This is a genomic window from Cupriavidus necator (assembly GCF_040578825.1).
Taxonomy (GTDB): Bacteria; Pseudomonadota; Gammaproteobacteria; order Burkholderiales; family Burkholderiaceae; genus Cupriavidus; species Cupriavidus necator_E.
The window spans coordinates 1-113979 of record NZ_JBEFLI010000009.1; the positions used below are offsets into that span (position 1 = coordinate 1).

The following is a 113979-nucleotide window of genomic DNA, read 5'->3' on the forward strand; positions in this document are numbered from 1 at the left end:
ATTCGTAGATGCCCTCCATGCTCATATGGCGGTCGGGGTAGGCCGCGGCGCCAACGATTTCGGAGAGGAACTGCTCGGAAGCGGCGTCGCCGTGCAGCACGCAGTTTTCGCCGCCTTCCTCGTAGTTCAGGACAAACTGCACGGCGATGCGCGCGCCGCCCGGCCATTGGGCGTGCGGCGGCGTGGCGCCGTAACCGATCAGGTCGCGTGGATAGCGGGACTGGAGCATGTTGGCTGGATCGAATGGGGATCGGGATTGCATAGGGTTCAGTTCAGCGCATACGGCGCCAGCATGCCGGCATAGGCCTTGGGCAGCGGCCGCGCCCAGTCGCCGCGCTTGCTGGTGGCGAGCCGCACGGAGACCAGGGACTCCGCCATCTTGACCGCGCACACCACGCCGTCGATCACCGGCGCGCCGATGGCATCGGCGATCTCGTCGCACAGGTCGGTCATGCCGGCGCAGCCCAGCACGATGCATTCGCTGCGGTCTTCCACCAGCGCGCGGCGGCAGGCCTCGGTGATGATGCGGCGCGCGTCGGAGCCGGGGCGCTCCAGTTCCAGCACCGGCAGGTCGCAGGCGCGCACGTTCTTGCAGAAGCGCTCCATGCCGTAGCGCTCGGCCAGGTGCCAGGCGATATTGCAGGTGCGCGCCAGCGTGGTCACCACGCTGAAGCTGCTGCCCACCATGCTGGCCATATGCATGGCCGCCTCGGCGATGCCGATCACCGGGCCGCGCGCCACCTCGCGCGCCGCGTACAGCCCCGGATCGCCGAAGCAGGCGATCACGTAGCCGTCCACGCCTTGCTGTTCGCCGGCGCGGATCTCGTCGAGGATGCCGGGCACCGACAGCGCTTCGTCATAGTGGCTCTCGATCGAGGCCGGGCCCATGCGCGGGCTGACCGCGCTGATGCGCGTGCCGGGCGCCGCCACGGCGACGGCGCACTGGCCGATCTTGTCGGTCATGCTCTGGGTGGTATTGGGATTGATGATCTTCAGCTTCATGGATGCGGCTCGGCTATAGACGGGCAAAAAAGGGGGCGGTCGGGATCAGGCCTGGCTGGCGGCGCGGCCGCCGAAGTGGGCCTTCATCATGCGCGGCGCAAGCTGCCGGTACAGGACCAGCGCAATGCCCATGCCGATAAACCAGCTGTAGTTGGCGGCCTGTTGCCACGCGGGCACCACCACGCACAGGATCGGGATGATCGCCGCCGGGATCATGGTGGCCACCGCCGCGGGGTTGAAGCCCTTGCTGTACCAGTAGCGGCCGCGCGGGCTCAGCGTGTACAGGTCATCGACGTCGACATGCTGGCGGCGCACCAGGTAGTAGTCGGCGATCAGGATGCCGAACAGCGGGCCGATAAAGGCGCCCAGCACATCCAGCGTGTAGTGGATCACGGCGGGGTTGTTGTACAGGTTCCACGGCGTGATGAAGATCGATGCCACCGCGGCGATCATGCCGCCGGTACGCCAGCTGATGTGCTTGGGTGCCACGTTGGAGAAGTCGAACGCCGGCGAGACGAAGTTGGCAACGATATTGATGCCGATGGTCGCGGTCATGAAGGTGAATGCGCCCAGCAGCATGGCGAAGGTGCTGTCGATATGGCTGACGGTTTCGACGGGATCGGTGATCAGCTTGCCGAACACCGGCAGCGTGGCCGAGGTGGTGATCACGGTCAGCAGCGAGAAGCCCAGGAAGTTGACCGGCAGGCCCCAGAAATTGCCGCGCTTGACCGAGTTGAAGTCCTTGGCATAGCGCGAGAAGTCGCCGAAGTTCAGCATCGGGCCGGAGAAGTACGACACCACCAGCGCGATTGCGCTCAGCATCACCGGTACCGCTTCCCAGCCGGTGTACTTGACGAAGCTCAGCGTGAAGCTGACGTTCTCCCAGCCCGCCTTGGCAACCAGCCAGATCGCCAGCGCGATCATCACCACGTACACCGCGGGACCGGCCCAGTCGATGAACTTGCGGATGGTCTCCATGCCGGTCCAGAACACCAGCGCCTGCAGCACCCACAGCACCATGAATGCGGCCCAGCCCAACGTGGACAGGCCGGCGAAGCCATGCAGCTTGACGTCCGCATACGGCGCCAGCGCGGGGAAGAAGTGCAGCGCCAGCACCAGGAAGGCGCTGGAAGCCAGGTAGGTCTGGATGCCGTACCAGGCCACCGCGATCAAGCCGCGGATCACCGCCGGGATATTGGCGCCGAGCACGCCGAACGACGCGCGGCAGATCACCGGATAAGGCGTGCCGGTCACCTGGCTCGGCTTGGCCACCAGGTTGCAGAAGTACTGGACGATCAGGATGCCGACCAGCAGCGCGATCAGCACCTGCCAGCTCGTCAGCCCCAGCGCGAACAGGCTGCCGGCGGTGATATAGCCGCCCACGCTGTGCACATCGGACATCCAGAAGGCAAAGATGTTGTATGTGCCCCAGGTCTGCTTGCGCAGCGGAGCCAGGTCTTCGTTGGTGAGGCGGTCGTCATAGCCCGGTTTGATCAGGGCATTGCCGTGGCTGGCATGCCCGGCCTGCACGTCTGGCGCGTCGGTGGGTGTGGCGGTCGATTGCAGCATCTGAGTCTCCTGGCAGATGGTTGTCTTGACGGATAGGCGACTTGCGGCCTGCTGGCTCTTTTCGTGCGCCGGGGTGGGTTTGTTGTGCTGTCTACCAAATTGTCTACAAAATCGTATTGATGTGTAGACAGTGTTGTAGATCACTGAATTGTGATTGTCAACATTCGTTTTCCCGAATGAGGGGTGATGGGAGAAGCGCTTGCCGGCAACGCGGCAGGGGAGGGATGGGCGTGGGGAAATACAAAAAACCCCGCTATGGAGAGCGGGGTTCAGGTGGCTGACAAAGTTTGCGTCTGTCGGAGCTGTAGCGCAGCGTTAGTGCACCAGGGCGTTGAACGCAAGCCACCGCCCGTGGTGATCGCTCCCCTCTCCCGCGTGCGGGAGAGGGGTGGGGGTGAGGGCCGGAGCATCAACGAAGTCCAGCCCGTCGGTATGCCAGCGCCTGCCTCACCCTGGAAAACAAACCGGCAGCACGCCAGCTTTGATCAGTACGCGATCTTCGCCGTCAGGCTGATGCTGCGCGGATCGGCAGGCTGGATGTAGTTCTCGTACTGGAAGCCCCAGTAGCGCTTGTTGGTCACGTTGTTCAGCGCGGCGCGCAGCGTCAGGTCCTTGCCGGCGACGCGGGTGTTGTAGGTCGCGCCAAGATTGAACACCGTATAGCCGCCCGCCTCTAGCGTATTGCTCGCGTTCAGCTTGGTGTTGCCGGTGTACTTGCCGTCAATGCCGAGACGCAGCCCGGCTACGAACGGCACGCGGTAGCTGATGCGGCCCGCCAGCACCAGATCGGGCGCACCCGCGACACGGTTGTCCTGGTTGGGATTGCCCTTGTCGTAGTAAGAGTCCAGGTACATTGCGCTGCCGCCGAACTCCCATTGCGATCCCAGCCGGTACACGCCGGCCAGCTCCACGCCCTGGTAGATCGAGGTGCCATTCTGTTGCCGGGTCGGCACGCCGCCGCTGATGCTGTCGTACTCGGCCCCGCGCTCGATGCGGAAGGCGGCCGCGGTGGCGCTCCAGCTCGCCCGATCGGCCTTGACGCCGATCTCATACTGCTTGCTGCGGATCGGACTGAGCAGTTGGCGCGCGTTGGTATAGCCGTCCGGCACGATCGAGCCGGGTTCAAGCGCTTCCACGTAGCTCGCGTACACCGTGGCGGCCGGCACCGGCCTGAACATCAGCGCCAGCGTCGGCGTGACCACGCCGCTCTTCTTGTAGCTCGACGTCACCGGCACGTAGCCGTTCTGTTCGAAGTTGGTCACGCGCAGGCCGGCCAGTACCGACCAGCGCTCGGTGAGCTGCACGGTGTCGCTGGCAAACACCGACTTCTGCGTGATGTCGCTGTTGCGCACCTTGTTGAACGCGGTCGAGCTGAAGTACGTGTTGGTATTGGGCACGAAGATATTGCCCGTGCCGATCACCCCGCCAAAGCCGTTGTCGTCATAGCGGTCGATCTGCTTCTGCCACGACAGGCCGGCCACGAGCTGGTGCCCGAACGGGCCGGTGCGGAACTTGCCTTCCAGCATGGCCTGCCATTGGCCGACCTGCTGGTTCTGCGCGGTGTCGAAGCGCATGTCGCTGTAGTCGCCGGCGGCGTTCAGCAGGTTGTAGGTACTCTCGTTGCGGCTGCGGTTGACCTTGGTGAAGCTGTAGTTGGTGCTGACCGCCCAGTCCGGATTCACCTGGTAGCGCAGACCCGTGGTGTAGAGCTGCAGGTTGGTGTTCAGGTGCTGGTCGGCGCCGGCGAAATTGCGGATACGCCCGGACACCGCGCCCGGCAGCGTCGTATCGGTGTAGCTCCACAGGCTGAACGACGGCATCTGGCCGGTCGAGCGGCGGTCCTGGTAGATCGAATCGAAGGTCCAGGTGAGGTCCTTGGTCAGCCGTGCGTCGAGGCCCAGCGATACCGTATCGCGCTTGATGTTGCGCGCGTTGTACGGCGTGCCTTCCTCGTGCGTGACGTTCAGGCGGTAGCCGAACATGTTGTTCGGGCCGGCGCGGCCGCCCAGGTCGACGTGCTCGCTCCAGACGCTGGCGGCGCGATAGCCCAGTTCGAACGACGCGGTGAAGGTGTCGGTCGGCTTCTTGGTGACGTAGTTGACGATGCCGCCGGGCGTGGCAAAGCCGTACATAAAGCCTGGCAGGCCCTTGAGCAGCTCCACCTGCTCCATATGCTCGTACGGCAGCGTCATGCCGTAGGCAACGAACGGCAGGCCGTTGATCTTGAAGCCGTTCTGCCAGTCGATCTGCAGGCCGCGCACGCTCAGGTAGCTCGACCAGCTGTTGTAGCCGTTGCTGTTATCGCTGACCGAGGCGTCCATCGCGAACACGTCGCCCAGTTTGCTGACCTGGCGGTCGGCCAGGTCTTCGCCGGTGACGATGGAGGTGGAGTAGGGCGTATCGAGCTGCGAGCGCGATCCCAGCGCGCCGGTGCTGGCCTTTTTCTCAAGCTGCAAGCCGGAATCGTCGACCGCCGAGGCGCTGACGGTCACCGCCGGCAGCGACTGCGCGTCGGCCGCAGGAGCTTGCTGTGCCAGCGCGGCGGTTGCCGGGAAGCCAGTCAGCACGGCCAGTTGCGCCAGTACGGCGAAAAGGCGGGGTTTGGGTGCGCGAAGGTGCGCGGCGCGGATGACTGGGCAGCTCATGAGGCAGGCGGTGAAACAGGTGGACCCGAAGGCGAATGTAGATACAAATGCGAATAATTCGCATTTAAGAAAAGTCGGAATGATGCCGATGGGGATATGTGTCGTCAAGGTTCGTCAACACGTTGTGGATAGTCGACCACAACCCGCCTCGCGCGATGAGGGATTTGAAATGTTGCTCAATTGAGCTACAGTGTGGCACCATCTGGTCGCGACACGTCTCAGAATGCCGGGGCCGCAAAGTCTTCCGTTCACCACTTCGTTATTGTTTGTAGGAGCCTGCCATGTCTGCCTCGACCTTCGTCCGTGCCCGAGTCGACTCGGCAATTAAAGAAGAGGCCTCTGTCGTTCTGGAGGCGATGGGCCTGACAGTGTCCGACGCCGTTCGCATGCTGTTGACGCGCATTGCGCGGGAGCAGGCTTTTCCTTTGGAGTTGATGACTCCAAATCCTGCAACCATTGCCGCGCTGAAAGAGGCGCGGGCCGGCGGAGCTATAGAGCCTTAGGTTCGGGGTGACTCGTGTCGCCTTACAACGGCTTCTGAATCCCCGCATACACCCTGTCCAACTCCCCGATCCGCTCGTCATACCGCTGCTTTAAACATTCGACATTGCGCCCGCACTGCCGCCTCAGCTTCAGCCACGCCCGCTGCCGGTCCTGCATGTCCCCCCGCACCCCCATCGCCAACAGCCCGCTGAGCAGCTTGTACTTGGTGCTGAGTTCCACGTCCTTGTCATTAAGCGCGCGGTCGGCGCAGATCGCGATTTCATCGGGCAGCCGGGCCTTGCCGCAATCGAAGCTGGCGGCATTGGCAAGCGGCGCGGCGCCAGCGCACAGCAAGGCAAGGGAAAGGAACCGGCGGTGAAAGCGCATCGTGCTGTCCTCATGCGGAATCGTGCATCAAAAAAAGCGCGCAGCGCTTACGCGCCGCGCGCCCTTCACAAGGATAGCGCCGCCCGGCAACGGCGCCCATTCACCCGCCGCCGGTACGCCGCCGCGCAAGGTACCGGCTCACCGCAATGCCGAGCCACGCGATCAACCCGGTCATGCCCGACAGGTTCAGCAGCCACAGGTACACCGACTTGCTCTCAAACAGCGAGCTCCGCCGACAGCACCGCCGTCAGCATCACCGCATTCATCACGCCGCGGCAAAGGAGGCCGCCAGTCGCGTCCGACGCAAGCGCGGCTGCCGCTGCCCGTTCCTGTTCCCGATCTTACCGGCCGGTAAATTGGGCGGGCATCATAGGAGAAAACGCGGGACGGGGAAACGCGCGGTGCGACAGCCACGCAGTGCCCCATGTGAATCTGCCGCCGCTCACACCGCCATGGCGGCTTGCAATGTAGGACAAACACCCGGCGCGGAAAGGAATGCCACCGCTGCCGCGCGTGCGGGCCGCGGTGTATGTTGTGTGGTAGCGGGCGCTCACGCCGGCCGTTGTGCGGAGCCGCCCCAGCCGGCGCAGGGAAACTCCACCGATGATCCAGATGCTTAGCCAGTTCGCGTTCATTGCCAGGCGGCCAGGCACCGCGGGCTGGACCACGCGCCTGCGCCGCTTCACCACCGTGGCGCTGGTCTTTACGCTGGCCGCCTCGGTGCTGGCAGGTTGCGCCAGCCTGCCGGCCTCGGCGCAACGCACGCCCTCGACCGCGCCGGCCAATACCGCCGATACCGCGCTGGGCAAGGTGCTGACCCGGCGTCTCGCTCAACATCCGGGCGAGTCGCTGTTCTACCCGCTCCAGTCCGGGCCCGACGCGCTCGCCGCGCGCCTGGCGATGGCGCGCGCCGCCGAGCGCAGCCTCGACCTGCAGACCTATATCTTCGAGCCCACCGGCACCGGCGCCGCGGTGCTGGGCGACATCATCAACGCCGCCGACCGTGGCGTGCGCGTGCGCATGCTGCTCGACGACCTGCATACCGGCGGCCTCGACAAGGTGCTGTCCGCGATCGACTCGCATCCCAATATCGAAGTACGCCTGTTCAACCCGTTCGCCAACCGCAAGGTGCGCTGGCTGGAGATGCTGGTGGCCTTCCAGCGGCTGGACCGGCGCATGCACAACAAGTCGATGACGGTGGACAACCAGATGTCGCTGGTGGGCGGTCGCAATGTCGGCGATGCGTATTTCTCCGCGCGTCCCGACATGGACTTCAGCGACCTCGACGTGCTGATTGCCGGGCCGGCGGTGCCGCACGTGTCGGCGGTGTTCGACGAGTACTGGAACGACAAGTCCTCGTACCCGGTGGTGGCGCTGATCCCCGAAGGCAAGGAAGCGCCGATCGAGATGCGCAGCCTGCGCAAGCGGCTGGAGGCGCGCGGCGACCTCGCCAAAGCCAACCCCTATGTGCAGGAGCTGCTTGACTCGGGCCTCGCCAAGGGCATCGAAAGCGGCCATATGCCGGGCTACACCGGCAAGGCCACCGTGGTGTCGGACAAGGCCGCCAAGATCACGCACCAGACCCACGACGATCCCGGCCACGCCACGGCAAGGCTCGAGAAAATGATCAGCAGCGCGCAGAAGGAGGTGCTGCTGGTCTCGCCGTACTTCGTGCCCGACGACGATGGCGAAGCCTGGCTGATCGCGCTGGCCAAGCGCGGCATCCGCGTGCGCATCCTGACCAACTCGTTTGCCGCCACCGACGTCAGCGCCGTGCATGCCGGTTATGCACCGCACCGGCAAGCGCTGGTGGCCGCCGGCGTGGAACTGTACGAGCTCAAGCCCAGCGCCTATGCCGAGATGGCCCATCGCGGCAAGGGCAGCGGCAGCGGCAGTTTGCGCTCGCGTTCGTGGCTGTCTGCCAGCCGCGCCAGCCTGCACGCGAAGAACTACATCGTCGACCGGCGCCAGGTCTATATCGGCTCGCTCAACATGGACCCGCGCTCGGCCAAGCTCAATACCGAGATGGGCATCGTGCTGGACAGTCCGGTGCTGGCCGAGCGCATGATCCGGTCTACCGAGGATGGCCTGCTCGACATGGCCTACCGCGTCGGGCTGCAGACCGATGGCGACGGCGGCAACCCGCGCCTGACCTGGACCACGCGCGAGAAAGGCCAGCTCACCGTCTATGACAGCGAACCCGGCATGGGCCCGCTGCAGCATCTGGGCATCGGCGTGCTGCGTGTGCTGCCGATCAAGGAAAAGTTGTAAACCGGCCTGCAGGTTCCGGCAGTGCGGGCCGGATTCGGCCGGTTCATCGGCCAGCGCGGCCGTCGCGCGGCTGGAAAGCCAGCCCGGCCTCCGCCTGTTCGAACGCACCACGCGCCGCGCGTGCCCGGGCGTGGCCAGCGCCTGTACGTGCGCGTTGCGCTGCTGTCCGTCTCCCAAATCCCCCCAGCTATCGTTGCTCGAGCCCTCCGTGCTTGCCCTGCCACCGACGACTGAAAGCGCGTTTCACATTGCGGAATCCCTTCCATGTTTCCACCAGAAGCATTTTTCGTTTTTTGAAAAGTCGTTCCGTATTGTGAAAATTACGAACTATCTCATTGAAAAATAAGGAAAAATTAACTCTTATGTCTTATATAAGACCTTGCCGCGACGCATCAAGAGGGCCCTACAATAAGACCACGCTGCTCGCTTCGACATCCGTCAGCACACGCCACTATTTTTCAAACGCGCTCTTATTTTTAGGAAATTCACATGGCTCAGTATCAAGACGACATTAAGGCAGTTGCTGGTTTGAAAGAGAACCATGGCAGCGCGTGGAATGCCATCAATCCCGAGTATGCCGCCCGCATGCGTGCCCAGAACAAGTTCAAAACTGGCCTGGACATCGCCAAGTACACTGCGAAAATCATGCGCGCCGACATGGCCGCCTACGATGCCGACTCGTCGAAGTACACCCAGTCGCTGGGCTGCTGGCACGGCTTTATCGGCCAGCAGAAGATGATCTCCATCAAGAAGCACTTCAACAGCACCGAGCGTCGCTACCTTTACCTGTCCGGCTGGATGGTGGCCGCGCTGCGCTCTGAGTTCGGCCCGCTGCCGGACCAGTCGATGCACGAAAAAACCTCCGTCAGCGCGCTGATCCGCGAGCTGTACACCTTCCTGCGCCAGGCCGACGCCCGTGAACTGGGCGGCCTGTTCCGCGAGCTGGACGCGGCCGAAGGCCCTGCCAAGGCCGCCATCCAGGAAAAAATCGACAACCACGTCACCCACGTCGTGCCCATCATCGCGGACATCGACGCGGGTTTCGGCAACGCCGAAGCAACGTACCTGCTGGCCAAGCAGTTCATCGAAGCGGGCGCATGCTGCATTCAGATCGAAAACCAGGTGTCCGACGAGAAGCAGTGCGGCCACCAGGATGGCAAGGTCACCGTGCCGCACGAGGACTTCCTGGCCAAGATCCGCGCCATCCGCTACGCCTTCCTGGAACTGGGCGTGGACGACGGCATCATCGTGGCCCGTACCGACTCGCTTGGCGCCGGCCTGACCAAGCAGATCGCCGTGACCAACACGCCGGGCGACCTGGGCGACCAGTACAACTCCTTCCTCGATTGCGAGGAATTGTCGGCCGACGAACTGGGCAACGGTGACGTCATCATCAAGCGCGACGGCAAGCTGCTGCGTCCCAAGCGCCTGCCCAGCAACCTGTTCCAGTTCCGCGCCGGCACGGGCGAAGCGCGCTGCGTGCTGGATTGCGTGACCGCGCTGCAAAACGGCGCTGACCTGCTGTGGATCGAAACCGAAAAGCCGCATATCGCCCAGATCGGCGGCATGGTCAGCGAGATTCGCAAGGTCATCCCGAACGCCAAGCTGGTGTACAACAACAGCCCGTCGTTCAACTGGACCCTGAACTTCCGCCAGCAGGCGTATGACGCGATGAAGGCTGAGGGCAAGGACGTGTCCGCCTACGACCGCGCCCAGCTGATGAGCGTGGAATACGACGACAGCGAACTGGCCAAGCTGGCCGACGAGAAGATCCGCACCTTCCAGGCCGACGCCTCGCGCGAAGCAGGTATCTTCCACCACCTGATTACGCTGCCGACCTACCACACTGCTGCGCTGTCGACCGACAACCTGGCCAAGGAATACTTCGGCGACCAGGGCATGCTGGGTTATGTGGCTGGCGTGCAGCGTAAGGAAATCCGTCAGGGCATCGCCTGCGTCAAGCACCAGAACATGTCCGGCTCGGACATCGGCGACGACCACAAGGAGTATTTCAGCGGCGAAGCCGCCCTGAAGGCGGCGGGTAAAGACAACACCATGAACCAGTTCTGATACCGGTAATACCCCAGGCAAAACGCCAACCCATACGGGTTGGCGTTTTTTTTATCCGGGCGAGATCGCTCGCGGGGTTTCCCTTACGCTGCCTCGGCTCCCGCAAGCAGCACCAGATCCGCAATGGCCTTGCCACCGGCCGAGATATGCGTGCGCATGGCCTCCGCCGCGGCATCGGGGTTGCCCGCGATCACGGCCTCGACCACGTTGCCATGCTCGCGGTATGAACTCGGCACGCGCGCATCGTTGATGAGCCCCTTCTGCTGCCAGTAGATCGCCAGCCGCCGGCGCAGCAGCACGATCTGCTCCGCCAGGAACGGGTTCGCCGCGGCCTGGTACAGCACGTCGTGGAACTTGCGGTTGGCCTCGATGTAGCCGGCCGTATCGCCCTGCTGCACATGCACGCCGGCGGCCTCGTGTGCCTGTACCAGGACCTTCTTGCCCGCCGGCGAAATCCTTTGCGTCGCCAGCCGGGCCACTACCCCTTCCATTTCCGCAAGGGTTTCGAACATGGCCACCAGCTCGGCCGCCGTGGGCTTGTGCACGAACATGCCGGCGCGCGGGACGATGGTGATGAGGCCCTGGGCGGCCAGCATCAGCAGCGCTTCGCGGACCGGCGTACGCGAGCTGTCGAATTGGTCGGCCAAAGCCTTCTCGTCAATCTGTACGCCAGGGCGCAAGGCGCCGGTGTGGATGGCGGAAACGACGCTTTCTCGAATCTGGTCTTGTAGCGATTGCACGGGTATACACCTGTTTGTCTCAAGGCAAATATATCTGTAGGCTCCACGAATATATCAGATGGCCTATGGAGATATTACGGGATGGATGATAACGCACCACTGCTCACGCTGGACGGTCCGGTCGCAACGATCTGCCTGCGCCGCCCGGAAGTCGCCAACCGCCTCAGCCCCCACGACCTGCAGGTGCTGCGCGACCACATCGACGCGGTCAATGCGATGGAACGGGTGCTGGTGCTGCGCTTTGTCAGCTCGGGCAAATATTTCTGCAGCGGCTATGACATCGGCGCCCTCGCCGGCAAGTCGGACCAGGGCGCGCTGAACTTCGGCGAGGTCATGGACGCCATCGAGGCGGCCCGCCCTGTCACCATCGCGGCCATCAACGGCGGGGTGTATGGGGGCGCTACGGATCTCTGCCTGGCGTGCGACTTCCGTATCGGCGTACCCGGCTGCGACATGTTCATGCCCGCGGCACGGCTGGCCCTGCACTTCTATCGCGGCGGCATGGAACGCTACGTATCCCGGTTGGGATTGAACGCGGCCAAGCGCCTGTTCCTCACGGCAGACAAGATCGATGCGCAGGAGATGCTGCGCATCGGTTTCCTTACCGAAATCGTCGACCCGCCGATGCTGCAGGCTCGCGTGGACGAACTCTCGACCCTGCTTGCCGGCATGGCGCCGATCGCCCTGCTGGGGATGAAGACACACCTGAATGCCATTGCCCGGGGCGCGCTCGATGCCGACGCGCTGCAACGGGACCTGCATCGCTCAGAGACCTCCGCGGACCTGCGCGAAGGTGCGGCTGCGTGGAAGGAAAAGCGCAAGCCGGTATTCCACGGAAAGTAGCACCACAGCTACGGAGGAGACGACCCCATGAAAACGACCGCAATCCACCTGGCAGCGTTGGGCGCATTGGCCCTGGCCGTGTCGGCCCACGCCGCGCCGGCTGACTATCCGACCAAGCCCATCCGCCTGGTCATTGGCTTTCCTGCAGGCGGCGGAGCCGACAACACGGCCCGCCTGTACGGCGACGCGCTGAGCCGCGAACTCGGGCAACCGGTGATCGTGGACAACAAGCCCGGCGCCGGCACCACGATCGCGGCGGAGTTCGTGGCCAAGGCGCCGCCGGACGGCTATACGCTCTACATCGCGACCGCAAGCCTGATGGGCGGCGACAAGGTGCTCTACAAGAACATCAGGTACCAGCCCGCCGATTTCGTGCCGGTTACCCGGCTGGTGGCGGCGCCGATGATCCTCGCGGTCAACAAGGACACCGGCATCAGGAACGTGGCCGACCTGGTGGCGCGGGCCAAGGCACAGCCGGGGGCGCTCAACTACTCCTCGTCCGGCAACGGCGTGATTACCCACTTGGCCGGCGTCCAGTTCACCAGGCTGGCCGGCGTGCAGATGACGCACGTGCCCTTCAAGGGCGGGGCGCCGTCGGCGCAGGCGGTCGCTGCCGGCGACGTGCAACTGACCTTTGGCACCGCGCCGTCGGTCAAGCCGATGATCGACACAGGCAAGGTCGTCGCCATCGCCGTGACCTCCGGCCAGCGCTCGCCGGCCAACCCGCAGTTGCCGACCATCGCCGAAGGCGGGGTCAAGGGCTACGACCTGTCCGCCTGGTATGGACTGTTTGCCCCGGCCAGGACGCCCCCGGAGATCATCGACAAGCTGTTTGCCGCCACGACCAGGGTCATGGCCGATCCGGATCTGAAGCGGAAATTCCTCGCGCAGGGCGATGAAGTCTCGGTATCGGGCTCCGTGGCGGAGTTCCGCGAGTACGCGGCGCGCGAAGGCAAGCTCGGTGTCGACCTGGCGGTCTCGAGCGGCGCAAAGATCGACTGAACCATGCGGAGAGCGTAATGACAACAGCAAGTGGCCACCTCCCCCTGGCGGGAATCACCGTCGTGGACCTGACGCGGGTGCTCGCCGGCCCGTACTGCACGATGATGCTCGCCGATCTGGGCGCCAGGGTCATCAAGATCGAGAACCCCGCTGGCGGCGACGATTCGCGGCAGGTCGGCCCGTTTGTCGACGGTGAGTCGGCCTACTTCGCGTCGATCAACCGCAACAAGGAATCGATCGCGCTCGACCTCAAGAACCCCGAGGACCGCAAGGTGCTCGACCGCATGCTCGCGCAAGCGGACGTGCTGGTGGAGAACTTCCGCGCCGGGGTCATGGAAAAACTGGGCTACACGTGGGAAGACCTGCACGCGCGCTTCCCGCGGCTGGTCTACGCTTCGATCTCCGGTTTCGGCCAGACCGGCCCATATCGCACCCGCCCGGCCTATGACATGGTGGTGCAGGCCATGGGCGGGCTGATGAGCGTGACCGGCGAGGCGGGCGGCAATCCCGCGCGCGTCGGCGTTTCCATTGGCGACATCGGCGCCGGCCTGTACGCGACCATCGGCATCCAGTCCGCGCTGCTCAAGCGCGTGCACACGGACCTGGGCGAGCGCGTCGACATCTCCATGCTGGATTGCCAGGTCGCGCTACTGGAGAACCCGATCGCCCGTTATTCCGCGACCGGGGGCGTGCCCAAGCCGCTCGGCACCCGCCACCCGTCGATTACCCCGTTCGACATGTTCGCCACCCGCGATGGCTTTATCGTCATCGCGGTCGGCAACGACGCCTTGTTCGCGAAGCTCTGCGAGGCGCTCGGGCGCAGCGAATGGGCACAGGAGGCACGGTTCGCTACCGTGCCGGCGCGCAACGAACACCATGTCGCGCTCAAGGCTTGCCTGGAGGCCAGGCTCGCAGACGCGACGACTGCCGAGTGGGAGGCGGTCCTCGAGGCCGCCGGGGTGCCGCATGGCCCGATGAACAGCGTGCCGCAACTGCTCAGCAATCCGCATGTGCAGGCGCGCGGCATGATCCTCGATATCGGCATTGGCGACGGCAAGGCGCTGCAGGTGGCCGGCAACCCGGTCAAGATCGGGACGGCCGACGCGCTTGCCGGGGTAAGGAACCCGCCGGCGCTGGATCAGGACAGGGAGCGGCTGCTGGCGGAGTTCCGTGGCTGACGGGCGCGTTCGCGCGCCTCAGTACGGCTGATCCGCCGGCCGGATATCGATGCGCAGCGTCTCCGCGATATCCAGCATCTCTTCATCGTCCTCGCTGCGCGTGATCCAGCCGGCGTAGGCGTCGCCGTCGGTGTCCCATTGCCACAGCGTGTAGCCGGCGACGCGCAATTGCTGGTGCGCCAGCTCCATCAGTTCCGGCACGCTGGTGGACTCCAGGAAGGCTTTGTCCTCGGGATCTTCGGTGCCCCAGTCGATTTCCACGTCCATCCGTTCGCAGAGCTGGTTCAGGCAGCCGATAAAGGACTGGCTGTCCTTCCAGTCGACAAAGAAGCCGGACTGCCAGTCGATGACCTCGCGGATCACCCACAGCAGTTCCTGCCCGTCGGTGTCATCGTCCTCGGCCTCGAGCAAGGCATCTTCGAACATCGCGAGCTGCGCCGAGGTCTGCGCGCTGTCGCCCAGGTTGATCAGGGCGAAGAAACGCTCGACGGCTTCCTGCGTATCGTCGTCCAGTGGTGTGGCCATGATGGTCTCCTGTGTCGGTGCGGGGTCCTATGCCGCGATCCGCATGATCTCGCGTTGTCCGGCCGGTGTCACGCGCAGCGCGCGCGAGGTGCGGGTGGTCTCCACCCAGCCGCGCGCCAGCAGGCTGCCCAGCAGCGCCACGCCCAGCGCCCCGCCAAGGTGGGGTTTGCGCTCGCTCCAGTCGGGGCAGGTGCAGGCGAACTGGCGCCGCTTGCGCCGTGCCGCCTCCACGTCGATGCCCAGCCCCCCAAGCGCCTGCGCGCCGTCGCCGCTCAGTTCCACGCGCTGCGCGTCCAGCAGCAGCCAGCCGGAATGGGTCATCCGCTCGAACAGGCCCACCGCGAGCTCGCCCGCGAGGTGGTCATAGCAAGTGCGCGCCTGGCGCAGCGCCGGCGGCGCCGTGCGCGACACAGGCACGTCGCGCAGCCGCGGCGGCTTGCTCGCCAGCGACGCTGACGCCAGCGCCTCGATCGCCACGCCGATCTCCGGCGTGGCCAACCGGTAGTAGCGGTTGCGCCCGCGTGTCTCGACCACCAGCAGCCCGCCTTCGGACAGCCGCGCCAGATGGCCGCTGGTCGATGACGCCGAAAGGCCGGCAATCAGCCCCAGCTCGCCGGCGGGGCGCGCGCTGCCGTCCATCAGGGCCCACAGCATGGCCGCCCGGCCGGGATCGGCGAGCAGGCCGGCCAGCTGGCTGATGCCGGGTGCGTAATCCATGGTTTGGCTCCGGGTGAAGTGTGCAATGCGGAGTATAGAGCCCATGGCTGAGACTCGTGGGCGGTGCTAATTAAGTTCTTACAGCTAATTAAGTTCTTGCAAGCGAATTAACTGCTTACTAAGAGACGCAATCGCCACTAGGGAGGAGGCCGTTCTGGTTGGTCCAAAAGGACGCTGAAGAAACTTGGCGTGGACTTGCGGGATCGCGGGCGCCGGAGAGAAAAATTTGCGCTGCCCCGCCACGCATGGGCGAGCCGGGGGTGAGTGGATCCCGCGTTGGCAGGGAGTTACTGATGATCAGGGTCGACGAACAATTCGTGAACATCGATACCCAAGAATTCTGCGAGCTTGCAGATGTTGTCAATGGTTGCATTGTTCACAGCGCGCTCAATCTGACTCACATAGGTCCTATGGAATCCTGCCTTTACGGCGAGATCTTCCTGGGACAGGCCGGCCGCCTCCCTCACCTTACGTAGGTTGGAAGCAACTCGAAGCCGCGCGTAGGTCTTTTCTGCACTCATGGCGCTGAGTGTCGTCGCGCCTGTCAAACGCACCATGCACGGCTGCCAAGATTATGAGCCGCAGGGCGTGGTGCTTACGCGCGAAGTCATTTGAAGCGCGGCGGGATCCGGTAGGAGAACACGATGGCCGAGAAATTCGTCTTTCGGGAAGTGGAGTTTCGCGCGGGCGCACATCTTTGGTCCAATCCAAAGCTGCGTGGTACCCACGCAGAAATACCGATCATCCTTGCTCGTCCGACGCTGTTTGATGTCGTTAAGCTCGCTCAGCATTATTCGCTCGAGGCGTTGCACCTGGCGAATCGACGGCTCAGAGTCAGCCGCGAAATCTCGGAGCGGCAGCATCTTCGAACGGACGCGATTCTGCGCAACATCGACCGCATCAATGCTGGGCATCCTGCGACGATCGAAGAGGTCGTCCGAGCTATCGAGACTGATGACGATCTGCCCGTGCCGGTCGATCCCATCCCGACTGCGGCGCTCCAGCAGGAAATCCAGCGTCTGGTCCTGCGTTGCGTGTACAGGCCCGCCCATGCGGAAGCCGCCGGCAAGGTGGCAAGTCGGCATTCGTGGCGACATCGGTACCATGCAGCGCCCGGAACATTGCCCTGGCCGCCTCTACAAACGCAGCGATGTGCTCGCGCGGCACCAGCGCGTAGTCCGGCGCCACACAGATCTGCCCTGCATTGGTGGTCTTGCCGTGCGTGATGCGGCGCGCGGCCTCGTCGATCGGGTAGTCGCGCAGCACGACGGCGGGTGATTTGCCGCCCAGCTGATAGGCGTCAGATTGCGTGCTGCGTGCTCCATTACCACGCGCCCCACATTAGATGAGCCGGTAAAGACCAGATGGTCGAACGGCAGCGCAGTAAAGGCGTTGGGGTCGTCCACTTCCTCGCCAAGCAGCGCGACGTGGTCTTCGGCAAACACTTCCCCCAGCAACTGGCGCAACGTGGCATTGGTGCGTGGCGTCGTCTCAGGCATCTTGATCATCACGCGGTTGCCAGCTGCCAGCGCTGTCGCCAGCGGCCCGAGCGACAGGTAGACCGGGAAATTCCACGTGGCGATCACGCCCACAACTCCCTTGGGCTGGTACGTCACGCGCAGGCTGTTGGTGGCAAACAGCAGTTCGGGCCGACGCCGGCTCGGTCGCATCCAGCGCTGCAAATGCCTGCGGGCATGGCGGATGGCCAGCGCGGGGGGCAGCACGTCGAGCATCTGAGTCTCGGCGACGGCGCGGCCGCCGAAATCTGCGGAGATCGCTTCGGCCAGCACGTCCTGGTAGCGCAGTACCTGACGCAGCAGCGGGCGCAGGTGTTGCCGGCGCTGGTCAGCTTTGGGCAGCATGTTCTGCAGGTGCGCACGCTGCTGCAGGGCAAATACGTCGGTCAGTCGCGCATTGACCAGTGCGTGGGTGGAAGCGCGATCGTTCATGCGGCCTCCTTGGCGGCAACCAGTTCGTCGGCCTCCCCCATGGCCGCGCCGCCCGGCCGCAGTGCGGAATGCTCGCGCTTGGATTGCACCAGCGGATAGAACATCTGGGCAGTCCAGCGTTCTGCGCCGAACAATGCGTCGTCCTGCAAGCCAATCTGCGCGGGGTACTTGCGCGTGATATGCGCCGTGCCGAAAAGCACATCCCAGAAGAACAGCAGGTTGCCGAAATTACCCTTGTAGTGGCCAATGCCATGGGCATTGGTGAGTGCGTGATGCGCCCAGTGCGTGGCCGGCGTGGAAATCGTGCGCTCGATCACCCACATCAGCGGGCGCAGTGCACGGATGCGGTACAGCGGCGCATCCCATGGCCAGGCGCAATGCGCGCCCAGAACGACCGCCACCTTCACCACCAGATTACCCCCGTAGACACTGCCAAAGCCGAGGTACACCGCCACGCCGCCGACCCAAAGACCCGGCATCATCAGGTAGTAGAAGAAGTTGTTGCGGTAGGTGATGCGCACGCTCATGTACGACAAGCTGTGGTGAGCCCGATGCAGCGGCCCCAGCAGTGGCGAATGCGAGGCGCGATGCCACAGGTATTGCGTGAGGTCATCGCCGATCAACAGCATGGCCGTCATGGCCCACCACGGCAGCTTGGCCCAGGCGTTGTGCTGCGCAGGCATGAGCCAGTTGCACAGCGCGTTGCTTAACATCCACTCAATGCAATAGACGCAATGCCATGGATCTGCGCCGCTTGAGTCACGTCGTTGCTCTCGCTGACACCCTACATTTCGCCCGCGCGGCGGAACAGGTTCATCTCAGCCAGCCCGCCTTCAGCCGCAGCATTCAGGCGATTGAAGACGAGTTTGGCATTCGCCTGTTCGACCGCGACATTGGCGGCGTACGCCCCACCGCAGCCGGCGACTTCGTCATCAAGCGCGGCCGCAAACTGCTGTTCGAGGCAGGCTGCCTGCAGCGCGACGTCGATCTCTATCGCGACAGCCAGTTGGGCGACACAGCCTTCGGTGTCGGGCCGCTACTAACTGCCACGCTGATGCCGCAAGCACTACAGGAACTGCGTCAGCAGCATCCGCAGGTGGCGCTGCGCATGGAAGTCGGCAACTGGGTGTAACTACTGGAAAGCCTGCGCACGGAAAGCATCGAATTCTTTGCCGCCGACGTGCGCGACATGCCGAAAGACGCCGCGCTGGATATCCAGCTCATTGGTGGCCAGCCGCCCCATCTGTACGTGCGGGCGAGCCATCCGCTGGCAGCCGGCGAGCATGCGCTGCACGAGGTGTGGACGTACGGCATTGCCGTTCAAAAGCTGCTGAGCCCGTCGAAGGTTGATCTGGCCGCCTTGCTTGGCCTGCCGGCGGGCCAGGAAGCCAGTATCGCGCTCGAATGCGACAACTACGGCGTGCTGAAAACGGTGGCGCTCACCACGTACACCGTTCTGGGTGCAACAGACTCGGCGGTGCGGGAGGAACTGGAATCCGGCGCGCTTGTCCGGCTGTCGGTGAAGGGCTGGCCGTCGCCGCCGTCCCTCACGGGGATTGTGCGGCTGCACGGTAGAACTGCATCGCCCGCAGCGCAGGCGGCCATCGCAGCGATCGTGCGGGCCGCCCAGGCGATCAATGTATAAGGAGAGGAGCTCCTAAGCCCACGCCTATGGCGTTTAGTGATCTCTCCACGGCTTCGCTCCGGAGGTCCACTTCTCCCAGCCATAGCGTCGCCGTGCAACAGCGCCCCAATGCGTTCGATCTCTCAGCCGATTTCTTCCTGCTGCGGGATGGCGTTGAACACTTTGATCAGCTCACGTCGGTCACTACTGCGGTGCGCGGACTTTCACCAGCTTTAGGATGCGTTCCCTTGCATTGCGCAAATGTGCACGCATCGCGGCCTCAGCGCCTTCTCCGTCGCGCGCGTGGATCCGTTCAATAATCGCACGGTGTTCGTCCAGACTATCGGCGACGTCGGGGCGCCGAGCCGCCTGAAGCCGATAGAGGCGCAGCAGCGAATACACATCCTTTACAAGGATGTTGGCAAGCCAGCGATTTCGGCAGCCCTGCGCTATCAGGCGGTGGAAGTCATTGTCGGCGCCCCCAGTGAAGACAGCCGCCGTGGTCCCTTCATGTCCTGCGTCTAGCATTGCCACGGTTTGCTTCAGCGCGTTGACCTCCGACACCGTCATGTTCTCCGCCGCATAGCGAGCCGCCATGCCCTCCAGGGCCTCACGGGTAATCAGAATCTTCTCCAGATCATCCTCGGACAGCCCGATCACCTGCACGCCCGATCGGGGCGTACGTTCGAGCAGCCGGCGCCCTTCCAGCGTGCGAATTGCCTCGCGCAGCGGACCGCGGCTTACCCCAAGTTCCTCCGCAAGCGATTGTTCGCGGAGCTTTTCGCCTGGCCGGTAGTGGCCCTCCAGGATCAGCTGCTCCAGCTTATCCACGACGTGGTCGGTCAGTACGCCAGACTCGGCAGTGATTTCGGTTGACATGGATCTGTTCTTGTCTACAATATCAAAAAGTTGGTGACATTATGACGCAATCTGTTGATGCGCGCTCATCGTTGCATGGGACATAAGTCATATTGTAGACAAAAGGGGCTCCACCGCGGTCATTTGCGCGCCATGCATCCAACAAACGCCCCACACATACCTTTTAATGCACATCAGGAGACAAGCATGCAAGCGCAACGAGGGTGGGTCGCCGAAGACCTGAAGAAAACCACCCAGTGGATCCATTACCTGACTCCCGAGGAGATCAGCGCGTTGGACACTGCGCTGTCGGAGGCGCGCAAGAAGGGGCTCTCCTTCGAAACGCTCACTAAAGAGAACTTCCCCCTCAACGCGCTGCGGCCAACCTTCGACCGCACGCTCGAAGAACTCGAGGAAGGGCTGGGATTCTTTGTGGTCCGCGGACTGCCTGCCGAAAAGTACAGCAAGGATGACCTGCGTCTGATGTACTGGGGCATCGGGCTTCACGTCGGCACCGCGGTGACGCAGAGCAGCCGCGGTGACATGCTGGGCGACGTGCGGAATTTCGGGGTGGATACTTACAGCAAGAAGGGCCGTGGATACATGTCCAACCAGCACCTGCAATTCCATGCCGATACCTGCGATGTCGTCTGTCTGATGGTGCTGCGTGTGGCCAAATCGGGAGGGTTGAGCCGGTTTTGCAGCTCCATCGCAATCCATGACGAAATTGCGCGCACCCGTCCCGATTTGCTTGAGGTCCTGTACCAGCCTTTTTATATGAGCTGGAAAGGTCAGGAGGCACCTGGGGATCTGCCTTACTACCAGCAGCCGATGTTCTCCATGGAGCAGGGCAAGCTGGCTTCCCGCTTCATCCCGCAGCACATCATCGGGTACAACGCCGAACAGCTTCCGGAACTGCCATCGCTGTCAGAAAAGCAGAGGGAAGCGATCGAGTACGTGCAGACCCTCGCCAATGATCCGCGTTTCTACGGTGAGATGATGTTCGAGCCGGGTGACATGCAGTTCATGAACAATCATGTCATGTACCACTCCCGCACCGAATTCGAGGACTATGAGGATCCGGACAAGCGGCGCCATCTGATTCGCATGTGGCTGTCAGTACCAAACAGCCGCCCTCTGAACGATTCGATGAATGCGATTTACCGTGACCGCCGCCCCGGCGCGGTGCGCGGCGGATTCCCCAGCCACACGGGTGCACGGGTATTCGAAACCCCCGTGATCACGGACTGATGTCTCGTAGGGGACCAGAGATGACTACCGCAACCGAACAGTTCCTGGCAGCCCGGGATCTGCTTCTCAAGCATCGCAACGATTACCGTGCCGCCTGCGCGGAGTTCCAGTGGCCGCAGGTCACGCATTTCAACTGGGCGGTGGATCATTTCGACGTCATGGCGCGTGGCAACGAGCAGCCGGCGCTGCGGATTGTGCAGGAGGATGGCTCGCAGGAACAATTTTCGTTCGCACAGCTATCGGCCCGCTCCAACCAGGTAGCCAATTGGTTCACCCAGTTGGGTATTCGCCGCGGGGACCGTGTCCTGCTGATGCTGGGCAACCAGAAGGAACTGTGGGAGTCACTGCTGGCGCTGATCAAGATCGGTGCGGTCATGATCCCCACGACCACGCTACTGGATCAGGCTGACTTGCAGGATCGCGTCGATCGCGGAAACGTGCGCCATGTGATTTGCGGCCCCGATGCGCTTGACAGGCTGGAGAAAGTGAGCGGACGGTTCACGCGCATCTTGACCGGTCGCGCAGACGGCTGGCATGTGTTCGACGATTCGCACCAAGCTTCCACCGATTTCGTTCCCGACGCGCTGACCAAGGCCACCGATCCGCTACTGCTCTACTTCACCTCGGGCACGACCTCCAAACCGAAGCTGGTCTTGCATACGCATCAGAGTTATACGATCGGCCACCTGTCCACCATGTACTGGATGGGACTGCGCGCGGGCGATGTGCACCTGAACATCTCATCGCCTGGATGGGCCAAGCACGCATGGAGCTGTTTCTTCGCCCCGTGGAACGCCGGCGCGTGCGTCTTTGTCTATAACTACACGCGCTTCAAGGCCCTTGACCTGCTCAACGTCCTGGTCAAGCACCAGGTCACTTCGATGTGCGCGCCGCCCACCGTATGGCGCATGCTGATTCAGGAAGACCTAGCCGCTTGGCCTGTCAAGCTGCGCGAAGTCGTCGGAGCAGGCGAGCCGCTGAATCCGGAAGTCATCGAGCAAGTCCAGCATGCCTGGGGCGTAACCATTCGCGACGGTTATGGCCAGACTGAGACAACGTGCCAGATAGGCAATGCGCCGGGTGAACCGGTTAAAGCCGGCAGCATGGGCAAGCCGCTACCGGGTTATCCGATCGTGTTGCTCGATCCCGATGGGAAGCCTGCGGATGACGGCGAGATCTGCATCGACCTGTCTCGCAAGCCGCTCAGCCTGATGGAGTGCTACTTCGGCGATCCGGACAAGACCGCGGACGCCATGCGGGGCGGGTACTTCCATACAGGGGATGTCGCTTCACGCGACGCCGACGGCTATATCACTTATGTGGGACGTGCGGACGACGTCTTCAAGTCGTCGGATTACCGCTTAAGTCCGTTCGAGCTGGAATCGGTACTGATCGAGCATCCGGACGTTGCTGAGGCGGCTGTCATTCCCAGTCCAGATCCGCGTCGACTGAGCGTGCCAAAGGCCTTTGTGGTGCTGCGAGCCGGTGTCCAGCCCGACCGCGAAGCGGCGCTTTCCATCCTGCGCTTCGCTCGCGAGCACCTCGCGCCCTACAAGCGCATCCGTCGCATCGAGTTTGCGGATTTGCCGAAGACCATTTCCGGAAAGATCCAGCGCAACCTGCTCCGCAAGCTGGAGAACGAGCAGATCGCCTCCGACGTCAGAGGCCCCAACGCTTTCCGGGAAGAGGATTTCCCTGAGCTGTCAAAGTGATGGCAAACAGATAACTACATGAGAGACAAAGATGTCAACTAGCTGGCTCAAACTTGAGGACAAGGTATGTGTGGTCACCGGCGGTGCCGGTGGTATCGGCCGCGCTATTGTTAGCGCCTTTGCGCAAGCGGGTGCCAAGGTGGCTATCCTGGATCGTGATTCCACGGTCGTGGAGCAGTTTGCCAAGGAAGTCGGTCACGGTGCTATCGGAGTTGCCTGCGATGTTGCATCGGAAGGCTCGGTCAACGACGCGCGTCAGGCTGTTATCAAGGCATTCGGCCGTTGCGATGTGCTGGTCAACAACGCCGCCATTATCAAGCCGCAACCACTGCTGGATTCAACTCAGGCGGATTGGGAGCGCAACCTCGCGATCAACCTCACCGGCTATTACCTCTGCGCGCGGATTTTCGGCAAGGAGATGATCGCCGCCGGCGGTGGTGCGATTGTCCACGTCGGATCCATCGCAGCGGAACTGCCGCAGCCTAACGGGCTGGACTACACCGCCTGCAAGGGCGCGATCGTGGCGCTGTCCCGACAGATTGCGGTGGAATGGGGGGCAAAGGGCATTCGCAGCAATGTGGTGAATCCCGGCATGATCCGCACGCCGATGACGACCAAGCTCAATGCCGATCCGGAAGTGGTCGCCAAGCGGGAGGCGCTCACGGCAATCAAGCGCCTCGGTACGCCTGACGACATCGCCAATGTGGTGGCCTTTCTGGCAAGCGAGCGATCCGGCTACGTGACCGGCGCCGACCTGATGGCCACCGGCGGGCTGCACGTCATGATGATGAACATGATCCCGCAACCGGGCCTGAAGCCTGCACAAGGGACTGGAGACACGAAATGAAGCGACTGGAAGGTAAGGCCGGTGTGATCACCGCAGCAGGTTCTGGCATGGGAGCGGCCGGCGCGCGGCTATTTGCTGCCGAAGGTGCGAAAGTACTCATCGTGGATATCAACCGCGAGGCAGCAGAAAGCACGGCGCAAGAGATTCGCGAGGCCGGAGGCGTAGCCATTGCCTGCGTCGGCGACCTGACCTCCGAAGCATTTTCGCGTGGGATTGTTGCTCAGACGGTGGAAGCCTTTGGTCGCCTTGATTTCGTATGGAATCATGCCGGACATCCCGGTCCGGTGGGACTGACCGAGGCCAGCAATGCAGACATTGAGCTCGCCCTGACGTTGAACCTCCGGAGTGTGATGTTCTCCACCGCGGAGGCAATTGAAGTCATGCGCAAGGGCGGTGGCGGCTCCATTCTCTTTACGGCGTCGACGTCGGGTCTGGTCGGCTCGAAATACAGCCCTGTGTACTCCGCCGCGAAGTTCGGCGTCATCGGCCTGGCTCGCTCCTTGGCGCGTGCGCATGCAGGGGAAGGCATCCGCGTTAATGTGGTATGTCCGGGCGTCACCGATACGCCGATGCTGCGAACCTTTGTGCGCCGGCCGGGCCAGGTAGACGACAGTGACAAGGACCTCGAGTCTCTCGTCACGCAACGTGCCTCGGCAAGCCCCATGGGACGACCGGCCCAGCCTGAGGAAGTTGCCAATGCGGCGCTGTTCCTTGTTTCCAATGAAGCCTCGTACATCACCGGCGTTGCGTTGCCGGTGGACGGCGGCTTGACAGCTTGAGGTGCCAGATATGGGCAAGACGATTCAGATCACCGCAAACGACGGACACAATCTCTCAGCGTACGTGGCCGAGAAGCCAGGCAACGAACGCTGGGCGGTAGTGATTCAAGAGGCGTTCGGGGTCAACGATCATATCCGCAACGTCTGCGACCGCTTCGCCGACAAAGGGCTGAATGTCATCGCGCCCGCGGTGTTCGACCGGGTCGAGCGTGACCTCGTTCTACCTTACTCGCCCGAAGGCGTGTCCAGATACACCGAAATCCGCAAGGCGTTGCGCAAGGAAGACGTGCTGCTGGACGTGGTCGCGGCAGCGGACGCAACCGGCAGCGAGCGCACCGGGATTGTCGGCTATTGCTTTGGGGGCACGGTTTCGTGGTGGGCCGCTACCGAAACCTCGCGCTTTGCGGCAGCGAGTTGCTGGTATGGCGGTGGCATCTTCGCCGAGAAGACAGCAAAACCGAACTGCCCGGTACAGATGCATTTTGGCGGCATGGATACGCATATTCCTTTGGAGCATGTCGACGCGATCCGCAAACAGCATCCCGAGGTGGAACTTTGGGTCTACGAAGAGGCCGAGCACGGCTTTGGGTGTGACGCGCGGCCCTCGTTCCATGAGGAAAGCTACACCCTTGCACTCCAGCGCACGCTTGTCTTCTTTGAAAAAAATCTCGACGTCAAGACGGCAAGATAGCCGGATGCACTCAACGCGCGATCGGACATCCTCACAGTATGAATACAGCGACAGCGACACTCTCGCGGTTTGTCAACGGCCTCCAGTTCGAAAGGCTACCGGAAGCCGTGGTGGCGCAAGCCAGGATGTCCTTGTTGAACTATCTGGCTTGCGCGGTTGCCGGTGCTGATGAGGCCGTCGTCGTGCGCTCGCGTGACGCGCTGAAGCCGTTCGGGGCCGCTGGCGCGGCGTCCCTGGTTGGTCGGCATGACACGACGGATCCCATCACCGCGGCCTTCCTGAACTGTCTGAGTTCGACCGTACTGGCCTTTGACGAGACTCATGCCCGGTCGATTGTTCACCCCGTGGGGCCTGTAGCCGCGTCAACCCTTGCCCTTGCCGAGGTCCGCCACCTGAGCGGGAAAGCACTGGTGGCTGCGCTGGCGGCTGGCGTTGAAGTTGCATCGCGAACCAGCCTGGCCATTTCGGCAGAGCCGGCGCAGGGCGTGGTCGGTTGGTCGCAATCAGGCGTCTGCGGCGGGATCGGCGCTGCCGCTGCCGTCGGCAAGCTGCTGGGGCTGGATGCCTGTGGCATCAGCGATGCCATCGCACTGGGTGCGAATGCGAGCGCCGGCCTGCGAGCCATGAATGGCACGATGGCAGTTACCGTGGCGGTTTCGAACGCCGCGGCAAACGGCTACCGCGCAGCGTTGCTTGCGTCGGCCGGCGTATCGGGACCGCATGATGTGCTGGAACACCCCTACGGTTTCCTGGCACTGTTTGCGCACGAAGGTCATGTTGCCCATCTGACCGAAGGCCTCGGTTTCACCTATGCGATATCCGAGTTGAACTTCAAGCCCTACCCTTGCGGGATCGTTGCGCATGCTGCCATCGATGCAGGAAAGGAAATCCGTTCCCAGCCGGGATTCAAGCCGGACGACATCGAACGGGTAATGGTCGGCCTGCATCCTTCGTGCCTGTCCCTGGGGGATCGCCCAGTGGTGTCCAGCGACAGCGAAGCCAGCGTCAGTATCCAGTTTTGGGCAGCGACGGCCTTGTTGCGTGAGACTCTGGGACCAGAATGCCTGAACCAGGCATGGATCGCGGATGCCGCCCGCCAGCAGCTACAGCAGCGCGTTCGACTGGAAGGGATCGACAACCTCAGTCGCTGCGCCGCGCGGATGACGGTAGCTTTGCGCTCCGGGGTTGAACTGCACGCGGACATTGCAAATTGCCTTGGCAGCGAGCGCAACCCGATGAAGCTTGAGGAGATCGAGGCGAAGTTCGTTGCAGCCGCGAGCGGCCGGCTGGACTCTTCACGTATCGAGCAGATTATCAAGGCTTGCCGGTCCTTCGAGGCGATCGAGGATGTCGCCCAGTTCCTGCAGCTATTGCGAACTCACGATGGAAAGGACGTAGTATGAATCTCGGACTTGCTGGAAAGGCAGCCCTTGTCACGGGGGCCAGTAAGGGCATCGGGGCCGCTGTCGCCATCGCGCTGGCGCGCGAAGGCGCCGATGTTCTGGCGGTAGCGCGCACGCCACTCAATGTCGAACCGCAGCCGCAGCGCCCAGGCGCGCCGGTACCGGGACGCATCATTCCCTTTCTTGCCGACCTGACATCGCCCGAAGCCTGTCAGGGGGCGCTGGAAGAAATGCTCCGACAGTTTGGCAAGATCGATATCCTCTCGAACAACGCTGGCAGCACCAAACCTGGGGACTTTTTCAGCATCGACGAGCAGGCCTGGCAGCAGGGCTTCGAGCTGAAGTTTCATGGTGCCCGTCGCCTGGCGCGCACCTGCTGGCCTGCGTTGAAGGAGGCAAAGGGCTGCATCGTCAATACCATTGGCATTATGTCCCGGACGGCGGTCATCGATTATGCGATGGGTGGAGCCGTCAACTCCGCGCTGTTTCACTTGACCAAGGCACTGGCACATCTCGGCGTCAGAGATGGCGTGCGTGTCAATGCCGTCAATCCGGGCCGCATTGCGACTGATCGGCTGGAGGCTTCACTGACAGTCATCATGGGAGAGCAAGGCGTGACCCGTGACGAAGCCGAAGCGCTGTTGCTGCAGAAGTCGGGCATTGCGCGCTTCGGCCGAACCGAGGAGGTGGCTGCCGCAGTTTGCTTTCTCGCCTCCGACCGCGCGGGGTTCATCAACGGCGCGATCCTCGATGTGGATGGCGGCGAAACTCGGGGACTCTAGTGGCACTCGAGCTCGGTCCGGCGGATCTGCGCCAGATTGGCAGCGGCCTCACACGTCCGGAATGCGTTCTCGCCACTGCCGATGGCAAGCTTTTTTGTTCTGATGCCCGTGGCGGTGTCATGTCCTTTGCGCCGGACGGCACGCAGGCGCTGCTAGGCCGTCGGGAAAAACTGGTCCCTAACGGTATTGCCGCACTGCCAGGTGGAAATTTCCTGGTGGCCAATGTCGGTGTGGAAGGCGGTATCTGGCATCTCTCCAATACTGGGGCCTTCACCAAGCTAGACATCCGTGTCCGGGGTATGCCCTTGCCGGAGGTCAATTTTGTCTATGTCGATGCACTTGGGCGCCTGTGGGCGTCAGTGAGCAGTGCAGGCATGGCGGATCCGGTATTTACGCCCGCAGCTGACGAGGGCTACATCTTGCTCGGCGATAGCGAGGGCTTCCGGATCGTTGCGTCCGGCCTGGGCTGGACCAATGAACTCCGGGTACACCCATCCGGCGACCGTTTGTTCGTCAACGAAACATTCGGACGCAGGCTGCTGGAGTTCCACATCGGATCGGATGGGTCACTCCAAGACCGCACGGTACTGGCGGAGTTCGGTGTGGGCGATTACCCGGACGGCATGGCGCTGGACGTTCAGGATGGGATTTGGGTGGTAAGCATCATCTCCAATCGCATCTACCGGATTCACGACGGCCATAGCAAGCTGGTCTTCGGCGACAGCAATGCGCAGATCATCGACGCTCTCGAGCGCTTACTGAACAGTCGGGGCCTGAAGCGCGCTGATTTGCACGGATTGCGCACGGGTACGGTGGTGAACAACATTTCCAGCCTGGCGTTTGGCGGCGAGGACCTCCGTACAGCGTATCTTGGCTCCTTGAACGGGTCGTGCCTGTGGTCCTTCCGCTCCCCCGTGCCCGGTATTGCATCGCCTGTGCAGCAACCGCTCTGGTAGGGCGGGCAACGGGGGCAATTCATCTTCCTGGTGGTCGCCGCCGCGGATGCGGGGCGGCGCCATGACTTCAGATCGAACCGTCGGAGCCGTTGCTCGACGGTCTCCTAGGCGCAAGACCCTGCTTCTCGGCGTGTTCGCAGAACGTGTTGTAGCCGCCGGTTGCGCACAGGGTCGCTCCATACCACGCGCCTTTGAGCGCCACTGCAGCCCCACTGCAGCCGCAATGCACTACGGATCCAGCCACACGTGTTTGTCCGTGCAGGTAAGCCACGGAATCCAATGGCATGGTTAGCAATGCCGAAATGTTGTCGTCAAAATACATTGATCGTTAACAAGACAATCTTTCTGTACGCAAAAACCCTTAGCGGGCGGATTTGCGTTGACAGACATTCGGTATTGTCTACAATCACATCAGGTTGACGACGAAGCTGCCACCCTGAAGGTTTCCACTGCTCACTGGTGCGAGCCGGAGCAAGCAGAGCCCCACTGGCAGCAAAGGCTTCCACACTAAAACGACCCAGGAGACAAGACCGAAATGAAATTCGCCCAAGCCCTAGTAGCCGGCCTCGCGTTGGTAACTGCTGCTGCTTCCGCGAGCGCCGAATATCCCGACAAGCCAGTCCGGATCATCAATCCGTTCAGTGTGGGAGGAACTGGGGACACGATTCAGCGCCTCTTCGCCACCAAGCTGTCTGAGCGTACTGGTAAGTCGTTCATCGTCGAAAACAAGACGGGCGCCTCAGGCCGCATTGGCTACGAAGCGGTAGCGAAGAGTCCCGCAGATGGCTACACCCTCGTCGCAACTGACGTCACCTACACCATCCTGCCCGGGTTGTATGGGAAGCTGCCTTGGGATCCCGCAGCAGATCTGGTTCCGGTCACTGTCCTTGCCCGCGCGCCTTTCGTCTTTGTTGTTAATCCGAACGCGCGTTTCAAAACGCTGGAAGAACTGATCAAGTATGCCAAGGCAAATCCTGGCAAGGTGAATTTCGGGTCGGCTGGCGCGGGTAGCGTCAACCACCTCGTCATGGAACTGTTCGCTAAGGAAGCGCATATCAGTCTCACTCACATCCCGTACAAGGGCATGGGCGAGGCGCTAACCGGTCTCATGTCCAATTCGGTAGACATCATTGCCACCGGCGTTCCGACTGCCATCAACCACATCAAGAGCGGCAAGCTTTTGGCCCTTGCTCTCACCGCACAGAAGCGTTGGCCTGCTACCCCAGACGTCCCCACGCTAACGGAGCGAGGTGTGAACGTAGTGTCTTATAGCTGGATGGGTCTGATGGCACCAAAAGGCACGCCTAAGCCGGTGGTGGACTACCTCTACGGCAACGTCGTCAAGCTGATCCAGGACCCCTCCACCAAGCCGCTGCTCGATGCGCAAGGTGTCGAGCCGTCTGGCATGGCCCCGGCGGAATTCGCTCGGTTGTTGCGGGACGACACCAAGCGTTGGACTGAGGTGGTTCGCGCCGCAAATATCACCGCCAACTGATCTGGCGACGCTACGCAGCGTATCCGCCCGAAGCACTGGAACGAGAGATGGAAGCAAAAAAGCAATGGACAACAGTCCTGGTGCCGATCGGCGCGCTGGGTCTTGGCATCGACGAGGGCGATGTGGAGAGGGGAATCGCTGTCGGGGCCGATGTCATCGCCTGCGACGCGGGATCGACCGATAGCGGGCCGGCGTACCTTGCCACCGGTGTGGCCAAGTACTCGCGGGCGGCCGTCAAGACCGATCTTGCGATCCTGATGCGGGCGCGCGAGCGTGCCGGCATCCCGCTGCTAATTGGTTCGTGTGGCACCTCCGGCTGCGACAAGGCGCTGGAGTGGACCCGCGACATCGCGCTGGAGATCGCGCGCGAGCATGGCCTGCGTCCGCGCATCGCGGTGCTGTACTCAGAGCAACCGCCCGAGCTGATGGCGGGGCTGGCCAGGCAGGGGCGGATTGCGCCGCTGCCGCCGATGGAGGGAGCGGATCCCAAGTTGTTCCAGGGCTGCGATCGCATCGTCGCGCTGATGGGGCCGGAGCCGTACATCGCGGCGCTGCAAGCCGGGGCGGACATTATTCTCGGTGGCCGCACCACGGACACGGCGGTGCTGGCGGCGCTGCCGCTGCTGCGCGGGGCGGGGGCGGGACCGGCGTGGCATGCGGGCAAGATCGCGGAGTGCGGAGCGCTGTGCACAGCCAAGCCACGCGATGGGGGAGTGCTGATCCGGGTCGGGCAGCGCAGTTTCGAGATCGAGCCGCTGCGCCCGGGCAACGTGTGCACGCCGATTACGGTGTCGGCGCACATGCTGTACGAGAACAGCGACCCGTTCCAGTTGCATGAGCCGGGCGGGCTGCTGGATGCGACCGCGGTCCGGTACGAGGCGTTGGATGAGCGGCGCGTGCGGGTGAGCGGCTCGAAGTTCGTTCCGGCGCCGTACACGATGAAGCTGGAAGGGGCTTCACGCGGTGGCTTCCAGACGCTGATGCTGGTGGGTATCCAGGACCGCAAGGTGCTGGCGAACATCGACGGCTTCCTGGACCGCATGCACGAGGTTCTGAGCGCGCGCGTGCGTGCGGCGATGGGTGAGAGCGCGGGGGAGTTTCACATCTCGCTGCGTCCGTATGGCTGGAACGCTGTCAGCGGCCTGCCGGTGCCGGCCGACACGCCAGCCCCGCAGGAAATCGGCTTGCTGTTCATCGCCACGGCGCAGACGCAGGAGCTGGCCACGCAGATCGCCAAGACGTGCAACCCGTGGTTCTTCCACCTGCCGGTTGAAGACGCGCAGGAGCTGCCCAGCTACGGGTTCCCGTTCTCGCCGGCCGAGCTGGAGCGCGGTCAGGTGTTCGAATTCAAGCTGAACCATGTGGTAAGTGTCGCCGACCCGTTCGAGCTGGTGCGTACCGAATACATCGACATCGAGGAGTCGGCCCATGCCTAAGCTCGAGGCGGTATGCCGCCACATCCGCTCAAAAAATGCCGGGCCGTTCTGGATCACGGTGGACCTGTTCTTCCATGACCGGGATGGGTTCGAGCGCCATGCCGAAGCCGCGGCGCTGCAGCCGTCGGCGCTGGCGCAGGTCTTTGGCGTGCGTGAGGACCAGGTGAAGTGCTATCGGGTGCCGGATCTTGGAGTGCTGAAGATCTCGTACCCCAGACGCGACCCGCAGGGCGGCATGATCGAGCGCGACCTGCATGGTGGCCAGCAATATGTACGCCTGGTGGATCTGGAACTCGACTGACGTCAGAAATCCGTAGGATTAATCATGAAATCGATTGCTTTTCGCGTTCTTGGGGCGCTGGCCGCCTGTCTGGCAATGGCTGGCGCCGCGCCGGCCCAGACCGCCTACCCTGACAAGCCAGTTCGCCTGGTCGTACCTTACTCTCCAGGTGGCAGTACCAGTGTGCTGGCGAATGCGTTGGCCACGGCACTGGGCAAGAGCCTGGGTCAGTCCGTGTATATCGACCATCGTCCAGGCGGCAATACCATCATTGGCACCGGCGCGGTTGCGAAGGCTGCGCCAGACGGCTATACGCTGCTGCTTACTGCGAGCTCCCATGTGGTCGTCCCGCTTATCACGAAGGCGCCATACGATCCGTTCAAGGATTTCACACCGGTTGCCACCTTGGCCAAGACGGAGTTCGTGCTGGTTGTGAACCCGAAAGTAAATGCGCAAAACCTGAAAGAGTTTGTCGCCCTTGCCAAGACCAAACCGGGCGCTGTGACCTACGCCTCAGCGGGCAATGGTTCCGGTACGCATTTGGTTGCAGAACAATTCGAACGCGTTGTCGATATCAGAATGCAGCACATCCCTTACAAAGGAGCCGGCCCGCTCGTCAACGATCTCCTTGGCGGGCAGGTTAATGCAGCGTTCCTGGTACCGGCGGTTGCCACCCAATTCATTCAGTCGAACCGGCTTCGTGCCATTGCGGTCTCCGGTAAGGAGCGGCAGTCGATGCTGCCGAGTGTGCCGACGCTTTCGGAACTTGGCGTCGGCAGTTTGAATGCAACGAATTGGTACGGTGTCCTGGCACCCGCTGGTATACCCAAGGATGTGGCGGTGAAAGTTGCCAACGCTATTCAGACTGTAGGTAGCCACCCTGACTTCAAGGAGACGCTGTCCAGTCTGGGGTTGCAACCATACAGCGTCAAATCGGATGAGTTCGATCGAATGATGCGCGAAGAATCGGCTCGCATGGCTGCGCTGATCAAGTCCGCAAATATCACTATGGACTGATCTGCCGTCGCTGACGGCACTTCCACCATCCTACCTTCTATTTCCTTACATGCCGGGAAGCCAATGGGCGTTTCCGCGGCAGGAGGACTGCTGCATGCTAAACGAAGAACACAAGATCATCCGGGACAGCCTGCGAGCCTTCGCAACTGATCGCCTGGCCCCGCAGGCGGCCGAACGTGACCGCACTGGTGCTTTTCCGGCAGAGACACTGCGCGAGCTGGGCGAATTAGGTGCAATGGGCATTACGGTCTCTGAATCCTACGGCGGTGCCGGCATGGACTACCGCAGCCTAGCACTGGCGTTGGAAGAAATCGCAGCAGGCGATGGCGCCATTTCCACCATCGTCAGCGTACAAAACTCACTGGTCTGCGGAATCCTGTCGCGTTGGGGAAGCGAGGAACAGAAGAAGGCCTGGCTGCCTCGCCTCGCTCAAGGCGCGGCGCTCGGCTGTTTCTGTCTGACGGAGCCGCATACCGGTTCGGATGCCGGGGCGATTCGCACCAGTGCCCGTCGCACCGAGAGCGGTTGGGTGTTGAACGGCACCAAGCAATTCATCACCACCGGAAAGCATGCGGATATCGCCATCGTTTTTGCAGTGACGGATAGGGACGCTGGCAAAAAAGGAATTAGTTGCTTCCTCGTCCCGACGTTCACACCTGGCTATCGCACTGAACGACTGGAAGAGAAGCTGGGGCAGCATGCATCAGATACCGCACAGATTGTGTTTGAAGAGTGTCAGGTGCCATTGGATTCGGTCCTGGGACCCGTTGGCGCGGGCTATCGGATTGCCTTGTCGAATTTGGAAGCTGGCCGGATCGGTATTGCGGCACAAAGTGTTGGCATGGCGCGCGCCGCGCTTGAAGCAGCAATTCGATATGTCAAGGAGCGCCAAGCCTTCGGCCGCTTCCTGCATGAGCACCAGGCGGTGAGCTTCCGCCTGGCCGACATGGCGACACAGATTCAGGCTGCCCGACAGTTAGTCTGGTACGCCGCTTCATTGAAGGACGCGGGGGAGTCGTCTCTGGAAGCTGCGTCGATGGCGAAGTTATTCGCTTCGGAAATGGCTGAACGGGTGTGCTCGGACGCGATACAGATACATGGCGGCTATGGCTACGTCCGTGACTTTCCTGTTGAACGTATCTATCGCGACGTTAGGGTGTGCCAGATCTACGAGGGCACTAGTGATATCCAGCGATTGGTGATCAGCCGCTCGCTGATCGAATCGAACAAGTAAGAGTCTGCGAGGTAAGCGTCATGTCTGATTCTATTGTCATTGCCAGCGCGGTTCGTACGCCGATGGGTGCCTTTCAGGGCGGCTTTGCTTCCCTGGTAGCTTCTGATCTCGGCGGCGCGGCGATCAAAGGTGCTGTCGAGCGTGCGGGCATTCCCACCGACGCTGTCGGCGAAGTCCTGTTCGGCAATTGCCTGATGGCCGGACAGGGCCAGGCGCCCGCGCGACAAGCACTGCTCAAGGCAGGTCTGCCCAACAGTACTGGTGCCGTGACCCTTTCCAAAATGTGTGGCTCTGGTATGAAGGCCGCCATGCTTGCGCATGACATGCTGCTCGCAGGCAGCTCTGACGTGATGGTTGCCGGCGGGATGGAAAGCATGACGAACGCGCCTTACCTGCTTCTGAAAGGGCGCGGCGGCTACCGCATCGGCCACGAGCAAGTCTGCGACCACATGATGTTGGATGGCCTGGAAGATGCCTATCAGCCAGGTCGATCAATGGGGACGTTTGGTGAAGACTGTGCCGAGCGCTACCAGTTCACTCGGGAAGCGCAAGATGCCTTCGCTGTAGCATCGGTCACGCGCGCCAAGAGGGCCGGAGAAAGTGGCGCGTTTGAGGCCGAAATCGTTCCGGTCATGGTCAATGACCGGAACGGCGCGCGGGTGGTGAGCGAGGACGAGGGACCGTCCCGAATTCGACTGGACAAGATCCCGAACCTTAAACCTGCCTTCAAAAAGGATGGAACCATCACAGCCGCTTCATCCTCGTCGATCAATGACGGCGCGGCCGCGCTGGTACTGATGAAGGAGTCTACCGCAGTGCGGATGGGCGCCAAACCACTGGCTCGCATTGTTGCGCACAGTACCCATGCGCAGGAGCCGGAATGGTTCAGTACGGCACCGGTGCGCGCTACGGAGAAGCTTCTCGCCACGTCAGGCTGGAAAGTATCCGACGTCGACCTTTGGGAAATCAATGAAGCATTCGCCGTGATTCCGATGGCGTTGATGGCAGAGCTCAAGCTCGCGCACGAGATTGTCAACGTCAATGGCGGCGCTTGCGCTCTGGGCCATCCGATCGGCGCGTCCGGTGCGCGAATCATGGTGACTTTGCTTCACGCGCTGGAGGCTCGTGGGGCCAAGCGAGGCGTTGCAACGTTGTGCATCGGCGGTGGCGAGGCGACGGCCATCGCACTGGAGAGGTTCTGATGGAAATCCGTGGGAAGAGTTTTGTCGTCACCGGAGGCGCGTCCGGCCTTGGCGAAGGCGCTGCGCGCATGTTGGCGGCCAATGGCGGCAACGTCGTCATTGCCGATATGCAAGCCGACAGGGGCAATGCGGTGGCACGAGAGATCGGCGGATCTTTCATTCAATGTGATGTCAGCCAGGAAGGAGATGCGCTGGCAGCAATTGAAGCCGGCGTGTCGGGCGGCAAGCTGATGGGCCTCGTCAACTGTGCCGGGATCGCGCCAGCGGAGAAGACACTGGGAAAGAACGGGGCACATAATCTCGGCCTGTATACCAAGACCATCATGGTCAATCTAGTTGGAACGTTCAACATGATCCGGTTGGCCGCAGAAGCAATGGCGAAGAACGAACCGGAGCCAACACGAGAGCGCGGTTGCATTGTGTCGACTGCCTCGATTGCTGCATACGACGGGCAGATCGGGCAGGCCGCATATAGCGCATCGAAAGGCGGTGTCGTCGGGATGACGTTGCCGATTGCGCGGGATCTCTCGCGCAATGGTATTCGCAATATGACCATCGCCCCGGGGATCTTTGGTACGCCGATGGTGTTCGGTATGCCTCAGGAGGTTCAAGACGCCTTGGCAGCGGGCGTGCCATTCCCTTCGCGACTAGGCACGCCGGTCGATTACGCCAAGCTGGTGAAACATATTTTCGAGAACGATATGCTCAACGGCGAGGTGATTCGTCTCGACGGAGCGATCCGACTGGCAGCGCGTTAGCCAACCTGATGGGCAACATCTTCGCTCATGCCCCGCATCCCTTCCATGGAGCTTCGTCAAGTGTCGTCGTTGCTGATCCAAGTTGGTACCGCCGCGTTAGCGGCGATTGCGTTGATGTCGATCGCGCACGGGGCGTCCATGGACTATCCCACGCGTCCTGTGACGATTGTCGTGCCGTTCGCTGCAGGCAGCCCGACTGACATCACGGCAAGAGCGCTTGCCAACGATCTCGGACCGATCCTGAAGACCTCTATTCTCGTTGAGAACAAGTCTGGCGCAGGGCAAATCGTTGCAGCTTCATACGTATATCGGGCCGCACCTGACGGTTATACGTTGCTGCTTGCGAATCTACCCAATGCAATCGCTCCGTCTGCAGGGGCACGGCTGCCCTACAAGGACTTCACGGACTTCGCCCCTGTGGCGGAGGTGGCATCAATCGGCCTGATGCTCGCGACCTCGTCGGCGATGGGGGCGAAGGACCATCCCTCCCTCATTAGTCAGCTCCGCTCCGGCTCGGGCACTCTCACATATGGGTCAGGCGGCGTGGGTAGTGTCCTACATCTCACCACTGAGCGATTCAATCGGGAGGTCAACGCGAAGGCCACCCATGTGCCATTTAAGAGCGGTAGCCAGGTTCTGCTTGAACTGGCGGGCAACCGCCTGTCCTATTCCTTCGTGGCAATGAATGGGATGGATCTCGTGCAGCAGGGGAAGATCACGGCAATCGGGTTATCCGCATCGAAGCGAGATCCCCGGCATCCAGAACTGCCGACTCTTTCTGAACTCGGCATCCCGGGCTTCAACGCCAGTGCAGCTTTGGTCTTGGTTGCTCCAAAGAATACACCGGTCGCTATATTGCGGCGCCTAAATGACGCCGTCGCACGTGTCATTGCTCAGTCGGGATTCAAATCCCGCGTGCAGGCGATCGGAGGTGTCACGCTTTCGGCGCCGGCTTCGCTGGATGAAGTCAGTGCCTCAATTGAAAAGCAGGAGCGAGACTGGAAGCAGCTTATCCAGTCGCAGCAGATCCAACTGGAGTAACGATCGAATCAGTTCAGCCCAAGCAAGCCTACGGCTACAAAAAGTTTTACCGCAATGAAACATCATAGGAACGGAGGAGACAATGTATAAGAAGATCTACACAGGGGCGTTGCTAGCGTTTGCGGCGCAGATGGCTGCTGCGCAGTCTTCGGTGACGCTCTATGGTGTCGCTGATATCGGTTTCGAGTATCTTACCCACGCCAATGCGAACGGCAATGGCTTGTCGCGGATGACGTCTGGCAACGTATCAGGCTCCCGCTGGGGTCTGCGCGGCGTGGAAGACCTGGGGAGCGGCAACAAGGCCATCTACGCGGTGGAGAGCGGCTTCGAACTGGACACGGGGGTATCCGCCCAGGGCGGGCGGCTGTTCGGGCGACAGGCGTTTGTCGGGTTGCAGAACCAGTGGGGAAGCCTGACGTTGGGGCGACAGAACAACGTCTTCTATGACATCCTCATCAATTACGATCCCATGGTTATCGCGGCACGCTATTCGTCGTTGATGATGGATCCGACTTTCGCAGGCCGGTACGACAACACGGCAAAGTACACCGGCAAGTTCGGCCCAGTGTCAGCGATTGCACTGTATAGCTTTGCGAGGGGAACCTCCATCAGCGGTGCCAGTGGGACGACTTTCGGCACCGAGGTGCCAGGCGATGCCAAGAGCGATCGTGCCTTCAGTGGCGGTCTTGAGTATGCGGGCGGAGCGTTCGGTGCGACTGTGATCTATGATCAGCAGCAAGGGACTCGCGGTATCAGTGGTCAGAACTCTAATCAACGGGACCGTCGAGCAGCTGTCGCCGGAAATGTAAAATTTGGAAACTCCACGATCCTCGCAGGATATCGCTGGTTCAATGGTGATATCGGCGTGGCTGCCGGGGCGCCGGGCCGACGTAACGACATCTACTGGCTAGGTTATCGTTTGCAGGCAACGCCTGCGCTTGGCCTGACGCTCGCGGGCTACTACTTCGACGACAAGCGCTCGGATGCCGATCCGTGGAGCGCGGTGCTATCGGGGAATTATGTCCTCTCCAAGCGCACCGATGCGTTCCTGACAGTGGGATACGTAAAGAACAGGAACAACTCCAATCTGGGACTGAACGGGTTCGGAAGCACCATCGGGCCGGGGCAGAACCAGACCGGTGTAACGCTCAGTGTCCGTCATAAGTTCTGAATGTCTTTACTAGCCGGAGGCACGGGCGGCGGAGCCATGCCGGCCTCCGGCCGGGATATCACAGTCCAACTTCGCTTTGCTTGCCGCGCTGCGCGCGAGCGTGTAACCGTCGCAAGATGTCGTTGAACGTCTCCAGTTGCCTATTGATTTCGGCTTGGCCGTGCTCGATCAGGAACTGGCGAAAAGCCGTTGCCACTCGGGACAGGCGAAGCCCCGGCAAATAGGAAACATACCAATCGCGTTCGACCGGATTTCCCTGCATAGGAAGCACGCCGATCAACCCCGCCTGGAACTCCAGTGTGCAGGCGTGCAGGGACAAGAACGCCACGCCCAGTCCGGCAGACACCATGCGCTTGATCGCCGCATTGCTGGACAACTCCGACCCGTGTGGCATACGCAGCCCTGCCTCTTTGAAGAGGCGCTCGACGGTCGTCCGCGTGCCTGCGCCACGCTCGCGCACCAGCAGGTTCTCATGAATCAGGTCGGACAATTTCACATTACGGCGTGACATCAGTGGGTGGTCAGGGGCTGCAATGAATGCCATTGGATGCTTGGCGAAGGGCGTTGCCTGCGTGCGTAACTCTGACGTCGATCGACCCATGATAGCAAGGTCGATTTCATGCATCGCAAGCATGCGGATGATCTCCTCGCGATAGCCTACCTTCAGCTTGATCTTGATCTCCGGGCGGTTGGCGGTAAAGGCTACGAGTATGGAAGGCAGCAGATACTCCGCGGTGGTGATGGCGCCGATCCTTAGTGTGCCTGAGAGGTCCCCCTTTAGGGCGGCCACTTCCTCGAGCGAGTCACGCCATAACTTGAGCATCTGTGCTGCATAGCTGGACATCACTTCGCCTGCCGCTGTGAGTTCCATGCCGCGGCCAACGCGCTGTGTCAACGGTGCTCCCACGGCCTGTTCCAGCAACCGGATCTGCAACGACACCGTCGGCTGCGTGAGATGTAGCGATTCTGCAGCTTTCGAGACACTCCCGAGTCTGGCGATCGCATCAATGGCATTTAGCTGCCGGAACGTGGCGTTCTTATGCATAGAAGAAAACCTATCGGTCGGGGTTAAATATCAATTTTTTAATATAGAAGTCGTACCTTATAGTGAAGCGCATGAGAAGGCAATGACCTCGCGAGAGGCCGCTAAAGGAGCTAAGGATGTCGATCGAAATGCTTGTGCTTGCCGTTGAGGACGTTCTCGTCTCGCACGTAAGAAAGGAGCGCTGCGATACCGTGCGCACTCTGGTGCAGATGTACAGTGCCAACAATCAAACCGGATTCGAGCGTACCCACGAAGATGCTTTCCTTGAGGACTGCAGCACTCGGTCATTGGAGGTGAGTGAGCAGGCAGTGCGCCTGCTGATGCAGGCGCAAACGGACGGCGTTCGCTTGGGATTGGTTTCCCGGATGTCGTCGCGAATGCTCTGCGCTTTGCTGGATCAGGCGGTGGGTCCAGACTGGGTCGACTGGTTCAACATCGTGGCTACCGCGGACGCGCTATCGCCGGGACAGAGCGATGCGGATCTTTTCGATCTGATCCTGCGCACGGCGGACGTCCCCGCTGACCGTGCAATACTCGTCGATGCGTGCCCACGCGCCCTAAGCGTGGCACAGAGGCTAGGCATGGGCACGGTCACGGTGCTGGACAACGGTGCGCTTGGGGCCGATCCCGCAGTCAGCATGGCTTGCGAGACTCGTTCCTTGGCATGGCCCCAGTTCCGGGAACTGGAGGAAGCGCTAACGCAACGTGAAGCCCCCCTGGTGCACGAGCGGCGGGCAACCGTCTGCTGACGGCCACTCAAGAACCGTCCCACATTCGCGATCGATTGCCTGGAGAGACCATGGAGACCATACTGATCATCGGCGGTGGCGCTGCCGGCCTGCAATTGGCAACACGACTCGGGAAACGCCTTGGTCGGCAACGTGCAGCACGTATCGTGCTGGTGGATCGCAGCCCAACCCATCTCTGGAAGCCGCTACTGCACGAGGTTGCGACGGGCAGAATTGAACCGTCGGCGCACCGCATGTCGTTTGCACTGCAGGCCAGGCGCAATACCTTTGAGTTCGTGCAGGCTGAACTGGTTGCTGTCGATCGAGCACGGAAAGCCGTCTGCGTTCGCCGGCCAGGGTGTGCCGTCGGCGAGGAGTGTGCCCGAGACATTCAGACACTCTCCTACGACAAGCTTGTTCTGGCGGTCGGTGGAACGACTCAATTCTTTGGCGTACCGGGTGCGCGTGAGCATGCGCTGACCCTAGATAGCGTCGACAGTGCTGTGCAGGTGCGCTCAGGTGTTCTGGCCGCCCTGCAGCGCAAGACAGCGCTAGCAGAAAGCGCAGCCGATGCTGGCTCACCGCAAGTCAGGGTGGTCATCGTCGGAGCGGGAGCGACGGGCGTGCAACTAGCAGCGCAGATTAGACAGACGTCAGGGGTGCTGAATCAATATGGCGTGCATTGCCTGGATCCTGTGACCGGGGTGGAAATTGTGCTGCTGGAGGCGTCCAGCACCATCCTGCCCGGAATGGACCCGGCGCTGGCGGAGGGAGTCGATCAGAAACTCAGGCAAATGAATATTCAGGTAGCGACCGGGCAACGGGTCACCGCGGTATGTCACGACGGTCTTACGCTCGATGGCAGCCAAACATTGCCGGCCGACGTCGTCGTGTGGGCAGCGGGCGTCGCAGCGCCGCCCCTACTACAACAGCTTTCCCTGGCGCTCAATAAGAAGGGTCAGGTCCGCGTGACCGAAACCCTGCAAAGCGTCGACGACGAATCGATCTATGCGCTCGGCGATTGCGCAAGTTGTCAGTTGCCAGATGCACAGACGGAACTGCCAACGCGGGCGCAAGTGGCCTACCAGCAAGCAGTCTACCTGGCGGAGGCGCTTCGGGCATGTGTAGCGGGAAAGGTGGTAGGCCCATTCAGATATCGGGACTATGGGTCGCTCGTTTCCTTGGCGGACAACGTGGCGCTAGGAGCCTTTGCTGGAACGGGAATTTTCACCCAGTTCCAGTTGGCCGGGCGCATCCCTGCGCTGCTTCACAACGCTGTGTATCAGCGGCATGTGCTTGCCATTCACGGATGGGGCCGCACCATAGCGCTCACAGCGGCTCGTGGTTTGGCCAACTTGGTAGGCGCCGGTAGAAGACTGTACTGAATCTCCGTGTTTGTTGACTGAATGCTAATAGAGAGCAATAGAAAGCGGTCCTTGTGTGCTAATTAGGGCACTAAGCCTTGGCATCGACGAGGGCGATGTGGGAGAGGGGGGCGCCCGCCCTCCTGTTACCGCTGCGACGCGGCCGATGCGGACGAATGGAAAAACGCAGATGGATAAAATTCTCCGCCCAGGATCCACACTCTTGATCGGCAGCGTGGCCGGCGCGACATTTGCTGCAATCCACACACCGGTGCCTTGGCTGATCGGCCCCCTTCTAGCGGTGGCCATCTGCAACATTCTTGGCGCCAATCTGGATATCCCTCATTGGATGCGGTCTACCGGACAATGGCTGCTCGGTATTGCGCTCGGACTGCATTTCGTGCCATCCATGGTCGCGCAGATCTCAGGCTTGTTGCCGTATATGGTGCTTGCGGCCTTCGCCACTATCGGGTTCGGGTTCGCCGGGGGGTGGGCCATGTCGCGGTTCGGCGGCATTGACCGCACCACGGCACATTTCGCCGCAGCTATCGGCGGCGCACCGGAGATGGCTGCTGCGGCCGAGCATGCTGGCGCGAATATCGATCAGGTGGTTTCCGCGCACATGCTGCGGGTGCTCCTGACCGTCACGGTCGTTCCGGCTGCGGTACAGTATGGCGCGCGGCTGACGCCCCATGCACCGACCATCAGTTTGGAAGCTCTCCCTTCGCCGTCGCTGATTGTGCTCGCGCTGACTTCACTCGCAGGAGCCGCTTTGCTCCGGCGCTTTCATTTTCCCAATGCTTATGCGTTAGTGCCCTTGCTGCTGACGTCCATTCTTCTCGGCACAGGGGTAGTTTCGCCGGGTCCTTTACCGCGTTGGATCAGTGTGGGCGCGCAAATCCTGGTTGCCGTATCGCTTGGGATCCGGTTCACACCAGAATCGCTTGTCGCATCCCGTAGGCTCCTGCTTCCCGTCGGGCTCTATAGCTTTGCCAGTATTGCCTATGCCGGAGTAGGGGCTGCAGTGCTTTGGATGATTGCGGGACTTCGGTTTCCGACTGGAGTCCTTAGTCTGGCACCAGGAGGCATGGCAGATATGGGCATTGCAGCGGAAGCACTCGGGTTACTCGTGCCCGCCGTGATTGGCTTCCATGTGGTGCGGGTGATCTTCGTGGTACTGCTTACCGGGCCGCTGTTGATATGGGCACGAGGGCTTCACGGCCGCGGTCTCGCGGACAAAGGGTAGCACCCGCCCGCCGTCGGTGCCGAGGCGCCTTGTTGTCCGACCAATTCCGATAGACATAGCACCTGCATCAGCGCGCGTCGCTCGCTTCGTGCTCGGGCAACGCGAATGCGCTCAGCGTCAACGCGGTTGCCGCGGTGGATAAATTGCAAGCGCCCGCAGGGGATTGAGGGATGGCCGGGGCGCGTTACGAACGCAGGCGTGAGCCTGCGGTGCTGTGCTGAAGATGGGAGTACGCCTCCCGAAGTAGCCTTTCAGGAGCAGGCTTCAAACCGCCCGATGCTGCTGCGTCCAAAAAGCGCGGTGGTGAGCGATCGTGGAAAAGGCATACGGAAGACATCCAGGCTACCCGCCGAGTGCGATCTCTATCGATCCGCATACGCATTGCGCTCATCAACAAGGGCGAGGACCCACCATTAGTCCGGTCGGACCACGCGCGCAGCCGACCTCCATGCGGAAGACGATGCGGGTTTGCCGGCACGGCTGGAGCGCATGGCCGTTCGCCACGACGTGGCGCACCTCGGGCGCACCGTGGTCTGGCGCCGCTTTGGCGAAGGCCCGCCGCTGGTGCTGCTCCATGGCGGCCACGGCAACTGGATGCACTGGGTGCGCAATATCGAGGCGCTGGCCACGCGGCATATGCTGTGGATGGCGGACATGCCGGGCTTCGGCGACTCCGATACGCTTGCCGGCGACGCCCATGCTCCCGACCGGCTCGACCGCCTGGTGCAGGCGCTGATGGCCACGCTCGACCAGCTCATGGGCGAAGACGGCGAGGTCGCGATCGCCGGCTTTTCCTTCGGTGCGCTGGTCGCCGCGCACATCGCGGCGCGCCGGCCGCGGATCACGCGGCTTGCCCTGCTGGGCCCGGCCGGCCATGGCGGCGCACGGCGCCAGGGCCAGCCCATGCAGGACTGGCGCGTCGACGACGAGCACGAAATGCGCCGCAGGCTGCGCCACAACTTGCTGGCGCTGATGCTGCATGACGAGAAACTCGCCGACGGGCTCGCCATGGCTGTCCATGAGCAGGCATGCAAGGCGACCCGTTTCCGCAGCCGCACGCTCTCGCGCCAGGCAAGGCTGGGCAATGTGCTCGCGGCATACCGCGGGCCGACCTTGCTGATGTGGGGCGAGCACGATGTCACCGCGGTGCCGGTCGAGGTGGCGCAACAACTGGCGTGCGGCGCAAGCCACCGCGACTGGTGCGTGATTCCGGCGGCCGGACACTGGGTGCAGTTCGAGCGCTGGCAGGAGGTCAATCCGATGCTGCTGCGCTGGTTCTCTGACGCGGAAGTGACCGTGTCGACATAGCGCGCGCGCACGCTTGCTGGTCGCGGAAATGAGGCGTCTAATTGGCTGAGCGGAAGTCGGAGGCACCATGGCGCGCTGCACAATCTGCGGGTTCGACAATGCCGAAGGCGCCAATTTCTGTGAGCAGTGCGGCACCAGGCTGGCACGCCTGTGCCCGCGCTGCGGCCACGCACTGAATCCATCCGCGCGTTTCTGCAGTGCGTGCGGCGCGGCCGTCGACGAACTGCTGCAGGCCACGGCGACTGCTCCTGTCCAGTACACCCCGCCCCACCTGGCCGAGCGCATCCGTGCCGAGCAGGCCGCGCTGGAGGCGCGCGGCCAGACCAGCGGCGAGCGCAAGACCATCACCGTGCTGTTCGCCGACATGGCGGGCTCGACCGCGCTGGTCCACGACCGCGACCCGGAAGAAGCGTTGCGCCTGATCACCCCCGTCGTCGAACTGATGATGGAGGCCGTGCACTACTACGAAGGCTATGTGGCCAAGTCCCTGGGCGACGGCATCCTGGCGCTGTTCGGCGCGCCGATCGCGCACGAGGACCATCCCCAGCGCGCGCTCTATGCCGCGCTGCGCATGCAGGAGGCGATGCGCCGGCACAGCGACCGCATCCGGCTGCAGCAGGGCATCTCGCTGCAGATCCGCGTGGGCATCCATACCGGCGAGGTGGTGGTGCGCTCGATCCGCAAGGACGACCTGCATACCGACTACGACCCGGTCGGGCACACCATCAACATCGCCTCGCGGATGGAGACGATGGCCGCGCTGTCGTCGATCCTGGTGAGCGACTCCACCTACAAGCTTGCGGAGGGGTATTTCGACTTCAAGGCCCTGGGCGCCGCGCAGGTCAAGGGCGTGCCCAAGCCGCTGGCGATCTACGAGTTGCTTGGCCTGGGCGCGCTGCGCACGCGCCTGCAGGTGGCCGCGCATCGGGGCCTGGCGCGCTTTGTCGGCCGCGAGGCCGAGCTGGCGGCGCTGCACCGCGCGCTGGAGCAAGCCACGGCCGGACACGGGCAGATCGTTGCCGTGGTCGGCGAAGCGGGGGTCGGCAAGTCGCGGCTGTTCCACGAGTTCAAGGCGCGCTCGCAGCGCGGTTGCCTGGTGCTGGAGACCTTCTCGGTGTCGCACGGCAAGGCCTTCGCCTATCTGCCGCTGATCGAGCTGATGCGCAATTACTTCCAGATCACCGCGCAGGACGACGACCGGCGCTGCCGCGAAAAGGTCACGGGCAAGGTGCTGACGCTGGAGCGCAGCCTGGAAGGCCTGCTGCCTTATCTGCTGTTCCTGCTCGGGCTGGCCGAGCCGGGCTCGGCGCTGGCGGACATGGGCGCCAACCAGCGGCGCGAGCGCGCGTTCGCGGCCATCACCCGGCTGCTGGTGCGCGAGAGCCAGAACCAGCCCGTGCAGTTGCTGTTCGAGGACCTGCAGTGGCTGGACAGCGAAACCGAGGCATTCCTCGGCTACATCGTCGAGCGCGCCGCCGATGCGCGCATCCTGTTCCTGGTGAACTACCGCTCGGAGTACCGCACTGACTGGGGCGGCAAGGGCAACTACACCGAATTGCGGCTGGCGCCGCTGGGTCCGGCCGAGGCGCAAGGCTTGCTCAGCGCCTTGCTGGGCGATGACCCGGGACTCGCAGCGCTCAGGCAGCTGATCCTGGACAAGACCGAAGGCAACCCGTTCTTTATCGAGGAGGTCGTCCAGACCCTTGCCGAGGAGAACGTGCTGCTCGGCGAACCCGGCCATCACCGCATCGAACAGACCCCGGCCGCGCTGCATATCCCGACCACGGTACAGGGCGTGCTGGCGGCGCGCATGGACCGGCTGCCGCTCGCCGAGAAAGAACTGCTGCAGACCCTGGCCGTGATCGGCAAGGAGTTCCCGCTGAGCCTGATCCGCAAGGTCACCGGGCTGGAGGAAGACCGGCTGTATGCGCTGCTGGCCGGGCTGCAGGCCGGAGAGTTCATCTACGGACGGCCGGGTTTTCCGGAAGTCGAGTATGCGTTCAGGCATGCGCTGACGCAGGAAGTCGCCGGCAACTCGCTGCTCTCGGAGCAGCGCGGCGCACTGCATGAACGCACGGGCCGGGCGATCGAAGCGCTGTTCCGCCATCAGTTGAAGGACCACTGCAGCGAACTGGCCCACCATTACAGCCTCAGCGGCAATACGCCCAAGGCGGTCGAGTACCTGCTCTGCGCCGGGCGGCAGGCGCTTGAGCGCTCGGCGCATCTCGATGCCATCCGTCACCTGGGCACGGCGCTGGAACTGTCCGATCGCTTGCCGCAGACACAGGAACGCGCCCGCCAGGAAATCGCCTTGCGCGTCGCGCTTGGCCCGGCGTTGATCGCCGCGCGAAGCTTTGCGTCGAAGGATGTGGAGGCCAACTACAAGCGGGCGCTGAGCTTGTGCGAAACGGAATGCGAAACCTCGCAGCTGTTCCAGGTGAAGTTTGGCTTGCGCGCGTTCTATTCGATTCGCGCGCAGCATGGCACGGCGTATGAACTGGGAGAGGCGCTGCTCAGCCTGGCCGAGAACGAACAGGATACGGTGTTGATCGCGCACGCCGAGGTCGCGCTGGGCATCACCTCTTACCTTCTCGGTGAGTTCCGTACCGCCCGGGATCACCTGGAGCGGGGGCTTGCCCACTATCAGCCCGACCAGCAGCACCTGCACGTCGGTCTTTACGGGCAGGACGCCGGCGTCCGTGGCTACAGCTTCCTGGCACAGGTGCTGTGGCATCTGGGATATCCGGACCAGGCCCGCGACCGGGTCCAGCAGGCACTGGTGCTGGCCCGTCAGCTGCCGCACCCGTTCGACCTGGCGCTTGGCCTGACCAACGCCGCCGAAGCGTATCAGTTCTGGCATGAGGTGCAACTGGTGCGGGAATGCGCCGATGCCGCCATTGCGCTGTCGACCGAACAAGGGTTCCCGTTCTGGCTGGCGTGGGCAACTGTCCTGAAAGGCTGGGCGCTGGCGGAGGAGGGGAACGCCGAGGAAGGCATCGCCCGGATACGCGAGGGCGTGGCGGCATACCAGACCCTGGGCGCCGAACTGGCACGACCGCGTTTTCTCGCGCTGCTGGCCACGGCGTATGCGTCCGCGGGACAGGCGCGGGCGGGACTGGAGGTGCTTGACGACGCCCTGGCCGCCGTCACCAACACAGGCGAGCGCTACTATGAAGCGGAGCTGCACCGGCTCAAGGGCGAGCTGCTCCTGCAATGCGCCGATGCCGGGCCGCGCACGCCCTCCGGGCAGGAAGCGGCGCAAGCATGCTTTCAGCAGGCCATCGAGATCGCTCGCCGGCAAGGCGCGAAGTCGCTTGAGCTGCGCGCGGCGTTGAGCCTTGCCAGACTATGGCAGCAACAGGGCCAGACGGAGGCGGCACGGCAGACGCTGATGTGCGTGCATGAGGCCTTCACGGAAGGTTTCGACACAGCCGACTGGCAGCAGGCCAGGGCTTTGCTGGATGCGTTGGGGCAGCAGGCTGGCGGCGCGCCTTGAGCCATGCCTTGAGCCGCCGCCCGCACACCCGTATCGACGCACTCAGACGCCGATTTTCAGGATCGGCTTGCGCGTGACACCGCGCTCGCTGTCCTGTGCCGCCTGGTTGATGGCGTCGAAGGGATAGAACTTGACCAGCTTGTCGAACGGCAAGCGCCTTGCAGCAGTGCGCTGGCTGACAGCGCAGCGAGATGGAAGCCTGTCTACAGTGTCTCGCCGGGCAAGCCCAAGGCCTGCTCGATACACCGGATGATCTCCGTATCCTCGAACGGCTTGCCGATAAAGCACGCCGCGCCCGCCGCTTGCGCGCGCTGCTCATAGCCTTGCTTGTCGAATGCCGTCATGAAGATGACCGGCATCCGCAGGCCGCGCGCGCGCAGCGCATCGCTGAGCGCAAAGCCGTTCATGCCCGGCATCTGCACGTCCGTGATCACGCAGGCAATGCCGTCGATCGACGGCGACGCCAGCAACTCCGGCCCGCCAGCGTAGAGCTCCACTGCCAGATCGAAGGCGCGCAGCAGCCGACCCATGGCGTGCCGCACGGCAGCGTCGTCGTCGACGATGGCAATCACGGGCGTGGCATTCACGCGAATTCCTTGAGTATCAGTGCGCGATGGCAGGGGTCACGCAGGCCCCATTGTTTCGTCAACAGCATACCCGCAGGCGCTGCGGCGCCAAATCATACAGAGGTATCGACCGTCGTCGTGAGGCCAGCGCACCGCGGCGGGCCGTGGGCCAGCGATGCGGATGGCACCGCACGGCGTTCGGGCCGGCGCGGGCAAGACACTAATACCATCGTCGTAGTGCACTGCACTAAAAATTGTGCCGCAGCCCCAGCGCAACGGTCTGCGGATCGGCGCCGGCGCGGATGCCAAGGTCGTTGATGGCGAAGTCGTAGACCGCGTTGCCCGCATTGTCGATGCGGCTGTAGTAGGCATACAGCGCCGTGCGCCGCGACAGCGGATAGTCGTAGCCGACCGTGAACTGCGTGGCGTGGGTCTGCGCGCCGCTGCGGAAGAAGCCGATGGTGTCCGCCGACGATCCGGTGCCGTTGGCGGCGTAGGCCACGCCGATGCGCACGCTGCCGGGCCCGATCTGCTGCACCAGCGAGGCATAGTACGCATTGCGCTGCAGGTCGCCGGTATCGGTGCGGTAGTGCAGGTGTTCGACCACCGCGGCGAGGCGCGTGCCGGCCAGCAGCTGCCACGCCACACCTGCCTTGAGCGCGTCGTCGTTGCGGCCGGCGGCCTGGTAGTGCTGGTGGCGCTCCCAGGCCAGCGTCGCGTTGAGCGGGCCGCGCTCATAGACCGCTGCCACCGAGTACAGCGCCGGATTGCGCGCGACGGTGGTCTTCTCCTCGGGCAGTCCCCAGCCCAGCCACAGGCTGACGCCCGCCCATTGCGGCGAGCGGTATTGCAGGATGTTCTTCTGCCGCCGGTCGAACGAGCTGGTGTTCTCGACATTGTCCGTGCTCGATGCCGAGCCGTTGCCGAGCAGCGCCATATAGCCGGCCGTGGTCGGGTAATACGGGTCGTACCCCATGGTCGCCTCGGTGTAGGGCGTGTGCCAGTGGCCCATGAACAGCAGGCCATGGCTGCCCTGCAGGCCGATGCGCGAATTGCGGCTGGCGATCTGGCCCTGGCCGGAATCGGGCGACAGGGCGCTTTCGATCTGCCACACGGCTTTAAGCGTGCCGCCAAGGTCTTCTTCGCCGCGCAGGCCGAATACCGAGCGGTTGTTGTTCAGGCGCATGACACTGCCGAGGTCCGTGCCATCGGTCGCCGTGCTGGCACGGCTGTATTCGATGGCAGTGTTCAGGCGGCCGTAGACGGTGACGCTGCCGGCTGCCAGCGCCGGCGCGCACAGCGCCGCGCAGCACGTGACCAGCAGCGCGCGGAAGGCCAGGCTAGTGCGCAGCATCGTCTGCGGCAGTCTTGCTGGCGGCGTTCAGCGTGGGGCCGGGCGTACCGGTGATCTTGGGCATGCACTCGGCATGGAACCATGCGGCGGTCACCGGTTCGCCGGCCAGCATGCGCTTGATCGGCGGCACCACCTGTTCGCCGATCAGCATGCCGAGCAGGCCGATCAGCGCCACCACCGGTGGCGCCGGTGAACGGACCTGCATCAGCGCATAGATGATGCCGACGAGGATGCCGGCGGCCAGGGAGACAAGGTAGAGCTTCATGGGATGGATTCCTGATGAGGTTTGCGAATCAGTGCGGAGTCGACGGCGCTGCCGGCAGCCCGACGCCCAGCAGGTGCCGCACGCGCGGCGGCGTCTCCCGGGCATGGAAGCGCGTGATTTCGCGCTGCAGGTCGGCATCGGCGTGCGGCACGCGGCGGTGCTGGCGCAGGTGCTCGGCCCAGGATTCGACCAGGAACCACTCGGTCAGCAGTTCCGGATCGGTGGGGTCTTCCATCACGCCCCAGTTGAAGGCGCCGTCGCGCAGGCGTTCTTCCGATAGCTTGTGCACCGCGCGCAGGAAGGCATCGCGATCCTCCGCACGCACGCAATACTCGATCAGGATCATCACCGGCCCGCGGTCATGCGCAATCTCGCTGGCGCCTTCCGGTTCGGGCCAATGCTGCGCGGGTTGGAGGTCTTCCTCGCCGCGCGGCAGCCGCAGCCGATGCAGCAGCAGCGCCGAGACCAGCAAGCCGCCAGCGGCAACCAGCAGCCCGCCCGACGTGCCCAGCGCCTGCGCGACAAAGCCCCACACCAGGCTGCCCGCCGCCATCGCGCCGTTGAACACCATCTGGTAGACCGCCAGCGCGCGCCCGCGCACCCAGTTGGGCAGGATCGCCTGGGCCACGCCGCCGAGCGTGGTCAGCGCGGTGATCCAGGCCGCGCCAAGGAACAGCAGCAACGGCAGCGCGACCCACACCGGCGGCGCGATGCACAGCACCGCCATCACCACCGCGGTGACGATGGCCGACAGCAGCACCAGCCCGTCGGCATCGAGCCGGCGCTGCAGCCGCGGCATCACCAGCGCGCCGAGGATCGCGCCGAGGCCGACCGCGCCCAGCAGCACGCCATAGAGGCTGGCGCCGCCGTGCAGCAGTTGTTTTGCCACCAGCGGCAACAACGCCCAGATGCTGCTGCCGAAGGCGAAATGCACGGCCGCGCGCGCCAGCACGATATGCAGCTTGCTGTGCGCGCGGGTAAAGCGCAGCCCCGCGCGGAAGGCGCCGAGGAAGTGCTCGCGCAGCGGATCGGCGGGGCGCGCCGGGCGCTTCCACCACAGCAGCGCGGCGATCACGAAGACATAGCTGACCAGGTCCACGCCATACGTAGTGGCCGCGCCGAACGCCGCCAGCAGCAGGCCCCCGGCGGCCGGGCCGATCGCGCGCGCGATGTTCACGCCCAGCGCATTGAGCGCGACGGCGCGCTTGAGCTCCTGCTGCGGCACCAGTTCCGGCACGATCGACTGCCAGGTGGGCCCCATCATCGCCGCGCCGATGCCGCCGAGGAAGGCCATGCCGATCAGGATCTCGATGGTCAGCGCCTGGCGCCAGGCCAGCACCATCAGCGTGCCGCTGACCATGGCCAGCCCCACCTGCACCGCGATCAGGAAGCGCCGGCGGTCGAGGATATCGGACAGCACGCCGGCGGGAATCGCCAGCAGGAACACCGGCAGCGTGGCCGCGGCCTGGATGGTGGCGACCGCAGCGGGGGAGGTGGAAAGATCGGTGGCCAGCCAGGCGCTGGCCACGTCGCGCATAAAGCTGCCGATATTGCCGAGGATGGTCGCGGCCCACAGCACCGCGAAAGTGGCCTGCGCCAGCGGCGCGAAGGTGCCGCCGTTGGCGGGCGCAGGTGCGGGGCGGAGTGCTTGTTCTGCCATGCTGGTCACCGGTCCGTTTGCGTAAGAGGCGTGCCGTATGTGCGTTGTGCACGTTCATGCAGGTCATGCCAGGCCACCAGCAGGAAGCCGCCCACCAGCCCCAGGTGCTCGAAGAAGGCATTGGCCATCATGAACCTGGCGTCGGGCGGCACCTCCCAGAAGCGGTTGGCGACGAACGTCGCGGCCAGCGTGAACGCCGCCAGCGCCAGTGCGCCAAGCCAGCGCCGCCAGCCGAGCAGGATCATGGCGCAGGCGCCCAGCTCCAGCACGATGGTGGCGATCGCCATCGGCACCGCCGGCGACAGGCCGAAGTGCTGCATCTCCGCGATCGCGCCGCGGAAGTCGACCAGCTTGACCAGGCCGCCCTGCAGGTAGGCCGCGCACAGCAGCAGCAGCGCGAGCCAGTGCAGCCAGCGCGGCAACAGGTGTGTGGAAGGGCCGGAGGAAGCCGGCGTCAGCGTGGTAGTCGGTTCAGGCATGGCCGGTCTCCGGATCGGGGGCGTGGGGGCTGAGGTTTGGGATCAGAACGCCCAGCACGAACAGCCGAGCGCGCCCCAGAAGGTGCTTTCGTCCGACGTCGGCACGCTCGAAGTCCAGGCCCTGGCATGCGCGTGGCCATGCACGCCGCAACTGCTGGCGCAGCCGCATGCGGTGTTCATGGCCAGCTTGCGCGCCTGCGGCCGCGGCTGGTAGCCGCCCACATGGCGCACCGGCGACCAGTCCGGCATTGCCGGCGGAATCTGCGGCGACAGCTTGCTGAAGTCGCCGTCGCCATAGACCACCTTGCCGCCGAGGATGGTCAGCACCGAGGCAATGTCCTGGATTTCGTCGCCCGGCACGCTGAAGTAGTCGGCGGACAGCACCGCCAGGTCGGCGAGCTGGCCCACCTTGATCTGGCCCTTCTTGCCCACTTCGGACGAGAACCAGGTATTGGCCTCGGTCCACAGCCGCAGCGCGGTCTCGCGGTCGAGCAGGTTGGCCTGCGGGTACATCGACATGCCGCCCACGGTCTTGCCGGTGGTCAGCCAGTACAGCGACACCCAGGGGTTGTACGAGGCCACGCGCGTGGCATCGGTGCCGGCGCCGACCTTGACGCCCTTTTCCAGCATCTTCTTCACCGGCGGCGTTGCTTCGGCCGCGCGCGCGCCATAGCGCTCGACGAAATACTCGCCCTGGTACGCCATGCGGTGCTGCACGGCGATACCGCCGCCGAGCGCGGCGATGCGGTCGATATTGCGGTCGGAGATGGTCTCGGCGTGATCGAAGAACCAGTTCAGGCCATCGAACGGAACATCCTTGGCGACCTTCTCGTAGACGTCGAGCGCGCGCGTGATGGTCTGGTCATAGGTGGCATGCAAGCGCCACGGCCAGCGCTTTTCTGCCAGCAGGCGGATCACCGGCTCCAGGTCGGCTTCCATCGACGGCGCCATGTCGGGGCGCTCGACGCGGAAGTCCTCGAAGTCCGCCGCGGTGTAGACCAGCATCTCGCCGGCGCCGTTGTGGCGGTACAGGTCGTCGCCCTGGCCGGGCTTGACCTTCGACGTCCAAGTCTTGAAGTCGCTGAGCTCTTCCTTGGGCTTCTGCGTAAAGAGGTTGTAGGCGAGCCGCACCGTAAGCTGCCCTTCCTTGTGCAGCTCCTCGATGATGCTGTAGTCCTCGGGGTAGTTCTGGTAGCCGCCGCCCGCATCGATCACGCCGGTGACGCCGAGCCGGTTCACCTCGCGCATGAAATGGCGCGTCGAGTTCTTCTGGTACTCCGGCGGCAGCTTCGGGCCCTTGGCCAGCGTCGCGTAAAGGATGGTGGCGTTGGGTTTGGCCAGCAGCAGGCCGGTGGGGTTGCCGCGCGCATCGCGCAGGATCTCGCCGCCCGGCGGGTTCGGTGTGTCCTTGGTGTAGCCCACGGCGCGCAGCGCGGCGCCGTTGAGGATCGCGCGGTCGTACAGGTGCAGGATAAACACCGGCGTATCGGGCGCCACGGCGTTCAGTTCCTCGACGGTGGGCAGGCGCTTCTCGGCGAACTGGTGCTCGGTGAAGCCGCCCACCACGCGCACCCACTGCGGCGCGGGCGTGCGGGCGACCTGGTCCCTGAGCATGCGCATGGCGTCGGCCAGCGAGCGTACGCCGTCCCAGCGCAGCTCCATGTTGTAGTTCAGGCCGCCGCGGATGATATGCATATGGCTGTCGATCAGCCCGGGAATGGCCCGCCGGCCATTCAGGTCGATGACCTTCGTCTGCGCCCCGGCCAGCTTCATGATGTCCTGGCGCGTACCGACGCCGACAAAGCGTCCGTCGCGCACGGCAACGGCATCCGCCTGCGGGTTGGACTTGTCGAGCGTGGCGAACTTGCCGTTGACGAGGATGAGGTCGGGTGGGGTGCCTGGTGACATGGCGAAGATCTCCGAGGATGCGGCCGCGCCGATCGCGGCAGCGGAGGCAATGAATTGCCGGCGGGTAACTGACATAAGGCTTATGCGTTCAGGAAGGCCAGCAGGTCGGCGTTGACCTGGTCGGCGTTGATCACGCACATGCCGTGCGAAGCGCCCGGGTAGACCTTCAGGGTGGCGTCTTTCACGATGTCGGCCGACAGGCGCGCCGAGTTGTCGATCGGCACGATCTGGTCGTCGTCGCCATGCAGGATCAGCGTGGGCACGTCGATCTTCTTCAGGTCCTCGGTGTAGTCCACCTCCGAGAACTCCCTGATGCAGGCGTACTGGCCCACGATGCCGCCGGCCATGCCCTGCGCCCAGAACGCATCGATGGTGCCCTGCGAGGCCTTGGCGCCGTCACGGTTAAAGCCGAAGAACGGCACCGCCAGGTCCTTGTAGAACTGCGAGCGGTTGTCGGCGACGCCCTTGCGGATGCCATCGAACACCTCCATCGGCAGGCCGTTGGGGTAGGCCGTGGTCTTCAGCATCACCGGCGGCACCGCGCCGATCAGCACTGCCTTGGCCACGCGCTTGGTGCCATGGCGGCCGATGTAGTGCGCCACTTCGCCGCCGCCGGTGGAATGGCCCACCAGCGTCGCGCCCTGCAGGTCCAGCGCGTCCAGCAGCGCCGCCAGGTCATCGGCATAGGTATCCATGTCGTTGCCCTGCGCGGGCTGGTCCGAGCGGCCATGGCCGCGGCGGTCATGGGCGATCACGCGAAAGCCCTGCTGCACCAGGAACAGCATCTGCGCATCCCAGGCGTCGGCGTTCAGCGGCCAGCCGTGCGAGAACACGACCGGGCGGCCCGAGCCCCAGTCCTTGTAGAAGATCCGGGTACCGTCTTTGGTAGTAATGAAGTTCATGGATGGCCTTATCGATGGAGGAAGGACGAGCAAAGGACGATCGATCCCGTCGGACGCGGGCTCAGCGGGCCGGCACCGGCGCGATCGACTCGTGCGGCGTGGCCGTGCGCTGCGGGGCCTTGTGGACCATGGTGTAGGCGTAGTCGACACCCATGCCGTAGGCGCCGGAATGCTCCTTGACCAGCTTCATCACGGCGTCATAGGTGTCGCGGTGGGCCCAGTCGCGCTGCCACTCCAGCAGCACCTGCTGCCAGGTGACCGGCACGGCGCCGGCCTGCACCATGCGCTGCATGGCGTAGTCGTGCGCTTCCTTGCTGGTGCCGCCCGAAGCATCGGCCACCATGTAGATCTCGTAGTTGCCTTCGAGCATCGCGCACAGCGCGAAGGTGGTGTTGCAGACCTCGGTCCACAGGCCGGCGACGATCACCTTGTTGCGGCCGTTGGCCTTGAGCGCGTCGCGTACCTTCTGGTCGTCCCACGAGTTCATCGAGGTGCGCTCCAACGTCTTGTGGTCCGGAAACACGTCGAGCAGTTCCGGGTAGGTGAAGCCCGAGAACGACTCGCTCTCGACGGTGGTGATCGTCGTCGGGATATTGAAGATCTTGGCCGCCTTGGCCAGGCCGACCACGTTGTTCTTCATGGCCTGCCGGTCCATCGACTGCACGCCGAAGGCCATCTGCGGCTGGTGGTCGATGATGATCAGCTGGCTGTTCTGCGGGGTGAGGACTTCGAGCTTCGGGTTGGACATGATGTCGTTCCTTGGGGACTGGGTTGAGCCCGGGCGCAGCCACTTGCCTGAGCGCAAGGCCGCGACGCGGAAGGGGGCGGAAAAGGGCGGCGGGGTCACGGGACCGCGGCGCTGCCGAATGGAAGACTAGTTGGTGTGGGCGCCCACGCAAATCGTATGTTCGTATTACCCGTCGAACCCGGCGGTGTCCGGGCATGGTGCGGCGTGCGCGCCGCTGGTGCGGTGATGCCACACGTGGCGGCGGCACGCCATCGCGGCGCGCGACGGCGACTAACACGATGGTATGAGTGCCCGGTGCGTCACTGCCGTGATCCAATCCCGGTCCTTGCGGTGACCTGTCTGCTGGTTATAATCCGCTTCACCCTTCCGAGCGCACTGGAGATCTGACCGTGACATCACCAAGCCTGGAGCCAGCCGACGCCAGTGCGAGCGATGACGCGATGGTGCTGGTGGTCGACGACGATGCCGCGCTGCGCCGTGCGCTGGGCAACCTGTTCCGCTCAGTCGGCCTGAATGTGGCGTTGTTCGCCTCGGCCGCCGAGCTGCTGGCCACACCCTTTCCCACTACGCCATGCTGCCTGCTGCTCGATGTCAGGCTGCGCGGCCCGAGCGGACTCGACCTGCAGTCGCGCCTCGGCCAGATGGGTATCCACATCCCCATCATCTTCATGACCGGCTACGGCGATATCGCCATGACGGTCGCGGCAATGAAGGCCGGCGCCGAAGACTTCATGCCCAAGCCGTTCCGCGACCAGGACCTGCTCGATGCGGTGGCCGCGGCGCTGGAGAAAGACCGGCTGCGCCGCGAGGGGCTGCGCCAGGTCGAAGCGTTGCGCGCCTGCTACCAGTCGCTGACGCCGCGCGAAGGCGAAGTCATGGGCCTGGCGGTGGCGGGCCTGCTGAACAAGCAGATTGCCGCCGAGATCGGCATCAGCGAGGTGACGGTGAAGATCCACCGCGGCCAGGCCATGCGCAAGATGAAGGCGCGCACCTTTGCGGAGCTGGTGCTGATGGCGCAGCAGCTCGGCATCTGCAAGGTCGGCGGCTGAGTACGCCCGGCGTGCGTCGCTGTCGCCTCCAGCCGACATCATGAACGGATAGGGGGGCCACAGGCGCGGAGCCATTGCCGGCCATTGCCCCATCTGGCAGTTAGAATGGTGCGGCATGGCGATGCGGGTTTCAGTAAGTCTGGTATGGAATCTGCGTAGCTGGCGCCGAGCCTCCGACCATTCTTGCTCCCATGACGCCTGCCATCCATCCGCAGCAAAGCACCGCGCCGGCCTTTGACAACGCCTGGCTGACGCGGGCCGCGCAGAGCGTGCTCCACATATCGGATGGCATCAGCTATCTGGAGCTGTCCGACCCCGACACCCGGCTCCGCTGCTTCGCCAGGAGCGCGCCGCTGGCAGACAGCGGGCCACTGCAGGATGAAGCCCGGCTGGCCGGGCGCCTGCAGGCGGACTGGGCCGCGGTGCCGGTGGCCACGCTGCGCACCGCGGACCGCATGGTGGTGGTATATGGCGGCGCGCCCGCTTCGACGCTCGCCGCGAATCTGGGCGAAGCCCCCGTCCCCGTCGCTCGCTTCCTGGAACTTGCCATCGGCAGCGCCCGTGCGCTGGCGGGCGCGCATGCGCACGGCCTGCTGCATGGCGATATCCGGCCGCACAACCTGCTGGCCGACGACAGCGCCGCTGTGCGCCTGACGGGCTTCGACCATGCCACCGCGCTGGACGCCATGCCGCCCGTCGTGCCGCGCCCCGGCCCGGCCTCACGGCCATACCAGTCGCCCGAAGTCGCCCGCGCCGACCAGGCGCGCACCAGCGCCCGCTCGGACCTGTATTCGCTCGGCGTCACCTTCTACCAGATGCTGACCGGCACGCTGCCGTTCAGCGCCGACTCGGCCGCGGCCTGGCAGCATGCCCATCTCGCCATCGAACCGGTGCCGCCGCAGGCGCGGGCACCAGGCATTGCGCCGCTGCTGGGGGCGATCGTGCTCAAGCTGATGGCCAAGGATCCCGCCGACCGCTATGCCGGCGCCGTGTCGCTGCTGGCCGACCTGCTGCGCTGCCAGGCTGACTGGCGCGAACGCGGCGAGATCGCGCCGTTCGTGCTCGACGCCGCCGGCGCGACCTCGACGCTGAACGTGTCCGGCGAGCTCTTTGGCCGCGCGCGCGAAACCGCGCAGCTCGCCGATGGGCTGGCGCGTGTGCGCCACAGCGGCCAGTCCGAGCTGGTGCTGATCGCCGGTGCCGCCGGCACCGGCAAGTCCGCGCTGGCGGCCTGGCTGTCGTGCCAGGCGGGACAGCAGGGCATGCGCTTTGCCAGCGGCAAGAGCGACCAGTTGCAACTCGATATTCCGTATGCGCCGGTCGCGCAGATGATCCGCGCACTGACGCTGCCGCTGCTTGGCGAGCCGGAAGCCGCGCTGGCGCCGGTGCGCGAGCGCTGGCTAGGCGCGCTGGCGGGTCAGGGCCGGGCCATTGCCGTGCTGGTGCCCGAGGCCGGGCATGTGCTGGGACGCACCGCGCCGCTGGCGGACGTGCCGGCCCAGCAGGCGCAGGCGCGCGCGCAGAAGGCCATCCTCGCCACGTTCGCCGCCTTTGCCGACAAGCGCGCGCCGCTGGTGCTGTTCTTCGATGACCTGCAGTGGGCCGATGCGTCGACCATTGCGCTGCTCGAGGCCTTCACCACGCAACGCCCGGGCAACCTGCTGCTGATCGCCGCCTATCGCGACCACGGCAACGATGTGGAGCAGCGCTTCTCCTGGCTGCTGCATGCCAGCCGCTCCGACGCGCTGCCGGTCACGCGCATCGCCGTGCGGCCCCTGGCCGTGCCGGACCTGACCGAACTGGTGGCGGCTGCCCTCAACGAGCCGGCGCCGCGCGTGGAGACGCTGGCGCGCCTGGTGCATGCCAAGACCGGCGGCAATCCCTTCTTCTCGTACCAGCTATTGCGCGCGCTGGTCGACGACGGCGTGCTGGCCTACCGCGACGACAGCGCCGGCTGGGACTGGGAAGAGGCCGACGCCGCGCAGCATCGCTACACCGACAGCGTGACCGACCTGATGACCCGGCGCTTCGCCAGGCTGCCGGAAGAGGGAACGGCGCTGCTGCAGCACCTGGCGTGCGTGGGCATACGCTGCGAGCAAAGCCTGCTGGCGTGCGTGGCGCAGCTCAGTCTGCCGCAGCTCAGCGAGCGGCTGCGCCCGTTTGTCGCTGCCGGCCTGCTGATAGGTACGGAGGACGGCTACGCCTTCCAGCATGACCGCGTGCTGGAAGCCGCATACGCCATGATCGATCCGCGCGAGCGCCCGGCCGCGCATGCGCGCATCGCGGAGATCATGATCGAGCACTGGCAAGGCGACCTGGCCGTGCATGCCTTCGAGATCGGCAACCAGATCGAGCGCGCCGGCGGCCATCCGTTGTCGGAGCAGCAGCGCGTGGCGTTCGTGCAGGTGCTGCTGGTCGCCGGCAGGCGCGCCAGGCGCAGCGCGGCGATGGCGCAGGCGACGCGCTACACCGACGCGGCGTTCGCGCTGATGCAGCCGTCGTGGTGGTCGACGCACCGCGCGCTCGCCTACGCCGCCAGCGTGCTGCACTGCGAATGCCTGCTGGCGCAGGCGCAGCTGGAACCCGCCTCGCATGAAATCGATGCGCTGCTCGCGCGCGACCTGCCGCCCGCGGACAAGGCTGCCGTGCATCGGCTGAAGGCCAGCCTGCAGACCGTGCGTTCCGACTACGAGGGCGCGATCAACGCCGCGCTGTCGGGGCTGGCGCTGCTCGATATCCACCTGGAGCGCGGCCCCACGCCGGCGCGCATGCGCGAGGCCTATGACGCGGTCAGGACGGCGCTGGGCGGGCGCGCGATCGACAGCCTGGGGATGTTGCCGGCCACCGACGACAGCCGCATCCAGACCGTGATGGGCCTGCTGTCGACGCTGATCTCGTCGCTGTTCGTGCGCGACGGCATCAGCTTCCTGCATGTGGCCAAGATGGTGGAGCTGACGCTGGAGCATGGCGCCACCGCGGAGTCGCCCTACGGACTGTCCTGGTTCGGCGTGTTTATCGCCAGCCTGTATGGGGAATACGAGGACGGCCTTGCCTACGGGCTGGCGGCAATGGACCTGGCCGATCGCCATGGCTACGAGGCGGAGCGCATCGCCACGCTGGTGGCCGTCGACCAGGTCAGCGCCTGGACCCGGCCACTGTCCTACGCGCTGGCGCATGCGCAGCGCGCGGTCCTGCTGGGCCGTGCCTCGGGCGATATCGGCATGGCCTGCTATGCCTGCAACCATATCGCCTCCGACCTGCTCGCCATGGGCGAGCACCTGCGGCTGGTGGAGGAAGAGATCGGCCGCGGGCTGGCGCTGACCCGGCTGGTCCAGTACCGGGATATCGAGCTGATCCTGTATTCGCAGCAGCATTTCCTGCACCGGCTGCGCATCGGCGACGAAGCGCCGCCACAGGGCGAGGCCATCCACCAGATGAGCGCGGCGCAGCGGCTGGCGCGCGCCAACTCGCTGCCGACCAAGTTCTGGATCTGGCTCTACGACGGCATGGCGGCGGTGTTCCGGCAGGAATGGGACCACGCGGTGCGCAGCCTGCGCGAGGCCGAGGCGCTGATCTGGTCGGCGCCGGCCCATATCAACGTGGCGGATTGCCGGCTGTATCTCGCCATTGCACTGGCGCACGCGGACGCCGCGGCTTCGGATAGCGACAGCGTCATGGCCGACGTGACCGCGCATCGCGATTGCTTTGCGCGCTGGGCGGCGCTGAACCCGCTGACCTTCCAGGGCAAGCTGTCGCTGATCGATGCGGAGCTGGCCCGCTTGCGCGGCGATCCGATCCAGGCGCTGGCCTGCTATGAGCAGTCGGCCGGCGCCGCCGCCGCGGCCGGATTCGTTCATGAGCAGGCGCTCGCGCACGAACTGGCTGGCATGCTGTGCGAAGCGCGCGGCCTGCCGACCGCGGCCGCACAGCACTGGCGCCTGGCCCATGCCGGCTACCGCCGCTGGGGTGCGGACCACAAGGCGATGCTGCTGAGCGCACGCCATCCGCAGCTCGACGTGGCGGGGCATGACGACGGCAGCGCCGGCGGCGCCGACAGCCAGCGTACCGCGGCCCGCTGGGAACTGGGCATGAAGGCGGCCCGGGCGATGTCCAGCGAGATCGTGATGGACCGCCTGATCGAAACGCTGATGACCCATGTGGTGCTCCACGCCGGCGCCCAGTACGGACTGCTGCTGCTGATGCGCGGCGAGCAGCCCATGATCGAAGCCTCGGGACGCGTGGTCGATGGCCATGTGGCGGTGACGCTCGGCACCGCGGCGCCGACCGAGCAGGCCCTGCCGCTGGCGGTGCTCAACAGCGTGCTGCGCACCCGGCAGACGCTGGCGCTGGACGACGCCATGGTCGACGCGCCGTCGATCCGCACCAAGGGCGCTATCCCCGGCGGCTTGCGCTCGGTGCTGTGCCTGCCGCTGCTGCGCGGCGGCAGCCTGATCGGCGTGTTCTACCTGGAGAACAGCCTGGCCCCCGGCGTCTTCGATGCCAACCGGATCGCCGAACTCGAGGTGCTGGCGCCGCAGGTGGCGATCTCGCTCGAGACCGCACGCCTGTACGAGCAACTGATCGACGAGAACAACCGCCGCGTCGCGGCCGAAATGAGCCTGCGTACCGCGCGCTCGGAACTGGCCCGCACCTCGCACCTGACCGTGATGGGCAGCCTGGCCGCATCGATCGCCCACGAAGTGAACCAGCCGCTGACCGCCATCGTGGCCACCGTCGACGCCAGCCTGCGCTGGCTGAACCGGCCCAGGCCGGAGATCGCCGAGGCGCTCGACGGCTTTAGCCACATCAGGCAGAACGCGCTGCGCGCCGCCGACATCATCCGCGCGCTGCGCGCCCTGGCCAAGCAGGCGCCGGCGGTGCTGGCACCGCTGAACCCAGACGATGTCCTGCGCGAGGTGCTGGACATGGTGCGCATGGAAATCGACGAGCACGATGTCAAGGTCGTCGCGCGCCTGGCGGCGGGGTCCGCCGTGGTGGAAGCCGATCGCGTCCAGCTCCAGCAGGTGGTGCTGAACCTGATCACCAACGCGCTCGATGCCATGGCGCAGACGCCGGCCGCGCAGCGCGAGCTGATCGTGACCTCATACCGCGAACAGGACACCGTCGTCGTCAGCGTGCAGGACCATGGCACCGGCATTCCCGACGACGTGCTGGGCCAGGTGTTCGAGCCGTTCTTCACCACCAGGGAAGACGGCATGGGCATGGGCCTCGCCATCTGCCGCTCCATCATCGAGGCGCATGGCGGCACGCTGGCGGTCCGCAACCGGCGCAGCGGCGGCAGCGAGTTCATGTTCCGGCTGCCGGTGTGCGACACGTTGCCGACGCTCGCGGTGGGGCCATAGGGCGGGTGGCCCGAAGCTGCGCATGTGCATAGGCGGGAAGCCCGCATATCGGCATGCGCAAACGTTCGTTCGCGCGGTGGCCGGGGCTGCATATAGTTGGGCTCCCTGAGTTGTCTCCCGACTTTATGTTCCGCGGCGCCGGTTGGCGCGCGGTCCCCTGCTGCCTGCCACCATGACGAACTTCTTGCGCACGCCCCGGCCTGTACGGCCGCTCGCCTGGCTCTGGCCTGTCGCGCTTTCCATCGGCCTTCTCGGCGCGGGTGCCGCGGCAAACGCGGCCCCGGCCACCCCGGCGGAGACGCCGCGCGCCGGCGGGACGCTGACCACCATCGTCCAGCCCGAGCCGGTGATCCTGACCTCGGCGCTGAATTCGGCCGCGCCCACCGGCTTCCTCAGTGCCAACGTGTTCGACGGCCTGCTCGAATACGACAACAATTTCAAGCTGCGGCCGGCGCTGGCCGAGCGCTGGGACATCTCGAAGGATTCGAAGACGCTGACCTTCCACCTGCGTCCGAACGTCAAGTGGCACGACGGCAAGCCGTTCACGTCGGCGGATGTCAAATGGACGCTGGAGAACGTGTGGAAGAAGCTCCATCCGCGCAACCAGATCCTGTTCGGCAAGGTGACGCAGGTGGATACACCGGATGCGCTGACGGTGGTGCTGCGCTTCTCGGAACCGTCGCTGGCGGTGCTGAGCTCGCTCAACAGCAACGGTGCCCAGATCCTGCCCCGGCACCTGTACGAGGGCACCGACATCCTCAACAACCCCTACAACAACAAGCCGGTCGGCACTGGTCCCTTTGTCTTCAAGGAATGGAGCAAGGGCAACTACATCGTGCTGGAGCGCAACCCCAACTACTGGGACAAGGGCAAGCCTTACCTGGACAAGGTGATTTTCAAGGTCATCCCGGATGCGAGCGCGCGCGCCGCGGCGCTGGAGAAGGGCGAAGCCCAGTACGCGCCGTTCAACCCGGTGCCGCTCAAGGACGCGCAGCGGCTGGCGCAGCTGCCGTCGCTGAAGCTCGAGACGCGCGGCTACGACTGGCTGTCGCCCTGGCTGTTCATGGATATCAATGTCGACCGCCCGTATTTCAAGGACGTGCGGGTGCGCCAGGCGCTCGCGCACGCGATCGACCTGAATGCGCTGAACAAGGTGGTGTGGTTCGGCTTCGGCAAGCCCGCGGTGAGCCCGGTGGTGTCGACGCTCGGCCAGTTCTTCAACCCGAACGTGCCGAAGTACCCGCATGACCCTGCAAAGGCCGAGGCGCTGCTCGATGCCGCCGGCCTCAGGCGCGGAGCCGACGGCAACCGGCTGAAGATCCAGATCGACTATCTCCCCTACGGCGACGACTACAAGCGCAGCGCCGAATATATCAAGCAGGCGCTCAAGCGCGTGGGCATCGACGTGGCGGTGCGCACGCAGGATACGCCCACCTACACCCGGCGTGTCTACGGCGATCGCGACTTCGACCTGGCCGTGGCCTGGTACGCGGGTTTTGCCGATCCGCTGGTAGGTGTGACGCGCGCCTACCGTGCCGATACGATCGGCAAGAACATTCCCTGGTCGAACGGCTCCGGCTATCGCGGCGAAGAGGCCAACAAGCTGATCGACCAGGCGCAGGGTTCGCCCAGCCAGGCCGAGCGGATTGAGCTGTTCAGGAAGTTCCAGACCGTGGTGCAGACCGACCTGCCGTCGCTGCCGCTGCTCGAACTGCGCTTCTTCACCGTGCAGTCGGCGGGCTTGCGCGATACGGTCAGCGGTGTTGACCAGATCTACGCTTCGCTGAAGCATGCGTGGTTCGCCACGCCGCCGGGCGCCAGCGCGACGGTGGCCACGGCCGGCAAGACTGAAGCGGCGCGCTGAGCGATGGCAGTGCAGACAGGCGCCATCGCCCGCTCCGCGGTCCTGGGCCGGCTGCTGCAGGCGGTCGGGCTGGTGACGGCGATGGCCATCGTCAACTTCTTCCTGCTGCGCCTGGCGCCCGGCGATGCCGCGCAGGTGATGGCGGGCGAGGCGGGCGCGGCCACGCCGGAATACCTGGCCGCGCTGCGCGCGCAGTTCGGGCTGGACCAGCCGCTATGGGCGCAGCTCGGCAAGTACCTGTGGCACCTGGCGCAGCTCGACCTGGGCTATTCGTTCCGGCAGGGCATGCCGGTGCTGGAACTGATCGTGCAGCGGCTGCCGGCCACGCTGCTGCTGATGGGCGCGAGCATCGGCTTCGCGGTCATCGCCGGCGCGGCGCTGGGCGTACTGGCCGCTGCGCGCGCCGGCCGCTGGATCGATACGGTGATCTCGTCGGCGGCGTTGCTGTGCTTTGCCACGCCGCTGTTCTGGATCGGCCTGATGCTGGTGCTGGTGTTCTCGGTGTGGCTCGACTGGCTGCCGGTCGGCGGCATGTTCACGGTGGAGTCGGGGCTGACGGGCTGGCGCCATGCGCTCGATGTGGCGCGCCACCTGGTGCTGCCGGCTGTCACGCTGGGGCTCTTCTACATGGCGGTCTATGTGCGCCTGATGCGCGCCAGCATGATCGAGATGCGGCGGCAGGACTTCGTGCGCACCGCCGTGGCCAAGGGCGCACCGGGCAGCCGCGTGCTGACCCGCCACGTGCTGCGCAATGCGTTGCTGCCGCTGGTCACGATGGTGGGCGTGCAGGCCAGCTCGGTGATCGGCGGCGCGGTGGTGGTGGAGACGGTGTTCTCGTGGCCCGGCCTGGGCCGCACCGCGTTCGATGCGCTTTACCAGCGCGACTACAACCTGCTGCTCGGCATCCTGCTGTGCAGTTCCGTGGTGGTGATCGCGGTCAACGGCATTGTCGATCTGGTCTACGCGCGCCTCGATCCGCGCATCCGGTTGCCGCGATAGCCGCTTTGATCCCGATAGCCGCTTTGATCCAGGAGTATGGTCTTGTCCTTGTCTTCCCAGGCCTTGCCGGTCGAGGTAGCCGCGGTTTCCCCCGACGCCATCGCCCCCGTGCTGCCGCACCCCCGGCGCCGCGGTGCGCTGCGCCGGCTGCTGTCCTCCCCGAGCGCGCTGCTCGGCACTGCGCTGTTGCTGCTGGTGCTTGCCGCGGCGGTCTGCGCGGGATGGCTGTTCCCCGGCGATCCGCTCGACATGGCCACCGAACCGTTGCTGTGGCCGGGCCGCGATGCGGCCTTCCCGCTGGGATCGGACATGCTCGGCCGCGATATCGCGGCGGGCCTGTTCCATGGCGCACGGGCCTCGCTGCTGATCGCGGCGGTGTCGACCGTGCTGGCCGTCGCGCTGGGCGTGGCCGGCGGTGTTGCCGCCGGCTTCTGCGGCGGCCGGGTCGACCGTGCGTTCGGCGCGGTCACCACCTTCTTCCAGACCATTCCGTCGTTCCTGTTCGCGCTCGCCATCGTCGCCATCGCGCAGCCATCGGCGACCAAGATCGCGCTGGCGATCGGCATCACCTCGTGGCCGGCGCTGGCGCGCCTGGTGCGCGCCGAGGTGCTGCGCCTGCGGCACGGCGACATGGTGCTGGCGAGCGAAGCGCTCGGAGCCAGCCATGCCCGCATCATCGTCCACGACATCCTGCCCAACACGCTGACGCCGGTGCTGGTGTCGGCGTCGCTGATGGTGGCGACGGCCATCCTGACCGAGTCGAGCCTGGCCTTCCTCGGCCTTGGCGATCCCAATGTGGCGAGCTGGGGCAACATGGTCGGCGCCGGGCGCGAGGTTCTGCGCACGGACTGGTACGTCTGCGTGCTGCCGGGACTTGCCATCGGCATCACGGTGCTGGCCCTCAACCTGATCGGCGACGGGCTTGCAGCCGTCTTCGATCCGCGCGAAGGCCGCTGACGCGGTCGCGCGCTTCCCTTCTGGTTTCTGTCTGGAGAAAATCTTGGCTCGCGTCAACGATATCGATGCTTCCCGCCTTCCCGCCGACGCGCGCGCCGTCTACGAGCGCGTCGAACGCGAATACGGCGCGTTCGGCAATATGCTCAAGGTGCTGGGACACCGGCCGCCCGCGGTCGCGCACCTGTTCGGCCTGTTGCTCGAGTCCGCCCGCGACGGGCTGATCACGCGCCGGCACCTGGAGATCGTGCTGGTCACGGCATCGCGGCTCAATGCCTGCCACTACTGCATCTCGCACCACGAGCCGCGGCTCGAGGCGCTGGGCGTGGATGCGGACACCGTTGCCAACATCCTCGATCCCGACGTGCCGGGGCTCGACCCGGTAGAGCGCCTGGTGCGCGACTACACCGTGCAGGTCACCACGCAGCGCGTGACCGACACGCTGGTGGGCCAGCTGCGCGAGCATTTCTCCGAGGCGCAGCTGGTCGAACTGACGCTGCGCGCCGCGCTGTGCGCCTTCTTTGCGCGCTTCAACGAAGCGCTGGGGATCGAGGTCGAACCCGAACTGCTGGCGGCCGAAGTGCATGGGCCGGCCTGACCCCGGAGCGGCCATGACGCAACCCCTGCTGTCGCTGCGGCAACTGACCATCCGCTATCCGGGCGCTGAACGGCCCGCGGTTTCCTCGCTCGACCTCGACATCCGCCAGGGCGAAACCGTCGCGCTGGTGGGCGAGTCCGGCTGCGGCAAGTCGACCACGGCGCTGGCGTTGCTGCGGCTGCTGTCGCCTGCGGCGCAGGCCAGTGGCCGCATCCTGCTCGAAGGGCGCGACCTGCTGCCGTTGTCCGAGCGCGAGATGACCGCGCTGCGCGGCAATGCGCTGTCGATGCTCTTCCAGGAGCCGATGACGTCGCTCAATCCCGTGCACACGGCCGGCGACCAGGTGGTGGAGGCCTTGCGGCTGCACCAGCGGCTGTCCGCGCACGCCGCCCGGCTGCGTGCCGTGGAACTGCTCGACCAGGTACGGATCCCCGAGCCGCAGCGGCGCTTTCACGCCTATCCGCACCAGCTTTCCGGCGGCCAGCGCCAGCGCGTGATGATCGCGATGGCGATCGCCTGCTCGCCGCGGCTGCTGGTTGCCGATGAGCCGACCACCGCGCTCGACGTGACCGTGCAGGCGCAGATCCTGGAACTGCTCGATGCGCTGCGGCGCGAGTTGTCGATGGCGATGCTGCTGATCACGCACGACCTCGGCGTGGTTTCGCGCTGGGCCGATCGCGTGGCGGTAATGCATGACGGGGTCAAGGTGGAAGAGCAAACCGCCTCGGCACTGTTCCGGCAGCCCGCGCATCCCTATACGCGAGCGCTGCTGGGCGCGTCGCTGAGCACGGCGCATGGGCCGGGGCAGGCACCGCACTATCGCAGCGGCCGCTTGCCCGAGTTGCGCGTGGACCGGCGCAGCGACGGGGCAGCAGCCGCGTTCCGGGTGGAGCAGCCGGCGCTGCGCCCGCCGGTACCGCACGCGCGGGGCGGCGAACCGCTTATCCGCATCGACGACCTGCACGTGATACACCGCACCGGCGCGCACGCCACGCATGCGGTGCGGGGCGTGTCGTTCTCGATCGAACCCGGCGAGACGGTGGCGCTGGTGGGCGAATCAGGCTGCGGCAAGTCGACGCTGGCCCGTGCCGTGCTGCGGTTGTCGGACCACGACGGCGGCCGCATCGTATTCGATGGCACCGACCTGGCCAATATCGACCGGCGCGGCATGCGGCCCTGGCGCGGCGCCATGCAGCTGGTGTTCCAGGATCCCTACGGCTCGCTGAACCCGCGCAAGACCGTGGCTGACCTGCTCGGCGATGCGCTGCGGATCCATGGCGTGCGCGACCGGCGCGAGCGCCGCCAGCGCGCGCTGGCGATGATCGAGCGTGTCGGGCTGCCGGCCTCGGCGCTGCAGCGCTATCCGCACGAATTCTCCGGCGGACAGCGTCAGCGCATCGGCATCGCGCGCGCGCTGATCGTGCGGCCCAGGCTGCTGGTCTGCGATGAGCCGGTGTCGGCGCTCGACGTCTCGGTGCAGGCGCAGGTGCTGAACCTGCTGGCCGATCTGCAGGCCGAGTACGGGCTGGCCTGCCTGTTCATCTCGCACGATCTGGGTGTGGTGCGCTATATCGCGGACCGCGTGCTGGTGATGCGCGACGGGCAACTGGTGGAAGCGGGCGACCGCGAGCATATCTGGGACGCCCCGGCGCACCCCTACACGCGCCAGTTGCTGGCCGCCGTGCCGCGCCTCGCGGCGTAGGCAGTGGTGGCAGGCAGGGCGCGGCAGGCAGGTCGCGCTCAGCGCCGGTGGTCGAAGCGCCGCGCCAGCCGCTCCCCGGCGAACTGCACCAGCGTGACCAGCGCCACCAGGATGACGATCACGTTGAACATCACCGCCGTTTCGTAGCGCTCGTAGCCATAGCGGATCGCCAGGTCGCCCAGGCCGCCGGCACCGACCGCGCCGGCCATCGCCGACGAGCCGATCATCGCGATCACGGTGACCGTGGCGCCGCCGACGATCGCGGGCAGGGCCTCCGGCAGCAGCACGTGGCGCACGATATGCCAGCGCTTGCACCCCATTGCCCGCGCCGCTTCGATCAGGCCCGGGTCGATCTCATTGAGCGCGACCTGCGAGATGCGCGCGAAGAACGGTATCAGGTGAGCGCTCAGCGGCACGACCGCCGCCCAGGTGCCCATGGTGGTGCCGACGATCATGCGCGTGACCGGCAGCATGGCCACCAGCAGGATGATGAACGGGATCGAGCGGAACATGTTCACCAGCACTGACAGCGTGCGATGCAGCCGCGGGCGCGGCGCCAGTCCGCCCGGCGCGGTCACCGTCAGCACGATGGCCAGCGCCATGCCGGCGACGAACACCACGGCGCAGGCGCTGGTGGTCATCAGCAGCGTTTCGCCGAGTGCCTTCAGGTACTTGTCAAGCATGGGCAGCAGCACGGGGTGCAATCTCCTTCTGGAAGGCTTCCGGTGCATCGGGCAGTCGCTGGCGCAGCGGCCGCAGCAGCGCGATGGTCGCTTCGGCCTTCGGCTCGGCAAAGACCTGCCAGACCGGGCCGTGCTCGATCACGCGCCCATGGTCGAGCACCAGCACGCGCTCGCACGCTTCGCGGATCACCGCCATATCGTGGGTGATCAGCACCACGGTCAGCCCGAGCTGGCGGTTGATATCGCGCAGCAGCGCCAGGATCTGCTCGGTGGTTTCGGGGTCCAGCGCCGAGGTGGCCTCGTCGCACAGCAGGATTTCAGGGCGGTGCACCAGCGCGCGGGCGATGCCGACGCGCTGCTTCTGGCCGCCCGACAGCATTGCCGGGTAGGCCTGTGCCTTGGCGGACAGGCCAACGAGATCGAGCAACGCGGTCACGCGTGCGGTGATCTCCTGCCGCGGCACCCCGGCCACGCGCAGCGGCAGCGCCACGTTGTCGAACACGGTCTTGGCCGACAGCAGGTTGAAGTGCTGGAAGATCATGCCGATGCGCCGGCGCAGCGCAACCAGTCCGTTCTCGTCGAGCCGGCCGATATCGGCGCCGTCGATGCGGACCTCGCCGGTGTCGGGCCGCTCCAGCATATTGATGGTGCGCAACAGTGTCGACTTGCCGGCGCCGCTGCGGCCGATGATGCCGAAGCGCTCGCCGCGGCCGATGGTGAAGGAGATATCGGCCAGCGCGGGCGTGGCCGCGCCCGCGTAGGTCTTGCCGATCTGCGTGAAGACGATATGCGGGTCGGGTTCCCGCAAGGGCAGGACTGTGTGCATGCCTGGCGCTTCAGAAGGCAGGAATCACCGAGCCCTGGTACCTGGTCTGGATGAACTTGCGCACTTCGTCGGACTGGTAGGCCTTGACCAGCGGCGCGACCCACGGCGCGTTCCTGTCCTTCTCGCGCACGGCGATCACATTGACGTAGGGGTTGTGCTCCTTCTTCTCCACGGCGATGCCGTCGCGCGTGGCGATCAGGCCGGCCTGGTAGGCAAAGGTGTTGACGATCGCGGCCGCGTCGACGTCGGGCAGCGCGCGCGGCAGCACTACCGACGCGCTTTCGACGAACTCGAGCTTCCTCGGGTTGGCCGTGATGTCGGCCAGCGTGGCGGTGCCGGTATAGGGATCGAAACCCTCCCTGAGCCTGATCAGCCCGTGGTCGCGCAGGATCACCAGCGCGCGGGTCTGGTTGCTGGGGTCGTTGGGGATGCCGATCTTCGCGCCGTTCGGCAGCGCCTCCAGCGACTTGACCTTGCGCGAGTAGAAGGCGATGGGGGAGATCAGCGTATCGCCGACATTGACGATCTTGTAGCCGCGCTGCCGGATCTGGTCGCGCAGGAAGGGGATGTGCTGGAACGCGTTGGCGTCGAGGTCGCCGTTGTTGAGCGCTTCGTTGGGGCTGGCGGTGCCGGTGATGACGATGGTCTGGACCTTCAGGCCCTGCTTGTCGGCGACGCGCGTGACGACTTCCCAGATCTCTTCGTCGACGCCGCCGCGCACGCCGACCTTGAGCGGGCGGTCACTGCGCTGCGCGTGCGCGCTGCCGATCGAAAGCGCCGTGAGCGCGAGGGCAAGGGAAGCAAGGACGTGGCGTCGTTTCATGGCGGGGCCGGACGAGTGATGGAAACACCAGTCTAAGAACGGCGCCGCGCCTGGTCCACGAAGGAATCCGCGCTAGCAAATGCGGACTTTCGCTCAGGCGGCGGCCTGCGCCGGGATCCGTCCCGCCGGGCGTTGCAGGCCCAGGTGCGCGCGCAGCGTGGCGCCTTCGTACTCGGTACGGAACATGCCGCGCCGTTGCAGGATCGGCACCACGCCGTCGACGAAATCCTGCAGCCCCTCGGGCAGCACATCGGGCATCAGGTTGAAGCCGTCGGCGGCACCGTTGCGGAACCAGTGCCCGATGTCGTCGGCAATCTGCTCCGGCGTGCCGACGATCACGCGATGCCCGCCGCCGCCCGCCAGCTCGCGGATCAGCGCGCGCACGGTCAGGTTCTGGCGCTGCGCCAGCGCGACGGTGGCGCGGAAGAAGGTGTGGTTGCCGTTGGCCGGCAGCGGCAGGTTGCCAGGCAGCGGCGCATCGAGGCTGAGGCGCTCCACCGGGATGCCGAGCGTGCCGGCCAGGCGCGCCAGGCTGTAATCCCATGGGATCAGGTCGACCAGCGCGTCGCGGCGCTGCCGCGCCTGCGCCTCGGTGGCGCCGATGATCGTGGTCAGGCCCGGCAATACCTTCACCGCGTTCGGCCCGCGCCCGAGCGCTTCGGCGCGCGTATTGATCTCGCGCTTATAGGCGAGCGACTCTTCGAACGACTGCGACGCGGAGAACACCGCTTCGGCATGCAGCGCCGCCAGCTCGCGGCCATCGGCGGAGCCCCCGGCCTGGAACAGCACGGGATGGCCTTGCGGCGAACGCGGCAGGTTCAGCGGCCCCTGCACGTCGAAGAAGATGCCATGGTGCGCGATCGGCTGCAGCTTGCCGGTATCGACAAAGCGCCCGCTGTCCTTGTCGCCGACCAAGGCATCGTCTTCCCAGCTATCCCACAGCGCCTTGACGATGCGCGTGAACTCGTCGGCGCGCGCATAGCGCTGGCCGTGCTCGGGCGGCGCGGCGCGGCCGAAGTTGCGCGCGGAGCCGGCATCGGCAGTGGTTACCACATTCCAGCCGGCACGGCCGCCGCTGATGTGGTCGAGCGTGGCGAAGCGCCGGGCGATGTTGTAGGGCTCGTTGTAGCTGGTCGATGCGGTGGCGACCAGCCCGATATGCGTGGTGGCCGCGGCGACGCTGGCCAGCAGCAGCGTGGGCTCCAGCGCGGTGATCGGGCGGAAGTGGATCTGGTCGGCGATCGACGCATTGTCGGCCAGGAAGATCGCGTCGAACTTGCCCGCTTCGGCGATGCGCGCCACGCGCACATAGTGGCCGACGTCGAAGAATGCGCGAGGATCGCTGGCGGGCAGGCGCCACGCCGATGGCACGAAGCCGGCGTGCAGCGCGTTGATATTGAGGTGCAGCTGGCGCGGCGGGGAGCTCGCGGTCATCGGGATTCTCCTGGGGCGCCGCCTCAGAACACGCGGCCTTCGGCCAGGTGCGTGGTTTCGCCGTTGAGGTGGTAGGCGCCCACCACCCGTGCCTTGTGCAGCAGCGGGTTGTGGCTGAAGATCGTGCGCAGGTTGCGCCAGTGGCGGTCGAAGTTGTGCTTTCTGGCCGTGGCGGAGGCGCCGCCGGCCTCGAACAGGCGCTCGGCCACATGCAGCGCCAGCTTGCTGACCACGAGCTGCGTCTGCGCCGTGGCCAGCGCGCCTTGCAGCACCAGCGCTTCGGCGTCGGCCGCGCGCGCCAGCAGCGCATCGGCCGAGCGGTCCAGCGCGCGGGCGTTCTCGCGCACCAGCGCGTCGATGGCGTGGCTGTGCGCGGCCAGGTCGCCGATCACCTGCTGGATGAAGTGGTCTTCGCGCGCCGTTGGCGCGGGGCTGTGCAGCACCGGGCGGCCGTGCTCCAGCACATAGCGCCGGGCATCGGCCCAGGCATTGCGCACGATGCCGGCGGCAACCGCTACCAGGTGCAACTGGCGCAGCGCGCCGCAATGGCGGCCGACCAGCGTACTGTTGGCGCGCGGGGCGATCTCGTCGGCAAACACCGGCACGTCGTTGAACACCAGGCTGCCGCTGGCCGTCATCCGTTGTCCCATGCCGTCCCAGTCGTCGACCACGCTGAAGCCGGGGCGGTCGGTCGGGATGATGATGAAGACGTCGGCGCCGCCGGCGTCCTTGACGTTGATGCGGGCGTAGTCGGCAAAGGCGGTGCCGGTCGAGTAATACTTCTTGCCGCTGAGGCGAAACTGGTCGCCGTCGCGGCGCAGCGCCGTGGTGATTTCCCCTGGCCGCGAGGTGCCCTGTTCGGTCGACGCGCCGCCGAAGATCGCGCCATCGACGATACGCTGCACCTGCAGGTCGTTGAAGGCCGAGCGCGGTGCCAGCCGCAGCGATTCGGTCTGGTCGAAGTGGATGCGCAGCGCATGCGCGACGTTCGATTCTTCGGCCGCAATGGCGGCGATCACGTCGAACAGGTCCACCAGCGAACCGCCCAGCCCGCCCCATTCCACCGGCAGCCGCAGCAACCCGAGGCCGGACTTGCGGAACAGCGCGAAGCCTTCATAGGGCAGCACGCGCCGTGCCTCGCGCGCGGCGGCGTCGGCGCCGATCCTGTGCGCCAGCGCCGGCACCTCGTTCAGCGCGGCACGCAGTGTGGCGTGACGGGCATCGAAGTCCAACGGTGCATTCATGAGCTTGTTCCCTTTGTCGAAATACGCAGGGGCTCAGCATAGGGAACGGGGGCAGGGGCGGGAACGAAGGAAAGCCCATATCGATATGCGCGGGCGCTGTTGCGGGCTTCCTCAAAGGCAAGCGGGCGCGATAAGGAACTGCTGAAGCTTGGGCGAAGGAGAGGGCGCTGTTAGAGGAAGTGTTCAGGCTGTGCGAGCCGTTTCGCGGCATCGGCTGCGTTGCGATGCCGGGGCGGCCGACAGGCAAGACTGCCGGGCCGCCATCGGGTGATCAGGCATGCGCGCCGTCCGCATACGGGTCGAAGCTGCGCGCCGGCGCTGCCGAGACGCCGCTGCGATCCAGGCCGGCCACCGTGCGGGCGCCGTCCACGTACGGATCGGGCTTGCCGGTGCGGGCGCCGTCGGTGAAGGTGTCGTGGGTGCGGAACTCATAACCATACTTGTCGCCCGGCAGGCTGTTGCGATCGAGGCCTGCCACAGTGCGGGCACCATCCACGAACGGGTCTGCCTTGCCGACCCGCGCGCCGTCCAGGAACGGATCGGCCTTGCCGGCGCGGGCGCCGTCGGTGAAGGCGTCATGCGTGCGGAAGTTGTAGCCATACTTGTCGCCGGGGAGCTGTTCGGCGGCTTGTGCGGCGCCCAGGGCGGCCAGCGACAGGATCAGGGCGGTAGCGAGGCGGGTGGTCTTGGTCATGATATTTCTCCAGGTCTTGTTCGTTGAATTTGTCAGAACGTGTTGCGTTGTGTGCGTGCCGTTCATGTAACGAACTATAGGGGAGTGGGCCGGGTGGGTGCGGGTGGTGTGGTGGATATGTTGTTCAGAAAATTTGAACCGAAGAAGTCGCTGCGGCGGCGCCGGAGTTTTGCCACCGGGCCCGGTGGACGCTACCCTGCCGCGCGCGAGGAGGGCCGGAGTCTCAACGAAGCAGCGTGCGTCGGTATGCCAGCGCCTGCCCTCTCCCCCGGCCCCTCTCCCGCCCGCGGGAGAGAGGTGGGGGTGAGGGCCGGCGCGTCAACGAAGTGCCGCATATCCCCAGCGATGACACAAATGTCATTACCCCATCCCCAGAATCCCCGCCCGCCTCGGTTAAACTCCCAACTCGCCGTCGTCCCGTCACCGAGCCGGCAGCGCAGACACCCCAATGCAACGACTCCTCCTCATCCTCCTTGCGCTCATCCTGCCGCTCCAGTTCGCCTGGGCGGGAGCGGCTGCGTATTGCCGGCATGAGGTGGCAGCAGCTGCCAAGGCCCATCCCGGCCACCACGAGCATCAGCACAAGGCTGACGCCACCAGCCCCGGCAAACTCGCCGACACCACCAGCGACACCGACCAGCTCGCCCTGCCGGATCCGGACTGCGGCGTCTGCCATATCGCCTCGTTGCCATTCGCGCGCGCCGACGCGCCTGACATGCAGCCAATGCGCCGCATCGAGCAGGCCCCCCCGGCGCGGCAGCCCAGCTTCTCCTCTCACAGCGCGCGGGCGCCCGATCGTCCGCAGTGGCCGCGCCTCGCCTAGCCGGCGAGACGATGCGCTGTTTCCGCATTCCCTGATCTCCTGACGTCAGGCGTCTCGCCGAATTTCCCCGGTTTCTTTCCTGGTGCAATTCGATGCGAAGACTTTTGCTGCCGCTTGGGCTGGCGGCCGCCTTATCCAGCCCGCTTTCCGGCGTCGCGCAGACGCCGCCTCCTGCCATCGCGACGGCGGACGCCATGCCCGCCATGCCGGAGCCACCCGGCACGCTGACGCTGGACGCCGCGCTGTCATTGGCCGAAGCCGGCAGCTTCGCGCTGTCGGCGGCCGGCAAGGAACTCGCCGCCACCGAAGGCGATATCACGCAGGCACGCGTGCTGCCCAATCCGGAGCTGGCGGTGTCGATGGAAGACACCCGCCGCGCCACGCGCGCCACCACCGGCCAGGTCAATCTGCCGATCGAACTCGGCGGCAAGCGCGCCGCGCGTATCGGCGTGGCCGAGCGCGGGCGCGAGCTGGCGCAGGCCGAGTTCGGCAGCGCGCGCGCCGAGCTGCGTGCGGCGGTGATCGCGCGCTTCTTCGGCGTGCTGGTGGCGCAGCAGCGCGTGAGCCTCGCCGAGGGTTCGGTCGGCATCGCCAGCACGGCAGCCGCCGCCGCGGGACGGCGCGTGGCCGCGGGCAAGGTCGCGCCGCTGGAGGAAACGCGTGCGAAGGTCGAGCAGGCCAATGCCGAGCTGGAACTGGCCGAGGCCACCGGCGCGCTGCAGTCGGCGCGGCAGTCGCTGGCGGCGCTGTGGGGCAATGCCGCGCCGCAATTCGCGCAGGCGCAGGGCGATCTCGATGCGCTGCCGTCGCGCCCGCCGCCCGCCGTGCTGCAGCAAGCGCTGGAGCAATCCCCGCTGCTGGCGGCAAGCCGTCTTTCCGCCGAGCGCAGCCGCGCCGAAGTGGCGGTGGCGCGCAGCCGCCAGTACCCGGACGTTACCGTCAGCCTCGGCGCCAAACGCGACAACGAGGCCAACCGCAATATGGCGGTGCTGGGCGTGGCGATTCCGCTGCCGCTGTTCGACCGCAACCAGGGCAACCTGTACGCGGCGCTGCGCCGCGCGGACAAGGCGCAGGACGCGCATGCGGCCACGCGCATCCGGCTGGCCAACGAGCTGCAGCAGGCCTCGACCCAGTTGTCGGTCTCCCGCGCCGCGGCGCAGACGCTGCAATCGTCGGTGCTGCCCGCGGCCGAGCAGGCCTATGCCGCCGCGACGCGCGGCTTCGAGGCCGGCAAATTCAATTTCCTCGACGTGCTGGACGCCCAGCGCACGCTGTTCCAGGTGCGCATCCGCTACCTGGACGTGCTGGCCCGCACCTATGACGCCGCGGCCAGCATCGACCGCATCCTCGGACACTGACACGGAAGGCTTCAGGCAATGGCAATGAGCAAGCAACAACGGGCCGCCGTGGTGGCCATCCTGATTGCGGGGCTGCTGGGCGGCGCGGCGATCCTGTTCACCGGCAAGGGCGGCGGCACCGGCGCCGAAGCCGGGCACGAGCATGGCGACGAGCACGCGCACGAAAAAACAGAGCACGCGCAAAGCCACGCAAGCGCACCCACGGCGCAGCCGCAGGCCGAAGGCAAGCCGCACGTGATCGCGCTGACGGCCGCGCAGATCGCGCAGGCTGGCATCGGCCTGGCCACCGCCGGTCCCGCAGCGCTGCGCAGCAGCGTCGATTTCCCCGGCGAAATCCGCTTCAACGAAGACCGCACCGCGCACGTGGTGCCGCGCGTGGCGGGCGTGGCGCAGGCGGTGCCGGCCAACCTCGGCGAGCAGGTGAACAAGGGCAAGGTGCTCGCGGTGATCGCCAGCACCGCGCTGGCCGACCAGCGCAGCGAACTGCTGGCCGCGCAGAAGCGCGAGGCACTGGCGCGCGCCACGTATGCGCGCGAGAAAACGCTGTGGCAGGAAAAGATCTCCGCCGAGCAGGACTACCAGCAGGCGCGCACCGCGCTGGAAGAAGCGCAGATCGCGGTGCAGAACGCGCGCCAGAAGCTGACCGCGATCGGCGCATCGGACAGCGCCCCCGGCAAGGGCGGCAGCCTGAACCAGTTTGCGCTGCGCGCGCCATTCGCCGGCATCGTCGTGGAAAAGCACCTTGCGCTGGGCGAGGCGGTCAAGGAAGACGCCAGCGTCTTCACCATCTCGGACCTGAGCTCGGTGTGGGCGGAGTTCGTGGTGTCCGCACGCGACCTGGACCGGGTGCGCGTCGGCGAGTCGGTCACGGTGCGCTCGACCGCCTCCGATACGCAGGCCGAAGGCAAGGTCTCCTACGTCGGCGCGCTGTTGGGCGAGCAGACGCGCACCGCCAAGGCGCGCGTGACGCTGGCCAATCCGGGCATGGGCTGGCGCCCGGGGCTGTTCGTCACCGTCAGCGTGCAGGGTGCGCCGGTGCAGGTGCCGGTCACGGTGGCGGCCGACGCGGTGCAGCAGGTGGACGGCCGGAGCGTGGTGTTCGCCGCCGTACCGGGCGGGTTTGCGGTGCAGCCCGTCAGGACCGGGCGCAGCGACGGCAAGCTGGTGGAGGTGACCGAAGGCCTGCAGGCGGGCGCGCGCTACGCCGCGGCCAACAGCTTTATCCTCAAGTCCGAGCTGGGCAAAGCCAGCGCCGGGCACGAGCACTGAGCAGGAGACGCGCATGTTCGAACGCCTGATCCGCTTTGCGATCGCGCAGCGCTGGCTGGTGCTGCTGGCCGTGCTGGGCATGGCCGCGCTCGGCCTGTACAGCTACACGCGGCTGCCCATCGACGCGGTGCCCGATATCACCAACGTGCAGGTGCAGATCAACACCGCTGCGCCCGGCTATTCGCCGCTGGAGACCGAGCAGCGCATCACGTATCCGGTCGAGACCGTGATGGCGGGCCTGCCCGGCCTGGAGCAGACCCGTTCGCTGTCGCGCTATGGCCTGTCGCAGGTGACGGTGATCTTCCGCGACGGCACCGATATCCACTTCGCGCGCCAGCTCGTCAACCAGCGCATCCAGGAAGCGCGCGACCAACTGCCCGCCGGCATCGCCCCCGCAATGGGCCCGATCTCGACCGGACTGGGCGAGATCTACCTGTGGACGGTCGAGGCCGATCCCGGCGCACGCAAGGCGGACGGCACGCCATACACGCTGTCGGACCTGCGCGAGATCCAGGACTGGGTGATCCGTCCGCAATTGCGCAACGTGCCCGGCGTGACCGAAGTCAATGCCATCGGCGGCCATGCGCGCGCCTACGTAGTCGCGCCGAGCCTGGAGCGGATGGCCTCTTATGGCCTGTCGCTGGCCGACGTGGTGGCCGCGCTGGAGAAGAACAACGACAACGTCGGCGCGGGGTATATCGAGCGCCGCGGCGAGCAGTACCTGGTGCGGGTGCCGGGACAGGTGCGCTCGCTCGACGATATCCGCGAGGTGATCGTCGGCAGCGCGCAGGGCCAGCCGATCCGCGTGCGCGATGTCGCCACCGTGCAGACCGGCGGCGAGCTGCGCACCGGCGCCGCCACCGAGAACGGGCACGAAGTGGTGCTGGGCACGGTGTTCATGCTGATCGGCGAGAACAGCCGCGCGGTGTCGCAGGCGGTGGACCGCAAGATGGCCGAGATCCACCGCACGCTGCCGGCCGGCGTGAAGGCGGTCACGGTCTACGACCGCACCACGCTGGTCGACAAGGCCATCGCCACGGTCAGGACCAACCTGCTCGAAGGCGCGGTGCTGGTGATCGCGGTGCTGTTCCTGTTCCTCGGCAACCTGCGCGCCGCGCTGATCACCGCGCTGGTGATCCCGCTGTCGATGCTGTTCACCTTCACCGGCATGGTCCATACGCGCACCAGCGCCAACCTGATGAGCCTGGGCGCGCTGGATTTCGGCATCATCGTCGACGGCGCGGTGGTGATCGTCGAGAACTGCGTGCGCCGGCTGGCGCATGCGCAGCAACGCCACGGCCGCACGCTGACGCGCGAGGAGCGGCTGCACGAGGTCTTTGCCGCCGCGCGCGAGGCGCGCCGGCCGCTGCTGTACGGGCAACTGATCATCATGGTGGTGTACCTGCCGATCTTTGCGCTGACCGGCGTCGAGGGCAAGATGTTCCACCCGATGGCGATCACCGTGGTGCTGGCGCTGCTGGGCGCGATGCTGCTGTCGGTGACGTTCGTGCCGGCGGCGGTGGCGCTGGCGATCGGCCACTGCGTGCAGGAGCGCGAGAACCGGCTGATGGCGTGGGCGCGGCAGCGCTATGCGGCGTTGCTGGAGCGCGCGCTGGCGGCCACGCCGGTGGTGCTGACCTTTGCCGGCGTCGCAGTGGCACTGTGCCTGGCGATCGCCACGCGGCTGGGCAGCGAGTTCGTGCCGAACCTTAACGAAGGCGACCTTGCCATCCAGGCGCTGCGCATCCCCGGCACCAGCCTGACGCAGTCGGTGGCGATGCAGCAGCAGGTGGAAACCGCGCTGAAGGCGAAATTCCCGGAGATCGCGCGCATCTTCGCGCGCACCGGCACCGCGGAGATCGCGTCGGACCCGATGCCGCCGAATATCTCGGACGGCTACATCATGCTCAAGCCGCAGTCCGAATGGCCCGCACCGCGCCGCACCCGCGACGAACTGATCGCCGCGATCCGTGACGAGGTCGGCAAGCTGCCGGGCAACAACTATGAGTTCTCGCAGCCGATCCAGTTGCGCTTCAACGAGCTGATTTCCGGCGTGCGCTCCGACGTGGCGGTCAAGGTGTTCGGGGATGACAACGCCGTGCTGGAGCAGACGGCGAACCGCATCGCGGCCGTGCTGCGGGACATACCGGGCGCGGCCGAGGTCAAGGTCGAGCAGACCACCGGGCTGCCGATGCTGACGGTCAATATCGACCGCAACAAGGCGGCACGATACGGACTGAACATGCGCGAGATCCAGGACGCGGTGGCGATCGGCATCGGCGGCAAGGTGTCGGGCACGTTCTTCAGCGGCGACCGGCGCTTCGATATCGTGGTGCGCCTGCCCGACGCGGTGCGCGAGGACGTGGAAGCGCTGCGGCGCCTGCCGGTGGCGCTGCCCAGGGACGGCGCCGCCAACGCGCGCACCAGCTATATCCCGCTCAGCGAAGTGGCCACCGTGGAGATCGCGCCGGGTCCCAACCAGGTCTCGCGCGAGAACGGCAAGCGCCGCATCGTGGTCAGCGCCAATGTGCGCGGCCGCGATATCGGCAGCTTCGTGCCCGAAGCCGAAGCGGCCATCCGTGAGCGTGTGCAGGTTCCCGCTGGCTACTGGACGAGCTGGGGCGGCACCTTCGAGCAACTGCAGTCCGCCACCGCGCGCCTGCGCGTGGTGGTGCCGCTGGCGCTCGCGCTGGTATTCGTGCTGCTGTTCGCGATGTTCGGCAATGTGAAGGACGGCCTGCTGGTCTTCACCGGCATCCCGTTCGCGCTGACCGGCGGCATCCTGGCGTTGTGGCTGCGCGGCATCCCGCTGTCGATTTCGGCGGCGGTGGGCTTTATCGCGCTGTGCGGCGTGGCGGTGCTCAACGGGCTGGTGATGCTGTCGTTTATCCGCTCGCTGCGCGAGAGCGGCCATGGGCTCGACGATGCAGTCCGCGACGGCGCGCTGACGCGGCTGCGGCCGGTGCTGATGACGGCGTTGGTGGCGTCGCTGGGCTTCGTGCCGATGGCGCTGGCCACCGGCACCGGCGCGGAGGTGCAGCGCCCGCTGGCGACGGTGGTGATCGGCGGCATCCTGTCGTCGACGGCGCTGACGCTGCTGGTGCTGCCGGTGTTGTACCGGCTGGTGCACCGCAAGGATGAGCCGGCACGCGAAGCCGCGCAGAGACAGTTGGCGGGGATGGAGACGTGAGGGGCAAGGCAAAGCGCGGTCCTTCACCTATAGTCAAGTGGTGTCGGCCGGCATCGGCCAGCGCCGCGGGTTGGCGACAACCGCAAGCGAGCGCCGTCCGGCCATCCGCAGCCGATGCATGAGTGCATTACCGGACGCACAGGAAGGAGGCGAATGATGGCATCCGCAACATGGAACGTCAGCGGTCAATACTACGAGACCTGCAACTGCGACTTCGTGTGTCCATGTCTGCCTGGACAGCTGGCAGCCCGGCCGAGCAAGGGCTCGTGCCAGTTCGCCATGGCATTCCAGATCGAGCATGGCCAGTACAACGGCGTCGCCCTGGACGGCCTCGGGTTCATGGTGCTCGGCTTTACGCCGGAGGCGATGGAGAAGGGCAACTGGTCCGTGGGTGTCATTGCCGACAAGCGCGCCAATGACGCCCAGCGCGACGCGATTACCGCCATAGCCAACGGCACGGCGGGCGGGCCCATGGCGGCGCTGGCCCCGCTGGTGGGGTCGTTCGCGGGCGTCGAATCCGCGGAGATCCGCTTCCAGCGTAACGGGAAGACGTGGTCGGTCACGTCGCCGAATCTCGTCGACATGGCTGCCGAGGCTGCGATGGGCATCAATCCCGCCGCGACCGAGCCGCTTCATCTCGACCACACCGGCCACCCGGCCGCCGATCGCTTCGCGCTGGCCCATCCTTCGCGCACTCACGTCCATGCGCTGGGTTTCGACTGGGACGATGTCAGCGGGCGGAACAACGGGCAATATGCACCGTTCTCCTGGCAGGGAGGCTGAGCTGGACAGCGTCTCACAGACTCCGGGCCCCGGTCCGGTCGCCGCACTGGCCAGCCGCGACCGGATGCTCGTCTGGGCCTGCATCGCTGCCGTGACGGTACTGGCGTGGGGGTACCTGTTCTTTCTCGATCGCCAGATGGCCGCCGCCGCGCAGCACGAATCCGCGATGGCAGCGATGGGCATGTCGATGGACCGGGCCTGGACCGGCGCGGACCTCGCCTTCACCTTCACCATGTGGGTCGTGATGATGGTGGGCATGATGACCGGCTCGGCGGCGCCGGTCATGCTGCTCTACGCAGGGCTGCACGCGCGGCGGGATGGCCGCCGGCCGCCGCTGATCGTGCTGGCCTTCGGGTTGGGTTACCTGCTGGTATGGGGCGGCTTCAGCGTGGCCGCGACGCTCGCGCAATGGGGCCTGCATGAAGCCGCGCTGCTGTCGCCGGCGATGGCGCTGTCAGACCGGCAGGCAGCGGGGGTGATACTGTGCGCGGCGGGGATCTACCAGCTCACGCCGTTCAAGCGCTCCTGCCTGCTGCATTGCCGCAGTCCGCTCGGCTTCCTGCTTGCGCGCTGGCGCGACGGCAAACGGGGCGCGCTGCGGATGGGAATGCGCCATGGCGCGTTTTGCCTCGGGTGCTGCTGGGCGCTGATGTGCGTGCTGTTCGTCACTGGCGTGATGAACCTGGTCTACGTGGCTGCGCTGGCGCTGTTGGTACTGTTGGAGAAGCTCGGCCCGGCGGGCATGTATGTGGCGCGAGTGGCCGGCGTCGCGATGATCGGGATCGGGTTGTCGTTCCTCGCGTGCGCGGGCGGGAGCTGCGGTTTGGCCTGAGTGTCCCGTGCGGTGCAAGCCGTCGGGCCGGCCAGTGCATTCGATGTTTCATGACACCGTGAAGCTTCGGTTTGCGCCACGGCGGCATGATGCGGATGTCCGCCCGCGATCGGGCGCCGAGTTTGCTGTCACAGCGCAGCACATCCGCCCCAACTGCCGCCATGCCCCCCATGTCCTCCATCGCCGATAGCGAGATCGACCCGCTCAGCGCGGTCACCCATCCCGACCCCTATCCGTACTACCGCGAGCTGGCCGCCAGCCGGCCGTTCTTCCGCGACGAGCGTCTTGGCCTGTGGATAGCCGCCGGTCCGGCGGAAGCGGCGGCGGTGCTCTCGCATCCCGATTGCCGCGTGCGGCCGCCAGCGCAACCCGTGCCGCCGTCGCTGGCCGGCACCGCCGCCGGCGAGCTGTTCGGCCGGCTGATCCGGATGAACGATGGCGCCGCGCACGCGCCGCTGAAGGCGCTGCTGATGCCGATGCTCGCGGCAATCGATCCGGGCGCGGCAGCGCGGCGCGCGGCCATGATGGCAGCGGTGATCGATGCCGGCGTTTTCAACGGCACGTCCGGCGAGCGCATCAACCGCTGGCTCTTCACCTTGCCTGTCGTGACCGTGGCGGACCTGCTCGGCCTGCCGGTTGCTGACGGCGACCGGGCCGACGAGGTCGCACAACGCGTTGCAGCCTTCGCCGCCGCGCAATCGCCGCTGGCGGACACGCACACCGTGCGCGCGGGCGCCGAGGCCGCGCAATGGCTGGGCGCATGGCTGGCCGATGCCACTGCCGCCGCTGGCCCGCTGCCGGCACTGCGGCAGGCCGCCGCCGCCGCCGGCATCGACGCGCACGCCGTCGCCGCCAACACCATCGGCCTGCTGGTACAGGCCTGCGAGGCCACCGCCGCACTGGCCGGCAATACGCTGCTGCGCCTGGGGCGCGGCACCTCCGGGCTGGCGCTGGACGAGCTGGTGGCGCGCGTCGCACAGGACGATCCGCCGGTGCAGAACACGCGCCGCTTCCTCGCCGCCGATGCGCGGCTATGCGGCCACGCCGTCAAGGCGGGGGATGCGGTGCTGGTACTGCTGGCCGCGGCATCGTGCCGCGGCACCGCGGAAGGCGCGCGCGCGTGGACCTTCGGCCACGGCCGCCACGCCTGTCCCGGCGACCGCCTGGCGCAGGCGCTGGCCGTTGCCACGGTAGCCGCGCTGCTGGCGCGCGATGCCGATCCTGCTGCACTGGCGCGCGCCTTCCGCTATCGTCCGTCGCTGAACGCGCGCATTCCGCATTTCCTCTGAGCCCAGACACTGAACCGGAGCCACCCCATGATCGCAGTCATCTTCGAAGTCGAACCCGCCGCCGGCCGCAAGGACGCCTACCTCGACATCGCCGCGCACCTGCGCCCGGAGCTCGAGGCCATCGACGGCTTTATCTCGGTCGAGCGCTTCCAGAGCCTGACCAACCCCGACAAGCTGCTGTCGCTGTCGTTCTTCCGCGACGAGGCCGCGGTGATCGCGTGGCGCAATACGGTGCACCACCGCCAGGCGCAGGCTGCCGGCCGCGGCGGCGTGTTTGCCGGCTACCGGCTGCGCGTGGCACAGGTGCTGCGCGACTATGGCCTGAACGAGCGCGAGGAGGCCCCTGCGGACAGCCGCGCGGTGCACGACCGCGCGGCGGGGTGAGGGGGCCGAGATGACGCTCGACGCAATCGGCACGCAAGCCGCCTTTATCGGCCTGACGTTCCTGCTGGCCGGCTTTGTCAAAGGCGTGGTGGGCCTGGGGCTGCCCACGGTCGCGGTTGGCATGCTGGGACTGGTGATGCCGCCCGCGCAGGCCGCGGCGCTGCTGGTGGCGCCGTCGATGGTCACCAACGTGGTGCAATTGTTCAGCGGCCCGCGCTTCGGGCTGCTGGTGCGGCGGCTATGGCCGATGCTGGTGGCGATCTGTGCCGGCACCTGGCTGTGCGCGGCGCTGGTGCCGGCGGGGATGATGACGCATGCGACTTCAGCGCTGGGAGTGGCGTTGGTGCTGTATGCGGTGGTGGGGCTGGCGGCGGTGAAGCTGACGGTGCCAACGCATGCCGAGGGATGGGTGGGGCCGCTGGTGGGGCTGGTGACCGGCGCGATTACCGCGGTGACCGGCGTGTTCGTGATTCCGGCGGTGCCTTACCTGCAAGGGTTGGGGCTGGACAAGGAAAGCCTGGTGCAGGCGCTGGGGCTGTCGTTCACGGTGTCGACGATTGCGCTGGCGGTGAGCCTGGCGCTGGGTGGGTCGCTGCTGCATATGCCGGTGCTGGGGGCGTCGTTGCTGGCGCTCGCTCCCGCGCTGGGAGGGATGTTGCTGGGACAGTGGCTGCGGCACCGGATCAGTGCTGAGCGGTTTCGCAAGTTGTTTTTTTGCGGGCTGCTGGTGTTGGGTGGGGAGCTGGCGATGCGTGGGGTGTGGTAAGGGCTTCGTCGCTTTGTTCAAATGCGCGAGCGTGCGAAGCGCGACGGTTTGCTCCCCTCTCCCGCCTGCGGGAGAGGGGAGCGTATGCGTGGGTTCGTGGCTTCGTTCAGATGACGCGCGAGATGACGCGAGCGTGCGACCCGGTGCCGCAGTCCTTAACGCCCCGCCTGCACCACCCGCCCATTCAGCGGCTGCACCGGCCGCGCGTTCATCGGATACAACTGCCGGAACGCCGCCAGCTGCGCCGGCGACACCTCCACCGGCGTCTTCAGCACCTGCCAGCGCACGTCCTCACTGCACGGCGGCGTGGTCAGCGAGCCGGTGAAAGCCCAGTACGACTGCTGCGCCGGCAGCAGCGCTGCCACATCCAGCGGCGCCGCCAGCTCTCGCGATTCGCCGGCCTTGCCAGGCATGCTGGCAAACACCTGCTTCAGTGCAGCGTTCTCCCGCCCCGCCTTGAACAGCACCGCCACCACCGCCAGCTTGCCTTCGGCATTCTGGTGCACCAGGTGCGCCACCAGCGGATAGGTCTTGCCGTTGATCTTCTCTTCGCTGGGCGTATGGAAATGGAACTGCAGCAGCTTGTACGGCACGCCATCGAGCTCGATCTGCCCCGCCGCGGGCAGGTTGACCTGGACGGTATGGCCGTTGTTGACCACGGTGGCCGGCGCCGCGGCATAGGCGAAGCCGATCGGCTTCAGGTCCGCGGGGCGGGCCTTGCCGGTGCGGATATCGATGGGCGACTGGTGCTTGCCGAGCGCGCAGGTCTTGTAGCCCGCGTCGAGCTCGGCCCAGTGTCTGGCGCCGGTGGGACCGGTATAGCTCCAGTGCGGATCGTTGCCTGCCCACGCGGCAGGGCAAAGCAGGGCTGCGCAGATGGTGATGGTCGGCAGCTTGATAGTCATGTCGATGCGTCCTCGTGTTGGTGACCCCGGATTGCGACCGTTGTCCGTGACCTGTCCCGGCCCTCATTTCGGTCTTGGCGCCCGGATCGACGCCCGGGCCCGAAATCATGCAACAAAACCGAGCGCAAGGGCGTAACGCATTGCTGAATTCAGGTCTGCACTGGACTTAACCGCAGTACGGCCCGCATACCTGCCAACGATTGATGCGGGCCGCTCATGCTGTCACGGAACCGTCATGGAGCCGACATATCGGCCCACCAACATGGCGCATTGCCCAACTGAGGAACCTTGCAATGCGCCTAAGCTCCTTCCCCTCGCGCCGTACCCATGCCGCGCTGGCCAGCGCCGTGGTCGCCGCATCGTTGCTCGTGGCATGCGGCGGCGATGACGACGACACGCCGGCGCCCGTGCCGGTCACCGAACCCACGTTGGTGGGCCGCGCCGTGCTGCCAGCCGCCACCTTTGCCAGCGGCCCGCAGTCGGGCCGCTATGTCACTGGCGACCTGAACGGCCAGACCGCGCCATTTGCCTCGCAGCCGGTGCAGGGTTTCTCGGCGGTGCTGCGCAACCCGGATGGCAGCTTCATGGTGATGGCCGACAACGGCTATGGTTCGCTGGAGAACTCCGCAGACTTCAACCTGCGCGTCTATACCGTGGCACCGACGTTCAAGACCGCCGCGGGCGGCGCGGGCAGCGTGGCGGTGCGCAGCTTTATCGAACTGAAAGACCCGAACAAGCACGTCAGGTTCGCGATCACCAACCAGTTCACCACCGACCGCGTGCTGACCGGCGCTGACTTCGATATCGAAAGCATGCAGCGCGGCAGCGACGGCACGCTGTGGTTCGGCGATGAGTTCGGGCCGTTCCTGCTGCATACCGACGCCAATGGCGTGCTGCTGGAAGCGCCGATCCCGCTGCCGGACTTCGAGAACGCCGGCAAGGAAATCCGTTCGCCGCAGAACCCGTTCAACGAGGAAGCCACGCCGGTGCGCATCATGAACGCGGTGCGCGCGCACGCGTTCGCGCATGGCGGCACGCGCACGCCGGTGTTCGCGCCGTACCACGTGCAGCTCAAGTACGACACCAACGGCGTCAAGTCCAGCCCCGACGCGCACTACGCACGCGGCAGCAACCCGCAGCCGGGGCTCACGCCGGCGGCGTCCGACACGCTCGACATGGCATCGATCAAATCCGCGGGCTACAACGTGGTCACCTGGACCGTCAACGACAGTGCCAGGATGACCGAACTGCTGAAGGCCGGCGTCAACGGCATCATCTCCGACCGCCCGGACCTGCTCTACGCCGCCGTGGCCGCCTATGATGCCAACGGCGACGGCAAGGCGGGCGACTACCTGAGCGCCGACGGCCTGATCGATCCGGCCAGGTTTGATGCCCAGGGCCACCGCGGTGCGCGCGACCTGCGCCCGGAGAACACGCTGCCGGCGATGGAAGCCGCGCTCGACAACCTGATGACGACGCTGGAGACCGATGCCGGCATCACGTCAGACGGCGTGGCCGTGCTCAAGCACGACCCGTATATCGAGTCGGTCAAGTGCCGCCGCGCTGACGGCGCGCCCTACCGCACCGCCGACGAGGTGCTGATCAGGAACCTGACGCTCGCGCAGATCCAGTCCACCTATATCTGCGACAAGCTGTTCCGCGGCGCGAGCCAGCTCAACGACCCGGCGCTGTCGCCGGTATCGGTGGCCGTGGCCACCAGCAAGGGCTATGTCAGCCCCTACGTGGTGCCGCGCGCGCAAGATGTATTCGACCTGGTCAGCGCCTATATCGCCTACTACAGCACCGGTGCCGGCAGCAGCCATCCGCAGGCGGCGAAGCGCGTGAAGAACGCGCAGGCCGTGCGCTTCAATATCGAGACCAAGATCAACCCGCGCAGCGACAAGGACGCCAAGGGCAACGTCTACAAGGACCGCACCGTCGGCGCCGACCAGATGGCCGATACGCTGGCCGGCGTGATCACCGCGGCCGGCATGGCGCAGCGTGCCGATATCCAGAGCTTCGACTTCCGCACGCTGCTGCGCGTGCAGGAGAAGTTCCCGGCGATCCGCACGGTCTACCTGTTCGGCGATTTCCCGATCTACGGCGATCCGGCCAACAGCGACGACGGCACCAATATGCAGGACGAGGCGGGCGCCAATACGCCGTGGATGGCGGGGCTGTACTGGCCGTATCGCGCCACGGTCATGTCGAACCCGTTCCGCGCCAGGCGCTCGGGCGGCTTCGAGGGCATGGCGATCAGCCCGGACGGCAAGAAGCTCTATCCGCTGCTGGAGCTGCCGCTGAGCGGCCATGACGGCAAGACGCTGCTGATCTCTGAGTTCGATATCGCCAGCCGCAAGTACACCGGCGTGCAGTACAAGTACCGGCTCGACGACAAGGGCACCAATATCGGCGACTTCATCCTGTTCAACGCGACTGAAGGCATCATCATCGAGCGCGATGGTTCGCAGGGCGACCTGAACGGTTTCAAGAAGCTGTTCCAGGTCACGCTGGGCAAGCCGGGCGAGTATGTTGCCAAGACCGAGCTGGCCAACCTGATGAAGCTGCGCGATCCGTCCGGCATCAGCGCGGGCGGCGCCGCCGGCGACGTGGCGCTGGGCGATCCGTTCGGCATGCCCTTCAACACCATCGAGGACGTGCTGGTGCTGGACGCGACCACGCTGCTGGTGATCGACGACAACAACTTCCCGTTCAGCGTCGGCCGCCACGTGGGCAGCAAGGCGCCGGATGACAGCGAGTTTGTCCAGATCCGGCTGCCGAAGGCGCTCAACCTGGCGCGCTGAGGGCGACGGGCTTAGCGTCGGGCCATGGCCTTTGCCGTCGTTCCCGCGTGAGCGGGAACGACGCAAGGCATGGCTGGCAGGTTTGGCAGGGTTGGCAGGGTTGAAGGGACTTAATGGCGCCGCGCTCCGGCGTGGTGGCCCTGGCGTTCTTCCAGCTGCGCACGCACCGCCGCGATATGGTCGCCGGCGGCATCGACGGCGTGTTCCAGATCGTCCTGGCTGCAGCCCAGCTCGCGGCACCAGTACTGTACTTCGAGCGGATCCATCAGGTTGACGCGGCCTGGATCCAAAGGCCTGAACTGGCTCATTGCATCGGTCATGCTTGCCTCCTGTCCGTGCCTCGGCGCGACACGGTCCTTGCATTGTAGGCAGACATTTGGCGCGCGTCGCAGTCAATGCCCTGACTTTTCGGCATACCACCCCGGCCGCCTGCCCATCTCCGCCACCTCTTCCGCCGCTTCCAACCTCGCCCCGGCTGCGTCTCGGTATGATGCACGGGTTACCCATGCCGACAGGACGCCGCATGCCCCGCTCTTCCGGCGCAAAACTCTGGTCCACGCTCAACAAGGCCGCCACCCGCAACGCCCGCCGCATGCAGCGCGCGGTCAACAAGAACTTCACCAAGCCGATGACCGAGGCCATCGTGCGCAACGCGGTGAAGCAATCCGCTGCGGTCACCGCCGTCACGCAGCGCGCGCTGACAGGCGTGGTCTCGCCGGTGAAGGCGCCGGAGAGCCGCGGCAGCGGACGCTGGGAGGAGGGCGCCTGGGGCGCCGGCCCGCTGACGCCGAGGCGCTACCGCATCTTCGTGCCGCCCGGCGCCACCACCTCGCATCCCGCGCCCATGCTGGTGCTGCTGCACGGCTGCGGCCAGGACGCCGCCAGCTTTGCCGCGGTCACCCGCGCCGCCGCGGTCGCGCGCGAATCCGGCTGGGTGGTGCTGCTGCCGGAACAAAGTTCGCAAGCCAATGGCCAGCGTTGCTGGAGCTGGTTCCGCCCGGCGGCGCAGGGTGCCGCCGAAGCGGGGCTGCTGATGGGATTGATCGACAACGCCTGCCGCCGCCATCCCGTCGCGGCGGACCGCGTCAGCGTGCTGGGGCTGTCCGCGGGCGGGGTGATGGCGCTGATGCTGGGCCTGCGCTATCCGGACCGCTTTGCCGCGGTCGGTTCGCACTCCGGCGCGGTGCCCTGGAGCGCCACCAATGCCGCGCAGGCGGCGCGCGCGATGCGCGGGCAGCGCGGCCCCGATGCGCAGGCCATGCATGCGATGCGCGTGGGCCTGGCAGGGCGCCGCCCGCCGCCGCTGTTGCTGCTGCATGGCGATTCCGACAACGTGGTCGACTTCAACAACGCGACCGCCACCGCGGCGATGTGGATGGACCTGCAGCCCGAAGACGCGCATCCGCTGTCACCGGTGCCGGCGCGGCGCGTTCAGCGCGGGATGCGGCGTGCGGTCGATGTGTTCGACTGGACTGCAAGCAAGTGGCCTTATCTGCGCCTGGTGAAGGTCGAGGGGCTGGCGCATGCGTGGACTGGCGGCGTTGGCGGGCATGCGTTTGCGGATCCGGCGGGGCCGGATGGGCTGAAGATGGCGTTGCGGTTTTTTCTGGCGGCTGGGGGGTGAGTAGCGAGCTGCGTGCCACAGAGCAGTGTCCCTCGTCCGTATGCCAATGGCGGCTCGCGCGAAGCTGGCGTCTACATGGCCGATTACTGGGTCATGTTAGAGATCGTTGTCGCAGACCCAATCCGGCAAAATTTCTGAAACGACTAGACCATTGTGATGATTTGCAGGAGAAGGCAGGCTATGCATGGATGCGCGACCGGACTAAACTAACTGAACTTAGTTCAGTTGGGGTGATCATGCAAACCGTCAATATCCACGAGGCCAAGACGAATCTTTCGCGGCTGGTCGAGCAAGCAGCCAACGGGGAGCCGTTTGTCATCGCCAAGGCAGGCAAGCCATTGGTGAAGGTGGTCGCGTTGAATGCCCCGGAGGCGAGCCAGGTCAAGCGTTTAGGGTTTATGGCCGGGCAAGGCCAGGTGCCGGACGACTTTGATCGCATGGGACAGGCTGAAATTGAAGCAATGTTCGGCGGCGAGTCATGAAAGTCTTGCTCGACACACACCTCTTGCTATGGGCCGCGTTGACGCCCGACCGGCTGTCGTCCGACGCCAGGGCGGTACTGGATAGCCAGTCCACAGAGCTTTTCTTCAGCGCGGCCAGCCTATGGGAAATCGCCATCAAGCAAGGGCTTGCACGCGCGGATTTCCGGGTCGATGCCCGGGTCTTGCGCAGAGGCCTGCTCGATAACGGCTACAGCGAGTTGCCGATCGGCAGCGAACATGCGGTGGCTATCGATTGCCTCCCGCTGATTCACAAGGATCCGTTTGACCGTCTCCTGGTGGCCCAGGCGACCGTCGAAGGCATTACGCTGCTGACTTCCGACAGCGTCGTGGCCCAATACCCCGGGCCTGTTCGCCTGATCTGAGCGTCTAGCCGAGCCTCACCGGCTCAATCACCACGTCGCTTTCCGCACAAGCCACGCACGGCAGGATCAACCCCTCTTCCTTCTCATCCAGGCTCAATCCCGGCCATTCGATCCGGTAGCGGATCTTCCCCGCATGCAGCTTGCTTGCGCAGGCGCGGCAGGTGCCGTTGCGGCAGGAGTTGGGCAGGGCCACGCCTTCGAGCAGCGCGGCTTCGAGCAGGCTTAGCGCCGCGGGTGCAGCAAAGGTCGCGTCCCCCGGCAGAACCCGCGCGCTGAACTCGGCGCTGTCGTCCGGGGCGGCCACATCGTGCTCAGCGGTCATGGCGCTCTCCGTCCGGTTCCGGGAACCGGGCGCGCCCGTGGGTGGCATCGCGCAAGGTATCGCGCGCCGCATCGACCTGTGCAGCCGGCAGCCGGATCAGCAGCGTCGCGAGCGCGCCATACGCGGTGTCGGCCAGAGTAAAGCCATCCTGCGCGGATTGCTCGAGCCAGCGGCGCACGCGTGGCTCGTCGGCATAGTCGACGGCGACGGTGAGCGTGGCATAGGCAATGCGCTCGACCCGTTCGGCGGACTTGAGCGCCGCGGCAATCGCATCGGTGTAAGCGCGCACCAACCCGCCAGCCCCCAGTTTGACGCCGCCGTAGTAGCGCACCACTGCCGCCAGCACGCCGTCGAGGTCATGGTGGCGCAGTACCTCCAGGATCGGCCGGCCGGCGGTGCCGGAGGGCTCGCCATCGTCGGACATGCCCGACGCGCCGCCGGCCAGCAGCGCCCAGCACACGTGCGTGGCGGTGGGGTGCTGGGCGCGCAGCGCCTGCAGCGCGGCCATGGCGGCGTCCCGGTCGGCAACGGGCAGCGCCAGTGCCAGGAAGCGGCTCTTGCGGATTTCGATCTCGGCGTGGACGGGAGTGGCTAGCGTGTAGGTCGGCAAGCGGAAGGCAGGAGACGGACGGAAGGGCGGGTGCGGCGGGTTAAATTGAAGCCAATAGTTCCGCGCCTGTGGGGCCGCGGAAGGCAAACGGGGAGTGTACCGCAGGGGCAGCCCTGCCATGGCACGGGGCCCTGGTTTTGTGTTGCATCGTCAACTTGCTGTCACATACGCCCCATACGATCCGCAGCGGACGGGCGCAATGACGCCTGCCGCCCGCCTGTGCCAACAGGTGCCCGGCCGCCCCCGGCAAGCCGGAGCCATCAGTCAGAACCATATCCATCCCTTTTCCTTTTCCCCGGATTAAAAACATGCTTGAACAACCTGATGCTGGCCGCCGCAAGGCCTTGAAACTGCTGGCGGGCGCACCGCTGCTGCCGCTTGGCTTCGCCTCGGCCGGCCTGCTGGCCGGCTGCGGCGGTGGCAGCGACGCCGTTGCCGCACCCGTTCCGGCCCCCGCGCCGGGCGCCACCTTCACCACCGCCGAGTTCATCCCGATGAACGCGCCCACGCTGGCCGATGCGCCCGCCATGGCGACCACCACCGTCGGCTCCAGCCTGAAGGTGTCGTTCAGCGACGGCAGCAGCCAGACCTACAAGCTCGCCTACCAGCCGTTCTTCGTGACCGGCGACACCCTGCCGGACGGCAAGGGCGGCACCATCGTCGGCGGCGGCTACTACGACATCAACAACCAGCCGATCATGGACACCTCCGTGGCCGGCAAGGACCGCCAGTTCTTCTCGGATGCGCCGGACGGCAGCTCGCTGCTGACCGTGGCCAACCCGACCGTGCCCGGCGTCAAGGGCAACACCGTGTTCGCGGTGGTGCAGTTCGAGTACACCTCGCGCAACCAGAACAACGTCAGCATGTACGGCCTGCTGCCATCGCCGATCGCCGTGCTGACGCTGGACCAGGATCCCGCCTCCGGCAAGCTGACCGTGGTGAAGTACCACAACGTCGATACCTCGGGCGTCAACGGCCTGTGGATCACCTGCGGCGCCAGCCTGTCGCCGTGGAACACTCATCTGTCGAGCGAAGAGTACGAGACCGATCTGATGGACGCGGCCGCGGTCAAGCAACTGCAGGGCTACAGCCAGAACCTGTATGGCGACCCGGCCCGGGCCAATGCCTACAACTACGGCCACCTGCCGGAAGTCACCGTCAACGCGGACGGCACCGGCACCATCAAGAAGCACTACTGCCTGGGCCGCATCTCGCACGAACTGGTGCAGGTGATGCCCGACGAGCGCACCGTGCTGATGGGCGACGATGCCACCAACGGCGGGCTGTTCATGTTTATCGCCGACAAGGCGCGCGACCTGTCCAGCGGCTCGCTGTACGTGGCCAAGTGGCACCAGACCTCGGGCGTGGGCCCGGGCAGCGCCACGCTGTCGTGGATCAGGCTGGGCAGCGCCACCAGCGCCGAAATCCGCGCGCTGGTGGACGGCGGCATCAGGCTGGCCGACATCATGGACGTCAAGACCGCCGATCCGGCCGATGCCAGCTACACCCGCATCATCTATAACGGCAAGCCGAACTGGGTGAAGCTGGTGCCGGGCATGGAGAAGGCCGCGGCCTACCTGGAAACCCACCGTTACGCCGCGCTGGTCGGCGGCAGCCTGGGCTTTACCAAGATGGAAGGCACCACGGTCAACATCAAGGACAAGAAGGCCTATTCGGCGATGTCGCGCATCGAGTCGAGCATGCTCGCGGGCAATGCCGCCAACGCCGGCGATATCCAGGTCCAGGGCCCGTACTCGGGTGCCGTCTATGAGCTGAACCTGAAAGGCGGCCAGGCCGACAGGAACGGCAATGCGATCGACAGCGAATGGGTGCCGGTAGATATGGCCGCGGTGCCCGCGCTGGTTTCCGAAGACCTTGGCGGCGGCAAGATGAAGCAGCAGGACGCGCTCGGCAACTTCGCCAACCCGGACAAGGTGGCCACGCCCGACAACCTGAAGTTCTCGGAAAAGCTGCGCACGCTGTTTGTCGGCGAGGACAGCAACACCCACGTCAACAATTTCCTGTGGGCCTACAACGTCGACACCAGGGTGCTCAGCCGCGTGCTGTCGTGCCCGGCCGGCGCGGAATCCACCGGCCTGCATGCGGTGGACGAGATCAACGGCTGGACCTATGTGATGAGCAACTTCCAGCACGTTGGCGACTGGGAGTCGCCGTTGCATGACATCGTCAAGCCGACACTGGATCCGCTGGTGCGGGCCAACTACAAGGATCGGTCTGGTGCGGCGGTGGGGTACCTGACGGGGGATCCGATTGGGGTGAGGCTGGCGAAGGGGTGAGGTCCCAGACCATAGCGCATTCGCAACCAGCGCACTGTGACGCAAGCCGCTATCGCTGGTGAACGCATCCCTCACCCACAAAGTTGGGGGAGTGGGTGAGGGCCGGAGCATCCACGAAGTAACGCGCGTCGGTATGCCAGCGCCTGCCCTCTCCCCCGGCCCCTCTCCCGCAGGTGGGAGAGGGGAGCAAACCGCCGCGCATCATCTGTTCAGCCGCGAGCCCGAATCACCCCTCGTCCCGCGCATCCATCCGCATCCCCAACGCCGCCAGCTTGCGATACAGCGTCGCGCGGCTCATCCCCATCCTCTTCGCCGCCTGCGTCACCTGCCCACCGGCCGCTTCCAGCGCCTGCGTGAAGAACTGCCGCTCGAACGCCGCCAGCGCCTCGTCATAACGTGCCGGTCCGGCCGAGGCCAAAGCCGGCGCCCCGGCGATGACCGACAAATCCTCATCGACATGAAATGGCAAGAAGGCCCGCAACGCCGCCGCATCCAGCCGGCACGTCCCGGACAGCATTACCGCCCGCTCCAGTACATTGCGCAGCTCACGCACATTGCCCGGCCAGTGATAGTGGTGCAGCAACCGCACTGCATCCTCGGTCAGCTCCAGCGGACGCCCCGCGTGCTCGCCCGCGATCTCGTCGATGATCGCGTGCGCCAGCGCGCCGAGGTCATCCAGCCGTGCGCGCAGCGGCGGCACATGGATCGCCAGCACATTGAGCCGGTACCACAGGTCCGCGCGAAAACGTCCCGCGGCCACCAGCGCCGGCAGGTCGGTCGACGTCGCCGCGATGATCCGCACATCGGTGCGCACAAGCTGGTTGGATCCCAGTGGTTCGATCTCCTGGTCCTGCAGCACGCGCAGCAGCTTGCTTTGCAGCGGCAGCGGCATGTCGCCGATCTCGTCGAGAAACAGCGTGCCGCCGTCGGCGAGCTGGAACTTGCCGACGCGGCCCTTGCGGTCGACACCGGTATAAGCGCCGGGCGCGGCGCCGAAGAACTCCACTTCCAGCAGCGTCTCGGGGATGGCCGCCACGTTGACCGACACCAGCGGCTGGCTGGCGCGTGCCGAGGCGCCGTGGATGGCGTGGGCCAGCAGTTCCTTGCCGGTGCCGGTTTCGCCCAGCAGCAGCACCGGCGCATTGGCTTGCGCGGCCAGCCGCGCGTGGCGCTTGGCTTCGAGCACCGGCTTGCTGCTGCCGACGATGCTGGCGAACGAGTACTTGGCGCGCCGCAGCCGCGCCAGTGAACGCTGCGTCGCGGCCAGTTCCGACTGGGCCTGTGTCAAGCGCGCCAGCAGCGGCGTCAGGCCCTGCAGGCCATTGAACAGTGCAAAGCCGACGGCACCGATCACACGCCCGTCGTCGTCTTTCAGCGGCAGCCGCGTGACCACCTGTGGCTCCTGCTCGCTCTCCATCAGGTCGAGCAGGATCGGCCGCCCGGTCTCGACCACCTGGCGCATCAGCGTATTGGGGATGACCTCCTCGCAATGGCGGCCGATGGCCTGCCGCGGATCGGAAAACCCCCAGCGCGCGGCGTAGCGCTGGTTGATCCAGACCACGCGCGCATCGGCATCGACGATGACCGTGCCTTCGCTGAGCGCATCGAATTCGCTGAACAGGGATTGCATCGCACGGCGCAGTACGCCCTGGTGGTCGGCGAGAGACGAGTACGGCGAGGTGGCGAAGTCAGGCGGCATCGGGATCGTAGTCAAGGTGCCGAGATAACGGCCGGCAGCCGTGTCCCGGAAATGAGACGGCAATGTCGCAAAGAAAGGACGGCACCGCAATCCGCAGCAACCCCAGTTGCATGGCGACGTGGCGCGGCATTCCGACGGATCAGGCACACAATAGTCGTCCCGGAATTGAGACAACATTCCCAAATATAGTGACTAATAAGGCTCGTATGACGGTGGCACGTCCGTTGCTCTATACCGCCCCACCCGACGCAACCTTGCCGCGGCGGGCATAACCGGAGGAGACAGATGTCGTTTGTTGTCGTGGTCGCCGCTTTGGCGTTCCTGATGCTGGCCGCCTATCGCGGCTACAGCGTGATCCTGTTCGCACCGCTGGCCGCCCTGGGCGCCGTGCTGCTGACCGACCCGGGCGCCGTCGCGCCGGTCTTCAGCGGCATCTTCATGGAGAAGATGGTCGGCTTCGTGAAGCTGTATTTCCCCGTGTTCCTGCTCGGCGCGGTGTTCGGCAAGGTTGTCGAGATGTCGGGCTTTTCCGAGTCCATCGTGGCGGCGGCGATCCGCTATGTGGGCCGTACCCGCGTCAACGCGGTGATCGTGCTGGTATGCGCGCTGCTGACCTACGGCGGCGTGTCGCTGTTCGTGGTGGTGTTCGCGGTGTACCCGTTCGCCGCCGAGCTCTATCGGCAGAGCAATATCCCCAAGCGGCTGGTGCCGGCCGCGATCGCGCTGGGCGCGTTCTCGTTCACGATGGATGCGCTGCCTGGCACGCCGCAGATCCAGAACATCATCCCCACCACGTTCTTCAAGACCACCACCTGGGCCGCGCCGTGGCTGGGCACGATCGGCGCCCTGTTTATCTGCGCGGTCGGCCTGTCATACCTGGAATGGCGCCGCCGCGCGGCCGAGCGCGCCGGCGAGGGTTATGGCGACGGCCATGCCAACGAGCCCGAGCGCGCGCAGGCGCGCACGCTGCCGCATCCGCTGCTGGCGATCCTGCCGCTGGTGGTGGTGGGCGTGGCCAACTTCAGCTTTACGCGGCTGATCCCGCAGTGGTACGGCAGCGCCTATGAAGTCGCGCTGCCCGGCCTGGCCAAGCCGGTGACCACGCAGGTGGCCCCGATGACGGCGATCTGGGCGGTCGAGGCCGCGTTGCTGCTGGGCATCGTGGTGGTGCTGGTAAGCGCCTTCGGCGCGGTGCGCGAGCGCTTTGCCAGCGGCTCCAAGACCGCGGTGTCCGGCGCGCTGCTGGCGTCGATGAATACCGCTTCCGAGTACGGCTTCGGCGCCGTGATCGCGGCGCTGCCGGGCTTCCTGCTGGTGGGGCAGGGGCTGCAGAGCATTCCCAATCCGCTGGTCAATGCGGCGGTATCGGTCAGCTCGCTGGCGGGCATCACCGGATCGGCATCCGGCGGCATGAGCATCGCGCTGGCCGCGATGTCCGATGTCTTCGTGCAGGCCGCGCACCTGGCGCAGATCCCGCTGGAAGTCCTGCACCGCGTGGTCGCGATGGCCAGCGGCGGCATGGACACGCTGCCGCACAACGGCGCGGTGATCACGCTGCTGGCGGTGTGCGGGCTGACCCATCGGCAGTCGTACGGCGACATCTTCGCGGTGACGATGATCAAGACGCTGGCGGTGTTCTTCGTGATCGCCGTGTTCTACCTGACCGGGCTGTACTGAAGCCGCAGCGGCAACCGCCTACAACCACGACTGACAACCACCACCAACCATCACATAGGCAGACTGGATCATGACTTCACTGAAGGGCAGGACCGCGCTGGTCACGGGATCGACCAGCGGCATCGGGCTGGGCATTGCGCTGGAACTGGCGCGTGCCGGGGCTGACCTGATGCTCAACGGGTTTGGCGATGCGCAGCCGGCGCTGGACGCGGTGCGCGCCGCCGGCGTGCGGGCCGTTCACCACGATGCCGACCTGCGCAAGCCGGCCGAGATCGCGGCGATGATGGAGATGGCCGTGGCGGCGCATGGCCGTGTCGATATCGTGGTCAACAACGCCGGCATCCAGCATGTGGCGGCGCTGGAAGACTTTGCGCCGCAGAGCTGGGACGATGTGATCGCGGTGAACCTGTCGTCGGCGTTCCACACCACGCGGCTGGCGCTGCCCGGCATGCGTACGCGGGACTGGGGCCGCATCATCAACGTCGCGTCGGTGCATGGGCTGGTGGCGTCGGCGAACAAGTCGGCCTACGTGGCGGCCAAGCATGGTGTGGTCGGGCTCACCAAGGTGACCGCACTGGAGACGGCCGGCACCGCCATCACCTGCAATGCGATCTGCCCGGGCTGGGTGCTGACGCCGCTGGTACAGCGCCAGATCGACCAGCTTGCCGAGCGCGAAGGCCGGTCCGTTGCACAGGCCAGCGAGCGGCTGCTGGGCGAGAAGCAGCCCTCGCGCCGCTTCGTGACGCCGGAGCAACTGGGCAAGCTGGCGCTGTTCCTGTGTTCCGATGCGGCCGACGAAGTGCGCGGCGCGGCGTGGAATATGGACGGGGGCTGGGTGGCGCAATAACGGCGGCGGCCACGGCGGCGTCTGGTGAAGGGGCCGCGCGTCCCTGCGATCGACTAACATGGCCTTGTCCGGCATCCCCTCGATCATGTTGCCCTGCGCCGCCCCCGCCATGCCCAGCCAGTTCCCTCTTATCCGCTCCCCGCGCCTGGTGCTGTCGCCGTTTCGCGGCGACGACGCGGCCGAGGTGTTCCCCTGCATCACGCGCACGCTCGCCCGCTTCATGGAATGGGAGCCATCGCCGACGCCAGACGCTTTCGCCGCGGTCTGGCGCGAGTGGTTCCCGGCGATGGCGCGGGGCTCGGACTTTATCTTCACCATCCGGCGCGCCGATGACGGCCTCTTTCTCGGCCTCGGTGGCCTGCATCATGCCGATACGTCGGCGCCCGAACCCGGCATCTGGATCCGTGAAGACTGCCACGGACATGGCTATGGCCTGGAAGCCGTGACCGCGATCGTCGACTGGGCGCTGGACAACCTGTCGCCGTCGCACCTGGTCTACCCCGTGGCCGAGCAGAACCGGGCCAGCCGCCGCATTGCCGAAGCGCTCGGCGGCGTGGTGGTGGGGAGGTCCTCTTCGCCCAAATACGAACGCGTGATCTACCACATCCCGGCACGGCGTTGATGCGATGCGGCATCGCATCGCTGCCTCACCCGCGCGCTGATTCTGCTACGCTAGCCCACTCTACCCCGCACCCGAGCATGCCACCATGACCGGCCAGACCCACGATCCCGACGCGCGCCGCATGGCGCCCGCCACCGAGCGCAACCGCGAACCCATCCTGGCAGTGCTGCGCAATGTGCTGCCCGCCAGCGGCACGGTACTGGAAATCGCCAGCGGCACCGGCCAGCACGTGACGCACTTTGCGGCCGCGCTGCCAGGACTGACCTGGCAGCCCAGCGACCCCGACCCTGCCGCGCGCGCGTCGATCGCCGCGTGGACCGCGCATGCGGGGCTGGCCAACGTGCGCGCGCCGCTGGCGCTGGATGTCTGCCAGCAGCCGTGGGGCATCGACGCCGCGGCCGCGGTGGTCTGCATCAACATGATCCACATCTCGCCCTGGGCCGCGGCCGAGGCGCTGTTTGCCGGCGCCGGCAAGCTGCTGGGCCCGGGCGGGGTGCTCTACCTTTATGGCCCTTACCGCCGCGGCGGCGCGCATACCGCGCCCAGCAACGCGGCCTTCGACGCGCAGCTGCGCGCCACCGACCCGGACTGGGGCGTGCGCGACATGGAAGCGGTGATCGCGCTGGGCGCGGCGCAGGGCATGCGCTGCGACGAGCCGGTGCCGATGCCGGCCAACAACTTCAGCCTGGTGTTCCGCAAGTAGGCAACGGTGGGGCGGCGCGGTCAGCCGCGCACGAGCATCACGATGGCCGTGGCGATCAGGCAGACGGCGAACGCGGCGCGCAGGCGCCGCTCCGGCATCCGGTGCGCCAGTGCCACGCCCCATGAGATCGTCAGCATGCCGCCCAGCGACAGCGGGATGCCGCTGGCCCAGTCGACCTGGCCTGCATGGGCATAGGTGGCCAGCGCCACCACCGCACCGGGGGTCACCAGCGCCAGCGCCAGGCCCTGCGCCGCCGCCTGGCGCAACCCGAACAGCCCCACCAGCGCCGGCGCGGCCACCACGCCGCCGCCCACGCTGAAGAAGCCCGAGAACGCGCCGCCGATCACGCCCACCAGCGGGATCCAGCGCGGCGATACGCGCGCCTGCTGCACCGTGGCCGCGCGCCCCGGCAGCAGCCGCCACAGGAAGTACAGCGCCATCCCGATCATGAAGAGGGCAAAAATGCGCCGCAGCAGTTGCGCATCCATCGCGGTGGCGGCGCGCGCCGACAGCCAGGTTGCCAGCACCGCGGACAGGCCCAGCACCACCGCGGTACGCAAGGCGATGTCCGCGCGCTTGCGGTATTGCCAGAAGCCGATCAGCACATTGGGCGCGATCATCACCAGCGCCGTGCCCTGCGCGAGCTGCTGGTCCATGCCGTACAGCAGCCCCAGCGCAGGAATCGCGATCAGTCCGCCGCCGATGCCGAACAGCCCGCCGACCGCGCCGAGCAAACCACCAAGGCCGAAGATCAGCAGCGAAGACAGCAGGAAATGAGCAGACATTGCGCAAACGGCGGTAATGCGGGGGAAGAGGAAGAGGGCGCGCGGGGCGGGCTCAATCATACGCGAGCCGGCCCGTCATCGCATTGCACTAAAATCGCCCGATCATGCGATCCACGCAGTGACACAACCGTGCCGCCGCACCCCTCCCGGAGAAGACGATGAAGGTAGAGAACATCCTGCAGACGATCGGCAATACGCCGCATATCCGCATCAACCGCCTGTTCGGCAACGGCCATCAGGTCTGGATCAAGTCCGAGCGCAGCAATCCCGGCGCCTCGATCAAGGACCGCATCGCGCTGTCGATGGTGGAGGACGCCGAGCGCCGTGGCGTGCTCAAGCCGGGCGGGACCATCATCGAGCCGACTTCGGGCAACACCGGCATCGGCCTGGCGATGGTCGCAGCGGTGAAGGGCTACAAGCTGGTGCTGGTGATGCCGGACAGCATGTCGGTGGAGCGCCGGCGGCTGATGCTGGCCTATGGCGCCAGCTTCGACCTGACGCCGCGCGAGAAGGGCATGAAGGGCGCGATCGCACGCGCCGAGGAACTGGTCGCCGCCACGCCCGGCGCATGGATGCCGCAGCAGTTCGAGAATCCGGCCAACGTCGACGTGCACGTGCGCACCACCGCGCAGGAAATCCTGAACGACTTCCCCGAAGGGCTCGATGTGCTGATCACGGGCGTCGGCACCGGCGGCCACCTGACTGGCTGCGCGAAGGTGCTGAAGGACAAGTGGCCGGGTCTCAAGGTCTTCGGCGTCGAGCCGGTGGCCTCGCCGGTGATCTCCGGCGGCGCGCCGGCGCCGCACCCGATCCAGGGCATCGGCGCGGGCTTTATCCCGAACAACCTCGATACCTCGCTGCTCGATGGCGTGATCCAGGTCGATGCCGAACCCGCGCGCGAGATGGCGCGCCGCTGCGCCCGCGAAGAGGGCATCCTGGTCGGGATTTCCTCCGGCGCGACGCTGGCCGCGATCGCGCAGAAGCTGCCCGAACTGCCGGCCAATGCGCGCGTGCTGGGCTTCAACTACGACACGGGCGAACGCTACCTGACGGTGGAAGGGTTCCTGCCGGCGTAAGCACCGGAGCGCCCTGGAGAGCGATTCAGCGCGACAGCAACCCGTGCCGCTTGTGCCAGTCGGCCAGCGATTCCTCGGGCCAGGTCGCGCAATGCACGTGCCCCTTGCCTTTGGGCACATCGACCCACGGGGCCACGGAATCGAGCGAGGCTTCCACTACCTCAGGCGGGCGCGGCAGCGGCGTGTCGATGGCCGACGCATGCGGATACACCAGGTCGGGCCAGCGCGGGTCCCACAGCCACAGCGCGCTGCCGCAGTTGACGCAGAAATGCCGCTGCGCGGGCGAGCGCCGCGCGCGCTTGCCGGGCTCGCGCATCACCGCGTTGTAGAGGCCGAGGTGCTTGCGGCCGCGCACACGCAGCGTGGCGGCGTCGCCGCCCAAGTTGATGGCATAGCCGCCCCCGCCCGCCGTCTTGCGGCAGATCGAGCAATGGCAATGCATATAGGGGTAGGGCGAATCGGATTCGAGCGCGAAATGGATGGCGCCGCAATGGCAGGAGCCTTCGAGATGCATGGTGTGGGCCTTTGCGCGGTGGCGGTTGGGACAGTCCATTGACTGTAGAAAACCGTGCGCAAAGTGCCAAACCGATGGGGTGATGACGCTCGCTACAGCGCCTTGCGGAATGTCAGGTTGATGCGCAGGCGGCCCAGCAGGGGGTGATCGCCATCGGCCAGCGGCGCCACGCCGTGAAATGCCAGCCGCGATGGGCCGCCCCACACCACCACGTCGCCATGCGCCAGCCGCACCCGCTGCGGGCGATCGGCGCGGCGCATGCCGCCAAACAGGAAGATAGCTGGCAGTCCCAGCGAGACCGAAACGATGGGCGCGTTGAAATCGCGCTCGTCGCGGTCCTGGTGCAGCGACAGGCGCGTGCCGGGTTCGTAGCGGTTGATCAGGCAGGCGTCGGGCGCGAAACCGGGGAAGCCGGCCTGTCCGGCTGCGGTGATGGCCAGTTCGCGGAAGCTCACCGGCATTGCCGGCCACGGCTGGCCGCTGAGCGGATCGATCGGGTCATAGCGATAGCCGCGCTTGTCCGAGACCCAGCCGGCGTGGCCGCAGTTGGTCATGGCGACGGACATTTGCAGGCCGCCGGGGGTGATCATGTGGCGCCAGGGGGCTGCGGCGGTGACGGCGTGGACGTCGGCGAGCAGGGTTTCGGCGTTGGCGCGGGCGATGCCGCGCAGGACCATGGCGCCGTCGGCCAGGGGTTCGGGGGGCGGGCCGGGATCGTCGAGGTTGTCGAAGAGGTCGAAGGTCATGGCAGACAAGGGGCCGGAGGGCCACGGACAGCGGCGATCCCGTGCATTGTGCTCCTTGACTGCCAATGTTGCAGCCTGCTCAGCTGCCTACTGCCGCCACTGCCTTTGAGGCGTTTGCCTCGCGATAAGCGGTGTAAGGCCGTGACGCCCTGGCCCTCTCCCCGACCCTCTCCCGCAAGCGGGAGCGGGAGCACCCATTGCGCGTAGCTCGACGTCAGGCGAAGGTGTCGATCTCGCCGCGGCCCAGCGCGCGGGCGGGCCGTACCGTCGCGGCAGCAGGAGCGGCCACTGGTTCGGCTGCAGTTAGCGTCCCCGCCCCAAATCCCCCGTGCCCGCGCCCATTCCCCGGCGACTGCTGTTGCTGTCCATTCCCCGCCTGGCTGGCAAAGCCATCGCTGCCCACCGAGGCCTGCCCGAGCTGGATCCCGTTCTCCGACAACGCAGTCCGCAGATGCGGCAGCGCCGCTTCTACGGCCGCCCGCACCGCCTGGTGCGGCGAGACGAACTGCGCCTGGGCCTGGTCGTTGACCACGTTGAGCACCACCTTCAGCGGCCCGAGGTCAGGCGGATTCAGTTGCAGCTCCGCGCTTTGCTGGCCTTGCGTGCTGAGGCGGATCATCTGCTGGCCGAGGGCCTGCGGCCACTGGCTGTCGTACAGCGGCGGGGCGACCACCGGGCGATTGGCGGCGGCGACAGCCGCGGCGGAAGCCGACGGGGTTTGCTGGGCGGCCAGCGTAGCGGCCAGGGCCGGTGCGCTGTCGGTGCTGGCAGCAGCGGTTGCGGCCTCCCCGGCGCGGGCGGTGGAATGTGCGGCGGCGAATGTCGCTGTGGCCGGACTGGCCTCCGACGTGCCGGCGACCGCGGCGAGCGGATCGGCGCGATGCTGGCCGATGCCGCTGTCCGGGCGCTGGTTGCCGGACTGGCCGGCGCTGTCCTGTGGTGCGCCGAATGCCGCGCCAGCCACCGCTTGCGCAGCGGCGGCGCCCCCCGCCTTGCCATCCATGCCGGCCGGCGCTGTGCCCTGCATCGCCGCGCGTTGCGAGGCGATGGTGGCCAGCGTGTCAGCGACGGACGGTTGGGCCGGCCTGGCTTCAGCGGTGACCACCTGCAGCGTATCCGGCAGCGTCGTCGCGGCCGCGGGCCTGGCATCGGCCTGCGCGTCGGGCGTAGCGGCAGGGCCAGCCGGGCTCGCCCCTCCCAACGCCGCCTGCAGCGCGGCGCTGCTGCCCGTGTCGCCCACACCGCCAACCCCGGCTGCGGCACCGGCAGGCGCCGCGGCCGGCGCAGCTGCAGCGGCGGCCGGCAGCAACAAAGCCAGTGCAGCGGCCGCGGCGGCGTCCGTGGGCGCGGCAGCAGTGGTGTCGTCTTCGTCCTTGTCCTCGTCCCCGGCGCTACGCGGCTTGCCCGCCGCTGCCGCCTGCTGCGGCTTGCCGGCATGGGCTTGCGCAGGCCTGGCGTCGGGCTGCTCGTTGCCGTTTGCGGCGGCCTTGTCCTGCGCGGCGCCGGTGTCCTTCGCCGCGGGCGCCTGGGTTTGCGGCTTGCCGCTTTCGCGGGCGCGCGTCAGCGCATCCCCGAACCCGCCGGCGGCGGCGTCGGCCGCGGCGCGCCGGTTGGCATCGGACGCACCGGCCCCATTGGCGGCGCTGCTGACAATCTGGCTGATATCGATCATATGGTGTGTCACCCGGTGCGGGCTTAGCTGAGGCGGCCGGCCGCGGTGCGGGCCAGGCGGGCGGCGTATTCGTCGGTGGCGCGCTGCTCGCGGCGCGCGGCGACCTGTTCTTCCTTGGCTTCGGCGCGCGCGATCAGCGTGTCGAAGGAGTTCAGGCGGCGCTTCTGGTGCTGCCAGCGGTTGCGCCCGGCCAGCAGGTCGGCTTCGGCCTTGGCCAGCGCCGCGCTCTGCTGGCGGATGGCGTGGTCCAGCGAATCGAGAAAGCGCGAGAAGTCCTGCCAGCGGCTGGAAGTCATGCCTTCGGCAGCCACCGCCTGCATGCGCGTGCGGTATTCCTGCCGGTACGCCGTGAGCTGGTCGAGCTGCAGCGCTGCCTGCGTGCGCAGGCCCTGCAAGCGGCCCAGCTCCCGTGCCGCGGCGTCGGTGTCGTTCTGGGCGAGGTCCGCCAGGGTATTAAGCGGAGAATGCTTGACCATGTTCGTTCCTGTCGAAGAGGCTGTGCAGGTGGGCAACGGCTTCGCCGTAGCCGGCGCGATCGTGGATGTCCTGCTGCAGGAAGGCTTCCATGCGCGGATGCAGGCGGATCGCCAGGTCCAGCTCGGGATCGTTGCCCGGCACGTAGGCGCCCACGCTGATCAGGTCGCGGTTGCGCTGGTAGCGCGACATCAGTTGCTTGAAGCGGCGCACCGAGCCGAACTGCTCGTTGGAGATCAGCGCGGTCATCGCGCGGCTGATCGACGCTTCCACGTCGATGGCCGGGTAGTGGCCCGCTTCGGCCAGGCTGCGCGACAGCACGATATGGCCGTCCAGGATGGCGCGCGCGGAATCGGCGATCGGGTCCTGCTGGTCGTCGCCCTCGGTCAGCACGGTGTAGAACGCCGTGATCGAGCCGCCGCCTTCGGGGCCGTTGCCGGTGCGCTCGACCAGCGTCGGCAGCTTGGCAAACACCGACGGCGGGTAGCCCTTGGTCGCCGGCGGCTCGCCGATGGCCAGCGCGATCTCGCGCTGCGCCATGGCGTAGCGCGTCAGCGAATCCATGATCAGCAGCACATGCTGGCCCCGGTCGCGGAAATACTCGGCCAGCCGCGTCGCGTAGGCCGCACCCTGCATGCGCAGCAGCGGCGAGGTATCGGCCGGCGCCGCCACCACGACCGAACGCGCCCGCCCCTCGGGGCCGAGGATGTTCTCGATAAATTCCTTCACTTCGCGGCCGCGCTCGCCGATCAGGCCCACCACGATCACGTCGGCGCTGGTGTAGCGCGCCATCATGCCCAGCAGCACGCTCTTGCCCACGCCCGAGCCCGCGAACAGGCCCATGCGCTGCCCGCGCCCCACCGTCAGCATGCCGTTGATGGCGCGCACGCCCGTATCGAGCACCGTTTCGATCGGCGCGCGCATCAGCGGGTTGATCTGCTCGCCGGCCAGCGGCACCTCCATCGCGGCGTTGAGCGGGCCGAGCCCGTCGAGCGGGCGGCCGGCCGCATCGAGCACGCGGCCCAGCAAGCCTTCGCCAACGGGCAGGCGCTTCGAGCCGGGCTCGCGCGGCGACGTGGCACCGGCCGGTTGCGGCGACGGTTCCAGCGGATAGACGCGTGCGCCCGGCAGCAGGCCGACCACATCGGATTGCGGCATCAGGTACAGCCGGTCAGCGCCAAAGCCAACCACTTCCGCTTCCGCGGTGCGCGGCGCGTTGCTGTCGGTGGTGAACTGCCCGGCGGGCAGTTCGATCAGGCAGTCGCTGCCCACCGGCATGCGCAGGCCCACGGCTTCCAGCACCAGGCCCGCGGCGCGGGTCAGCCGGCCGCAGCTACGCTTGCTGTCCAGACCCGCGATGCCGGCCGAAGCCGCGCTCAGCGCCCCGAGCCAACGCTGCGTATGCGCGATGGCGGCGCTGTCCGGCGCGGCCGTGGCGGGCGCGGCGGTGTCAGCCATGCGGCGGCTCCCATGGGTCGTCGCGGCCCAGCGCCTTGACCACGCGCGTCCAGCGCGTGGGCAGCGTGGCGTCGCGCTCGCCGCTGGCGGCGCTGGCAATGCAGCCGCCGCGCGCCACCGTCGGATCGGCGCGCACGGCCCAGCCGACGGCTTCGAGTTCGCCGCGCAGGTGGGTTTCCACTAGCGCCACGTCGTCGGGATGCAGCAGCAGGCTGGGCGAGCCGGACAACGCAGGTTCGCTGGTCAGCAGCTCGCGCACCGCGGGCAGCAGCAGCTCCGGCTTGTCCGCCACGGCGCCGCGCACCAGCTGGCGCGCCACGTCCAGCGCAAGCGACACCAGTGCGCGCGACACCTGCTCGTCCACGCCGTCGAGCGCGCCGCGGAAGTTCGCGGCCAGCGCCTGCAGTTGCGCGGCTTCATGGCGCGCGGCTTCCAGCCCGCGGGCATAGCCTTCGCGGTGGCCGTCGCCATAGCCCTGGGTCTGGCCCTGCGTGTAGCCCTGGGCATAGCCTTCCTTGCGCGCGCCTTCGCGCATCGCATCGAGGGCTTCGAAATCGATCGGCGGCGGCGCCGGCTCCGCCGGCACCAACGGCATCATCCCGGTTGGCTCGGCATCGCGCGGATCGAGCGAGCCCATCTGCCAGCGCTGCCAGCCGGCCGCACCGCCGCGCGCCCGGCGCGGGGGCTCGAACGGCGCAAAGGCGCCGGATTCGGCGGCAGCACTCGCGCCGGCATTGCCGGACAGGGAATCGCCGCGCACCGCGCGCCGTGCGCCCACGCCGCGCTCGGGCATCGCCTCAGACATAGGCATCGTCGCCTCCGCCGATCTGCACTTCGCCCGCATCGGCCAGGCGTCTCACCACCTGCAGGATGGCCTTCTGCTCGGCCTCCACCTGCGACACGCGCACCGGCCCCAGCGCCTCCAGGTCCTCGCGCAGCATCTCGCCGGCGCGGGTGGACATGTTGCGGATGAACTTGTCGCGCAGTTCCTGCGGCGCGCCCTTGAGCGCGACGATGAGCGACTCGGTGGCGATTTCCTTGAGCACGCGCTGGATGCCGCGGTCGTCGACCTCCAGCAGGTTCTCGAACAGGAACATCTCGTCGATGATCTTCTGCGCCAGGTCGCCGTCGTGCAGGCGCACGCCGTCGATCACCGCCTCTTCGTGCGCGGTGCTCATCAGGTTGATGATCTCCGCCGCCGTGCGCACGCCGCCCATGCGGCTGCGCTTCAGGCTCTGGCCGGCCAGCAGCTTGGTCAGCACGTCGGTCAGCTCCTGCAGCGCGCCCGGCTGCACGCCGCCGAAGGTGGCGATACGCAGGATCACGTCGTTGCGCAGGCGGTCGGTAAAGAGCCCCAGCACCTCGGATGACTTCTGGCGGTCCAGGTGGATCAGGATGGTGGCGATGATCTGCGGGTGCTCGTCGCGGATCAGCTCGGCGATCGCGGTGGCATCCATCCAGTTCAGCGAATCGATGCCGCCGCCCGGATCGCGCGATTCCAGGATGTCCTCGATCACCGATTGCGCGCGTTCCTCGCCCAGCGCCTTGTTCAGCACGCTGCGGATAAAGGCGCTGGAATCGACGTTCAGCGCCAGGTACTGCTCGGTTTCGGCGCGGAACTCGCCCAGCACCTCGGCCATTTCCTCGCGCGTGACCGAGCTGAGCGTGGCCATGGCCGAGCCCAGTTCCTGCACCTCGCGTTGCGACAGGTGCTTGAAGACCTCGGCCGCGGCGTCCTCGCCGATCGCCATCATCAGGATGGCGCTCTTCTGCAGGCCGGATTCTGAGATGCCTTTAGCGGTTGTCATTGGAAATCCAGTTCTTGATCACGCTGGCGACCAGGCGCGGGTCGCGCTGGGCGGCGTCGCGCACCAGCGCGAGATCGCTTTCGTACTTGGCGGTGAGCCGCAGCACTTCCGGATTGGCCGGCTCTTCCGGCGGCAGCAGCACTGCCTCGGTTTCCTCCTTGGCTTCCGGGGCCGGCAGCGGTGGCGCGGTGTAGCGGCGCAGGATCGGGCGCGCCACTTTGAACCACACGAACAGCGCCAGCAATGCCAGCAGCAGGTAGCCCGCGCCGGTCTTGGCCAGGTCGATCATTTCAGGCTGCTTCCACAACGGCAGTTCCGGTGCGACGGCCTCGCGGTCCACGGTGAAGGGGCTGTTGACCACGTTGATGGAGTCGCCACGGTCGGACGAGAACCCCATCGCTTCCTTGGTCAGGTTCTGGATCTGCGCCAGCAGCGCCGGCGGCAGCGGCTCGGACACGAGCTTGCCCTTGGCGTCGGGCTTCTGGACATAGTTCACCACCACCGCGACCGACAGCCGGCGCACGCCGCCCGGTGCCTGCTGCACATGGCGCACGGAGCGGTCGAGCTCGTAGTTGACGGTGGCATCGCGGCGGTTGCTGCTGGGGCCGCTGGACGCGCTGGCGGCGGTGGAGGTCGCACCTTGCGCGGCCTGGCCGGGCTGCCCCGCTGCCGGCGCGCCGGCTTGTCCGGGCGCCTGGCCCGCACGCGGCGTCTGCGGCGTGGTCACCGGCGCGACGGCGGCGGCAGGCGGCTGGTTCGACAGCGCGCCGGGCACGCCGCCGGGCGGGGTCGCGCCCTGCTGGGTCGACTCGCTGGTCTGCTGGCTGCGGATCGCCGTGCGGGTCGGATCCTGGTTGGGCTTGTAGCTCTCGTCGGTGTGCTCGACGATCGAGAAATCGACGTCGGCGGTCACCTGCGCGCGCACGTTGTCCTTGCCGACGATCGGCGTCAGGATGGTTTCGATGCGCTTCAGGTAGTTCTGCTCCAGCGCCTGCACATACTTGAGCTGGGTCGCGTCGAGCATGCGCTCGTTGCCGGTGTTCGACAGCAGGTTGCCGTGCTGGTCGACGATCGAGATCGACTTGGGCGCCAGCTCCGGCACGCTCGACGACACCAGGTGGCTGATCGCCGCGACCTGGCCTTCGTCGATGGCGCGGCCCGGGTAGAGCTGCAGCACGATCGACGCGGTCGGCTTCTGGCGCTCGCGCACGAACAGCGTCGGCTTGGGAATGGCCAGGTGCACGCGCGCCGACTGCACCGCGGCGATCGATTCGATCGAACGCGCCAGCTCCCCCTCGAGCCCGCGCTGGTAATTGACCTGCTCGGCAAACTGGCTGATGCCGAACTTCTGGTTGTCCATCAGCTCCATGCCGGCCGTGCCGCTCTTGGGCAGGCCCTGCGACGCCAGCCGCAGGCGCGTCTCATGCACCTTCTCGGCCGGCACCATGACCGCGCCGCCGCCTTCGGCGAACTTGTACGGCACGTTCATCTGCTGCAGCGACTGCAGCACCGCGCCGCCATCGCGCTCGGACAGGTTGCTGTACAGCACCTTGTAGTCCGGGCTGCGCGACCACAGCACGCCCACGGCAATGGCCGCGGCCAGCGCCGCGCCGCCCAGCATCAGTGGCAACCGGGGATTGGCCTTCAGCCGCTCGAGCACCTCGGTCGAGCGCCCGGGCAGCGCCACTGCCGCGGTCATGCGCGTGCTCCTGTGCCGCGATGTTCGCCACGGCGGGGGCGATGATGACCGCCATGGTCGTCGGCACGGCTCACATTACGCTGCAGAGAAAACACGCGTACTCCCGAATGGATGGTTGTCTGGCTGGATGTCTGGCAATTGCCGGCGTTCCGCGCAAGGCGACAGCCCGCGCTTTTCCGGCACGGTGGCAATGATCGGCCAGACTTGAGTACGACAATCCCGCGAATAGACCCGGTTTTTTGTCCGATTTCGGCCCATGGGACGGCCGGGGCGGCGGGTACTCTGCGGGGGCTGAAACTCGGTGCGGAACGCCTGCCGCCTGCTTTTAGGCGGTGCATGCATGGGATGCCATCGCCGCGCCGTTGACTGAACCGAGCCAGTCCGCGCCCACAGGCCATCGTGCCGCGGGCCGGCACACGACGACGCCAATGACCACTATCTCTTCCATCGAGGCCATGCTGCAGCAACTGCGCGGCCTGTCCCAGGTTGCCTCGGGCAACAACGCCAGCCAGTCGTCCGCGCCGGTGGCCGGCGGCGGCTTTGCCGGCGAGCTGCAGCGCTCGCTGGGCAAGATCAACGCCGCGCAGGAACGCGCCTATGGCCAGGCCGAGGCGTTCGAGCTGGGCAAGCCGGGCGTGGCGCTGAACGACGTGATGATCGACCTGCAGAAGGCCAATGTGTCGTTCCAGACCGGGGTGCAGGTGCGTAACCGGCTGGTGGCGGCGTACCAGGAAATGATGAATATGCCGGTGTAAGTGCGGGCTTAAGTGCGGGCTTAAGTTCGGGCTTAAGTTCGGGCTTAAGCGCGGGTGTAAGCGCGGGAGCAAGTGCCGGTGCAAGCCGCAGCAAGCGCCACGCAGCGGTGCCGGTCCGCCGGCACGATTCCGATTCCTGGTTGTCCTCCATGCAAAACAGCTACTACGCTCCCCGGGTCTCCCGCTACCTGCGCCAGGCCGAAGCCAGCTTCGCCGCGCAGCGGTACCGCGACTGCATCCGCCAGGCCGAGCAGGCCGAGCGGTTCGAGCAGCGCAACCCGAACACCTACTGCTGGCGTGCGCTGTCGCATCTGTCCCTCGGCTCGCTGGCGCAGGCGCACCAGATCCTGGTGCAGGCGCAGGCGCTGTTCCCCGACAACGCGCGCGTGCGCGTGCTGGCGGGCAAGGTGCTGACTGACCTCGGCCACTATGAAGCCGCCCGGACGGTGCTGGAGAGCGCGCTGGCGCTCGATCCGTCGCTCTGGATGGCCTGGGCGAACTACTCGACGGTGCTGTACACGCTGCAGGACTACCAGGGCGCCAAGGACGCCATCTGCCGCGCGCTGGAGCTCGAGCCCTCGGATCCGGGGCTGCTGTCGAACTACGCCAACACGCTCAAGGAAACCGGCGCCATCGCCGAGTCGCTGGCGGTACAGCGCAAGGCCGTGGCGGCCGCGCCCTCCGAGCTGCCGGTGCGCAGCAACCTGCTCTACACGATGATGTTCGACGAGGCCACCACGCCCCAGGACCTGCTGCGCGAGGCGCAGGCCTGCGCGGTGCTGATGCTGCCTGCCGGTCCGCGCGCCAGGCCGTTGCAGGCGCCGGCCGATAGCGGCCGCATCCGTGTAGGCATGCTGTCGAACGATCTTTACGCGCATGCGTGCGCGTACTTCATCATCCCGTTCCTGGCCAATCTGGACCACACCCGGATCGAGGTGTTCGTCTATGCGCTGAACGGCCGCAAGGACAACATCACGCGCAAGATCCAGGGCTATGCCGAGCACTTTATCGATATCTCGGCCACGCCCGCTGCGCGGATCCCCGACCTGATCCGCACGGCGCAGCTCGATGTGCTGATCGACATGGGCGGCTATTCGCGCAACTCGCCGCTGCAATATATGGCGCACCGGCTGGCGCCGCGGCAGCTCACTTGGATCGGCTACCCCGGTTCGACCGGCCTGGCCGGGATCGACTACCGCCTGGTGGACAGCGTGACCGACCCGGACGGGCACGAGGCCTGGCACACCGAGAAGCTGCTGCGCGCCCCGGTGGTGTCCGCGGCCTACTTCCCGCTGGTCGGGCGCCCGCTGGATGCCTACGCCATGGCTTACCGTCCGCGGCCGACGCCCGCGCTGGAGACGGGCCATATCACCTTCGGCTGCAGCGTCAACCTCGCCAAGATCAGCGGGCGCACGTTGCGGATGTGGAGCCAGGTGCTGGCGCGCTGCCCGGGCAGCAAGCTGCTGCTGGAATGCGCCGGGCTCGACAAGGAGCCGGTGCGTGTGCCGCTGCTGGAACGCATGGCGCAGGCCGGCATCGACAGCGACCGCGTGATCTGTGTCCCGCGGCGTGGCGAGAACCAGTACCTGATCTACCACCGCATCGATATCGTGCTCGATACCTCGCCCGTGACCGGCGGCACCAATGCGTGCGATGCGCTGTGGATGGGCGTTCCCGTGGTGACCTACGCCGGACAGGCCAGCCACGAGCGCATCGCGGCTTCGATCGTGGCATCGGTGGGCCTGGCCGGGCTGGCCTGCACCACCGAAGCGCAGTACGTCGACACCGCCGTCAGCCTGGCCGCCGACGTGGCGGAGCTCAACGCGCTGCGCCTGTCGGTGCGGCCGATGTTCGAGGCGAGCGCGCTGTTCGATGCCGCCGGATTCTGCCGCTGGTTCGAAGGCGAGATCGCGGGCTGGGCCGGCAGCTATCGCCAGCCCGGGCAACTCGAGCGTCCCGCGGGCGACGGCGTGTTCTTTGCCGGGCGCTGGCACAGGATCGAGGAGATCATCGTCTCCGTGATCGATACCCTGCAATCGGGCGATGCCGACGGCCTGGCCAACGTGCTGGAGAACATCTCCGCCAAATGGAGCCGGCACTGGCTGGTCGCCTATGCGTTGTCCGAGGTGGCGTACCGCCAGGGCGACGCCGGCACCGCGCTGGAGCTGCTGATCGAAAGCGCCACGCTGCGCAAGTATTCGCTGCCGCTGTATCGGCTGCTGCTGGCGCGCCTGGACGAAGCCGGCCAGGACAAGACCGTGCTGGCCGAATTCCTGCAGCAGGCGTTCGGGCTCGACCTTGCCTTCCTGGAAGCACAGCCGCTGCCGTCGATGCATGAGATCGCCGGCATCCCGGTACAGCGCGAGGCAGTGGCGGCATGAAGGCGGTGATCCTGGCCGGCGGACTCGGCACGCGCATCTCCGAAGAGTCGCATCTGCGGCCCAAGCCCATGATCGAGATCGGCGGCAAGCCGATCCTGTGGCACATCATGAAGACGTACTCGCACTACGGCATCAACGACTTCGTGATCTGCCTCGGCTACAAGGGCTACGTCATCAAGGAATACTTCGCCAATTACTTCCTGCACATGTCGGACGTGACGTTCGACATGAAGCACAACCGGATGGAAGTGCACCAGCGCCATGTCGAGCCATGGCGCGTCACGCTGGTCGAAACCGGCGAGCACACCATGACCGGCGGGCGCATGCGGCGCGTGCGCGATTACCTGGACAACGAGCCGTTCTGCTTCACCTACGGCGACGGGGTCTCGGATATCAATATCCGCGCGCTGCTGGAATTCCATCTTGCGCACGGCAAGCCGGCGACGGTCACCGCGATCCAGCCGCCGGGGCGCTATGGGGCGCTGAATGTCGAAGGCACGTCGGTGGACAGCTTCCAGGAGAAGCCGGCCGGCGACGGCGCCTGGATCAACGGCGGCTTCTTCGTGCTCGATCCTTCGGTGATCGACCTCGTTGCCAACGACACCACGATCTGGGAAGGCGACCCGATGACGCGGCTCGCCGCGCAGGGGCAATTGCAAGCCTATCTGCACCACGGCTTCTGGCAGGCCATGGATACGCTGCGCGACAAGAACCACCTGGAAAACCTGTGGGCCGGCGGCACGCCGCCGTGGAAGGTCTGGGCGTGAAGCTGTTCGACGATGTCTACGCCGGCCGGCGTGTACTGCTGACCGGCCACACCGGGTTCAAGGGAAGCTGGCTGGCGCAGTGGCTGGGCCAGCTCGGCGCCACGCTGACCGGCTTTGCGCTGCCGCCCGCCACCACGCCCAGCCACTGGCAACTGCTGGATGTACCGGCCACGGACCTGCGCGGCGATGTGCGCGACCTGTCCGCGCTCGACGCGGCGCTGGCGCGGGCCCAGCCCGAGATCGTGTTCCACCTGGCGGCGCAGCCGCTGGTGCGGCGGTCGTATCGCGATCCGCTGGAAAGCTGGTCGACCAATGTGATGGGCACGGCCAACGTGCTCGAAGCCTGCCGCCGCCACCGCGGCGTGCGGGCGGTGGTGGTGGTCACCACCGACAAGGTCTATGCCAACCAGGAATGGGCCTGGGGCTACCGGGAAAACGACCGCCTCGGCGGCCATGATCCGTACAGCGCCTCCAAGGCGGCCGCCGAACTGGTGGCGGCAAGCTACCGGCAGGGTTTCTTCGGCCACGATGGCGCGCCGCTGCTGGCGACGGCCCGCGCGGGCAACGTGATCGGCGGCGGCGACTGGTCCGAGGACCGGCTGATTCCGGACCTGGTGCGCGCCACCAGCCGTGGCGATTCGCTGGAGATCCGCTCGCCCCGCGCCACGCGGCCGTGGCAGCACGTGCTCGACTGCCTGGCTGGCTACCTGCTGCTCGGCCAGCGCCTGCTGCAGGGCGACGACGCATGCGCCACGGCGTGGAACTTCGGGCCCGCTGCGGAAGACAACCGCACGGTGGCATCCGTGCTGCACCTGATGCAGGCGCACTGGCCGCAACTGGCGTGGCATGTGTCAGCCGCAGCGCAGCCGCATGAGGCCAGCCTGCTTTATCTCGACAGCTCGTTCGCGCGGGCACGGCTCGGCTGGCAGCCAGTGTGGAATCTGGCGCAGGCACT

Annotated in this window: 99 protein-coding genes and 4 pseudogenes (1 of these 103 only partly in view); 61 read left to right on the top strand and 42 right to left on the bottom strand. The window is 66.1% G+C overall.

What is annotated here, in order from left to right:
• The 4 genes and pseudogenes from AB1I47_RS06895 to AB1I47_RS06910 form a co-directional block, all read right to left on the bottom strand.
• Window positions 1-229 (bottom strand): annotated as a pseudogene (locus tag AB1I47_RS06895) (allantoinase); the annotation flags it as partial.
• Window positions 230-267: 38 nt separating this feature from the next.
• Complete coding sequence (locus AB1I47_RS06900; RefSeq protein ID WP_354683030.1) at window positions 268-1002, bottom strand: aspartate/glutamate racemase family protein; 735 nt, start codon at window positions 1000-1002, stop codon at window positions 268-270.
• Between the two features lie 45 nt (window positions 1003-1047).
• Window positions 1048-2571, bottom strand: a complete 1524-nt coding sequence (locus AB1I47_RS06905; protein WP_354683031.1) for an NCS1 family nucleobase:cation symporter-1 — start codon at window positions 2569-2571, stop codon at window positions 1048-1050.
• A 485-nt stretch (window positions 2572-3056) separates the two neighbouring features.
• On the bottom strand, window positions 3057-5216 hold the full coding sequence (locus AB1I47_RS06910) for a TonB-dependent siderophore receptor (RefSeq protein ID WP_354683032.1): 2160 nt from the start codon (window positions 5214-5216) through the stop codon (window positions 3057-3059).
• Between the two features lie 281 nt (window positions 5217-5497).
• Here AB1I47_RS06910 and AB1I47_RS06915 point away from each other — a divergent pair, with 281 nt between their 5' ends.
• Entirely contained in the window at window positions 5498-5719 is a 222-nt protein-coding gene (locus AB1I47_RS06915) for a type II toxin-antitoxin system RelB/DinJ family antitoxin (protein WP_354683033.1), read from the top strand.
• 22 nt (window positions 5720-5741) lie between these two features.
• On the opposite strand, the gene AB1I47_RS06920 is transcribed toward AB1I47_RS06915, so the two are convergent.
• Window positions 5742-6086, bottom strand: a complete 345-nt coding sequence (locus AB1I47_RS06920; RefSeq protein ID WP_354683034.1) for a lysozyme inhibitor LprI family protein — start codon at window positions 6084-6086, stop codon at window positions 5742-5744.
• A 603-nt stretch (window positions 6087-6689) separates the two neighbouring features.
• On the opposite strand from AB1I47_RS06920, the gene AB1I47_RS06925 reads away from it, so the two are divergent.
• The 3 genes and pseudogenes from AB1I47_RS06925 to AB1I47_RS06935 all read left to right on the top strand — a co-directional run bounded on the left by AB1I47_RS06925 (window position 6690) and on the right by AB1I47_RS06935 (window position 10427).
• Window positions 6690-8357, top strand: a complete 1668-nt coding sequence (locus AB1I47_RS06925; RefSeq protein WP_407935803.1) for a phospholipase D family protein — start codon at window positions 6690-6692, stop codon at window positions 8355-8357.
• A gap of 43 nt (window positions 8358-8400) precedes the next feature.
• Window positions 8401-8522, top strand: a pseudogene (locus AB1I47_RS06930) (LysR family transcriptional regulator); the annotation flags it as partial.
• A 324-nt stretch (window positions 8523-8846) separates the two neighbouring features.
• Window positions 8847-10427, top strand: coding sequence for an isocitrate lyase (locus AB1I47_RS06935; protein ID WP_354683035.1), 1581 nt, complete (start codon window positions 8847-8849; stop codon window positions 10425-10427).
• 83 nt (window positions 10428-10510) lie between these two features.
• Here the strand turns inward: AB1I47_RS06935 and AB1I47_RS06940 are convergent, their stop codons facing one another.
• Window positions 10511-11167 carry a GntR family transcriptional regulator gene (locus tag AB1I47_RS06940; RefSeq protein ID WP_354683036.1) on the bottom strand — a complete coding sequence of 219 codons (657 nt, stop codon included), beginning with the start codon at window positions 11165-11167 and terminating at the stop codon, window positions 10511-10513.
• A gap of 81 nt (window positions 11168-11248) precedes the next feature.
• On the opposite strand from AB1I47_RS06940, the gene AB1I47_RS06945 reads away from it, so the two are divergent.
• From AB1I47_RS06945 to AB1I47_RS06955, 3 genes are read left to right on the top strand one after another with little or no spacing between them, the layout of a single operon-like run.
• On the top strand, window positions 11249-12010 hold the full coding sequence (locus AB1I47_RS06945; RefSeq protein WP_354683037.1) for an enoyl-CoA hydratase/isomerase family protein: 762 nt from the start codon (window positions 11249-11251) through the stop codon (window positions 12008-12010).
• Between the two features lie 27 nt (window positions 12011-12037).
• Window positions 12038-13012 (top strand): tripartite tricarboxylate transporter substrate binding protein, encoded by a 975-nt coding sequence (locus AB1I47_RS06950; protein WP_354683038.1) that lies wholly within the window; start codon window positions 12038-12040, stop codon window positions 13010-13012.
• Window positions 13013-13029: 17 nt separating this feature from the next.
• Window positions 13030-14190, top strand: a complete 1161-nt coding sequence (locus tag AB1I47_RS06955) for a CaiB/BaiF CoA transferase family protein (RefSeq protein WP_354683039.1) — start codon at window positions 13030-13032, stop codon at window positions 14188-14190.
• A gap of 18 nt (window positions 14191-14208) precedes the next feature.
• Here the strand turns inward: AB1I47_RS06955 and AB1I47_RS06960 are convergent, their stop codons facing one another.
• The 6 genes and pseudogenes from AB1I47_RS06960 to AB1I47_RS06985 form a co-directional block, all read right to left on the bottom strand.
• Complete coding sequence (locus AB1I47_RS06960) at window positions 14209-14715, bottom strand: DUF6630 family protein (protein WP_354683040.1); 507 nt, start codon at window positions 14713-14715, stop codon at window positions 14209-14211.
• A gap of 27 nt (window positions 14716-14742) precedes the next feature.
• Window positions 14743-15432, bottom strand: coding sequence for an ArsR/SmtB family transcription factor (locus tag AB1I47_RS06965; protein WP_354683041.1), 690 nt, complete (start codon window positions 15430-15432; stop codon window positions 14743-14745).
• A gap of 287 nt (window positions 15433-15719) precedes the next feature.
• Window positions 15720-15989: a helix-turn-helix domain-containing protein gene (locus AB1I47_RS06970; RefSeq protein WP_354683042.1), complete on the bottom strand. Its 270-nt coding sequence runs from the start codon at window positions 15987-15989 to the stop codon at window positions 15720-15722.
• 15 nt (window positions 15990-16004) lie between these two features.
• Entirely contained in the window at window positions 16005-16529 is a 525-nt protein-coding gene (locus tag AB1I47_RS06975) for a hypothetical protein (RefSeq protein ID WP_354683147.1), read from the bottom strand.
• Between the two features lie 58 nt (window positions 16530-16587).
• A pseudogene (locus AB1I47_RS06980) lies at window positions 16588-17381 on the bottom strand (aldehyde dehydrogenase family protein); the annotation flags it as partial.
• A pseudogene (locus tag AB1I47_RS06985) lies at window positions 17378-18088 on the bottom strand (sterol desaturase family protein); the annotation flags it as partial. The pseudogenes AB1I47_RS06985 and AB1I47_RS06980, both read right to left, overlap by 4 nt.
• 32 nt (window positions 18089-18120) lie before the next feature.
• Here AB1I47_RS06985 and AB1I47_RS06990 point away from each other — a divergent pair.
• A complete protein-coding gene (locus AB1I47_RS06990; RefSeq protein WP_354683043.1) occupies window positions 18121-18513 on the top strand; it encodes a LysR family transcriptional regulator in 393 nt (130 codons plus the stop codon).
• 57 nt (window positions 18514-18570) lie between these two features.
• A complete protein-coding gene (locus tag AB1I47_RS06995; protein ID WP_354683044.1) occupies window positions 18571-19026 on the top strand; it encodes a LysR substrate-binding domain-containing protein in 456 nt (151 codons plus the stop codon).
• A 183-nt stretch (window positions 19027-19209) separates the two neighbouring features.
• Here AB1I47_RS06995 and AB1I47_RS07000 read toward each other — a convergent pair whose 3' ends face one another.
• Entirely contained in the window at window positions 19210-19884 is a 675-nt protein-coding gene (locus AB1I47_RS07000; protein WP_354683045.1) for a GntR family transcriptional regulator, read from the bottom strand.
• A gap of 186 nt (window positions 19885-20070) precedes the next feature.
• Between AB1I47_RS07000 and AB1I47_RS07005 the strand changes: the two genes are divergently transcribed.
• From AB1I47_RS07005 to AB1I47_RS07085, 17 genes are all read left to right on the top strand, one after another.
• The gene (locus AB1I47_RS07005; RefSeq protein WP_354683046.1) at window positions 20071-21114 is read left to right on the top strand and encodes a TauD/TfdA family dioxygenase; all 1044 of its coding nucleotides are present in this window, start codon (window positions 20071-20073) and stop codon (window positions 21112-21114) included.
• A gap of 20 nt (window positions 21115-21134) precedes the next feature.
• Entirely contained in the window at window positions 21135-22826 is a 1692-nt protein-coding gene (locus tag AB1I47_RS07010; protein WP_354683047.1) for an AMP-binding protein, read from the top strand.
• A 31-nt stretch (window positions 22827-22857) separates the two neighbouring features.
• Window positions 22858-23673 (top strand): SDR family NAD(P)-dependent oxidoreductase, encoded by an 816-nt coding sequence (locus AB1I47_RS07015; protein WP_354683048.1) that lies wholly within the window; start codon window positions 22858-22860, stop codon window positions 23671-23673.
• Window positions 23670-24452, top strand: coding sequence for an SDR family NAD(P)-dependent oxidoreductase (locus AB1I47_RS07020; RefSeq protein ID WP_354683049.1), 783 nt, complete (start codon window positions 23670-23672; stop codon window positions 24450-24452). Before AB1I47_RS07015 ends, AB1I47_RS07020 begins: the two co-directional genes overlap by 4 nt.
• 10 nt (window positions 24453-24462) lie before the next feature.
• The gene (locus AB1I47_RS07025; protein WP_354683050.1) at window positions 24463-25143 is read left to right on the top strand and encodes a dienelactone hydrolase family protein; all 681 of its coding nucleotides are present in this window, start codon (window positions 24463-24465) and stop codon (window positions 25141-25143) included.
• 38 nt (window positions 25144-25181) lie between these two features.
• Window positions 25182-26546 carry an MmgE/PrpD family protein gene (locus AB1I47_RS07030; RefSeq protein WP_354683051.1) on the top strand — a complete coding sequence of 455 codons (1365 nt, stop codon included), beginning with the start codon at window positions 25182-25184 and terminating at the stop codon, window positions 26544-26546.
• Complete coding sequence (locus tag AB1I47_RS07035) at window positions 26543-27328, top strand: SDR family NAD(P)-dependent oxidoreductase (protein WP_354683052.1); 786 nt, start codon at window positions 26543-26545, stop codon at window positions 27326-27328. The genes AB1I47_RS07030 and AB1I47_RS07035 overlap by 4 nt, the downstream gene beginning before the upstream one ends.
• Entirely contained in the window at window positions 27328-28284 is a 957-nt protein-coding gene (locus AB1I47_RS07040; protein WP_354683053.1) for an SMP-30/gluconolactonase/LRE family protein, read from the top strand. The genes AB1I47_RS07035 and AB1I47_RS07040 overlap by 1 nt, the downstream gene beginning before the upstream one ends.
• 535 nt (window positions 28285-28819) lie before the next feature.
• Complete coding sequence (locus tag AB1I47_RS07045; RefSeq protein ID WP_354683054.1) at window positions 28820-29779, top strand: Bug family tripartite tricarboxylate transporter substrate binding protein; 960 nt, start codon at window positions 28820-28822, stop codon at window positions 29777-29779.
• Window positions 29780-29826: 47 nt separating this feature from the next.
• Window positions 29827-31215, top strand: a complete 1389-nt coding sequence (locus tag AB1I47_RS07050; RefSeq protein ID WP_354683055.1) for an acyclic terpene utilization AtuA family protein — start codon at window positions 29827-29829, stop codon at window positions 31213-31215.
• Window positions 31208-31516 (top strand): DUF4387 domain-containing protein, encoded by a 309-nt coding sequence (locus AB1I47_RS07055; RefSeq protein ID WP_354683056.1) that lies wholly within the window; start codon window positions 31208-31210, stop codon window positions 31514-31516. Before AB1I47_RS07050 ends, AB1I47_RS07055 begins: the two co-directional genes overlap by 8 nt.
• A 24-nt stretch (window positions 31517-31540) precedes the next feature.
• Window positions 31541-32512, top strand: a complete 972-nt coding sequence (locus tag AB1I47_RS07060; RefSeq protein WP_354683057.1) for a Bug family tripartite tricarboxylate transporter substrate binding protein — start codon at window positions 31541-31543, stop codon at window positions 32510-32512.
• Between the two features lie 94 nt (window positions 32513-32606).
• Window positions 32607-33746 (top strand): acyl-CoA dehydrogenase family protein, encoded by a 1140-nt coding sequence (locus AB1I47_RS07065; protein ID WP_354683058.1) that lies wholly within the window; start codon window positions 32607-32609, stop codon window positions 33744-33746.
• 20 nt (window positions 33747-33766) lie between these two features.
• The gene (locus AB1I47_RS07070; protein WP_354683059.1) at window positions 33767-34948 is read left to right on the top strand and encodes an acetyl-CoA C-acyltransferase; all 1182 of its coding nucleotides are present in this window, start codon (window positions 33767-33769) and stop codon (window positions 34946-34948) included.
• A complete protein-coding gene (locus AB1I47_RS07075; RefSeq protein ID WP_354683060.1) occupies window positions 34948-35706 on the top strand; it encodes a 3-hydroxyacyl-CoA dehydrogenase in 759 nt (252 codons plus the stop codon). The genes AB1I47_RS07070 and AB1I47_RS07075 overlap by 1 nt, the downstream gene beginning before the upstream one ends.
• A gap of 45 nt (window positions 35707-35751) precedes the next feature.
• Window positions 35752-36747, top strand: a complete 996-nt coding sequence (locus AB1I47_RS07080) for a Bug family tripartite tricarboxylate transporter substrate binding protein (protein WP_354683061.1) — start codon at window positions 35752-35754, stop codon at window positions 36745-36747.
• An 82-nt stretch (window positions 36748-36829) separates the two neighbouring features.
• Window positions 36830-37918: a porin gene (locus AB1I47_RS07085; protein WP_354683062.1), complete on the top strand. Its 1089-nt coding sequence runs from the start codon at window positions 36830-36832 to the stop codon at window positions 37916-37918.
• Between the two features lie 58 nt (window positions 37919-37976).
• On the opposite strand, the gene AB1I47_RS07090 is transcribed toward AB1I47_RS07085, so the two are convergent.
• Entirely contained in the window at window positions 37977-38963 is a 987-nt protein-coding gene (locus AB1I47_RS07090; protein ID WP_354683063.1) for a LysR family transcriptional regulator, read from the bottom strand.
• Between the two features lie 116 nt (window positions 38964-39079).
• Between AB1I47_RS07090 and AB1I47_RS07095 the strand changes: the two genes are divergently transcribed.
• From AB1I47_RS07095 to AB1I47_RS07115, 5 genes are all read left to right on the top strand, one after another.
• Window positions 39080-39712 carry an HAD family hydrolase gene (locus tag AB1I47_RS07095; protein ID WP_354683064.1) on the top strand — a complete coding sequence of 211 codons (633 nt, stop codon included), beginning with the start codon at window positions 39080-39082 and terminating at the stop codon, window positions 39710-39712.
• A 50-nt stretch (window positions 39713-39762) separates the two neighbouring features.
• The gene (locus tag AB1I47_RS07100; protein WP_354683065.1) at window positions 39763-41076 is read left to right on the top strand and encodes an NAD(P)/FAD-dependent oxidoreductase; all 1314 of its coding nucleotides are present in this window, start codon (window positions 39763-39765) and stop codon (window positions 41074-41076) included.
• Window positions 41077-41245: 169 nt separating this feature from the next.
• Complete coding sequence (locus AB1I47_RS07105) at window positions 41246-42301, top strand: AbrB family transcriptional regulator (RefSeq protein WP_354683066.1); 1056 nt, start codon at window positions 41246-41248, stop codon at window positions 42299-42301.
• A 489-nt stretch (window positions 42302-42790) separates the two neighbouring features.
• Entirely contained in the window at window positions 42791-43609 is an 819-nt protein-coding gene (locus AB1I47_RS07110; RefSeq protein WP_354683067.1) for an alpha/beta fold hydrolase, read from the top strand.
• A gap of 67 nt (window positions 43610-43676) precedes the next feature.
• Window positions 43677-47105 carry an adenylate/guanylate cyclase domain-containing protein gene (locus AB1I47_RS07115; RefSeq protein ID WP_354683068.1) on the top strand — a complete coding sequence of 1143 codons (3429 nt, stop codon included), beginning with the start codon at window positions 43677-43679 and terminating at the stop codon, window positions 47103-47105.
• 203 nt (window positions 47106-47308) lie between these two features.
• Here AB1I47_RS07115 and AB1I47_RS07120 read toward each other — a convergent pair whose 3' ends face one another.
• From AB1I47_RS07120 to AB1I47_RS07155, 8 genes are all read right to left on the bottom strand, one after another.
• Window positions 47309-47692: a response regulator transcription factor gene (locus AB1I47_RS07120; RefSeq protein ID WP_354683069.1), complete on the bottom strand. Its 384-nt coding sequence runs from the start codon at window positions 47690-47692 to the stop codon at window positions 47309-47311.
• Window positions 47693-47918: 226 nt separating this feature from the next.
• On the bottom strand, window positions 47919-49025 hold the full coding sequence (locus AB1I47_RS07125; RefSeq protein ID WP_354683070.1) for a porin: 1107 nt from the start codon (window positions 49023-49025) through the stop codon (window positions 47919-47921).
• A complete protein-coding gene (locus AB1I47_RS07130) occupies window positions 49012-49290 on the bottom strand; it encodes a XapX domain-containing protein (RefSeq protein ID WP_354683071.1) in 279 nt (92 codons plus the stop codon). The genes AB1I47_RS07125 and AB1I47_RS07130 overlap by 14 nt, the downstream gene beginning before the upstream one ends.
• 28 nt (window positions 49291-49318) lie before the next feature.
• Window positions 49319-50950 carry an MFS transporter gene (locus tag AB1I47_RS07135; RefSeq protein ID WP_354683072.1) on the bottom strand — a complete coding sequence of 544 codons (1632 nt, stop codon included), beginning with the start codon at window positions 50948-50950 and terminating at the stop codon, window positions 49319-49321.
• Between the two features lie 5 nt (window positions 50951-50955).
• On the bottom strand, window positions 50956-51429 hold the full coding sequence (locus AB1I47_RS07140) for a DoxX family protein (protein ID WP_354683073.1): 474 nt from the start codon (window positions 51427-51429) through the stop codon (window positions 50956-50958).
• A gap of 42 nt (window positions 51430-51471) precedes the next feature.
• Window positions 51472-53337, bottom strand: a complete 1866-nt coding sequence (locus AB1I47_RS07145) for an amidohydrolase (RefSeq protein ID WP_354683074.1) — start codon at window positions 53335-53337, stop codon at window positions 51472-51474.
• A gap of 80 nt (window positions 53338-53417) precedes the next feature.
• Complete coding sequence (locus AB1I47_RS07150; RefSeq protein ID WP_354683075.1) at window positions 53418-54239, bottom strand: alpha/beta fold hydrolase; 822 nt, start codon at window positions 54237-54239, stop codon at window positions 53418-53420.
• A 61-nt stretch (window positions 54240-54300) separates the two neighbouring features.
• Window positions 54301-54987: a hydrolase gene (locus tag AB1I47_RS07155; protein WP_306851696.1), complete on the bottom strand. Its 687-nt coding sequence runs from the start codon at window positions 54985-54987 to the stop codon at window positions 54301-54303.
• 389 nt (window positions 54988-55376) lie between these two features.
• Here AB1I47_RS07155 and AB1I47_RS07160 point away from each other — a divergent pair, with 389 nt between their 5' ends.
• From AB1I47_RS07160 to AB1I47_RS07190, 7 genes are all read left to right on the top strand, one after another.
• Complete coding sequence (locus tag AB1I47_RS07160; protein WP_354683076.1) at window positions 55377-56036, top strand: response regulator transcription factor; 660 nt, start codon at window positions 55377-55379, stop codon at window positions 56034-56036.
• A 191-nt stretch (window positions 56037-56227) separates the two neighbouring features.
• Complete coding sequence (locus AB1I47_RS07165) at window positions 56228-61399, top strand: trifunctional serine/threonine-protein kinase/ATP-binding protein/sensor histidine kinase (protein WP_354683077.1); 5172 nt, start codon at window positions 56228-56230, stop codon at window positions 61397-61399.
• 172 nt (window positions 61400-61571) lie between these two features.
• The gene (locus tag AB1I47_RS07170) at window positions 61572-63263 is read left to right on the top strand and encodes an ABC transporter substrate-binding protein (RefSeq protein WP_354683078.1); all 1692 of its coding nucleotides are present in this window, start codon (window positions 61572-61574) and stop codon (window positions 63261-63263) included.
• Between the two features lie 3 nt (window positions 63264-63266).
• Window positions 63267-64262, top strand: coding sequence for an ABC transporter permease (locus tag AB1I47_RS07175; protein WP_354683079.1), 996 nt, complete (start codon window positions 63267-63269; stop codon window positions 64260-64262).
• Between the two features lie 48 nt (window positions 64263-64310).
• Window positions 64311-65219: an ABC transporter permease gene (locus tag AB1I47_RS07180; protein ID WP_407935806.1), complete on the top strand. Its 909-nt coding sequence runs from the start codon at window positions 64311-64313 to the stop codon at window positions 65217-65219.
• Between the two features lie 43 nt (window positions 65220-65262).
• Entirely contained in the window at window positions 65263-65814 is a 552-nt protein-coding gene (locus AB1I47_RS07185; protein WP_354683080.1) for a carboxymuconolactone decarboxylase family protein, read from the top strand.
• Window positions 65815-65827: 13 nt separating this feature from the next.
• The gene (locus tag AB1I47_RS07190; RefSeq protein WP_354683081.1) at window positions 65828-67516 is read left to right on the top strand and encodes an ABC transporter ATP-binding protein; all 1689 of its coding nucleotides are present in this window, start codon (window positions 65828-65830) and stop codon (window positions 67514-67516) included.
• Between the two features lie 38 nt (window positions 67517-67554).
• Here AB1I47_RS07190 and AB1I47_RS07195 read toward each other — a convergent pair whose 3' ends face one another.
• The 6 genes from AB1I47_RS07195 to AB1I47_RS07220 form a co-directional block, all read right to left on the bottom strand.
• Window positions 67555-68211 (bottom strand): methionine ABC transporter permease, encoded by a 657-nt coding sequence (locus tag AB1I47_RS07195; RefSeq protein WP_354683082.1) that lies wholly within the window; start codon window positions 68209-68211, stop codon window positions 67555-67557.
• Complete coding sequence (locus AB1I47_RS07200; RefSeq protein WP_407935804.1) at window positions 68192-69025, bottom strand: methionine ABC transporter ATP-binding protein; 834 nt, start codon at window positions 69023-69025, stop codon at window positions 68192-68194. Before AB1I47_RS07200 ends, AB1I47_RS07195 begins: the two co-directional genes overlap by 20 nt.
• A gap of 10 nt (window positions 69026-69035) precedes the next feature.
• The gene (locus tag AB1I47_RS07205) at window positions 69036-69848 is read right to left on the bottom strand and encodes a MetQ/NlpA family ABC transporter substrate-binding protein (RefSeq protein ID WP_354683083.1); all 813 of its coding nucleotides are present in this window, start codon (window positions 69846-69848) and stop codon (window positions 69036-69038) included.
• Window positions 69849-69941: 93 nt separating this feature from the next.
• Window positions 69942-71282 carry an LLM class flavin-dependent oxidoreductase gene (locus tag AB1I47_RS07210; RefSeq protein ID WP_354683084.1) on the bottom strand — a complete coding sequence of 447 codons (1341 nt, stop codon included), beginning with the start codon at window positions 71280-71282 and terminating at the stop codon, window positions 69942-69944.
• A gap of 23 nt (window positions 71283-71305) precedes the next feature.
• Window positions 71306-72526, bottom strand: a complete 1221-nt coding sequence (locus AB1I47_RS07215; protein WP_354683085.1) for an acyl-CoA dehydrogenase family protein — start codon at window positions 72524-72526, stop codon at window positions 71306-71308.
• A 271-nt stretch (window positions 72527-72797) separates the two neighbouring features.
• On the bottom strand, window positions 72798-73220 hold the full coding sequence (locus AB1I47_RS07220; RefSeq protein ID WP_354683086.1) for a hypothetical protein: 423 nt from the start codon (window positions 73218-73220) through the stop codon (window positions 72798-72800).
• A 448-nt stretch (window positions 73221-73668) separates the two neighbouring features.
• Between AB1I47_RS07220 and czcI the strand changes: the two genes are divergently transcribed.
• From czcI to AB1I47_RS07265, 9 genes are all read left to right on the top strand, one after another.
• Entirely contained in the window at window positions 73669-74043 is a 375-nt protein-coding gene (gene czcI, locus AB1I47_RS07225) for a cation efflux protein, CzcI family (RefSeq protein WP_354683087.1), read from the top strand.
• Window positions 74044-74135: 92 nt separating this feature from the next.
• Entirely contained in the window at window positions 74136-75401 is a 1266-nt protein-coding gene (locus tag AB1I47_RS07230) for a TolC family protein (RefSeq protein ID WP_354683088.1), read from the top strand.
• 18 nt (window positions 75402-75419) lie between these two features.
• On the top strand, window positions 75420-76670 hold the full coding sequence (locus AB1I47_RS07235) for an efflux RND transporter periplasmic adaptor subunit (protein WP_354683089.1): 1251 nt from the start codon (window positions 75420-75422) through the stop codon (window positions 76668-76670).
• Window positions 76671-76683: 13 nt separating this feature from the next.
• Window positions 76684-79860, top strand: coding sequence for a CusA/CzcA family heavy metal efflux RND transporter (locus AB1I47_RS07240; protein WP_354683090.1), 3177 nt, complete (start codon window positions 76684-76686; stop codon window positions 79858-79860).
• Window positions 79861-80016: 156 nt separating this feature from the next.
• The gene (locus AB1I47_RS07245; RefSeq protein ID WP_354683144.1) at window positions 80017-80643 is read left to right on the top strand and encodes a DUF1326 domain-containing protein; all 627 of its coding nucleotides are present in this window, start codon (window positions 80017-80019) and stop codon (window positions 80641-80643) included.
• Between the two features lie 91 nt (window positions 80644-80734).
• Window positions 80735-81475, top strand: coding sequence for a DUF2182 domain-containing protein (locus AB1I47_RS07250; RefSeq protein ID WP_354683091.1), 741 nt, complete (start codon window positions 80735-80737; stop codon window positions 81473-81475).
• A gap of 161 nt (window positions 81476-81636) precedes the next feature.
• Window positions 81637-82764 carry a cytochrome P450 family protein gene (locus AB1I47_RS07255; protein WP_354683092.1) on the top strand — a complete coding sequence of 376 codons (1128 nt, stop codon included), beginning with the start codon at window positions 81637-81639 and terminating at the stop codon, window positions 82762-82764.
• A gap of 27 nt (window positions 82765-82791) precedes the next feature.
• On the top strand, window positions 82792-83148 hold the full coding sequence (locus tag AB1I47_RS07260; protein WP_354683093.1) for an antibiotic biosynthesis monooxygenase family protein: 357 nt from the start codon (window positions 82792-82794) through the stop codon (window positions 83146-83148).
• A gap of 10 nt (window positions 83149-83158) precedes the next feature.
• Window positions 83159-83914: a sulfite exporter TauE/SafE family protein gene (locus AB1I47_RS07265; RefSeq protein ID WP_354683094.1), complete on the top strand. Its 756-nt coding sequence runs from the start codon at window positions 83159-83161 to the stop codon at window positions 83912-83914.
• 155 nt (window positions 83915-84069) lie between these two features.
• On the opposite strand, the gene AB1I47_RS07270 is transcribed toward AB1I47_RS07265, so the two are convergent.
• Complete coding sequence (locus tag AB1I47_RS07270; protein WP_354683095.1) at window positions 84070-84819, bottom strand: carbonic anhydrase; 750 nt, start codon at window positions 84817-84819, stop codon at window positions 84070-84072.
• Window positions 84820-85112: 293 nt separating this feature from the next.
• Here AB1I47_RS07270 and AB1I47_RS07275 point away from each other — a divergent pair, with 293 nt between their 5' ends.
• Complete coding sequence (locus AB1I47_RS07275) at window positions 85113-87623, top strand: esterase-like activity of phytase family protein (RefSeq protein ID WP_354683096.1); 2511 nt, start codon at window positions 85113-85115, stop codon at window positions 87621-87623.
• A gap of 110 nt (window positions 87624-87733) precedes the next feature.
• On the opposite strand, the gene AB1I47_RS07280 is transcribed toward AB1I47_RS07275, so the two are convergent.
• Window positions 87734-87943: a DUF3606 domain-containing protein gene (locus AB1I47_RS07280; protein ID WP_354683097.1), complete on the bottom strand. Its 210-nt coding sequence runs from the start codon at window positions 87941-87943 to the stop codon at window positions 87734-87736.
• A 203-nt stretch (window positions 87944-88146) separates the two neighbouring features.
• On the opposite strand from AB1I47_RS07280, the gene AB1I47_RS07285 reads away from it, so the two are divergent.
• The 3 genes from AB1I47_RS07285 (at window position 88147) to AB1I47_RS07295 (ending at window position 90112) form a co-directional block, all read left to right on the top strand.
• The gene (locus AB1I47_RS07285) at window positions 88147-89247 is read left to right on the top strand and encodes an extracellular catalytic domain type 1 short-chain-length polyhydroxyalkanoate depolymerase (protein WP_354683098.1); all 1101 of its coding nucleotides are present in this window, start codon (window positions 88147-88149) and stop codon (window positions 89245-89247) included.
• Window positions 89248-89483: 236 nt separating this feature from the next.
• Window positions 89484-89729, top strand: coding sequence for a type II toxin-antitoxin system Phd/YefM family antitoxin (locus tag AB1I47_RS07290; RefSeq protein WP_354683099.1), 246 nt, complete (start codon window positions 89484-89486; stop codon window positions 89727-89729).
• A complete protein-coding gene (locus tag AB1I47_RS07295) occupies window positions 89726-90112 on the top strand; it encodes a type II toxin-antitoxin system VapC family toxin (protein WP_354683100.1) in 387 nt (128 codons plus the stop codon). The genes AB1I47_RS07290 and AB1I47_RS07295 overlap by 4 nt, the downstream gene beginning before the upstream one ends.
• Window positions 90113-90116: 4 nt before the next feature.
• On the opposite strand, the gene AB1I47_RS07300 is transcribed toward AB1I47_RS07295, so the two are convergent.
• Window positions 90117-90434 carry a 2Fe-2S iron-sulfur cluster-binding protein gene (locus AB1I47_RS07300; protein WP_354683101.1) on the bottom strand — a complete coding sequence of 106 codons (318 nt, stop codon included), beginning with the start codon at window positions 90432-90434 and terminating at the stop codon, window positions 90117-90119.
• On the bottom strand, window positions 90424-91044 hold the full coding sequence (locus tag AB1I47_RS07305) for an IMPACT family protein (RefSeq protein WP_354683102.1): 621 nt from the start codon (window positions 91042-91044) through the stop codon (window positions 90424-90426). The genes AB1I47_RS07300 and AB1I47_RS07305 overlap by 11 nt, the downstream gene beginning before the upstream one ends.
• A gap of 308 nt (window positions 91045-91352) precedes the next feature.
• Between AB1I47_RS07305 and AB1I47_RS07310 the strand changes: the two genes are divergently transcribed.
• Complete coding sequence (locus tag AB1I47_RS07310; protein ID WP_354683103.1) at window positions 91353-93341, top strand: PhoX family protein; 1989 nt, start codon at window positions 91353-91355, stop codon at window positions 93339-93341.
• 226 nt (window positions 93342-93567) lie between these two features.
• Here the strand turns inward: AB1I47_RS07310 and AB1I47_RS07315 are convergent, their stop codons facing one another.
• Entirely contained in the window at window positions 93568-95040 is a 1473-nt protein-coding gene (locus tag AB1I47_RS07315; protein ID WP_354683145.1) for a sigma-54 interaction domain-containing protein, read from the bottom strand.
• 285 nt (window positions 95041-95325) lie between these two features.
• Between AB1I47_RS07315 and AB1I47_RS07320 the strand changes: the two genes are divergently transcribed.
• The 4 genes from AB1I47_RS07320 to AB1I47_RS07335 all read left to right on the top strand — a co-directional run bounded on the left by AB1I47_RS07320 (window position 95326) and on the right by AB1I47_RS07335 (window position 98889).
• Entirely contained in the window at window positions 95326-96717 is a 1392-nt protein-coding gene (locus AB1I47_RS07320; RefSeq protein ID WP_354683104.1) for a GntP family permease, read from the top strand.
• Between the two features lie 70 nt (window positions 96718-96787).
• Complete coding sequence (locus tag AB1I47_RS07325) at window positions 96788-97564, top strand: 3-hydroxybutyrate dehydrogenase (RefSeq protein WP_354683105.1); 777 nt, start codon at window positions 96788-96790, stop codon at window positions 97562-97564.
• A gap of 109 nt (window positions 97565-97673) precedes the next feature.
• Window positions 97674-98186, top strand: a complete 513-nt coding sequence (locus AB1I47_RS07330; RefSeq protein ID WP_354683106.1) for a GNAT family N-acetyltransferase — start codon at window positions 97674-97676, stop codon at window positions 98184-98186.
• An 85-nt stretch (window positions 98187-98271) separates the two neighbouring features.
• Window positions 98272-98889, top strand: a complete 618-nt coding sequence (locus AB1I47_RS07335; protein ID WP_354683107.1) for a DUF938 domain-containing protein — start codon at window positions 98272-98274, stop codon at window positions 98887-98889.
• A 20-nt stretch (window positions 98890-98909) separates the two neighbouring features.
• Here the strand turns inward: AB1I47_RS07335 and AB1I47_RS07340 are convergent, their stop codons facing one another.
• Entirely contained in the window at window positions 98910-99674 is a 765-nt protein-coding gene (locus tag AB1I47_RS07340) for a sulfite exporter TauE/SafE family protein (RefSeq protein ID WP_354683108.1), read from the bottom strand.
• 158 nt (window positions 99675-99832) lie between these two features.
• Between AB1I47_RS07340 and cysK the strand changes: the two genes are divergently transcribed.
• Window positions 99833-100750 carry a cysteine synthase A gene (cysK, locus tag AB1I47_RS07345; RefSeq protein WP_354683109.1) on the top strand — a complete coding sequence of 306 codons (918 nt, stop codon included), beginning with the start codon at window positions 99833-99835 and terminating at the stop codon, window positions 100748-100750.
• Between the two features lie 25 nt (window positions 100751-100775).
• Here cysK and AB1I47_RS07350 read toward each other — a convergent pair whose 3' ends face one another.
• The 8 genes from AB1I47_RS07350 to fliF form a co-directional block, all read right to left on the bottom strand.
• A complete protein-coding gene (locus AB1I47_RS07350; protein ID WP_354683110.1) occupies window positions 100776-101264 on the bottom strand; it encodes a GFA family protein in 489 nt (162 codons plus the stop codon).
• Window positions 101265-101356: 92 nt separating this feature from the next.
• Entirely contained in the window at window positions 101357-102010 is a 654-nt protein-coding gene (gene alkB, locus AB1I47_RS07355) for a DNA oxidative demethylase AlkB (protein WP_354683111.1), read from the bottom strand.
• A 214-nt stretch (window positions 102011-102224) separates the two neighbouring features.
• The gene (locus AB1I47_RS07360; RefSeq protein WP_354683112.1) at window positions 102225-103682 is read right to left on the bottom strand and encodes a flagellar hook-length control protein FliK; all 1458 of its coding nucleotides are present in this window, start codon (window positions 103680-103682) and stop codon (window positions 102225-102227) included.
• A gap of 23 nt (window positions 103683-103705) precedes the next feature.
• Window positions 103706-104158, bottom strand: coding sequence for a flagellar export protein FliJ (gene fliJ, locus AB1I47_RS07365; RefSeq protein WP_354683113.1), 453 nt, complete (start codon window positions 104156-104158; stop codon window positions 103706-103708).
• The gene (fliI, locus tag AB1I47_RS07370; protein WP_354683114.1) at window positions 104136-105614 is read right to left on the bottom strand and encodes a flagellar protein export ATPase FliI; all 1479 of its coding nucleotides are present in this window, start codon (window positions 105612-105614) and stop codon (window positions 104136-104138) included. The genes fliJ and fliI overlap by 23 nt, the downstream gene beginning before the upstream one ends.
• The gene (gene fliH / locus AB1I47_RS07375; protein ID WP_354683115.1) at window positions 105607-106425 is read right to left on the bottom strand and encodes a flagellar assembly protein FliH; all 819 of its coding nucleotides are present in this window, start codon (window positions 106423-106425) and stop codon (window positions 105607-105609) included. The genes fliI and fliH overlap by 8 nt, the downstream gene beginning before the upstream one ends.
• Entirely contained in the window at window positions 106412-107422 is a 1011-nt protein-coding gene (gene fliG, locus AB1I47_RS07380; protein WP_354683116.1) for a flagellar motor switch protein FliG, read from the bottom strand. The genes fliH and fliG overlap by 14 nt, the downstream gene beginning before the upstream one ends.
• Window positions 107409-109121: a flagellar basal-body MS-ring/collar protein FliF gene (fliF, locus tag AB1I47_RS07385; RefSeq protein WP_354683117.1), complete on the bottom strand. Its 1713-nt coding sequence runs from the start codon at window positions 109119-109121 to the stop codon at window positions 107409-107411. Before fliF ends, fliG begins: the two co-directional genes overlap by 14 nt.
• Before the next feature lie 428 nt (window positions 109122-109549).
• Here fliF and fliE point away from each other — a divergent pair, with 428 nt between their 5' ends.
• The 4 genes from fliE to rfbG form a co-directional block, all read left to right on the top strand.
• Window positions 109550-109876, top strand: a complete 327-nt coding sequence (gene fliE, locus AB1I47_RS07390; protein WP_354683118.1) for a flagellar hook-basal body complex protein FliE — start codon at window positions 109550-109552, stop codon at window positions 109874-109876.
• A gap of 149 nt (window positions 109877-110025) precedes the next feature.
• Window positions 110026-112257, top strand: a complete 2232-nt coding sequence (locus tag AB1I47_RS07395) for an O-linked N-acetylglucosamine transferase, SPINDLY family protein (RefSeq protein ID WP_354683119.1) — start codon at window positions 110026-110028, stop codon at window positions 112255-112257.
• Complete coding sequence (rfbF, locus tag AB1I47_RS07400) at window positions 112254-113024, top strand: glucose-1-phosphate cytidylyltransferase (RefSeq protein ID WP_354683120.1); 771 nt, start codon at window positions 112254-112256, stop codon at window positions 113022-113024. Before AB1I47_RS07395 ends, rfbF begins: the two co-directional genes overlap by 4 nt.
• Window positions 113006-113979: the 5' portion of a CDP-glucose 4,6-dehydratase gene (rfbG, locus tag AB1I47_RS07405; protein ID WP_407935805.1), read on the top strand. 118 nt of this gene lie beyond the right edge of the window; only the first 974 of its 1092 coding nucleotides appear in the window; its start codon is at window positions 113006-113008; its stop codon lies beyond the right edge, outside the window. The genes rfbF and rfbG overlap by 19 nt, the downstream gene beginning before the upstream one ends.

Excerpts from the sequence above, each read along its gene's own strand:
- AB1I47_RS06960 (WP_354683040.1), bottom strand. The coding sequence starts at position 14,715 with ATGGCCACACCACTGGACGACGATACGCAGGAAGCCGTCGAGCGTTTC.
- AB1I47_RS07030 (WP_354683051.1), top strand. The coding sequence starts at position 25,182 with ATGAATACAGCGACAGCGACACTCTCGCGGTTTGTCAACGGCCTCCAG.
- fliF (WP_354683117.1), bottom strand. The coding sequence starts at position 109,121 with ATGACCGCGGCAGTGGCGCTGCCCGGGCGCTCGACCGAGGTGCTCGAG.
- AB1I47_RS07395 (WP_354683119.1), top strand. The coding sequence starts at position 110,026 with ATGCAAAACAGCTACTACGCTCCCCGGGTCTCCCGCTACCTGCGCCAG.
- AB1I47_RS06970 (WP_354683042.1), bottom strand. The coding sequence starts at position 15,989 with ATGGTGCGTTTGACAGGCGCGACGACACTCAGCGCCATGAGTGCAGAA.
- AB1I47_RS07220 (WP_354683086.1), bottom strand. The coding sequence starts at position 73,220 with ATGACCAAGACCACCCGCCTCGCTACCGCCCTGATCCTGTCGCTGGCC.
- AB1I47_RS07335 (WP_354683107.1), top strand. The coding sequence starts at position 98,272 with ATGACCGGCCAGACCCACGATCCCGACGCGCGCCGCATGGCGCCCGCC.
- AB1I47_RS07260 (WP_354683093.1), top strand. The coding sequence starts at position 82,792 with ATGATCGCAGTCATCTTCGAAGTCGAACCCGCCGCCGGCCGCAAGGAC.
- AB1I47_RS07285 (WP_354683098.1), top strand. The coding sequence starts at position 88,147 with ATGCCCCGCTCTTCCGGCGCAAAACTCTGGTCCACGCTCAACAAGGCC.
- AB1I47_RS06910 (WP_354683032.1), bottom strand. The coding sequence starts at position 5,216 with ATGAGCTGCCCAGTCATCCGCGCCGCGCACCTTCGCGCACCCAAACCC.
- AB1I47_RS07280 (WP_354683097.1), bottom strand. The coding sequence starts at position 87,943 with ATGACCGATGCAATGAGCCAGTTCAGGCCTTTGGATCCAGGCCGCGTC.
- AB1I47_RS07115 (WP_354683068.1), top strand. The coding sequence starts at position 43,677 with ATGGCGCGCTGCACAATCTGCGGGTTCGACAATGCCGAAGGCGCCAAT.
- AB1I47_RS07140 (WP_354683073.1), bottom strand. The coding sequence starts at position 51,429 with ATGCCTGAACCGACTACCACGCTGACGCCGGCTTCCTCCGGCCCTTCC.
- AB1I47_RS07090 (WP_354683063.1), bottom strand. The coding sequence starts at position 38,963 with ATGCATAAGAACGCCACGTTCCGGCAGCTAAATGCCATTGATGCGATC.
- AB1I47_RS07100 (WP_354683065.1), top strand. The coding sequence starts at position 39,763 with ATGGAGACCATACTGATCATCGGCGGTGGCGCTGCCGGCCTGCAATTG.
- AB1I47_RS07270 (WP_354683095.1), bottom strand. The coding sequence starts at position 84,819 with ATGACTATCAAGCTGCCGACCATCACCATCTGCGCAGCCCTGCTTTGC.
- AB1I47_RS07350 (WP_354683110.1), bottom strand. The coding sequence starts at position 101,264 with ATGCATCTCGAAGGCTCCTGCCATTGCGGCGCCATCCATTTCGCGCTC.
- AB1I47_RS07080 (WP_354683061.1), top strand. The coding sequence starts at position 35,752 with ATGGAGCTTCGTCAAGTGTCGTCGTTGCTGATCCAAGTTGGTACCGCC.
- AB1I47_RS07265 (WP_354683094.1), top strand. The coding sequence starts at position 83,159 with ATGACGCTCGACGCAATCGGCACGCAAGCCGCCTTTATCGGCCTGACG.
- AB1I47_RS07130 (WP_354683071.1), bottom strand. The coding sequence starts at position 49,290 with ATGAAGCTCTACCTTGTCTCCCTGGCCGCCGGCATCCTCGTCGGCATC.
- AB1I47_RS07035 (WP_354683052.1), top strand. The coding sequence starts at position 26,543 with ATGAATCTCGGACTTGCTGGAAAGGCAGCCCTTGTCACGGGGGCCAGT.
- AB1I47_RS07125 (WP_354683070.1), bottom strand. The coding sequence starts at position 49,025 with ATGCTGCGCACTAGCCTGGCCTTCCGCGCGCTGCTGGTCACGTGCTGC.
- AB1I47_RS07215 (WP_354683085.1), bottom strand. The coding sequence starts at position 72,526 with ATGAATGCACCGTTGGACTTCGATGCCCGTCACGCCACACTGCGTGCC.
- AB1I47_RS07325 (WP_354683105.1), top strand. The coding sequence starts at position 96,788 with ATGACTTCACTGAAGGGCAGGACCGCGCTGGTCACGGGATCGACCAGC.
- AB1I47_RS07315 (WP_354683145.1), bottom strand. The coding sequence starts at position 95,040 with ATGCCGCCTGACTTCGCCACCTCGCCGTACTCGTCTCTCGCCGACCAC.
- fliH (WP_354683115.1), bottom strand. The coding sequence starts at position 106,425 with ATGCCTATGTCTGAGGCGATGCCCGAGCGCGGCGTGGGCGCACGGCGC.
- AB1I47_RS06990 (WP_354683043.1), top strand. The coding sequence starts at position 18,121 with ATGGATCTGCGCCGCTTGAGTCACGTCGTTGCTCTCGCTGACACCCTA.
- fliJ (WP_354683113.1), bottom strand. The coding sequence starts at position 104,158 with ATGGTCAAGCATTCTCCGCTTAATACCCTGGCGGACCTCGCCCAGAAC.
- AB1I47_RS07150 (WP_354683075.1), bottom strand. The coding sequence starts at position 54,239 with ATGAACTTCATTACTACCAAAGACGGTACCCGGATCTTCTACAAGGAC.
- AB1I47_RS07300 (WP_354683101.1), bottom strand. The coding sequence starts at position 90,434 with ATGACCGCTGAGCACGATGTGGCCGCCCCGGACGACAGCGCCGAGTTC.
- AB1I47_RS07070 (WP_354683059.1), top strand. The coding sequence starts at position 33,767 with ATGTCTGATTCTATTGTCATTGCCAGCGCGGTTCGTACGCCGATGGGT.
- AB1I47_RS07045 (WP_354683054.1), top strand. The coding sequence starts at position 28,820 with ATGAAATTCGCCCAAGCCCTAGTAGCCGGCCTCGCGTTGGTAACTGCT.
- AB1I47_RS06915 (WP_354683033.1), top strand. The coding sequence starts at position 5,498 with ATGTCTGCCTCGACCTTCGTCCGTGCCCGAGTCGACTCGGCAATTAAA.
- cysK (WP_354683109.1), top strand. The coding sequence starts at position 99,833 with ATGAAGGTAGAGAACATCCTGCAGACGATCGGCAATACGCCGCATATC.
- AB1I47_RS07105 (WP_354683066.1), top strand. The coding sequence starts at position 41,246 with ATGGATAAAATTCTCCGCCCAGGATCCACACTCTTGATCGGCAGCGTG.
- AB1I47_RS07095 (WP_354683064.1), top strand. The coding sequence starts at position 39,080 with ATGTCGATCGAAATGCTTGTGCTTGCCGTTGAGGACGTTCTCGTCTCG.
- AB1I47_RS07205 (WP_354683083.1), bottom strand. The coding sequence starts at position 69,848 with ATGAAACGACGCCACGTCCTTGCTTCCCTTGCCCTCGCGCTCACGGCG.
- AB1I47_RS07000 (WP_354683045.1), bottom strand. The coding sequence starts at position 19,884 with ATGTCAACCGAAATCACTGCCGAGTCTGGCGTACTGACCGACCACGTC.
- AB1I47_RS06935 (WP_354683035.1), top strand. The coding sequence starts at position 8,847 with ATGGCTCAGTATCAAGACGACATTAAGGCAGTTGCTGGTTTGAAAGAG.
- AB1I47_RS07060 (WP_354683057.1), top strand. The coding sequence starts at position 31,541 with ATGAAATCGATTGCTTTTCGCGTTCTTGGGGCGCTGGCCGCCTGTCTG.
- AB1I47_RS06920 (WP_354683034.1), bottom strand. The coding sequence starts at position 6,086 with ATGCGCTTTCACCGCCGGTTCCTTTCCCTTGCCTTGCTGTGCGCTGGC.
- AB1I47_RS07020 (WP_354683049.1), top strand. The coding sequence starts at position 23,670 with ATGAAGCGACTGGAAGGTAAGGCCGGTGTGATCACCGCAGCAGGTTCT.
- AB1I47_RS06925 (WP_407935803.1), top strand. The coding sequence starts at position 6,690 with ATGATCCAGATGCTTAGCCAGTTCGCGTTCATTGCCAGGCGGCCAGGC.
- AB1I47_RS07175 (WP_354683079.1), top strand. The coding sequence starts at position 63,267 with ATGGCAGTGCAGACAGGCGCCATCGCCCGCTCCGCGGTCCTGGGCCGG.
- AB1I47_RS07190 (WP_354683081.1), top strand. The coding sequence starts at position 65,828 with ATGACGCAACCCCTGCTGTCGCTGCGGCAACTGACCATCCGCTATCCG.
- AB1I47_RS07135 (WP_354683072.1), bottom strand. The coding sequence starts at position 50,950 with ATGGCAGAACAAGCACTCCGCCCCGCACCTGCGCCCGCCAACGGCGGC.
- AB1I47_RS06965 (WP_354683041.1), bottom strand. The coding sequence starts at position 15,432 with ATGGATTACGCACCCGGCATCAGCCAGCTGGCCGGCCTGCTCGCCGAT.
- fliE (WP_354683118.1), top strand. The coding sequence starts at position 109,550 with ATGACCACTATCTCTTCCATCGAGGCCATGCTGCAGCAACTGCGCGGC.
- rfbF (WP_354683120.1), top strand. The coding sequence starts at position 112,254 with ATGAAGGCGGTGATCCTGGCCGGCGGACTCGGCACGCGCATCTCCGAA.
- AB1I47_RS06955 (WP_354683039.1), top strand. The coding sequence starts at position 13,030 with ATGACAACAGCAAGTGGCCACCTCCCCCTGGCGGGAATCACCGTCGTG.
- AB1I47_RS07075 (WP_354683060.1), top strand. The coding sequence starts at position 34,948 with ATGGAAATCCGTGGGAAGAGTTTTGTCGTCACCGGAGGCGCGTCCGGC.
- AB1I47_RS07025 (WP_354683050.1), top strand. The coding sequence starts at position 24,463 with ATGGGCAAGACGATTCAGATCACCGCAAACGACGGACACAATCTCTCA.
- AB1I47_RS07170 (WP_354683078.1), top strand. The coding sequence starts at position 61,572 with ATGACGAACTTCTTGCGCACGCCCCGGCCTGTACGGCCGCTCGCCTGG.
- AB1I47_RS07290 (WP_354683099.1), top strand. The coding sequence starts at position 89,484 with ATGCAAACCGTCAATATCCACGAGGCCAAGACGAATCTTTCGCGGCTG.
- AB1I47_RS07165 (WP_354683077.1), top strand. The coding sequence starts at position 56,228 with ATGACGCCTGCCATCCATCCGCAGCAAAGCACCGCGCCGGCCTTTGAC.
- AB1I47_RS07255 (WP_354683092.1), top strand. The coding sequence starts at position 81,637 with ATGCCCCCCATGTCCTCCATCGCCGATAGCGAGATCGACCCGCTCAGC.
- AB1I47_RS07310 (WP_354683103.1), top strand. The coding sequence starts at position 91,353 with ATGCTTGAACAACCTGATGCTGGCCGCCGCAAGGCCTTGAAACTGCTG.
- AB1I47_RS06900 (WP_354683030.1), bottom strand. The coding sequence starts at position 1,002 with ATGAAGCTGAAGATCATCAATCCCAATACCACCCAGAGCATGACCGAC.
- AB1I47_RS07200 (WP_407935804.1), bottom strand. The coding sequence starts at position 69,025 with ATGCACACAGTCCTGCCCTTGCGGGAACCCGACCCGCATATCGTCTTC.
- AB1I47_RS07210 (WP_354683084.1), bottom strand. The coding sequence starts at position 71,282 with ATGACCGCGAGCTCCCCGCCGCGCCAGCTGCACCTCAATATCAACGCG.
- AB1I47_RS07230 (WP_354683088.1), top strand. The coding sequence starts at position 74,136 with ATGCGAAGACTTTTGCTGCCGCTTGGGCTGGCGGCCGCCTTATCCAGC.
- AB1I47_RS07245 (WP_354683144.1), top strand. The coding sequence starts at position 80,017 with ATGGCATCCGCAACATGGAACGTCAGCGGTCAATACTACGAGACCTGC.
- AB1I47_RS07235 (WP_354683089.1), top strand. The coding sequence starts at position 75,420 with ATGGCAATGAGCAAGCAACAACGGGCCGCCGTGGTGGCCATCCTGATT.
- AB1I47_RS07050 (WP_354683055.1), top strand. The coding sequence starts at position 29,827 with ATGGAAGCAAAAAAGCAATGGACAACAGTCCTGGTGCCGATCGGCGCG.
- AB1I47_RS06975 (WP_354683147.1), bottom strand. The coding sequence starts at position 16,529 with ATGTCGCCACGAATGCCGACTTGCCACCTTGCCGGCGGCTTCCGCATG.
- AB1I47_RS07015 (WP_354683048.1), top strand. The coding sequence starts at position 22,858 with ATGTCAACTAGCTGGCTCAAACTTGAGGACAAGGTATGTGTGGTCACC.
- AB1I47_RS07145 (WP_354683074.1), bottom strand. The coding sequence starts at position 53,337 with ATGTCACCAGGCACCCCACCCGACCTCATCCTCGTCAACGGCAAGTTC.
- czcI (WP_354683087.1), top strand. The coding sequence starts at position 73,669 with ATGCAACGACTCCTCCTCATCCTCCTTGCGCTCATCCTGCCGCTCCAG.
- AB1I47_RS07005 (WP_354683046.1), top strand. The coding sequence starts at position 20,071 with ATGCAAGCGCAACGAGGGTGGGTCGCCGAAGACCTGAAGAAAACCACC.
- AB1I47_RS06995 (WP_354683044.1), top strand. The coding sequence starts at position 18,571 with ATGCCGAAAGACGCCGCGCTGGATATCCAGCTCATTGGTGGCCAGCCG.
- AB1I47_RS07295 (WP_354683100.1), top strand. The coding sequence starts at position 89,726 with ATGAAAGTCTTGCTCGACACACACCTCTTGCTATGGGCCGCGTTGACG.
- alkB (WP_354683111.1), bottom strand. The coding sequence starts at position 102,010 with ATGACCTTCGACCTCTTCGACAACCTCGACGATCCCGGCCCGCCCCCC.
- AB1I47_RS07085 (WP_354683062.1), top strand. The coding sequence starts at position 36,830 with ATGTATAAGAAGATCTACACAGGGGCGTTGCTAGCGTTTGCGGCGCAG.
- fliG (WP_354683116.1), bottom strand. The coding sequence starts at position 107,422 with ATGACAACCGCTAAAGGCATCTCAGAATCCGGCCTGCAGAAGAGCGCC.
- AB1I47_RS07065 (WP_354683058.1), top strand. The coding sequence starts at position 32,607 with ATGCTAAACGAAGAACACAAGATCATCCGGGACAGCCTGCGAGCCTTC.
- AB1I47_RS06905 (WP_354683031.1), bottom strand. The coding sequence starts at position 2,571 with ATGCTGCAATCGACCGCCACACCCACCGACGCGCCAGACGTGCAGGCC.
- AB1I47_RS07010 (WP_354683047.1), top strand. The coding sequence starts at position 21,135 with ATGACTACCGCAACCGAACAGTTCCTGGCAGCCCGGGATCTGCTTCTC.
- AB1I47_RS07320 (WP_354683104.1), top strand. The coding sequence starts at position 95,326 with ATGTCGTTTGTTGTCGTGGTCGCCGCTTTGGCGTTCCTGATGCTGGCC.
- AB1I47_RS06950 (WP_354683038.1), top strand. The coding sequence starts at position 12,038 with ATGAAAACGACCGCAATCCACCTGGCAGCGTTGGGCGCATTGGCCCTG.
- AB1I47_RS06945 (WP_354683037.1), top strand. The coding sequence starts at position 11,249 with ATGGATGATAACGCACCACTGCTCACGCTGGACGGTCCGGTCGCAACG.
- AB1I47_RS07340 (WP_354683108.1), bottom strand. The coding sequence starts at position 99,674 with ATGTCTGCTCATTTCCTGCTGTCTTCGCTGCTGATCTTCGGCCTTGGT.
- AB1I47_RS07275 (WP_354683096.1), top strand. The coding sequence starts at position 85,113 with ATGCGCCTAAGCTCCTTCCCCTCGCGCCGTACCCATGCCGCGCTGGCC.
- AB1I47_RS07240 (WP_354683090.1), top strand. The coding sequence starts at position 76,684 with ATGTTCGAACGCCTGATCCGCTTTGCGATCGCGCAGCGCTGGCTGGTG.
- AB1I47_RS07330 (WP_354683106.1), top strand. The coding sequence starts at position 97,674 with ATGCCCAGCCAGTTCCCTCTTATCCGCTCCCCGCGCCTGGTGCTGTCG.
- AB1I47_RS07110 (WP_354683067.1), top strand. The coding sequence starts at position 42,791 with ATGGCCGTTCGCCACGACGTGGCGCACCTCGGGCGCACCGTGGTCTGG.
- AB1I47_RS07055 (WP_354683056.1), top strand. The coding sequence starts at position 31,208 with ATGCCTAAGCTCGAGGCGGTATGCCGCCACATCCGCTCAAAAAATGCC.
- AB1I47_RS07360 (WP_354683112.1), bottom strand. The coding sequence starts at position 103,682 with ATGATCGATATCAGCCAGATTGTCAGCAGCGCCGCCAATGGGGCCGGT.
- fliI (WP_354683114.1), bottom strand. The coding sequence starts at position 105,614 with ATGGCTGACACCGCCGCGCCCGCCACGGCCGCGCCGGACAGCGCCGCC.
- AB1I47_RS07155 (WP_306851696.1), bottom strand. The coding sequence starts at position 54,987 with ATGTCCAACCCGAAGCTCGAAGTCCTCACCCCGCAGAACAGCCAGCTG.